Source organism: Ligilactobacillus sp. Marseille-Q7487 (genome assembly GCF_949152225.1).
In the GTDB taxonomy this organism is placed as follows: Bacteria; Bacillota; Bacilli; order Lactobacillales; family Lactobacillaceae; genus Ligilactobacillus.
On the sequence record NZ_CASCJC010000001.1, the window covers coordinates 432,501 to 547,843 of the forward strand.

104 protein-coding genes, 15 tRNA genes, 2 rRNA genes, 1 other RNA gene and 3 pseudogenes (2 of these 125 cut by a window edge) are annotated in these 115,343 nt (G+C 35.6%); 104 read left to right on the plus strand and 21 right to left on the minus strand.

From position 1 onward, the window contains the following. From QM017_RS02035 to feoB, 16 genes and pseudogenes are all read left to right on the plus strand, one after another. Positions 1–128, plus strand: a 23S ribosomal RNA gene (locus tag QM017_RS02035); it begins 2,788 nt to the left of the window's first position. Positions 129–202: 74 nt separating this feature from the next. Continuing rightward, a 5S ribosomal RNA gene (gene rrf / locus QM017_RS02040) occupies positions 203–319 on the plus strand. A 7-nt stretch (positions 320–326) separates the two neighbouring features. After that, a tRNA-Asn gene (locus QM017_RS02045) sits at positions 327–399 on the plus strand. Between the two features lie 7 nt (positions 400–406). Continuing rightward, a tRNA-Ser gene (locus tag QM017_RS02050) sits at positions 407–498 on the plus strand. Between the two features lie 12 nt (positions 499–510). Continuing rightward, a tRNA-Glu gene (locus tag QM017_RS02055) sits at positions 511–582 on the plus strand. A 10-nt stretch (positions 583–592) separates the two neighbouring features. Then, positions 593–665 (plus strand) — tRNA-Val (locus QM017_RS02060). A 3-nt stretch (positions 666–668) separates the two neighbouring features. Further along, positions 669–741 (plus strand) — tRNA-Asp (locus QM017_RS02065). Positions 742–781: 40 nt separating this feature from the next. Next, positions 782–857 (plus strand) — tRNA-Phe (locus tag QM017_RS02070). Between the two features lies 1 nt (position 858). Continuing rightward, positions 859–939, plus strand: a tRNA-Tyr gene (locus tag QM017_RS02075). Positions 940–945: 6 nt separating this feature from the next. Further along, positions 946–1,019, plus strand: a tRNA-Trp gene (locus QM017_RS02080). 10 nt (positions 1,020–1,029) lie between these two features. Further along, positions 1,030–1,102, plus strand: a tRNA-His gene (locus QM017_RS02085). A 7-nt stretch (positions 1,103–1,109) separates the two neighbouring features. Next, positions 1,110–1,181 (plus strand) — tRNA-Gln (locus QM017_RS02090). A gap of 22 nt (positions 1,182–1,203) precedes the next feature. Then, positions 1,204–1,274: transfer RNA gene (locus QM017_RS02095), tRNA-Cys, on the plus strand. A 46-nt stretch (positions 1,275–1,320) separates the two neighbouring features. Then, positions 1,321–1,404, plus strand: a tRNA-Leu gene (locus tag QM017_RS02100). A gap of 134 nt (positions 1,405–1,538) precedes the next feature. Continuing rightward, the gene (locus QM017_RS02105; RefSeq protein ID WP_282708708.1) at positions 1,539–2,012 is read left to right on the plus strand and encodes a FeoA family protein; all 474 of its coding nucleotides are present in this window, start codon (positions 1,539–1,541) and stop codon (positions 2,010–2,012) included. Then, positions 2,009–4,085 (plus strand): annotated as a pseudogene (gene feoB / locus QM017_RS02110) (ferrous iron transport protein B). Before QM017_RS02105 ends, feoB begins: the two are co-directional and overlap by 4 nt. A gap of 219 nt (positions 4,086–4,304) precedes the next feature. Here feoB and QM017_RS02115 read toward each other — a convergent pair. Continuing rightward, positions 4,305–5,180 carry a LysR family transcriptional regulator gene (locus tag QM017_RS02115; protein ID WP_282708709.1) on the minus strand — a complete coding sequence of 292 codons (876 nt, stop codon included), beginning with the start codon at positions 5,178–5,180 and terminating at the stop codon, positions 4,305–4,307. A gap of 106 nt (positions 5,181–5,286) precedes the next feature. On the opposite strand from QM017_RS02115, the gene QM017_RS02120 reads away from it, so the two are divergent. The 3 genes from QM017_RS02120 (at position 5,287) to QM017_RS02130 (ending at position 8,733) form a co-directional block, all read left to right on the plus strand. Then, on the plus strand, positions 5,287–6,306 hold the full coding sequence (locus QM017_RS02120) for a putative sulfate exporter family transporter (RefSeq protein WP_282708710.1): 1,020 nt from the start codon (positions 5,287–5,289) through the stop codon (positions 6,304–6,306). A 78-nt stretch (positions 6,307–6,384) separates the two neighbouring features. Beyond that, the gene (locus QM017_RS02125; protein ID WP_282708711.1) at positions 6,385–6,984 is read left to right on the plus strand and encodes a nitroreductase family protein; all 600 of its coding nucleotides are present in this window, start codon (positions 6,385–6,387) and stop codon (positions 6,982–6,984) included. A 105-nt stretch (positions 6,985–7,089) separates the two neighbouring features. Further along, the gene (locus QM017_RS02130; protein ID WP_282708712.1) at positions 7,090–8,733 is read left to right on the plus strand and encodes a phosphoenolpyruvate carboxykinase (ATP); all 1,644 of its coding nucleotides are present in this window, start codon (positions 7,090–7,092) and stop codon (positions 8,731–8,733) included. A 52-nt stretch (positions 8,734–8,785) separates the two neighbouring features. On the opposite strand, the gene QM017_RS02135 is transcribed toward QM017_RS02130, so the two are convergent. After that, positions 8,786–9,352 carry a TIGR01440 family protein gene (locus QM017_RS02135; RefSeq protein WP_282708713.1) on the minus strand — a complete coding sequence of 189 codons (567 nt, stop codon included), beginning with the start codon at positions 9,350–9,352 and terminating at the stop codon, positions 8,786–8,788. A gap of 281 nt (positions 9,353–9,633) precedes the next feature. On the opposite strand from QM017_RS02135, the gene nrdD reads away from it, so the two are divergent. The 4 genes from nrdD to QM017_RS02155 all read left to right on the plus strand — a co-directional run bounded on the left by nrdD (position 9,634) and on the right by QM017_RS02155 (position 14,320). Next, positions 9,634–11,781 carry an anaerobic ribonucleoside-triphosphate reductase gene (nrdD, locus tag QM017_RS02140; protein ID WP_282708714.1) on the plus strand — a complete coding sequence of 716 codons (2,148 nt, stop codon included), beginning with the start codon at positions 9,634–9,636 and terminating at the stop codon, positions 11,779–11,781. Positions 11,782–11,787: 6 nt separating this feature from the next. Then, the gene (nrdG, locus tag QM017_RS02145; RefSeq protein WP_178196162.1) at positions 11,788–12,363 is read left to right on the plus strand and encodes an anaerobic ribonucleoside-triphosphate reductase activating protein; all 576 of its coding nucleotides are present in this window, start codon (positions 11,788–11,790) and stop codon (positions 12,361–12,363) included. A 444-nt stretch (positions 12,364–12,807) separates the two neighbouring features. Continuing rightward, positions 12,808–13,206 carry a transcriptional regulator SpxA gene (gene spxA / locus QM017_RS02150; protein WP_282708715.1) on the plus strand — a complete coding sequence of 133 codons (399 nt, stop codon included), beginning with the start codon at positions 12,808–12,810 and terminating at the stop codon, positions 13,204–13,206. A gap of 343 nt (positions 13,207–13,549) precedes the next feature. Next, complete coding sequence (locus QM017_RS02155) at positions 13,550–14,320, plus strand: adaptor protein MecA (protein WP_282708716.1); 771 nt, start codon at positions 13,550–13,552, stop codon at positions 14,318–14,320. Between the two features lie 169 nt (positions 14,321–14,489). Here the strand turns inward: QM017_RS02155 and lnu(C) are convergent, their stop codons facing one another. Together lnu(C) and QM017_RS02165 are read right to left on the minus strand one after the other, a co-directional pair. Further along, on the minus strand, positions 14,490–14,984 hold the full coding sequence (gene lnu(C), locus QM017_RS02160; protein ID WP_002837187.1) for a lincosamide nucleotidyltransferase Lnu(C): 495 nt from the start codon (positions 14,982–14,984) through the stop codon (positions 14,490–14,492). A 23-nt stretch (positions 14,985–15,007) separates the two neighbouring features. Next, positions 15,008–16,044, minus strand: a pseudogene (locus QM017_RS02165) (IS1595-like element ISSag10 family transposase). Between the two features lie 154 nt (positions 16,045–16,198). On the opposite strand from QM017_RS02165, the gene QM017_RS02170 reads away from it, so the two are divergent. After that, positions 16,199–17,167: a competence protein CoiA family protein gene (locus QM017_RS02170; protein WP_282708717.1), complete on the plus strand. Its 969-nt coding sequence runs from the start codon at positions 16,199–16,201 to the stop codon at positions 17,165–17,167. 82 nt (positions 17,168–17,249) lie between these two features. Further along, positions 17,250–19,058 (plus strand): oligoendopeptidase F, encoded by a 1,809-nt coding sequence (pepF, locus tag QM017_RS02175; protein ID WP_178196154.1) that lies wholly within the window; start codon positions 17,250–17,252, stop codon positions 19,056–19,058. A gap of 99 nt (positions 19,059–19,157) precedes the next feature. On the opposite strand, the gene QM017_RS02180 is transcribed toward pepF, so the two are convergent. After that, the gene (locus QM017_RS02180) at positions 19,158–19,820 is read right to left on the minus strand and encodes a DsbA family protein (RefSeq protein ID WP_282709545.1); all 663 of its coding nucleotides are present in this window, start codon (positions 19,818–19,820) and stop codon (positions 19,158–19,160) included. 216 nt (positions 19,821–20,036) lie between these two features. Here QM017_RS02180 and QM017_RS02185 point away from each other — a divergent pair, with 216 nt between their 5' ends. Genes QM017_RS02185 through mgtE form a run of 4 tightly spaced genes read left to right on the plus strand, consistent with a single transcriptional unit; the run spans position 20,037 to position 23,812 of the window. Next, the gene (locus QM017_RS02185) at positions 20,037–20,693 is read left to right on the plus strand and encodes a GTP pyrophosphokinase family protein (RefSeq protein WP_178196150.1); all 657 of its coding nucleotides are present in this window, start codon (positions 20,037–20,039) and stop codon (positions 20,691–20,693) included. A gap of 22 nt (positions 20,694–20,715) precedes the next feature. Next, positions 20,716–21,519: an NAD kinase gene (locus QM017_RS02190; protein WP_178196148.1), complete on the plus strand. Its 804-nt coding sequence runs from the start codon at positions 20,716–20,718 to the stop codon at positions 21,517–21,519. Then, on the plus strand, positions 21,509–22,402 hold the full coding sequence (locus tag QM017_RS02195; protein WP_178196146.1) for an RluA family pseudouridine synthase: 894 nt from the start codon (positions 21,509–21,511) through the stop codon (positions 22,400–22,402). Before QM017_RS02190 ends, QM017_RS02195 begins: the two co-directional genes overlap by 11 nt. A 39-nt stretch (positions 22,403–22,441) precedes the next feature. Then, on the plus strand, positions 22,442–23,812 hold the full coding sequence (mgtE, locus tag QM017_RS02200) for a magnesium transporter (protein ID WP_282708719.1): 1,371 nt from the start codon (positions 22,442–22,444) through the stop codon (positions 23,810–23,812). A gap of 333 nt (positions 23,813–24,145) precedes the next feature. On the opposite strand, the gene QM017_RS02205 is transcribed toward mgtE, so the two are convergent. Further along, positions 24,146–25,144, minus strand: coding sequence for a LacI family DNA-binding transcriptional regulator (locus tag QM017_RS02205; protein WP_282708720.1), 999 nt, complete (start codon positions 25,142–25,144; stop codon positions 24,146–24,148). A 178-nt stretch (positions 25,145–25,322) separates the two neighbouring features. On the opposite strand from QM017_RS02205, the gene QM017_RS02210 reads away from it, so the two are divergent. Continuing rightward, positions 25,323–26,486, plus strand: coding sequence for a galactokinase (locus tag QM017_RS02210; RefSeq protein WP_282708721.1), 1,164 nt, complete (start codon positions 25,323–25,325; stop codon positions 26,484–26,486). A 29-nt stretch (positions 26,487–26,515) separates the two neighbouring features. Then, positions 26,516–28,000 (plus strand): UDP-glucose--hexose-1-phosphate uridylyltransferase, encoded by a 1,485-nt coding sequence (gene galT / locus QM017_RS02215; protein WP_282708722.1) that lies wholly within the window; start codon positions 26,516–26,518, stop codon positions 27,998–28,000. A 166-nt stretch (positions 28,001–28,166) separates the two neighbouring features. Here the strand turns inward: galT and QM017_RS02220 are convergent, their stop codons facing one another. Together QM017_RS02220 and QM017_RS02225 are read right to left on the minus strand one after the other, a co-directional pair. Beyond that, positions 28,167–28,799, minus strand: coding sequence for a copper homeostasis protein CutC (locus QM017_RS02220; protein ID WP_282708723.1), 633 nt, complete (start codon positions 28,797–28,799; stop codon positions 28,167–28,169). 18 nt (positions 28,800–28,817) lie between these two features. Next, on the minus strand, positions 28,818–29,846 hold the full coding sequence (locus QM017_RS02225) for a lactonase family protein (protein ID WP_282708724.1): 1,029 nt from the start codon (positions 29,844–29,846) through the stop codon (positions 28,818–28,820). Positions 29,847–29,993: 147 nt separating this feature from the next. Between QM017_RS02225 and QM017_RS02230 the strand changes: the two genes are divergently transcribed. From QM017_RS02230 to QM017_RS02250, 5 genes are all read left to right on the plus strand, one after another. Further along, a complete protein-coding gene (locus tag QM017_RS02230) occupies positions 29,994–30,353 on the plus strand; it encodes a PTS glucitol/sorbitol transporter subunit IIA (protein WP_178196132.1) in 360 nt (119 codons plus the stop codon). Positions 30,354–30,600: 247 nt separating this feature from the next. Continuing rightward, positions 30,601–30,813, plus strand: a complete 213-nt coding sequence (locus QM017_RS02235) for an ATP-binding cassette domain-containing protein (RefSeq protein ID WP_282708725.1) — start codon at positions 30,601–30,603, stop codon at positions 30,811–30,813. Beyond that, the gene (locus QM017_RS02240) at positions 30,810–31,400 is read left to right on the plus strand and encodes an ABC transporter ATP-binding protein (RefSeq protein ID WP_282708726.1); all 591 of its coding nucleotides are present in this window, start codon (positions 30,810–30,812) and stop codon (positions 31,398–31,400) included. The genes QM017_RS02235 and QM017_RS02240 overlap by 4 nt, the downstream gene beginning before the upstream one ends. Before the next feature lie 109 nt (positions 31,401–31,509). Beyond that, entirely contained in the window at positions 31,510–31,650 is a 141-nt protein-coding gene (locus QM017_RS02245) for a hypothetical protein (RefSeq protein WP_282708727.1), read from the plus strand. 265 nt (positions 31,651–31,915) lie between these two features. Next, the gene (locus QM017_RS02250; protein WP_282708728.1) at positions 31,916–32,170 is read left to right on the plus strand and encodes a hypothetical protein; all 255 of its coding nucleotides are present in this window, start codon (positions 31,916–31,918) and stop codon (positions 32,168–32,170) included. 100 nt (positions 32,171–32,270) lie between these two features. Here the strand turns inward: QM017_RS02250 and QM017_RS02255 are convergent, their stop codons facing one another. Next, positions 32,271–33,248: a GMP reductase gene (locus QM017_RS02255; RefSeq protein ID WP_178196121.1), complete on the minus strand. Its 978-nt coding sequence runs from the start codon at positions 33,246–33,248 to the stop codon at positions 32,271–32,273. Between the two features lie 213 nt (positions 33,249–33,461). Here QM017_RS02255 and QM017_RS02260 point away from each other — a divergent pair, with 213 nt between their 5' ends. From QM017_RS02260 to rny, 15 genes are all read left to right on the plus strand, one after another. Then, on the plus strand, positions 33,462–33,974 hold the full coding sequence (locus QM017_RS02260; protein WP_282708729.1) for an aminoacyl-tRNA deacylase: 513 nt from the start codon (positions 33,462–33,464) through the stop codon (positions 33,972–33,974). Between the two features lie 11 nt (positions 33,975–33,985). Beyond that, positions 33,986–34,831 (plus strand): methyltransferase domain-containing protein, encoded by an 846-nt coding sequence (locus tag QM017_RS02265; RefSeq protein ID WP_178196117.1) that lies wholly within the window; start codon positions 33,986–33,988, stop codon positions 34,829–34,831. 302 nt (positions 34,832–35,133) lie between these two features. Further along, a complete protein-coding gene (trmL, locus tag QM017_RS02270) occupies positions 35,134–35,646 on the plus strand; it encodes a tRNA (uridine(34)/cytosine(34)/5-carboxymethylaminomethyluridine(34)-2'-O)-methyltransferase TrmL (RefSeq protein WP_282708730.1) in 513 nt (170 codons plus the stop codon). Positions 35,647–35,747: 101 nt separating this feature from the next. Then, positions 35,748–35,885, plus strand: coding sequence for a hypothetical protein (locus QM017_RS02275; RefSeq protein WP_225355575.1), 138 nt, complete (start codon positions 35,748–35,750; stop codon positions 35,883–35,885). A gap of 65 nt (positions 35,886–35,950) precedes the next feature. Further along, positions 35,951–36,265, plus strand: a complete 315-nt coding sequence (locus QM017_RS02280; RefSeq protein WP_282709546.1) for a transposase — start codon at positions 35,951–35,953, stop codon at positions 36,263–36,265. Between the two features lie 2 nt (positions 36,266–36,267). Next, positions 36,268–37,158: an IS3 family transposase gene (locus QM017_RS02285; RefSeq protein ID WP_282708731.1), complete on the plus strand. Its 891-nt coding sequence runs from the start codon at positions 36,268–36,270 to the stop codon at positions 37,156–37,158. A gap of 347 nt (positions 37,159–37,505) precedes the next feature. Next, on the plus strand, positions 37,506–39,749 hold the full coding sequence (locus QM017_RS02290; RefSeq protein ID WP_282708732.1) for a DNA translocase FtsK: 2,244 nt from the start codon (positions 37,506–37,508) through the stop codon (positions 39,747–39,749). A 184-nt stretch (positions 39,750–39,933) separates the two neighbouring features. After that, positions 39,934–41,196, plus strand: a complete 1,263-nt coding sequence (locus tag QM017_RS02295; protein ID WP_282708733.1) for a pitrilysin family protein — start codon at positions 39,934–39,936, stop codon at positions 41,194–41,196. A 4-nt stretch (positions 41,197–41,200) separates the two neighbouring features. Next, a complete protein-coding gene (locus QM017_RS02300; RefSeq protein WP_282708734.1) occupies positions 41,201–42,514 on the plus strand; it encodes a pitrilysin family protein in 1,314 nt (437 codons plus the stop codon). Continuing rightward, positions 42,511–43,236 (plus strand): SDR family oxidoreductase, encoded by a 726-nt coding sequence (locus QM017_RS02305; protein WP_282708735.1) that lies wholly within the window; start codon positions 42,511–42,513, stop codon positions 43,234–43,236. The genes QM017_RS02300 and QM017_RS02305 overlap by 4 nt, the downstream gene beginning before the upstream one ends. A 105-nt stretch (positions 43,237–43,341) precedes the next feature. After that, positions 43,342–44,265 (plus strand): RodZ domain-containing protein, encoded by a 924-nt coding sequence (locus QM017_RS02310; RefSeq protein WP_282708736.1) that lies wholly within the window; start codon positions 43,342–43,344, stop codon positions 44,263–44,265. Between the two features lie 29 nt (positions 44,266–44,294). After that, positions 44,295–44,888, plus strand: a complete 594-nt coding sequence (gene pgsA, locus QM017_RS02315; protein ID WP_178197547.1) for a CDP-diacylglycerol--glycerol-3-phosphate 3-phosphatidyltransferase — start codon at positions 44,295–44,297, stop codon at positions 44,886–44,888. Between the two features lie 80 nt (positions 44,889–44,968). Then, positions 44,969–46,225 carry a competence/damage-inducible protein A gene (locus tag QM017_RS02320; RefSeq protein ID WP_178197549.1) on the plus strand — a complete coding sequence of 419 codons (1,257 nt, stop codon included), beginning with the start codon at positions 44,969–44,971 and terminating at the stop codon, positions 46,223–46,225. A gap of 76 nt (positions 46,226–46,301) precedes the next feature. Then, positions 46,302–47,354, plus strand: coding sequence for a recombinase RecA (gene recA, locus QM017_RS02325; RefSeq protein WP_178197551.1), 1,053 nt, complete (start codon positions 46,302–46,304; stop codon positions 47,352–47,354). A 226-nt stretch (positions 47,355–47,580) separates the two neighbouring features. After that, positions 47,581–49,149: a ribonuclease Y gene (rny, locus tag QM017_RS02330; protein WP_178197554.1), complete on the plus strand. Its 1,569-nt coding sequence runs from the start codon at positions 47,581–47,583 to the stop codon at positions 49,147–49,149. Positions 49,150–49,271: 122 nt separating this feature from the next. Here the strand turns inward: rny and QM017_RS02335 are convergent, their stop codons facing one another. Next, entirely contained in the window at positions 49,272–50,561 is a 1,290-nt protein-coding gene (locus QM017_RS02335) for an ISL3 family transposase (RefSeq protein ID WP_282708737.1), read from the minus strand. Between the two features lie 271 nt (positions 50,562–50,832). Between QM017_RS02335 and QM017_RS02340 the strand changes: the two are divergent. The 40 genes and pseudogenes from QM017_RS02340 to fba all read left to right on the plus strand — a co-directional run bounded on the left by QM017_RS02340 (position 50,833) and on the right by fba (position 89,879). Further along, positions 50,833–51,061 (plus strand): annotated as a pseudogene (locus tag QM017_RS02340) (hypothetical protein). A gap of 61 nt (positions 51,062–51,122) precedes the next feature. Continuing rightward, on the plus strand, positions 51,123–52,046 hold the full coding sequence (locus tag QM017_RS02345; RefSeq protein ID WP_282708738.1) for an aldo/keto reductase: 924 nt from the start codon (positions 51,123–51,125) through the stop codon (positions 52,044–52,046). Between the two features lie 113 nt (positions 52,047–52,159). Next, positions 52,160–54,733 carry a DNA mismatch repair protein MutS gene (mutS, locus tag QM017_RS02350; protein WP_282708739.1) on the plus strand — a complete coding sequence of 858 codons (2,574 nt, stop codon included), beginning with the start codon at positions 52,160–52,162 and terminating at the stop codon, positions 54,731–54,733. A gap of 104 nt (positions 54,734–54,837) precedes the next feature. Next, complete coding sequence (gene mutL, locus QM017_RS02355) at positions 54,838–56,772, plus strand: DNA mismatch repair endonuclease MutL (RefSeq protein ID WP_282708740.1); 1,935 nt, start codon at positions 54,838–54,840, stop codon at positions 56,770–56,772. A gap of 7 nt (positions 56,773–56,779) precedes the next feature. Further along, positions 56,780–57,391, plus strand: coding sequence for a Holliday junction branch migration protein RuvA (ruvA, locus tag QM017_RS02360; RefSeq protein ID WP_178197561.1), 612 nt, complete (start codon positions 56,780–56,782; stop codon positions 57,389–57,391). Between the two features lie 21 nt (positions 57,392–57,412). Further along, complete coding sequence (gene ruvB / locus QM017_RS02365; protein WP_178197563.1) at positions 57,413–58,414, plus strand: Holliday junction branch migration DNA helicase RuvB; 1,002 nt, start codon at positions 57,413–57,415, stop codon at positions 58,412–58,414. A 19-nt stretch (positions 58,415–58,433) separates the two neighbouring features. Then, entirely contained in the window at positions 58,434–59,477 is a 1,044-nt protein-coding gene (queA, locus tag QM017_RS02370; protein WP_282708741.1) for a tRNA preQ1(34) S-adenosylmethionine ribosyltransferase-isomerase QueA, read from the plus strand. A gap of 14 nt (positions 59,478–59,491) precedes the next feature. Next, the gene (gene tgt / locus QM017_RS02375; protein ID WP_282708742.1) at positions 59,492–60,637 is read left to right on the plus strand and encodes a tRNA guanosine(34) transglycosylase Tgt; all 1,146 of its coding nucleotides are present in this window, start codon (positions 59,492–59,494) and stop codon (positions 60,635–60,637) included. A 216-nt stretch (positions 60,638–60,853) separates the two neighbouring features. Then, positions 60,854–61,186, plus strand: coding sequence for a preprotein translocase subunit YajC (gene yajC / locus QM017_RS02380; protein WP_282708743.1), 333 nt, complete (start codon positions 60,854–60,856; stop codon positions 61,184–61,186). A 117-nt stretch (positions 61,187–61,303) separates the two neighbouring features. Further along, the gene (tpx, locus tag QM017_RS02385) at positions 61,304–61,792 is read left to right on the plus strand and encodes a thiol peroxidase (protein ID WP_282708744.1); all 489 of its coding nucleotides are present in this window, start codon (positions 61,304–61,306) and stop codon (positions 61,790–61,792) included. A 438-nt stretch (positions 61,793–62,230) separates the two neighbouring features. Beyond that, positions 62,231–62,677, plus strand: coding sequence for a 3-hydroxyacyl-ACP dehydratase FabZ (fabZ, locus tag QM017_RS02390; RefSeq protein WP_178197573.1), 447 nt, complete (start codon positions 62,231–62,233; stop codon positions 62,675–62,677). 74 nt (positions 62,678–62,751) lie between these two features. Beyond that, on the plus strand, positions 62,752–63,192 hold the full coding sequence (locus QM017_RS02395; protein WP_178197575.1) for a MarR family transcriptional regulator: 441 nt from the start codon (positions 62,752–62,754) through the stop codon (positions 63,190–63,192). A gap of 20 nt (positions 63,193–63,212) precedes the next feature. Further along, positions 63,213–64,190, plus strand: a complete 978-nt coding sequence (locus QM017_RS02400) for a beta-ketoacyl-ACP synthase III (RefSeq protein WP_282708745.1) — start codon at positions 63,213–63,215, stop codon at positions 64,188–64,190. Positions 64,191–64,227: 37 nt separating this feature from the next. Beyond that, entirely contained in the window at positions 64,228–64,464 is a 237-nt protein-coding gene (locus tag QM017_RS02405; RefSeq protein ID WP_178197579.1) for an acyl carrier protein, read from the plus strand. A gap of 18 nt (positions 64,465–64,482) precedes the next feature. Further along, complete coding sequence (locus tag QM017_RS02410; protein ID WP_282708746.1) at positions 64,483–65,430, plus strand: ACP S-malonyltransferase; 948 nt, start codon at positions 64,483–64,485, stop codon at positions 65,428–65,430. Then, positions 65,431–66,162 carry a 3-oxoacyl-[acyl-carrier-protein] reductase gene (fabG, locus tag QM017_RS02415; protein ID WP_178197583.1) on the plus strand — a complete coding sequence of 244 codons (732 nt, stop codon included), beginning with the start codon at positions 65,431–65,433 and terminating at the stop codon, positions 66,160–66,162. It begins immediately after the preceding gene. A gap of 18 nt (positions 66,163–66,180) precedes the next feature. Continuing rightward, positions 66,181–67,416, plus strand: coding sequence for a beta-ketoacyl-ACP synthase II (fabF, locus tag QM017_RS02420; RefSeq protein ID WP_282708747.1), 1,236 nt, complete (start codon positions 66,181–66,183; stop codon positions 67,414–67,416). A 5-nt stretch (positions 67,417–67,421) separates the two neighbouring features. Then, on the plus strand, positions 67,422–67,868 hold the full coding sequence (accB, locus tag QM017_RS02425; protein ID WP_282708749.1) for an acetyl-CoA carboxylase biotin carboxyl carrier protein: 447 nt from the start codon (positions 67,422–67,424) through the stop codon (positions 67,866–67,868). 2 nt (positions 67,869–67,870) lie between these two features. Then, positions 67,871–68,296 (plus strand): 3-hydroxyacyl-ACP dehydratase FabZ, encoded by a 426-nt coding sequence (gene fabZ / locus QM017_RS02430; protein WP_178197589.1) that lies wholly within the window; start codon positions 67,871–67,873, stop codon positions 68,294–68,296. Between the two features lie 9 nt (positions 68,297–68,305). Further along, a complete protein-coding gene (gene accC / locus QM017_RS02435; RefSeq protein ID WP_282708750.1) occupies positions 68,306–69,685 on the plus strand; it encodes an acetyl-CoA carboxylase biotin carboxylase subunit in 1,380 nt (459 codons plus the stop codon). Next, positions 69,672–70,526, plus strand: coding sequence for an acetyl-CoA carboxylase, carboxyltransferase subunit beta (gene accD / locus QM017_RS02440; protein ID WP_282708751.1), 855 nt, complete (start codon positions 69,672–69,674; stop codon positions 70,524–70,526). The genes accC and accD overlap by 14 nt, the downstream gene beginning before the upstream one ends. A 2-nt stretch (positions 70,527–70,528) precedes the next feature. Further along, positions 70,529–71,317: a carboxyltransferase subunit alpha gene (gene accA / locus QM017_RS02445; RefSeq protein WP_282708752.1), complete on the plus strand. Its 789-nt coding sequence runs from the start codon at positions 70,529–70,531 to the stop codon at positions 71,315–71,317. 17 nt (positions 71,318–71,334) lie between these two features. Continuing rightward, positions 71,335–72,093, plus strand: a complete 759-nt coding sequence (gene fabI, locus QM017_RS02450; protein ID WP_282708753.1) for an enoyl-ACP reductase FabI — start codon at positions 71,335–71,337, stop codon at positions 72,091–72,093. Positions 72,094–72,213: 120 nt separating this feature from the next. Then, positions 72,214–73,692: a glucose-6-phosphate dehydrogenase gene (gene zwf / locus QM017_RS02455; RefSeq protein ID WP_178197599.1), complete on the plus strand. Its 1,479-nt coding sequence runs from the start codon at positions 72,214–72,216 to the stop codon at positions 73,690–73,692. Between the two features lie 102 nt (positions 73,693–73,794). After that, positions 73,795–74,898 carry a DNA polymerase IV gene (gene dinB / locus QM017_RS02460; protein ID WP_282708754.1) on the plus strand — a complete coding sequence of 368 codons (1,104 nt, stop codon included), beginning with the start codon at positions 73,795–73,797 and terminating at the stop codon, positions 74,896–74,898. Between the two features lie 70 nt (positions 74,899–74,968). Next, positions 74,969–75,940, plus strand: coding sequence for a bifunctional oligoribonuclease/PAP phosphatase NrnA (locus tag QM017_RS02465; protein ID WP_282708755.1), 972 nt, complete (start codon positions 74,969–74,971; stop codon positions 75,938–75,940). Continuing rightward, on the plus strand, positions 75,924–77,273 hold the full coding sequence (locus tag QM017_RS02470) for a DEAD/DEAH box helicase (RefSeq protein ID WP_282708756.1): 1,350 nt from the start codon (positions 75,924–75,926) through the stop codon (positions 77,271–77,273). Before QM017_RS02465 ends, QM017_RS02470 begins: the two co-directional genes overlap by 17 nt. A gap of 259 nt (positions 77,274–77,532) precedes the next feature. Beyond that, positions 77,533–80,175, plus strand: coding sequence for an alanine--tRNA ligase (gene alaS, locus QM017_RS02475; protein ID WP_282708757.1), 2,643 nt, complete (start codon positions 77,533–77,535; stop codon positions 80,173–80,175). A 268-nt stretch (positions 80,176–80,443) separates the two neighbouring features. Beyond that, positions 80,444–82,258 (plus strand): glutamine--fructose-6-phosphate transaminase (isomerizing), encoded by a 1,815-nt coding sequence (gene glmS, locus QM017_RS02480; RefSeq protein ID WP_178197609.1) that lies wholly within the window; start codon positions 80,444–80,446, stop codon positions 82,256–82,258. Between the two features lie 575 nt (positions 82,259–82,833). Then, the gene (locus QM017_RS02485) at positions 82,834–83,142 is read left to right on the plus strand and encodes a hypothetical protein (protein ID WP_178197613.1); all 309 of its coding nucleotides are present in this window, start codon (positions 82,834–82,836) and stop codon (positions 83,140–83,142) included. A gap of 251 nt (positions 83,143–83,393) precedes the next feature. Continuing rightward, positions 83,394–83,465, plus strand: a tRNA-Asn gene (locus tag QM017_RS02490). A 37-nt stretch (positions 83,466–83,502) separates the two neighbouring features. Beyond that, positions 83,503–83,574: transfer RNA gene (locus tag QM017_RS02495), tRNA-Asn, on the plus strand. A gap of 33 nt (positions 83,575–83,607) precedes the next feature. Beyond that, positions 83,608–83,679 (plus strand) — tRNA-Asn (locus QM017_RS02500). Positions 83,680–83,912: 233 nt separating this feature from the next. Then, the gene (locus QM017_RS02505; RefSeq protein ID WP_282708758.1) at positions 83,913–84,785 is read left to right on the plus strand and encodes a phosphate ABC transporter substrate-binding protein PstS family protein; all 873 of its coding nucleotides are present in this window, start codon (positions 83,913–83,915) and stop codon (positions 84,783–84,785) included. A 20-nt stretch (positions 84,786–84,805) separates the two neighbouring features. Then, a complete protein-coding gene (pstC, locus tag QM017_RS02510) occupies positions 84,806–85,723 on the plus strand; it encodes a phosphate ABC transporter permease subunit PstC (protein ID WP_178197191.1) in 918 nt (305 codons plus the stop codon). 1 nt (position 85,724) lies between these two features. Then, positions 85,725–86,612: a phosphate ABC transporter permease PstA gene (gene pstA / locus QM017_RS02515; protein ID WP_178197182.1), complete on the plus strand. Its 888-nt coding sequence runs from the start codon at positions 85,725–85,727 to the stop codon at positions 86,610–86,612. Positions 86,613–86,625: 13 nt separating this feature from the next. Then, complete coding sequence (pstB, locus tag QM017_RS02520) at positions 86,626–87,435, plus strand: phosphate ABC transporter ATP-binding protein PstB (protein WP_282708759.1); 810 nt, start codon at positions 86,626–86,628, stop codon at positions 87,433–87,435. A 14-nt stretch (positions 87,436–87,449) separates the two neighbouring features. Then, positions 87,450–88,205, plus strand: a complete 756-nt coding sequence (gene pstB / locus QM017_RS02525; RefSeq protein WP_178197178.1) for a phosphate ABC transporter ATP-binding protein PstB — start codon at positions 87,450–87,452, stop codon at positions 88,203–88,205. Positions 88,206–88,226: 21 nt separating this feature from the next. Continuing rightward, entirely contained in the window at positions 88,227–88,892 is a 666-nt protein-coding gene (gene phoU / locus QM017_RS02530) for a phosphate signaling complex protein PhoU (protein WP_178197176.1), read from the plus strand. 123 nt (positions 88,893–89,015) lie between these two features. Continuing rightward, positions 89,016–89,879, plus strand: a complete 864-nt coding sequence (gene fba, locus QM017_RS02535) for a class II fructose-1,6-bisphosphate aldolase (RefSeq protein WP_178197174.1) — start codon at positions 89,016–89,018, stop codon at positions 89,877–89,879. A gap of 377 nt (positions 89,880–90,256) precedes the next feature. On the opposite strand, the gene QM017_RS02540 is transcribed toward fba, so the two are convergent. From QM017_RS02540 to QM017_RS02555, 4 genes are all read right to left on the minus strand, one after another. After that, positions 90,257–90,862, minus strand: a complete 606-nt coding sequence (locus tag QM017_RS02540) for an IS3 family transposase (RefSeq protein ID WP_282708760.1) — start codon at positions 90,860–90,862, stop codon at positions 90,257–90,259. Positions 90,863–90,872: 10 nt separating this feature from the next. Then, a complete protein-coding gene (locus tag QM017_RS02545) occupies positions 90,873–91,133 on the minus strand; it encodes a hypothetical protein (RefSeq protein ID WP_282708761.1) in 261 nt (86 codons plus the stop codon). An 8-nt stretch (positions 91,134–91,141) separates the two neighbouring features. Next, positions 91,142–91,345 (minus strand): hypothetical protein, encoded by a 204-nt coding sequence (locus tag QM017_RS02550; protein ID WP_282708762.1) that lies wholly within the window; start codon positions 91,343–91,345, stop codon positions 91,142–91,144. A gap of 62 nt (positions 91,346–91,407) precedes the next feature. Continuing rightward, positions 91,408–91,842, minus strand: coding sequence for a DUF1836 domain-containing protein (locus QM017_RS02555; protein ID WP_178195869.1), 435 nt, complete (start codon positions 91,840–91,842; stop codon positions 91,408–91,410). A 147-nt stretch (positions 91,843–91,989) separates the two neighbouring features. On the opposite strand from QM017_RS02555, the gene QM017_RS02560 reads away from it, so the two are divergent. The 3 genes from QM017_RS02560 (at position 91,990) to QM017_RS02570 (ending at position 93,894) form a co-directional block, all read left to right on the plus strand. Beyond that, positions 91,990–92,622: a hemolysin III family protein gene (locus QM017_RS02560; protein WP_282709547.1), complete on the plus strand. Its 633-nt coding sequence runs from the start codon at positions 91,990–91,992 to the stop codon at positions 92,620–92,622. A gap of 156 nt (positions 92,623–92,778) precedes the next feature. Continuing rightward, positions 92,779–93,114, plus strand: a complete 336-nt coding sequence (locus tag QM017_RS02565; RefSeq protein ID WP_178195867.1) for a metalloregulator ArsR/SmtB family transcription factor — start codon at positions 92,779–92,781, stop codon at positions 93,112–93,114. Positions 93,115–93,213: 99 nt separating this feature from the next. Further along, positions 93,214–93,894 carry a ribonuclease H family protein gene (locus QM017_RS02570; RefSeq protein ID WP_178195865.1) on the plus strand — a complete coding sequence of 227 codons (681 nt, stop codon included), beginning with the start codon at positions 93,214–93,216 and terminating at the stop codon, positions 93,892–93,894. A gap of 40 nt (positions 93,895–93,934) precedes the next feature. On the opposite strand, the gene QM017_RS02575 is transcribed toward QM017_RS02570, so the two are convergent. From QM017_RS02575 to trpX, 3 genes are read right to left on the minus strand one after another with little or no spacing between them, the layout of a single operon-like run. After that, a complete protein-coding gene (locus QM017_RS02575) occupies positions 93,935–94,702 on the minus strand; it encodes an ATP-binding cassette domain-containing protein (RefSeq protein ID WP_178195863.1) in 768 nt (255 codons plus the stop codon). After that, positions 94,699–95,589, minus strand: a complete 891-nt coding sequence (locus QM017_RS02580) for an ABC transporter permease (RefSeq protein WP_282708764.1) — start codon at positions 95,587–95,589, stop codon at positions 94,699–94,701. Before QM017_RS02580 ends, QM017_RS02575 begins: the two co-directional genes overlap by 4 nt. Beyond that, positions 95,586–96,572 carry a tryptophan ABC transporter substrate-binding protein gene (gene trpX, locus QM017_RS02585; protein ID WP_282708765.1) on the minus strand — a complete coding sequence of 329 codons (987 nt, stop codon included), beginning with the start codon at positions 96,570–96,572 and terminating at the stop codon, positions 95,586–95,588. Before trpX ends, QM017_RS02580 begins: the two co-directional genes overlap by 4 nt. A gap of 393 nt (positions 96,573–96,965) precedes the next feature. Between trpX and QM017_RS02590 the strand changes: the two genes are divergently transcribed. The 7 genes from QM017_RS02590 (at position 96,966) to QM017_RS02620 (ending at position 104,619) form a co-directional block, all read left to right on the plus strand. Continuing rightward, on the plus strand, positions 96,966–98,348 hold the full coding sequence (locus QM017_RS02590; RefSeq protein ID WP_282708766.1) for a L,D-transpeptidase family protein: 1,383 nt from the start codon (positions 96,966–96,968) through the stop codon (positions 98,346–98,348). A 78-nt stretch (positions 98,349–98,426) separates the two neighbouring features. After that, positions 98,427–98,794: a transfer-messenger RNA gene (ssrA, locus tag QM017_RS02595) on the plus strand. A 240-nt stretch (positions 98,795–99,034) separates the two neighbouring features. Then, positions 99,035–99,766, plus strand: a complete 732-nt coding sequence (locus QM017_RS02600) for a response regulator transcription factor (RefSeq protein WP_282708767.1) — start codon at positions 99,035–99,037, stop codon at positions 99,764–99,766. Beyond that, positions 99,763–101,256 (plus strand): HAMP domain-containing sensor histidine kinase, encoded by a 1,494-nt coding sequence (locus QM017_RS02605; protein ID WP_282708768.1) that lies wholly within the window; start codon positions 99,763–99,765, stop codon positions 101,254–101,256. Before QM017_RS02600 ends, QM017_RS02605 begins: the two co-directional genes overlap by 4 nt. A 418-nt stretch (positions 101,257–101,674) precedes the next feature. Beyond that, positions 101,675–102,430 (plus strand): (Fe-S)-binding protein, encoded by a 756-nt coding sequence (locus tag QM017_RS02610; protein WP_178195851.1) that lies wholly within the window; start codon positions 101,675–101,677, stop codon positions 102,428–102,430. An 11-nt stretch (positions 102,431–102,441) separates the two neighbouring features. After that, positions 102,442–103,908 carry a LutB/LldF family L-lactate oxidation iron-sulfur protein gene (locus QM017_RS02615; protein WP_282708771.1) on the plus strand — a complete coding sequence of 489 codons (1,467 nt, stop codon included), beginning with the start codon at positions 102,442–102,444 and terminating at the stop codon, positions 103,906–103,908. Beyond that, on the plus strand, positions 103,909–104,619 hold the full coding sequence (locus QM017_RS02620) for a lactate utilization protein C (RefSeq protein ID WP_282708773.1): 711 nt from the start codon (positions 103,909–103,911) through the stop codon (positions 104,617–104,619). Between the two features lie 65 nt (positions 104,620–104,684). Here the strand turns inward: QM017_RS02620 and QM017_RS02625 are convergent, their stop codons facing one another. Next, complete coding sequence (locus QM017_RS02625) at positions 104,685–105,035, minus strand: helix-turn-helix transcriptional regulator (RefSeq protein ID WP_282708774.1); 351 nt, start codon at positions 105,033–105,035, stop codon at positions 104,685–104,687. Between the two features lie 98 nt (positions 105,036–105,133). Continuing rightward, positions 105,134–107,260 carry an LTA synthase family protein gene (locus QM017_RS02630; protein ID WP_282708775.1) on the minus strand — a complete coding sequence of 709 codons (2,127 nt, stop codon included), beginning with the start codon at positions 107,258–107,260 and terminating at the stop codon, positions 105,134–105,136. Between the two features lie 227 nt (positions 107,261–107,487). Between QM017_RS02630 and QM017_RS02635 the strand changes: the two genes are divergently transcribed. Further along, positions 107,488–108,840, plus strand: a complete 1,353-nt coding sequence (locus QM017_RS02635) for a glucose-6-phosphate isomerase (RefSeq protein ID WP_282708777.1) — start codon at positions 107,488–107,490, stop codon at positions 108,838–108,840. Between the two features lie 352 nt (positions 108,841–109,192). On the opposite strand, the gene QM017_RS02640 is transcribed toward QM017_RS02635, so the two are convergent. Beyond that, positions 109,193–110,146, minus strand: a complete 954-nt coding sequence (locus tag QM017_RS02640; RefSeq protein WP_282708778.1) for a DNA/RNA non-specific endonuclease — start codon at positions 110,144–110,146, stop codon at positions 109,193–109,195. A gap of 12 nt (positions 110,147–110,158) precedes the next feature. Beyond that, entirely contained in the window at positions 110,159–110,788 is a 630-nt protein-coding gene (locus tag QM017_RS02645; protein ID WP_282708779.1) for a hypothetical protein, read from the minus strand. A 143-nt stretch (positions 110,789–110,931) separates the two neighbouring features. On the opposite strand from QM017_RS02645, the gene mprF reads away from it, so the two are divergent. Continuing rightward, positions 110,932–113,532 (plus strand): bifunctional lysylphosphatidylglycerol flippase/synthetase MprF, encoded by a 2,601-nt coding sequence (gene mprF, locus QM017_RS02650; RefSeq protein WP_282708780.1) that lies wholly within the window; start codon positions 110,932–110,934, stop codon positions 113,530–113,532. 193 nt (positions 113,533–113,725) lie between these two features. After that, positions 113,726–115,343: the 5' portion of a heavy metal translocating P-type ATPase gene (locus tag QM017_RS02655; protein WP_282708782.1), read on the plus strand. The gene runs 608 nt beyond the window's last position; only the first 1,618 of its 2,226 coding nucleotides appear in the window; its start codon is at positions 113,726–113,728; its stop codon lies beyond the right edge, outside the window.

Consider the following 115,343-nt stretch of genomic DNA (forward strand, 5'->3'; position numbering starts at 1 on the left):
CCTCGAGATTAGATTTCCCATTCCTTTGGAAGTAAGACCCCTGAGAGATGATCAGGTAGATAGGATGGAAGTGGAAGTGCCGTGAGGCATGGAGCGGACCATTACTAATCGGTCGAGGACTTAACCAAAGTCAAAACGCAGTTTTCTCTGAAGTGTTTGAATCTAGTTTTGAGAGAACAAATTTCTTTCAACATTTAAATAGTGCGGTGACGATGGCATGAAGGATACACCTGTTCCCATTCCGAACACAGAAGTTAAGCTTTGTTACGCCAAGAGTAGTTGGGGGATCGCCCCCTGCAAGGGTAGGAAGTTGCCGTGCTGATTATTCCGGCATAGCTCAGTCGGTAGAGCATCTGACTGTTAATCAGGGTGTCGGCGGTTCGAGTCCGTCTGCCGGAGTTATAATGGAGAGTTGTCCGAGTTGGCCGAAGGAGCATGATTGGAAATCATGTAAGGGGGTAATGACCTCCTTCAAGGGTTCGAATCCCTTACTCTCCGTTGCCAAAAAATGGCCCGTTGGTCAAGTGGTTAAGACACCGCCCTTTCACGGCGGTAACATGGGTTCAAATCCCGTACGGGTCATTATAATTTTGGAGGATTAGCTCAGTTGGGAGAGCGTCTGCCTTACAAGCAGAGGGTCACAGGTTCGAGCCCTGTATCCTCCATCTGGTCCTATGGTGTAGGGGTTATCACGCCTGCCTGTCACGCAGGAGATCACCGGTTCAAATCCGGTTAGGACCGTAGCACTGTTAAGTGTTAATCAAATCAAAACATAGATGATGGCTCGGTAGCTCAGTTGGTAGAGCAATGGATTGAAGCTCCATGTGTCGGCGGTTCGATTCCGTCCCGCGCCACCATGGAAGGGTAGCGAAGTGGCTAAACGCGGCGGACTGTAAATCCGCTCCTTCGGGTTCGGTGGTTCGAATCCACTCCCTTCCATTTTATAGGGATATAGTTTAAAGGTAGAACTACGGTCTCCAAAACCGTCAGTGTGGGTTCGATTCCTACTATCCCTGCCATGTTTTGATGGCGATAGTGGCGAAGTGGTTAACGCACCGGATTGTGGCTCCGGCACGCGTGGGTTCGATCCCCATCTATCGCCCTTTGATTGGGGTATAGCCAAGCGGTAAGGCAAGGGACTTTGACTCCCTCATGCGCTGGTTCGAATCCAGCTACCCCAGTAAGGATTTGTTCCTTTTTTATGGCGGTATAGCCAAGTGGTAAGGCAGAGGTCTGCAAAACCTTTATCACCGGTTCAAATCCGGTTACCGCCTTTAGAGTAGTTGCCTGAGGCGCTAACCTATAATATTAATATTTTATGCCGGTGTGGCGGAATTGGCAGACGCGCTGGACTCAAAATCCAGTGTCCCTTGGGACGTATCGGTTCGACCCCGATCACCGGTATTAATGATATATGTAGAAAAGACAAGGTTTAGTACCTTGTCTTTTTTTGTACATTCAAGCTAGAGAAATTTAAATTTTAAAATGGTCTATGTTATCTTACAACTAATTAAAAATGATTCCCAATTGATAAAGGATTGAATGTTAATGGAAAGTTTAGCTTATATTATGCAACCAGGAAAATTTTTGATAAGAAAAGTCGATGCAACACCGAATTTAAAAAAACGATTGTTGGAGTTAGGAAGGTTTTAATTGTAAAACCACTTGATGTAAATGATGCAGCTATTGTTTATCTTCAAGGACAACGATTAGCCTTAGATGAGCAATTGGCTAATCAAATTAAAGTGGTTGCATTTAATTTTAGTGAGGACAATTTAAAGCTAACTTTAGCAGATATTAAGCCTGAGCAAAGTTGTTTGTTGGTTAAAATTAATGGAACAAGTCAATTTAAACAGCATATTATGGAAATGGGTTTAACACGTGGTACTTTGCTTAAGGTTATTCGTTTAGCACCTTTGGGAGATCCAATTGAATTACGTGTGCGAGGATATAAATTAACCTTACGCAAACAAGATGCCAGCCAAATCTATGTACAGGAAATGAATTTATGAAAAAGACAGTTGCATTAGTAGAAAATCCAAATAGTGGAAAAACAACGTTGTTTAATGTTTTGACAGGTGCTAATCAAACGGTAGGAAATTGGCCAGGAGTGACTGTCGAACGTAAAGAAAGGAAAGTTAAAGTAGCTTTGGATATTACGCTTCAGGATTTACCAGGAGTATATTCACTGACACCATATACACCAGAAGAAATAGTTAGACGACAATATTTATTAGATGAGCATTCAGAAATGGTCTTGGACATATTAGATGCAACTAATTTAGAAAGAAATCTATATTTAAGTTTACAATTGTTAGAGCTTCAACAACCACTTGTGATAGCTTTAAATATGATGGATGCCTTGGGAAAACAGAAACGCACTATTAATTTAAAAAAGCTAGCTTATCTATTAGATGTTCCTGTGATAGGAATTAGTGCTTTAAAAAAGAGCAATTTAACTAAATTAATTACAGAATTAAAAAATACAGTACAGATACCGACTGTACCGATTTATGATGATCGCTTGGAAAATGCTTTGGCAATGATTGTTGAACAACTGCAAGACTCAAATTTCAAAAAGAATTTGCGGTGGTATGCTATTAAATTATTTGAAGGTGATCAAAAAATTTGGTAGGAATTAAATCTTGCTAAGCAACAAAAACAAGAAATTTACGATATTATCAAAACAGCAGAAGAACTCTTTGAAGATACTAGTGATAGTATCATAGTTAATGCATGATTTGATTATATAACACGTATCATAAATCAATGTGTGATTGATAAAAATGATTTTTAGTTGAGTTTAAGTGATAAAGTCGATGCATTATTAATTAATCGTTGGTTAGGTATACCATTTTTTGCTTTAATAATGTGGCTAGTTTACTTTGTATCAGTACAAATACTAGGTGCTATTGCTTCAGATTGGCTAAATGATGTGTTATTTGGCAAGATTTTACCACACCTAGTGACACAAATTTTGCTAACTTGGCAGGTTGCAGATTTTATGCAAAGTTTAATTGTTGATGGTATTTTAGCTGGAGTTGGTTCAGTATTAGGGTTTGTTTCACAAATAGCTTTACTTTTTTGTGTTTAAGCATATTAGAAGATTGTGGTTACATGACGCGTATTTCTTTTATCATGGATCGTATTTTTAAACGTTTTAATCTTTCAGGGAAATCATTTATTCCAATCTTGATTTCGACTGGTTGTGGTGTGCCTGGAATTATGGCGACACGTACTATCGAAACACCTAAGGATTGCAAGTTAACAATCATGTTGACCACTTTTATGCCTTGTTCAGCCAAATTAACAATTATTGCCTTGATAGCTGGGACCTTTTTTAATAATAGTGGCTTAATTACTGCTTCGGCTTATTTTTTAGGTATTTTAGCAGTTGGATTTTCGGATATTTTTTAAAGAAAACGCGTTTGTTTGCGGGAGAAACACAACCGTTTATTTTAGAATTACCAGCGTATCATTTATCTAAAATAGATAATGTTTTACGCAATGTTTATTATCGAACTAAAAGTTTTATAAGTAAGGCAAGAAGTGTTATCTTCACTTCATATGTTTTAATTTGAGTATTGTCTAATTTTAACTTTCAATTGCAAATGGTAGATCAAAATCATAGTATTCTAAGAACTTTAGGTGATTTTTTAGCACCAATCTTTAAACCTTTGGGCTTTGGTGATTGGCAAATGACAATTGCTTGTTTAATGGAATTGATAGCTAAAGAAAACTGTATTAGTTCGTTAAGTGTTGCATATGGTGGACTTAAAGGTGCTGCTTTCCATCATTTTTTAGCTTTAAACTACAGTGTCTTTGCGGGTTATGCCTTTTTAGTATTTAATCTTTTGTGTGCTCCTTGTTTTGCCGTGATTGGAGCAATGTATCGCGAATTTGGTAAATTCAAGTGGACAGTATTGTCTATAGCTTATCAAACACTTTTAGTTTATTGCGAAGCTTTGTTAATTTATCAAGGTTCATTGATAATAACCAATCAAGCTACATTAGTAACATATGCATTATGCCTAGGAGTTATAATCTTTTTAAGTTATGGTTTTTGCAAAAAGAGTAAGGAGTGATGATAAAAATGGCAACAATTATTTTGATGATAGTAATTTTGGTTTTACAGGCTATGTTATTTATCAAAAATTGGTCAAAAAACAAAGTTCGTGTAAGTCTTGTCATGATTCAGACTGTCCTTTAGTAAAAAAAGAAGATAAAGATAGATAAAATAAAAAGGCCTGAAACTAGCAAATTAGCTTATTTCAAGATCTTTTTATAATTTATCTGAATAAATTTTATAATGCAGAAGTAATAAGATTTAAATAATCTTGTTCGTAATAATTATTTTTGAGATAAACAAGATAGATTGGATGCTTAATATGCACATCGGTTAAATGAATCTCTATAAGCTCTTCACTTTGAAGCATTTTTTCGACAACTGAGCGATATAAAAAGCTAATTCCTAATCCATTTGAGAGTAATTTTTTAATTGTAGTAGGACTACCGATTTGATATTGGCTTTTAAAATCAGTAGCGGTAATATTTTGAGCGGAGATTAGATTATGAAAAATATCGTATGAACCAGAGCCATATTCGCGAAATATTACAGGATACTTAAGTAAATCTCTTAGTTGATATTTTACCGTAGCACTTAATCCTAATTTTTTTGATCCCACGGCAATAAAGTCGTCACTAAAAATTTCTTGACTACAAAATTCTTGTTTATCAAAATTGCCTTCAACTAATGCAAAATCTACTTTACCGTTACGTAACTCTGTCAAACACTGGGCAGTATTTAAGACATGACAGGTAATATTGATTTGAGGTTGTTGGCTGACGATTTTTGTAATAATTTTAGGCATCAATGAATCAGCAATGGATAAAGTTGATGCAAAGCTAAGTTGATTTTTTTCTGCAGGATTTGTTATTAAAGCATGGAATTTTTTACTTTGGGCCTGAATCGACTCAGCAAAACTTAGTAGCTTTTTGCCAGCCGGCGTCAGTTTAAGCGTCCTGTTTTGATAGATAAATAATTTGACTTCGAGTTCTTCTTCAAGTGCTTTGATTTGTTGCGAAACGGCAGGTTGACTAATATATAAACTATTAGCCGCTTTAGTATAAGAACCTAGTTGAGCAACAGTAACAAACGTAATAATTTTTGAATCAATCATTTTACACCCTTCTATAAATTTTGCTTATATTTATATTCTAAATGATTAGTTTAACTTATTAAAGACTTTTGGTAAGATATTATTGTCAAATAAAGGAGGAGAAACGATGTCAATATTTAAAAAACAGGCATTTTGGTTGGCAGCGGGCCTAACATTAATTTGTTCAATTTTAGGAACTTTGTTAGCTAAATTACCATATTTAAGTTTAATAGGAGCTTTGGTGTTATCATTACTTTTAGGGATGGCATGTCAATTTCAACCTAAAGCAATTCAATCTGCAAGTGCAGGTATCGGATTTATCTCGAATAAATTTTTGCGCCTAGGGATTATCTTGCTAGGTTTTAAGTTAAACCTTATTGATTTAGCACAAGCCGGGGTTAAGACGATTCTTTTAGCTTGTGTGATTGTGGCTTGTATGATTATAGTCACGTATTGGGTTTGCCGTAAATTTGGTGCAGAACCTGAATTAGCTATCTTAACTGCTAGCGGTTGTGGTATTTGTGGTGCTGCAGCTGTTATGGGAATTTCACCCCAAATTGATGCACAAGGTAGTGAAGAACGTAAACGCGAAAATGAAGTTTTAGCGGTTGCTGTTGTTTGTGTGATGGGGACAGTTTTTACTTTAGTTGATATCTTGTTAAAACCGATTTTACATCTTGATGCAAGTCAATTTGGTGTAGTAGCGGGTGGTTCACTACATGAAATTGCGCACGCCGTAGCAGCTGGTGGTGCAGGCGGTGCTGAAAGTTTGAAATGGGCTTTAATCATGAAGCTTTCACGTGTCTTATTGTTAGCACCGACAGCTTTGATTGTTGGAATTTGGTATCAAAAACATGTTGTTAAAAATGCTACCACAAGTGGCAAGAAAAAATTACCATTCCCTTGGTTTATGTTAGGATTCTTGTTGACTAGTGTGTTAGGGACTTTCTTACCATTCTTAAAAGAAGCTGTACCTACTTTAGTGCAAGTTGCTTATATTTTCTTAGGGATGGCAATGGCTGCTTTAGGAATGTCTGTAAACTTTAAAGTTATTGCGCAAAGAGGTAAAGGTGTCTTTACAGCTGCATTCATTACTTCTGTAGGATTATCAATCTTTACGATTATTGCAAGTAAACTATTCTTTTAAAAGCTAGGCATAAAACTTTACTTACAAAAAATAAGTTGTTATAATGATTCCATCTTAAGAAACAAGGAGCGAATCATTATGACAACTTTTTTTAATGAAGCATTGAAAAAGCGCCGTTCAATTTATTCATTAGGTAAGGATTTACCACAAAAAAATGCAGAAATTGTAGAAATTATTAAGGAAGCTATTAAGGAATCACCAAGTGCATTTAATTCACAAAGCGTAAAGGCTGTAATTACCTTTGGTGCTTCCTCAGATGCTATCTGGGATATAACAGCTGATATTTTAGAAACACAAGTTCCTAAAGAAGCATTTGCTAAAACAAAAGAAAAATTAGCAAGTTTTGCAGCTGGTCAAGGGACAATCTTGTTTTACACCGATACAGCGATTGTTAAAGGGCTACAAGATAAATTTCCATTGTATGCACAAAACTTCCCTATTTGGGCTGAACAAGCACTAGGAGGAGCGCAACAAGCTGTTTGGACTGCTTTAGCACAGGAAGGAATTGGAGCTTCATTGCAACACTATAATCCATTGATTGATGATGCATTAGCAGCTAAGTTTGATGTGCCTACAAGCTGGCAATTACGTGGCCAAATGCCATTTGGTTCAATAAAACAAGAAGCACAAGCTAAAGACTATTTAGCAGATGAAGAACGTTTCAAAATTTTTGAATAAAGGTTCCTTAAAGCCATGCATTTGCGCGATGCATGGCTTTTTAACAATAAAAGTGCTACAATTAAAATAAGCGCTTACATTTAAAGTGATAAGGAGGATGAAAAAATGAGTACGCAAGAACGGTTTACTTTAGATGAAATAACACAGAATAATCCGTTATTTTCACAGGCTAAAACAACAATAGAAACGGCATTTTATGCTAATAATATGCAGGAAGTTAGTGATGTTGCAACGGCATATCGTTTAGCAAAGGCTAATCCTAAGACAATTGTGACAGATTTAGCGATTCAACACGCCCAACAACTTGGCTTACCTAGCGATGCCAAGATGTTAGTAGATAATCATGGGGCAATTGTTGGACGTAGCGCTAATGCTAGACGTTTGCTTGGACAAGATGAAGAATCTGTTAAGCTACTAAAACTGTTGTGTGAAGCGATTTATCAAGCTAGCGATCGACCGTTTTATCGCACTCAAGTCGTAGTTGGCTTAGATGAAGATTTCATGGTCAAGGCTCATTTTGCAATTCCGCAAGGCTATGAGATGAATTTGTTATCATATTTACTTAATTTTCAAGCCTACGATACTACTTATCAACAACGATATCGAGCTTCTAAGGTTTATACTGAAAGTGATCTTTATATATATGCTAACCCGGATTGGAGTCATCCTGATTATCCAGAAGGCCTGGCATTATTTGATGTAAAACATAATGTAGCAGCTATTTTGGGCTTGCGTTATTTTGGTGAATTTAAGAAGGCAACGTTGACTTTGACGTGGGCTTTGGCGCATCGACACGGCTATATCGCCTGTCATGGAGGTGCTAAGACTTTTCATTTTGAAAATCAAGACGAGCAAGTTTTGGCTTTTTATGGATTGTCTGGTTCTGGTAAATCAACGCTTACGCATGCTAAACATTCCGATAAATTTGCGATTACAATCTTACATGATGATGCATTTGTTATCAAAAAAGCTGATGGATCTAGTGTGGCACTTGAACCGGCGTATTTTGATAAAACCAGTGATTATTTACCCAATAGCCCAGAAATTAAATATTTTACAACTTTGATGAATGTTGGTGTGACGCTAGATCAAGCTGGCAACAAGGTTTTGGTGACCGAAGATTTACGCAATGGTAATGGACGAACCATCAAATCACGCTACAGTTCGTCTAATCGAATCGACAAAGAAGCCGCACCGTTGACGGCGGTTTGTTGGATCATGAAAGACGATAGCTTACCACCAGTCGTTGCTTTGCGCGATCCGATCTTGGCTGCGACTTTTGGTGTGACGCTGGCTACTAAACGCTCAAATGCTGAAAATATTTCTTTAAAAAACAAGGATAATCTAGTAATTGAACCTTTTGCTAATCCGTTTCGAGCCTATCCATTGGTAGAAGATTATCTAGATTTTAAGGAATTATTCGCTAAAAATCAGGTCCAATGTTATATCGTTAATACGGATAGCTTTAATGGTTTAAAAATTCCTAAAGAAAAAACTCTAGCTTTACTTGAACAAATTGTCACTAAACAAGCACAATGGCAAGATTTTGGGGCATTACCGCAAATGCAGTATTTAAAGACGGATGATTATCAAGTTGATTGGGAGTCTAAAGTATATCGAAAAAAATTATTTAAACGTCTGCAAACACGTTTTGATTGGGTTCAACAATATAATCAACAACACCTTAATAATCCTTTGCCAAATGAGATCACGGCTAAATTAGCTTTATTGTTAGAAGCTTTACAGTAACTAAAAAAGCCGACGTTGCTGAAAAATAATTTCAGTAGCGTTGGCTTTTTGTTTATTGATAAGGATTCCAGCTATATTTGGCACGCGGTCCACCAATTAACTTAGGTCGTGAACCTAAAAAAGTAACATGAGCTTGCCCAATTTCTTTGATGCTAGTACGAATCGGAATTTGAACGAATTTGACATGCATGCCAATCGCAGTATCACCAATATCCATCCCGGCATGAGCTACAATATGTTCAACTTCAACGGGATCTTTAAATTGTTCAAAAGCTGCTACTTGAGCAGCACCACCAGCATGCAAACTAGGATAGACGCTGACGATTTCTAAATTATACTTACAAGCACAACTTCTTTCTACAACTAAAGCACGATTGAGATGTTCGCAGCCTTGAACTGCTAAAAAAATTCCTTTAGGTTGAAGGACATCTAGTAAGGAACGGATGATTGTTTGACCGATTTCAAGACTAGAGTGTTTTCCGATGTGTTGACCTAAAACTTCACTGCTACTACATCCTAAAACAACGATATCTCCAACTTTAAGTGAAGTTTGATCAAGTAATTCAAGGACTGCTTGTGTAACTTGTGTAGCAATTTTGGTTAAGTGATTGTTCTCCATAAGGCCCTCCTTGGTAAGTAAACGAGCAACATATTATTTATAGTATTATAACGCAAAAAATCTCTTTTTGTGGATAAATTTAGCAAATTTTATTTTAAGCTTAGTTTGATAAGCTTTCACTGTTCTTTCATATGACACAATATATTGTATTCGTTGATTTAACAACATTCTATATCTTGTGTTTAAAATTGACAAGAACACAAGATAAAGTATAAAATGTAATCTAGTAAATATAAAGAGAGCTTAATTTAAAGTCTTAATATGGAGAGGAAATGGATGCTATGATGGAGTTAAAAACAAAGCCAGAGGCAAAGAAAATTGGTTTTGTGATAAAAAAAGATGGATATCAGATGCCTTTTGCAGAATATAAGTTACGATACATATTAGAGCAAGTAGATTTACAAGCACAAAGTTCAGCCTTAATAACTTTACTTATTAGTCACTTGGCCTTAGTGCATCCAGTAACGACAGCTGCTATTTATCAAGAACTATTAAATGTGTTAATCCAAGAAGGATACGAAAAGCAAGCACAACAGATTCAACAAAAACATGAACAACAAGAAAAACAATGGCTAGAGCAAACTAATCCAGAAAAAAGATTGAGTCGTCTACAGTCTAAAGATCCAGCTTTAGTTCATGAAAATGCCAATAAAGATAGTAACGTTTTTAATACGCAACGTGATTTGACGGCCGGAACAGTGGGAAAGACATTAGGCTTAAAGATGATGCCTGAACATGTGGCTAAAGCCCATTTACGTGGTGATATTCATTATCATGATTTAGATTATACCCCTTGGAGTCCGATGACAAATTGTTGCTTAATTGATTTTAAAGAAATGTTGACTAAAGGATTTAAGATTGGCAATGCCGAAGTTGAAAGCCCACGGTCAATTCAAACAGCAACTGCGCAGATGGCACAAATCATTGCTAATGTTGCTTCAAGTCAATACGGTGGCTGTTCAGCTGATCGTATCGATGAGGTATTAGAGCCATTTGCCTTGCGTAATTACGAAAAGCACTTAGCAGAGTCAAAAGATTATATTGATGATCCAGTCCGCCAAAAAGAGTTTGCTAGAAAAAGAACTAAAAAAGATATCTATGATGCGATGCAAGGATTAGAGTATGAAATTAATACGTTGTTTTCTTCGCAAGGACAAACGCCTTTTACTACACTGGGCTTTGGTTTAGGTACATCTTGGGTTTCGCGTGAGATTCAAAAATCAATTTTAAAAATTCGAATCAAGGGACTGGGGAAAGAAAAACGTACGGCAATCTTTCCTAAGCTAGTTTTTACATTGAAAAAAGATTTAAATCTCAAGCCAGGTGATCCTAATTATGACATTAAGCAATTAGCAGTGGAATGTGCAACCAAACGGATGTATCCGGATGTGTTGATGTACGATAAGATTATCGAACTAACAGGGAGTTTCAAAGCGCCGATGGGATGTCGCTCGTTTTTACAAGGATGGCGTGATAAAGATGGCCAAGAAGTTAATTCCGGGCGAATGAATCTTGGAGTAGTAACAATTAATCTTCCACGAATAGCACTTGAATCTAAAGGTGATATTGCTTTATTTTGGGAAATTTTTGCAGAGAAGATGCAAATCGCTAAAACAGCACTTGATTTTAAGGTGAAACGTGTATTGGAGGCTATTCCTGAAAATGCTCCTATTTTGTATCAATTTGGCGCTTTTGGTAAAAGATTAAAACCAGGTCAAGCTGTAAATGAAGTCTTTAAAGACGAGCGCGCAACTGTGTCTTTGGGCTATATTGGACTATATGAAGTGGGTTGCATATTTTTTGGACCAGACTGGGAAGATGATAAACAAGCACATGATTTTACCCTAGAAATTGTCAAGAAGATGAAAGAAGCATGTGATTTATGGTCCAAACAAAGTGGCTATCATTTTAGTGTTTATTCAACTCCAAGCGAATCTTTGACTGATCGTTTTTGTCGTTTAGACGTTGCTAAATTTGGACGAGTTAAGGATGTTACAGATAAAGATTATTATACTAATAGTTTTCATTATGATGTACGCAAACATCCAACACCATTTGAAAAGTTATCCTTTGAAATGGATTATCCAAAATATGCTTCGGGTGGATTTATCCACTACTGTGAGTATCCTAATTTGCGTCAAAATCCTAAAGCACTTGAAGCTGTCTGGGATTGGGCATATGACAAAGTAGGGTATTTGGGAACAAACACTCCAATTGATCATTGCTATGAATGTGGTTTTGAAGGTGAATTTAAGCCGACAGAACGAGGATTTGAATGTCCCAAGTGTGGCAATCACGATCCTAAGACCTGCGATTGTGTAAAGCGTACTTGTGGTTATTTAGGCAATCCATTGCAAAGACCGATGGTGCATGGACGCCATGTTGAAATTGCTTCACGCGCTAAAAATTTGACGGATGAGATGAGATGAGATAAGATGAGTGAAAAAATGCCCAAAAATCCAAAGCCAAAAGAATGGTTAGCTAGTCAGTTAAGTGCAGGATATGTGGCTGATTATAAGCCGTTTAATTTTGTTGATGGTGAAGGTGTCCGGTGTAGTTTATACGTTAGTGGCTGTATGTTTGCTTGTCCTGGATGTTATAATAAAGTTGCTCAAAATTTTCACTATGGACAACCCTATAGTCAACAATTAGAAGATCAAATTATTGCAGATGTAAAAGCTGATTACTGTCAGGGCTTAACTTTGCTTGGGGGAGAACCTTTTTTAAATACGCAGGTGTGTTTGCGTTTAGCTAAACGGATGCGGGCTGAATTTGGACAAAGCAAAGATATTTGGGCTTGGAGCGGTTATACGTATGAAGAATTGCAACAAGATTCAGCAGATAAGCTAGAATTGTTGAGTTTGATTGATGTTTTAGTTGATGGACGCTTTATGTTAGCTAAAAAAGATTTAACTTTACAATTTAGGGGAAGTTCTAATCAGCGTATTATTGACGTAGCTAAATCATTACAAGCTAATCAAGTTGTTTTATGGGATAAATTACTAAAATAAAAGAGAAGACTTCAAGATTTTTTTGAAGTCTTTTTGTTTTTGCTAAATTAATGATAAGTGAAAGATAATTAATTTAGTTAATTTTCAAGATGATAACTAAATGGATAAAATTACCGTTAATAATGACAAAATGTTTGTTTAGATAGGTTATATGCATTTTTAACGCTATAATGAATAAAAATTATGTGAATTTTTATAACTTTACTATTATCAAATTATAATTAAGTAAATATTTACTTTAAGTAAGTTGTTTTTTTAGTATATTTTTATTGCTTAAAATAACAAAAAAGAAAAAAGTTGTTTATAAAGATTCTAAATTAAATAAAAAGAAGAAAAATGAATTTTTTAAGAAAAAGGTATTATTTTTTTAAAAAAAGGTGTATAATAGTATGCATAGAGAATATATATATTGTCAGGTATGTTTTAACTAAAGGAGCGATTTAAATGGTTACATTATATACGTCACCAAGCTGTACTTCGTGTCGCAAAGCTCGCGCGTGGTTAAAGGAACATAATATACCTTTTAGTGAACGCAATATTTTTTCAGAACCTTTGAACATTAATGAAATCAAGCAAATTTTACAAATGACTGAAGATGGAACAGAAGAAATTATTTCTAAAAGATCAAAAGTGTACCAAGACTTAAACGTAGACTTAGATGATTTGCCACTCAAAACTTTATTCGATTTGATTCAAAAAAATCCAGGCTTATTACGCCGTCCGATTATTATGGATGAAAAAAGATTACAAGTAGGTTATAACGATGATGAGATTCGTCGTTTCTTGCCTCGTGAGGTTCGAGTACTCGAATTACAACGTGCACAAGAATTAGCGGGATTTTAACTTGATTTGGATTAAAATTTAATAGGCTAGTTAACAAGGATTAATTTCTATTTTAAATAGGGATTAATCCTTTTAATATTGCTAGAATTGTTAAGGTAGAAAATTTAATTGGTTTACTGAATTTTTTATATTGTTGATAGGTCCTTTTAATTTTTAGATACATATTAAATCTAGCTAAACTAAAAGCTTAATGATAAATATTTAAACGGCTGATATCACATTTTAACGGATAGATAATTATCACTATATGGCTTTTTTGTAGTATGAAGTCTGTTTTTTTGCTAAAATAGTGTTAAAATGCAATATGAATAAATAATTCAAATGCAGAGAGGTGGATGGTTACATGAAAATGGAAAAAGTTAATGCTAACACGATTCGCGTGACTTTAGAAGAACAAGACTTAATTGAACGTGGGATGACCGTCCTAGATTTACTTGGAAATCAAAATGAAATTGAAAACTTTTTTTATAGTATTTTACAAGAAGTAGATGTTGAGCAAGAATTCAAAGAGTTAGATGCTGTAACTTTTCAAGTAATGCCTAAAAAAGACGGCCTAGAGATATTCATTACACGTGTGAATTTTGATCAGTTACCTCAAGATCTTGATTTTTCATTTCCTTATGTTGAAGATGATGATGAAAGTGAAGAAGAAATTTTGCAAGCATACATCGATCATAAAAAAGGTAAAGTAGGCGCAGAAATTAAACAAGAATATACTGATTATTACAGACGTTATGAAGATTTATTAGCAGAAGGTATAGAACTTGATGAATTAAAAAAGGTAGTTTTGCAAGGAAACAAAAACGAGTCTTTACAAAGAAACGTGCAACCGCAGATACAAGAATATATTTTTGAATTTAACGACTTCGAAGATTTTGCAACTTTAGCGCAAGAATTTAATCATGTTGTTGAAAACGGTTTATATAGTTATCAAGAAAAATATTATCTTGTTTTGGAATTTAAGTCAAAGGACTATACTCCTAAAGAAGTTAGTGATATAGCAGCGATTGCTTTTGAATATGGGGAAAAAGCCCAAGTAACATTAACAACTTTGCAAGAACATGGACGCCTTTTACACCAAAATGCTTTTGATTGGGTTAAAGAAATATTTTAAAAAGCTATGAAATAGCGATTTTCGCTATTTCATAGCTTTTTGTTATGTCAAATGAAGATAATTATGATAAAAACTTAATTTTATAAAAGGCTATGTCACAACAAACAGTTGATAAATAGCCATTTTTATAGGGGAGTATCAGAACTCCCCTACAAACTGTTATTTGCAGTTATCTATACTCATTTGGAATTTCGATATGAAATGTCTCACACAATAACTTCACATCATGTGCATCATTTTCATCAAACTCGTATCCCAGATGGAACATTACTTGACTATATGGTTCAATACAGGAAACCTCTATTTCCTCAATTCTTCCTTTACCCGAAAAAGTTTCTACCGGAAAACAATCCCCATCATAAAGAATTTCACCTTCGTCCGTATATTCAAAACAATGCAAATCAATAATTCTGTTTTTCAAATCTTCCCATACAGTATGGTTCAATGTTGTATATTCCATCTTAATCTCATAAAAGCCATTAGCTTTCATTATTTCTATAAAGTTCTGATAATCGTTCTTTTCTACAAAAATGTCAATATCATTATGGGCTCTTGACTGATATCCAAGAAGAGCATCTACACCCCAGCCACCATCAAGAAAGACTTTAATCTCCGCATCTATTGCAAATTGAAGAATCTGTTTTACATCTGTTATATTGACCATCTTATCATCTCCACAAATTCTAATTAGGCGACCAGAGGAACTGCTGGTCTGTTTGATAAATCTCTGCATTTAGCAGTTTTCAATGTTGCCAAAACAAAAGTTAAGAAGATGTTCCTTTTCTCCATGTCGCTTTCTTTGGCGTAATTTACAAGGTTATTCCACACAAGATAGTTGTTCAGATACTTGGTAGAAACACCGTTAAAGCCACGCATAAACCTCTTTAGCTGGCTATGGTAGCTATTGATATGTTGGATATTATAAATGCCTTTCTTGGCTTTGCCAGTCTTTAACTGCACAAGGTCAATACCATTGGCATTTGTAAATCTCACATAGGAGTTCATCTTGTCCGTAACAAGAGTGGAATTGGTCTTAATCCTACCATCATAAATATGATGTAAATCTCTTGTAGAAACTCTACCAGTATTCGTAATCTTGGAGATAGACAAGCCATTCCTATTAACCGCACAAGGAACACATACCTTTTCTTGGGACAAGCCTCTGATATGTGTAGAATGACCACGCTTATGAGCCTTGCGTGGCATAGCAAATGTCTTACTCTTGCTATGATTGCCCTTGTACGAGATGGCGAAAAAGTTTCGTCAGCCTCAATAATGCCGTCAAGGGTAACATCGTCTGCCATATTCTGAAGTGCATCCAAAATCTTGTGTCTCCAAAGGAATGCGGTGTTTCTGTGAATCCCACAAGCAACAGCAGTCTTACGAATGGATAAGCCATTCATCATACAATCAATGTACTGCTCCCACACGGACAAGTCTTTTCTTGTACCAGACACAATGGAGTTCGTAGCAATCACGAAGGACTTGCCACAATCCTTACATACATATCGCTGTGTGCCATCTTTACGATGACCATTGCGAACCACATGGATACAGCCACAAAGAGGGCATACACGACCATTTGCAAAGCGTTCCTTTGCTACGAAATCTTCAATATTCAAAGACTTTACAAAGGCAGGACTTAAAAGCATTGTTTTAAGGCTTTCCTGCTCTGCGACAGTCAACTTACCGATAATATCTAATGCGTCTTTGATAGTAGGCATATCCAATTACCTCCTTCGGTGGTACTGTTTCTTCTTATTATTATACGCTATTTCTCGTCAAAAATCAACCATTTGTTGTGACAGAGCCTTATAAAATAACATTGATGAAACTATTGCTAGGATAAATTGCGTATTTATTATTGAGGTGAACTTAATGTTATATGCAATGACAGAAAAGCAACAGTTAATTTTTGCAAAAGATGCACAAAAAAATCAGTGTTATTATTGTCCGGGATGTGGTAGACATGTGATTTTAAAACAAGGTGCGTTGAAGCTAGCACATTTTGCGCATCAAAAAGCAGCTTGTCAAATTTTTAGTGAAGGAGAAACTGATGAACATCTCAAAGGAAAACAATTACTAGCAAAATGGTTTAGACAGCAAGGCTGCCAAGTTTGGTTAGAAGCATATTTAAGTAAACTTCATCAAAGACCTGATTTGCTAATCAAAAAGCCAAATGGAATCTATCAAGCAATTGAATTTCAATGTGCACCATTGTCGCTTGCTAAGCTTAAGCAACGAACCTTAGGATATGCACGTTTAGGCTTGAGTTGTTGGTGGATTTTAGGGCACAGATATTATGTGAAAAATAAACTAACACAACAAAATGCACAATTTTTGAGGTTTCATCCTAATTTAGGCTACTATTTAACTTATATAACACAAGATAATGATCGCTTATTGCTTGTGTATGATTTACAGTGCGATGATTTTTTGCAATTGCAAAAACACTATTACTATGCCGAAAATATCAGACAACTCCAAGGCTTTTATCATAAAAAACATATCATAAAATATGGATTAATTTCTGCCAGTAAAAAAGCTAAACAAATCCAAAAATTGCAACGATTATGTTGGCAAGAGCAAGGAAAACTACATGATTTGCAAATCGCCTGTTATGAACAACGGATAAGACTACAAGATGTTTATCCTAAATTTGCAGCAACTACATATCAAGCTCCGTTATTTTGTCAATATCCGTTTAGTTGGAAAATTAAAGCTTTATTGCAAAAAGATAAATGTTGTTATGCTGACCTATTGACACAAAGTCTATTTGAAACACCATTATTAAAGACTGATTCTTGGCGCCAAAGACAAATTGAACAGTTTGTTTCTTTACTGTAACTTAATTTTTACTGAGGTTGCTTTTTTAAAGATAGATTAGTAAAATTAGAGTTAATTAAAATAAAATTAGGAGGACGCTTGGATGGCAGAAGTAAAAAAACTACCTAAGAGAAGTGAAGTCCCAGTAGAATTAACATGGGATTTGAGTTTAATTTTTAAAAATGATGAGGAATTTGAAGAAAGTTTTGCACAAATTGAACAACAAGCGCAAAATTTTGCCCAATTTCAAGGAACATTACAAAGTGGAGCAAAAAATTTATTGTTAGCGTTACAAGCTAAATTAGATTTAGAACGCCAACTTGAGACAGTTTATGTTTATACCAGCATGAAAAATGATCAAGATACAACAGAAGCAAAGTATCAAGGTATGAATGCTAGAGCACAAAAATTATTTGCACAAACTGCAGCATCTTTAGCATGGTTTGAACCCGAATTTTTGCAATTTAGTCAAGAAGAACTAACAGCTTATTATCAACAAGAACCTGAATTGTTGCAATATCGACATTTGTTAACTGCTTTATTGAAGAGTAAAGATCATGTATTAAGCGCAAAAGAAGAAGCGATTTTAGCAGGAGCTAGTGATATTTTTGACGCTTCACAAAATGTTTTTAGTGTTTTAAATAATGCAGATTTAAAGTTTCCGATTGTGCGTGATGGTCAAGGCGGGGAAGTCGAATTATCAAGTGGCGTCTATGGCAAATTATTAGAAGCAACCGACCGTAGTGTGCGTAAAGAAGCTTTCGAGCAATTATATAAAGTTTATGGACAATTTCAACATACGCTAGCAACAACACTAGCAACGCATGTCCGCAAACATAATTTTATTGCTCAAATTAGAAATTATCAAAGCGCGCAAGAAGCTTCATTGGCCCAAAACGATATTCCAGTTTCTGTTTATGAAACATTATTAAAACAAGTAAATGAAAACTTGCCATTATTACATCGATATGTAAGTTTACGCAAGCGTTTATTAGAGTTGGACAAAGTGCATATGTATGACTTATATACACCAATCACAGGTGAACCTAGTTTGACGTTTACGTATGAAAAAGCCAAAGAAATTACATTAAAGGCCTTAGCTGTTTTAGGTGATGATTATCTTAAACATGTTGAAGAAGCCTTTGATCAACGTTGGATTGACGTTTTAGAAAATCAAGGTAAACGAAGTGGGGCTTATTCTTCAGGCGTTTATGATACAGCACCTTATATCTTATTAAATTGGCAAGATAATCTAGATAACTTGTATACTTTAGTGCATGAATTAGGTCATAGCATGCATAGCTATTACACGAGACATTATCAACCATATCAATATGGAGATTATTCTATATTTGTGGCTGAAATTGCTTCAACAACAAATGAAAATTTATTGACACAATATTTACTCGAGCATGAAACAGATCCACGAATTCAAGCTTATATCATCAATCATTATTTGGATGGCTTTAAAGGAACTGTCTTTAGACAAACACAATTTGCTCAATTTGAAAAATGGTTACATGAACAAGATGCAAATGGCCAACCATTAACAGCTGAAGCGATTAGTAAATATTACGGTGATTTGAACAAAGAATATTATGGTCCAGCAATCGAACGTGATCCAGAAATTGCATTAGAATGGAGTAGAATTCCACATTTTTATTACAATTTCTATGTCTATCAATATGCAACAGGTTTTGCAGCAGCATCAACACTGGCACAAAATATTTTAGATGACGATCCAAATCATACTAAAGCTTATTTAGATTATCTTAAAGCTGGTAGCTCAGATTATCCAATTGCTGTTATGCAAAAGGCTGGTGTTGATATGACGCAAAGTCAATATTTAGAAAAAGCATTTAAGATTTTTGAACAACGTTTAAATCAATTGGAAGAATTATTGATTAAATAAAAAAATCCCTGCTAAGTCAGGGGGATATGTTTATATGAATTAAAATTATTATATTATGTAAAATAAACTTCTAGGCCCTTACCTGTTAACAGATAAGGGCTATTTATTAATTTTCATGAAGACTGGATATTTACAAAAAGATTGAGACATACTTGTTTGCCCGTTAATAAAAGGTGGATTTTTTTGATATTTGATAAAGTCTTTAGGGGGGATTTTTCCGCTTAAAATATCTTCTAAAAAGCTCAAAGATTCATAATCAGCTAGTGCAATTGCGTAATCGCATCCAGCCAGATTATATAATACTAGAGTTGGGTGAGTTGTTACGTTCATTTCTGCAGCCATTTCTTGATCTTGCTTAAAAGATTGGATGGTAAATTCAGAACAACGGTCTTGTTTAAACATTTCTAAATCAAGCTCGCATTCTTGGGCAATTTGATAGACAAGTTCATCACAATATGATTTGTTTTGCGTAAGAACTTGTTTTTGGACTGCTAATAAAAAATTACGCCCACGTTTTTTGCCTTGAAATAAAGCTGCCTTATAATCAAGTGCAAAACGATAAATTTTAGCCGCAACAAGATTACGTGTTTCAAGATCGTTAAGTGCGATCCCTTTACGTTGTATGATTAAAGAAATTGTATTTAAGCTTAGTAGTGGAATAAAACGAAAATTTATCTTGTCTTTAGATTGATTGACTAGTTTTAAAATGTGTTTTTCTGTTTCATAGCACGCACCACCAAGCGGGTTAATAAACAGATACATTTCTAACAATGCTCTTCCCTCCAAGATAATAGAACTCTGATATATCTTTTTATAATATATACTTTAGCAAAATTTGCTAAAGTTGCAATTAAAATGCTTATTATATTCAAAAAAATCATCTTTTTTCTGACAAATAGTCGGTAATTTTTAGACTTTAAGCACTCATAAAAAGCCAATATGTGTTAAACTGATAAGGTATGAAAGGTAGGAATTGCGATGATTGAAGATTGGGATATTTTTTTAGCACCGTATGCACAAGCTGTATCTGAGCTTAAACTTAAATTACGAACTTTAAGAGATCAATTGAGAACTGAAGATATGCATGGACCGATCGAATTTGTAACGGGGCGTGTGAAACCAATCGAAAGTATCAAAGAAAAAATGCTACGCCGGCAAATCAAAGAAGAGCGACTAGCCACTGATATGGAAGATATTGCAGCGGTTAGAATCATGTGTCAATTTGTGGAAGACATTTATGATGTAGTCGAAGTTTTACGACGGCGAACCGATATGAAGATTATCGAAGAACGGGATTATATCGCTAAAAAAAAGCCAAGTGGTTATCGTTCCTATCATATCGTGATTGAATATACCGTACAATTGCTTACGGGAGCTAAAGTGATTAAAGCAGAGATTCAGATTCGAACTTTAGCGATGAATTTTTGGGCAACTATTGAGCATTCATTAAACTATAAGTATCAAGGAGAGTTTCCAAAAGAATTAGCGGAAAGATTACGCATAACAGCAGAAGCAGCCTTTTTATTGGATAATGAAATGTCGGATATTCAAGAAGAAATTCGTGAAGCACAAGAAATCTTTGCACGTAAAAGTTTGCATGCATTGGATATAAAAGACCAGAAAACTGGCGAGTAAAAAATTACTAAAGAGGATAACTATGAAAATCGGGATTTTTGCAAATGATAATCGTAGATCGCAAGAAGTCAAGCGACAATTAGAAATAAAGTTTCATGAGCGCCATATCGTAATGGATAATCAAGATCCTGATATCGTGATTACCATTGGTGGTGACGGGACTTTGCTATCTGCATATCATCATTATATTGAAAATCTAGCTAAGATTCGCTTTGTTGGTGTGCATACGGGACACTTGGGTTTTTATACCGATTGGCGTGATGACGAAATTGATGATTTAGTTGTTAGTTTACAATCGGATAACGGTCAAGCAGTAAGTTATCCTTTATTGGATGTGACAGTACAGTATACAGATCATAAAATTGAGCATTATTTAGCCTTAAATGAAGCAACTTTACGGCGAATCGGTTCTACGATGGTGACAGATGTCTATATTGGAGGCGAATTGTTTGAACGCTTTAGGGGCGATGGATTATGTGTGTCAACGCCGACTGGTTCAACTGCGTATAACAAGTCATTGGGTGGAGCGATAATTCATCCGGATTTAGAAGCCTTACAATTAGCAGAGATCTGTTCGCTTAATAATCGTGTGTTTAGAACTTTGAGTTCGCCGATGATTATAGCGCCAAACGATTGGATTACGTTGGTTCCTGGGAAAGGAAGCGACTTTTTGTTGACGATAGATTCTGATAGTTATCATAACAAAAGTGTGGCACGCATTTTATTTAAGGTTTCTAAAAAGCGTATATATTTTGCTAAATATCGGCATAACGAATTTTGGCGGCGAGTGAAAGATGCCTTTATAGGAGACGATTATGGAGATTAAATTTATCAACCATACTCCATACAATTTAAAGCTCAAAACTTTTTTAGAGCAACAAGGGATTTCACGGCGTTTGTTAGCCAAAATAAAATATGATGGCGGAGATTTGTTGGTTAATGGTCAAAGCCAGACAGTGCGTGCAATTTTAAAGCAAAATGATGTAATTAAAATTGTGTTGCCACCAGAAAAAAATCGCAAACATCCAATGATCCCATCATATGTACCTTTAGACATCTTATATGAAGATCGAGATTTTTTAATCGTTAATAAACCAGCACGAGTGGCTTCGATTCCATCGTTACTTCATCCGAATGATTCGTTGATTAATCGAGTTTTTGGATATTATCAAATACGTGGTTACCAGGGGATTTTGCCACATATTGTAACGCGTTTGGATCGAGATACTTCAGGTATTGTATTATTTGCGAAGCATCGCTATGCGCATGCCTTGATGGATGCGCAGTTGCGAGAGCGGCGTGTACAAAAAGTATATTTAGCGATCCTAAGTGGTCAAGTTAATTTTGAAACAAAAGAGATTACAGCACCAATAGCACGGTGTAATGATAGTACAATGAAACGTGAAGTCAATGAAAATGGGCAATTTGCATGGACAACACTGACAGTTACGCAAAGATTACAAACAGCAACTTTATGTTCAATCAAGCTTCATACTGGTAGAACGCATCAAATTAGGGTACATTGTGCATACTTAGGTTATCCACTGATTGGTGATGGCTTGTATGGGGGCTTAGACAAAATGCCTTTGCAACGACAAGGTTTGCATTGTCATTCATTAACATTTTATCATCCCTTTCAAAAGCAATGGGTTAACTTCTTGAGCCCATTACCTGAGGATATGAATAATTTTTTACAACAAAACAATTAAAAAAGGAGGGCAAACCGCTACGCTTAGGCGGAAAGAGAAATGGTCGAAACAAAAATAACAACACATGATAAAGACGAAATTATTATTGAGCTACTCAATAAACAACAGGCTCGACCCTTTAGGGAGCAATATTTGGATCTACACGTTTACGAGCAAGCTCAAATATTTACTGATTTAAATGAACGCCAACGCGCACGTTTGTATCGCTATTTGACGGCTGAAGAAGTCGGTGCGATGTTTAATGCTATCGAAGACGAACCACAAGATGTAGTCAATTATTTTAAGGAAATGACACCTAAATATGCTGCAATGGTCATTAATGAGATGTATACCGATAATGCCGTTGATATTTTGGCATATGCTCAAAAAAAGGATTTGGCTAAGTATTTGGTCTTGTTGCCTTCAGAAACAGCTAAAGAAATCAAAGAAATGTTGCATTATGAAGATAAGACCGCCGGGGCAATCATGTCGACAGAATACGTAGAGATTGTTGGTAATCAAACGGTTAGATCAGCGATGCATGTCGTTAAAAACGAAGCCAAAGAAGCCGAAACAATCTATTATGTGTACGTAATCGGTGATGATAATAAGCTAGCCGGGGTCGTCACGTTGCGCGATTTGTTGACGAATGATGATGATGTGATGATTCAAGATATCATGAATACACCGGTAATGTCGGTACAAGTTGATGAAGATCAAGAAGAAGTTGCGCAAACAATCCGTGATTATAACTTCTTAGCGATTCCAGTTACCGATTATGATGGACGGTTAATCGGAATCATCAATGTCGATGATATCATCGACGTTATCGACGAAGAATCCGCGGAAGATTATTCGGGGTTAGCCGGGGTTAATACCGAAGAAACACCGAATAATCCGTTTAAGGCTTCCTTGAAACGCTTGCCGTGGTTGATTATTCTTTTGCTGATGGGAATGTCGACAACGACTTTAATTAACCGTTACGAAGGCTTGATCAGCCAAGCTAGCATCTTGGCGGTGTTTGTCTCCTTGATCACGGGGACGGCCGGAAATGCTGGGACACAAAGTTTGGCCGTGGCGATCAGACGCTTAGCTAACAAAGATGACGAAGAAAAGAGCGGCTTTGCCTTTATCTTGCGTGAACTGTTGACCGGTTTGTTTATTGGCTTGGTCACGGGCTTGACGATTTGTTTGATTGTTGGCTTGTGGAAACACAACTTAATCTTAGGCTTTGTGATTGGGATAGCGATGGCTTGTGCAATTACGGTTGCAACGTTGGCCGGTAGTATTATCCCGATGCTTATGAACAAAATAGGAGTTGATCCAGCCGTAGCTTCAGGTCCGTTTATTTCAACTTTAAGTGACTTGACTTCGGTTTTGATTTATTTCAATATTGCAAATCTCTTTTTGAGCTTCTTTATTGGAAAATAAGGATTGCTTGCTAGCGATTAAAATTAGTATGTCCTCTTGGCTAGAAATTTTGGCCAAGAGGGCTTTTTTGTGAAATTAAGTAAAAAAAGAAACATCTTATGATTTTGAACATTAAGTTTGTTGTGTGTATTTCAAAATTTCCAAGCCATTTATTTTTGCTTGTTGTATTTGGTTACTTTATTAAAAGAGATTGAGGAAGGTGTACTGTTTTTAAAAGCAAATACATCTGTCAATATTTTCACTTAGCAAAAAAAGCCAATCCTACAAACAGAGGGGTGGCTTTTTGATTAGGTTCGCTAGAAATACTAGCAGTCCTAAAAATTATGTGCTTGTTTAATTTAGACTGCTGTCGCGTAACATTAGCTTGGTTCCTAATGTAATCATTTTAGGAATGCTGATTTTATTTTCGATGGTTGCAAGTAATAAATCGACGGCTTCTTTGCCCATTTTTTCTGTGTAGACTTTGACGCTACTCAAAGAAGGATAAACGAATTTAGCGATAGAAGAGTCGTTAAAAGAAATGAGACTCACATCTTCAGGAACGCGAATATTTTTTTCTTGTAAAGCCTTAAGAGCGCCAATCGCAATCGCATCGTTTGCAACAAAAAAGGCCTGTGGAAAATCGTTAGCCAATTCGTTTAAGGCTTGACTCATCATTTGGTAACCAGAATCGGGTGAAAATTTACCGACATAAACATAACGTGCATTATATAAGCGACGTTCTTCCAAATATTGTTTAAAGATTTTAAAGCGTGAATCGATCAAGTTTTCGGAGTGGTCGGCGGTTTGTTCTTCGCCGGCGAGCATGCCGATTTTAGTTTGCTTTTGGCTCAAGAAATGTTCGATTGCTTGAGTGACTGAATTTTGGAAATCTGCTACAACACAGCTGTGTTGTTGAGCTAAGGTGTTACTGTCGGCAAATATTAAGTTGCTATTTAGTTTTTCGAGTTCTTTAATCTGAGCTGGACTATACTTACCTACTGCAATTACACCATCGGCATTTTGCGCTGTTTCAAGCGGATCGTTATGAAAGACACGGGAGACTTCATAACCGAGTTGTTGTGCTCTTTTTTCAATACCAAATCTTAAGGAGTAATAGTAAAGATCGTTTAATTCTTCTTTTTCTGTGTACCATTGAATAACCGCAATTTTATTTGAGGTTTCATTTTTGGGACGACGTTTAGTTTTTGTATAATTTAATTCCTCAGCAACCTTAAAGATTCGCGCTCTAGTTTCATCGCTAACCGACATGGTAGCATCATAGTTTAAAACACGTGATACGGTCGCGGCTGAGACTTGAGCTAATTGAGCGATATCTTTGATTGTAGCCATTATCTTCACCTCTTTCTAAGTTTTCGTAATAACTAAAATATATTGTAACATTTTTTAGGGTAGTAAATAAATGGTAAATAACAGATAAATCGTTGAAATATTTAGTAAAAAATAGTAAAATAATGTCAGATAAAACGTTTGCTAACGCAAAAATAAAATTAGGAGCGTGGATTTTACAATGGATAAAACAACTTTAGAACAAAAATTTACTGAAATTTTCGGAACAGCTGCGCAAGGAACTTTCTTTTCACCAGGTCGTATCAATTTAATCGGTGAACATACTGACTACAATGGTGGAAATGTGTTTCCATGTGCTATTTCTTTAGGAACATACGGTGCAGCAGCTAAGCGTTCAGATAGTAAATTACGCTTTTACTCGGCTAACTTTGCAGATCTTGGCATTTTAGAAGCTAATTTAAATGATCTTAAATATGTTAAAGAAGATAATTGGACCAATTATGCCAAAGGGATGATTCATTTTATCAAAGAAGCTGGCTATGACGTAAATTGCGGTTTAGATATTTATGTTGATGGAAACATTCCAAATGGCTCAGGGTTATCTTCTTCAGCTTCATTAGAACTTTTGATTGGGGTAATTGTTGAAAAATTATTCGCATTAGACATTGATCGTGTTGATTTAGTCAAAATCGGAATGAAGACTGAAAATGAATTTATCGGAGTTAACTCTGGTATCATGGATCAATTTGCTGTTGGTATGGGACAAGAAAATCGCGCTATTTTATTAGATACAAATACATTAAATTATGATTTGGTTCCATTGGATTTAAAAGACAATGTAATTGTTATTATGAATACCAACAAACGGCGTGAATTGGCTGATTCCAAATATAATGAACGTCGTAGCGAATGTGAAACTGCTTTAGCCGAATTACAAGCTAAATTAGATATCCAATCTTTAGGTCAATTAGATGCCGAAACATTTGATGAATACTGCTACTTGATTGCCGATGAAAATCGTTTGAAACGTGCACGTCATGCCGTTTTAGAAAATCAACGGACTTTACGAGCTCAAAAATTATTACAAGAAGGTAAACTTGAAGAATTTGGTCACTTAGTAAATGCATCGCATGTTTCTTTAGAACATGATTATGAAGTAACAGGAAAAGAGCTTGATACTTTAGCACATACTGCTTGGAAGCAACCAGGTGTATTAGGTGCTCGCATGACTGGTGCTGGATTTGGTGGTTGTGGAATTGCACTTGTTCAAAAAAATCAAGTTGAAGCATTTACACAAAACGTTGGTAAAGTTTATGAAGAAACAATTGGCTATGCTCCTTCATTTTACATTGCAGAAATCGCAGACGGAACTAAGATGCTCTAAAATTTTGAATTGATTAGCAGGTGAAAGATATGACTACTAAGACTTTACTGGAGAGCTTTGTTGATTTAATCATTGCTAAAAGTGATTATCAAGAGTTAGACCGAATTTATTTGAATAATCGAATCATGAATTTAGTAGGTGAATCGGTCAAAGACTTAACCACGGATAAAAGTGATTTATTGGATTTAAAAGATGAATTGCTAGCACAAGCGGTAAAAAATGAAAAAGTTGGCGCAACTTTTGAAGAACAAGATTGTTTAGGCGCAGAATTGATGAACTTTATTACACCTATTCCAAGTGTAGTAAATCAACGCTTCTGGCAAACACATCAAGCTGACCCTAAAAAAGCAATTGCAGATTTTTATGCATTAAGCAAAGAAAATGATTATATTAAGACAAAAGCGATCGCTAAAAATATTTATTTTAAGACCGAAACGCAATATGGTGATATTGAAATTACGATTAATCTTTCAAAACCTGAAAAAGATCCAAAACAAATTGCTTTAGCTAAAAAAATGAAGGCTAGTGGTTATCCAATGTGTCTTTTATGTTTAGAAAATGAAGGTTATCAAGGGCGCATTAATCATCCAGCGCGGGCTAATCATCGTGTAATTCGCTTTGATTTGTTAAATAAAACATGGGGTTTCCAATATTCACCTTATGCTTATTTTAATGAACATTGTATTTTCTTGAGTTCACAACATGAACCAATGAGTATATGCGATGAAACATTTGCACGTTTATTAAATATTATTGAAACTTTTCCAGGATACTTTGTGGGTAGTAATGCTGATTTACCAATCGTTGGTGGCTCAATTTTAACGCATGAACATTATCAAGGTGGGCGCCATGAATTTGCGATGCAAAAAGCACCAATCGAAAAGGCTTTTACGTTTACTGGGTTTGAAGATGTTAGTGCAGGTATTGTTAAATGGCCGATGTCTGTTTTGCGTTTACGTAGTGCTAATAAAGAAAGTTTGCTAGCTTTGGTAAGTAAGCTTTTAGCGGCTTGGCGGGCATATAGTGATGAAAGTGTCCAAGTGTTAGCTAATTCAAATGGTGAAGCACATCATACGATCACCCCAATTGCACGAATGCGCGATGGTCAATTCGAATTGGATTTAGTTTTGCGGGATAATCAAACTTCAGCCAAATTTCCAGATGGTATCTATCATCCACACCAAGATGTGCAACACATTAAAAAAGAAAATATCGGCTTAATCGAAGTAATGGGTTTAGCAATCTTGCCACCACGCTTGAAAGATGAAATGCAAGTTGTAGCAGATTATCTTTTAGGAAAAGTAGCTAGTGTTGCTCAATATCATCAAGTTTGGGCTGATCAAATTAAAGCTAGCCATCCAGAAGTAAATGATACAAACGTTGAAGAAATTGTACAGCAAGAAATTGGTAAAGTTTTTGCACGTGTCTTAGAAGATGCTGGTGTCTTTAAGCGTGATCAAAAAGGTCAAGAAGCCTTTATGCGTTTTGTAAAATCAGTTGGAATTAATGACTAAGTTAATAACAAATGTAATATTGGCTTAGGAGAGTTACTAATAAAAAAGACCTCTTTACTGGAGTTTTCCAAGTAAAGAGGTCTTTTGTTATGTCTTTAAATTTAGTTGAGACTATGCAGCGTGTAAATTAAAAACGTACCTTTCTAAATAAGATGCGTTTTTTAGATTAAACGATTTTTGAACCGTGTAATTGGTTAACTCCAAGTTCTTGGGCAATTTGTTCACAGTTTTGAACCGTAATCCCACCACCTGGTAGAATTGTGATACGCCCATCAGCATAGGCAATCAGTTCTTTGAGGTGAACTAAAGTATCTGTGATTGGCAAGCTAAGTGGTCCACCGTGAGTTAAAATGCGTTCAAAACCACGTTCAACGGCCCAATCAATTGCCTTTTTTTGTTCAGCAAAATCAAGTTCATCAAATGCCATGTGTAAAACTAGTTGCATGCCACCACTTGCAGCAATTAATTGATCTAAGACTTCAATATCAAGCTTGTTGTCTTTAGTTAAAGCCCCAATTGAGATTCCATCAACGCCTAAAGCTTGTGCTTCAAAAATATCGGCTTCCATGATTTTAACTTCGATATCATTATAAACATAGTCACCACCACGAGGTCGAATTAAGGCGATTACAGGGATGTCTTTAGCATGAGCGTATAAGCAAGTTTCAGCCAAAACACCTTTGCTGACGGTGGTTCCGCCAACACCTAGATTGTCGCATAATTCAAGACGTTTAGCCCCGTTAGTAATTACTTTAGCGACATTAGTAAAATTTTCTAAACAAGCTTCTTTTAATAACATTTAAAGTCTCCTTTTGAATTAAAGTTGATCAGTAAAGCAGACACATACGCCTTCAGGGACGACGATATCTTTTTGAAGGCAAGTTAATTTACCACTTTGCAAATCACGTGCAAATAAAGTTGCGTTATCAGTATTTTGGTTAGTTACAACAACAAATTTTTGACTTGGATCTAAATCAAAATCACGTGGGAAATCACCACAAACATCAGCATATTCAACGAATTCTACCAAATGATCTGCTTTAACAGCAAATACTGCTAGACTGTTGTGGCCACGGTTGGAAAGATATACGAATTTGCCATCGTTTGAGATGCGAATTGCAGCAGCTCCGTTATGTTGCGTCCAAGTTTCAGGAATAGTCTTGACGATCTGTAAAACTTCAAAGCTACCAGTTGCTTGATCGTATTTTAAGACCGCTAATTGGCTGCTTAATTCCCCAGCTAAGTAAGCGTATTGGCTATTAGGGGCAAAAACGATGTGGCGTGGCCCAAAACCAGCTTCCATTTTCAAAACGCTAACTTGACTTAATTTGCCTTGTGCGCTAACGTCATAAGTATAAACTTCATCACAGCCTAAATCAACAACTACCAAACGATTGTCAGGTGTCAAATCGGTGTAATGAACGTGTGCTGAGCCTTGTTCAGGGCGTGGACCGTTACCTTGGTGTGTGACTGTATCGGTTAAAGCTAAACTTTGATCAGGTTTAATTTGATAAACATCAACTTGACCTTTATGGTAATTAGCAGTGTAGACTAATTGACGCGCTTCATCGATACCAACATAGCAAGGGTTAGCCCCAGGTTGTAAAACACTGTTGATATGTTTAAATCCTTCATTAGTAACACTATAAGCAGCGACACCACCTAAGTCACTTTCTTTAGCAACCGTAATTAATTCATGATTGCTAAGTTTTAAGTAAGTTGGACTGTCAATTTCGATGACGTTTTTAGGGGTGCTGATAGTTTTTGTTTCAGTATCTAAAATAGCGTGATAGATACCTTGGCTAGTTTTTTTAGTATAAGTTCCAAATAAAATATCTTGTTGCATAAAGAAATCTCCTTTAATATTGAGTGTACAATCCAATTATAGCATGATAATTTCAAAGCGGTTTATTTTTTTAAAAAAGCTCGTTTGAAGTTTAGAATATGATAAAATAAAGATGATCAATTAGAAAAAATAATGAGGTTAACTACGATGATGAAAACAAAAGTTTTAAATATTGGTGCTAAAGCCTTGGATGAAAAAGATGGTTTAATCATTTTATTTGGTAAATCAGCTTCACCACGTTTGGCAGAAGTTTCGGTGATTCAAGAAGTTTTGGATGGTCAATTGCAAGCAGATAATTTGTCTGTCGGCAAAAAGATTTTAATTGATGAACAAAGCTATGAAATCAAATATGCTGGTGAGCTAGTCTTTTCTAATTTAGAAACGGTGGAACATACGGTCTTTGACTTTAATGAAGTACCAGAAAATCCAAGAAGTAATGCTATTTACCTAGCGCCAAATGTTATGCCACAAGTTAAGGAAGGCTCAACCATTACTTTTGGGGCATAAAAATTAGTGTTAATTTAAGTTTGATAATTATTCTTTATGAAGTGAACTCTTGTTGTTTGAATAACTAAACAGCAAGAGTTTATTTGATTTGAAGTGATTTTTTAGTATCACTGAATTTATCAGAACATTAAAAAAATTGGGTATTTTTACAGTAGAAATAATAATTAAGAAGTAGTAAAATCAGAAAAATTAGGTTTAACTTATTATTATTTATAGATTGCAATAGTATAAAAATGGGGGAGCACATATGACTAAAGTAATTGAAGTTAGTCAGCTCAAATTTAAATATAAAGATAGTCAAAGATTAATTTTAGATGATCTTAATTTGAGTGTCGCAGAAAATGAAATTTTAGGACTCGTCGGGCCAAACGGTGCGGGAAAATCAACATTTATCAGCATTTTAGAAGGTTTGCAGACCAATTATACAGGGCAAGGTTTTACTTTTTTGGGATTGATTTGAAAAAAGATGCTAAGTCAGCGCAAAAACAAATTGGGACCTTGTTTCAAGATAGCGGTTACTTTGACAATCTGACGGTTAAAGAAGCGCTTAGTATGTTTGCTCAAATGTACCAAAAGGCGCTCTCACCTAAAGAAGCCCTAGCATACATGGATGCAAGTGAACTATTAGATCAAAAAGTAAAAAACTTATCTGGTGGACAAAAGCAAAAATTTGGGATTGCACTTAGTTTGATTAATCAGCCTAAGTTATTATTCTTAAATGAACCAACGACAGGACTTGATCCAGATGCACGCTTGCAACTGTGGAAAACCATTAAAAAGTTGCAAGGAAAGACGACGATTGTGATTTGCTCACATTATTTAGATGAAGTTGTTTATTTATGTGATCGGGTGTGCTTTATTTATCAAGGAAATGTCTATGCAACCGATACGCCAGAAGGCTTAATTAAAAAGAGTCAAGCGCAAACGAAAATTGAATTTGAATGCTTAGATCCAGCTACGCTCATTGAAAAAAGTAATGGCTTGCTTAAAAAAGCTGACTTACAGCCAAATTCTACGGGAAGATATGTGCTTTTAACGAAATCTTAGCTCTCTTATATGAATTAAAAACAAGCGTGAGTGCGATTGATGTTAAACGCCCAACGCTTGATGATGCTTATTATAAAATCATAGGAAAAAGTATGGAGGGACTTAGATAATGAAAAAATATTTGACAGTTATTGGGTTATTATTGCGTAACGAAATTCGTAATCGTGAAGCGATGCTTTTTTCATTGTTATTACCAGTCATAATTTTAGTTTTGATTGGCCACAAGTTCAATATGTGTATGCCGGCGTAGTTTGTATCGCCTTTGGCTCGATTGCTTTGATTGGAGTAGCTTCATAAATAACTAATTTACGTAAAAACGGGATTTTAAAGCGGGTTAAGTTAACCGAATTTGCATTAAATAAATTTATTTTATTTTATATATTTATCTTGATCAAGTTATTTTTATGATAGGGCAGTTAGTCGTAATTACTTTGATTGCGAAGTTTTTATATAACCTTAAGTTTAAAATCGATCAATAATTTGTAGCCGGCTTAGCTTTACAAGTTTTCTTAGCGATGTTGGTATTTATTTCAATCGGTATTTTAATCGCTAATTTTGCCAAGAATACACGGGTGGTATCAACAATTGGTAATACCTTGTTTCCAGCTAATAGTTGGCCTAAAGAAGTTAAGCAAGTTGTTAAGTATTTCTCAATGAACAATCTTTGGGATGCATTGCGCCAAACGGTAATCTATAATACGCAAAATATGCATCATTGTATTTTTCAAACGACCTGTTTAGTTACCTGTTTGTTAGTCATTGAGGCTTAGGACAATATTTATTGAACAAAAAAGTTGTAACAAATTAAGCTGATAATAAAAAGGATGTCTCCTAGTTAGGAAACATCCTTTTTATTTTGAAAGTTAACTTTTAGTGAGCGTCACCGTTAAAAATTGAATTTTTAACAATTACATAATCGACTTTGCGTAAAGCTTCTAATTCACGTCCACCAGCATAAGAGATAGAGGATTGTAAATCTTCTTGCATTTCACGTAAAGTATCGGCAATGTGACCACGATAAGGAATTAAAAGTTTCTTACCTTCAACGTTTTTGTATTCACCTTTTTGATATTGAGAAGCTGAACCAAAATAGGTCTTATATTTTTTGCCATCTTCTTCGATAATTTCACCTGGCGTTTCATCATGACCAGCAAATAAAGAACCAATCATAACCATTGATGCACCGAAGCGGACAGATTTAGCGATGTCACCATTAAAGCGAATCCCTCCGTCAGCAACGATTGGTTTGCTTGCAGCTTTGGCACATAAACGTAAAGCGGCTAATTGCCAACCACCGGTTCCAAAACCAGTCTTTAACTTGGTGATGCAAGCCTTCCCTGGTCCGATACCAACCTTAGTTGCATCAGCACCGGCATTTTCTAATTCACGCACACCTTCAGGGGTACCAACATTACCAGCGATTACAAAGGCGCCAGGAAGATGTTTTTTAATGTATTGGATCATTTCAATTACAGTATTAGCATGGCCGTGAGCAATATCAATTGTGATATATTCAGGCACAAGATTTTCTTTGGCTAAATCATCAATCAATTGGAATTCTTCTTCTTTAACCCCAACAGAAATTGAAGCGAAAAGGCCCAAAGAATGCATCTTTTTGACAAATGGAATACGATCATCTTTATCAAAACGATGCATGATGTAAAAGTAGCCGTTTTGTGCTAACCAAATAGAAAGCTTTTCGTCAATAATTGTTTGCATATTTGCAGGAACGACAGGAATCTTGAATGTCATTGGACCAAATTGTACACGTGTGTCGACTTCGGAGCGACTCTTGACGATACATTTATTTGGAACGAGTTGGATGTCTTCATAATCAAAAACTGGCATATATAAATCCTCGCAATCTTTTTTTGAACGGATAGTTAAAAACGAACATTGTTTTTGTTTGAGAAAGATAAAATCACAAACACATATATAATACAGTTAAATTTCAAAAAGGTCAATCAAAAATCCGAAAAATAACACGAAAAAGGGATTTTTTTAAATACTTAGAAACTTTGGTGTATAATAGACAAGGATTTTGGTGATGGAGGAGTAATGATGGCTAAGAAAAAAGAAAAGCAAATCAAAAAAACGAATGATGAACGGATTTTAGACCAACATAATATTACTTATCAAGAAATGAGTTTTAATTGGTTAACACAAGGCAAAAATGCGTTAGCTGAAGCAAAAAGTTTAGGTGTGGAACCTAAAAGTATTTTAAAAACAATTGTTTTAAATGCTAATAATGATCCTAAAGACTATGTAGTAGTGTGTTTGCCATTAGAATATGAAATTGATTTGAAACTAGTTGCTAAAGAGTTAAATAAAAAACAGGTTCACTTAGCGGATAATAAAAATTTAATCAATATTACAGGCTATATTCATGGTGAAAATACTCCAATTGGTATCAACATTCGCAAGGGCTTTCCAATTTATTTTGATGAACGTATCAAAGAATTTGAACAAATCTCAGTCTCGGCTGGCAAAATTGGCCGTTCTGTACGTGTAAAACAAAGTGAATTAGTTAACCTTGTTAAAGGCAAATACATTAAGGTTCAAAAAAATGCCTAGGGGGATAAAAAATGAAGAAAAGTGAACGTGCCACCTTATTTTTAAGACAAAATCACGGCTTGTTGCGCTGTCCTGTTTGTCAAGAAGACTTAGCAATCACGGTAACTAACAGCGTCAAATGCTGCAATAATCATCATTTTGACCTCTCGAAAAAAGGGACATTGTATTTAGTATTACATGGAGTCAAGAGTGATTACGATGATTTGGCGTTATGGCAAGCTAGACGTGCGATGATGCAAGCCGGCTTGTTTGCACCAATCATAACTGAAATTAGCGCTCAGTTACCTAAAAAAGCGGCTAAAATCTTAGATATCGGTTGTGGTGAAGGTTATGCTTTGACAGCTTTAGAGCAACAACGCACGTATCAAGACGTACTAGTTGGCTTTGATCTTTCTAAAACGGCGATTAATCTGGCAACTCAACAAGCAACTAACGCCTTTTTTTGTAACGCAGATTTAGCAGCGTTACCGTTTCAAGATGCCAGTTTTGATTGCTTAATTGAACTTTTTTCGCCGTCTGCTTATCAGGAATTTAAACGAGTGTTAAAGCCACAAGGCCGCTTATTAAAAGTAGTCCCTAACGAAAATTATTTGTTAGAGTTACGCCAAGCCTTGTATTTTGGCGATGAACAAAAGCAAACATATAGTAATAAACGAGTAGTGGAATTGTTTTATAAGCACTATCCACATGCTAAATGCAAGCGGATCTGCTATCGGTTTGCTTTAACGCCAGATACGTTGGCCAATTTACTTAAGATGACGCCTTTGCAATGGGGCGCTAGCCAAGAAAATAAAATGCAGCTTTTAGAAAAGGGTTTAAAAGAAGTAACAGTCGATGTTAGTTTGTTGATTGGCTAAGTTTGTGAAAATCAGTAATAAAAGATATACATTTTTTTAAAAGGAAAATAGCGATACTATGGTCTTTAAAGAATTACTATAAATGCATAAAGACGATAAAAATGAATTTTTTGTGAAAAAAGCTTGATAATTTGGTGGGCAAGTGATAGTATAATCCATAAGAAATCGGTTGTTAGTAATTACCGTCAACGCGTTAGTTGCTAATGATTGTACTTCACTTAACGTAACTGTTCGCCGTGCCCACACCGAATGGTTACGCTTTTTTTATGCTTTAATAATTGCATGTCGAAAGGATGATTTTGGTGGCAAACCATATTGTTTTATTTGAACCATTAATGCCGGCTAATACCGGAAATATTGCTCGAACTTGTGCGGGAACCAATACACATTTGCATTTGATTGAACCTTTAGGCTTTTCAACTGATGACAAGTATTTAAAACGTGCTGGTTTAGATTATTGGGATAAAGTTGAAATCACGTATCATCCTAATTTACCAGCTTTCTTAGAAAGTATGCCAGCTCAGGCAAATTTATATATTGTTTCAAAATTTGCTCCACGTGCATATACTCAAGCCGATTATACGGATCAAACTAAAGAACACTATTTCTTGTTTGGTAAAGAGACCACGGGCTTACCAGAAAACTTCATGCGTCAATATAGTCAAGATTGTATTCGTATTCCCCAAAACGATGAGCATATTCGCTCGTTAAACCTATCGAATACGGCTGCCATTGTTATCTATGAGGCTTTAAGACAACAAGCCTTTAATGGCTTAGAACTGACGCATACCTACGAAAATGATAAATTGAAGTAAAAAAAGACTTTCTTTAGCGTTTGGTTAAAGAAAAATGTGGCACGATGAAGTGCCTTACAATTGTTAGACAAAGTCTAGCGATTGTGAGGTGCTTTTTTCGTATGACTAAATATACTCAAAAATTCAAATTAGATCTTATTCAAGAATACCTAGATACTGGCTGTTCACAACGATGTCTAGAAAATAAGTATTCTTTACCAAAGGATACCTTAAAAAATGGTGGACTGTATACAATTTAAAAGGACCCGAAGGGTTGAAATTACAACATTTCAAACGTAAATTTACTGTTGATTTTAAACTTCGTGTGATAAACTACTACCTAAATAATGATGTTTCAATGTCCAAAGTGGCGGCTTCCCATAATCTTTTGTGTTCACAGATATTTATCTGGTTGAAGTTGTTTATGGAAGGTGGATCTGAGACCTTGAAACCCAAGAAGAAAAGTAGGTCAAGTAAGATGTCAAAAATGACAAAGAAGGATGCACGTAAAATTTTAAAAAAGGAAAGTGATGAAATTGCGGCACTAAAGAGTGAATTACGTCAAGCCAAAATGGAGCGTGATATCTTAAAAAAATCGTTGCTCCTGTTCGGCCCCTCAAAGCTAAGGAGAAAACAATAATTGTGGATCAGATCAGGGTTGAACAACAAAACTTGCCAAAAAAGGAACGATATGGGATTGGTGAGCTTCTAAAAATGATTGACTTGAAGCGACCAACTTATTACGACGAACGCAAACGTATCATCAATAAAAATGATAAGTATGCTGATGTTAAGGTGGTAATCAAGGAAATAGCGGAAAAAGGTAAATGGAGAGATTCTTACACATACGGCTATCGCCGTATAATGCCACTTCTTGAGAAAGCTGGATATCACATGGCTGAAGCTACTTTACGTCGCTTAATGAATGAATTAGGTGTACAACCAGGTATGTATAATTGCCGTAAAAATAATCACTATTCTTCTTATAAAGGTACAGTTGGTAAGGATAACTTGTTAAACCAAACATTTGATGCTACATCCCCTTTTACTGTTCTTCATACGGATGTTTCACAAGTACGTTTGGGTGATTCGACCTGGGCTTACATGTCAGTCATTTTAGATCAAGCTACCAAAGAAGTTTTAGCCACTTCTGTTAGCCAAAGCTTAAATAAACTGTTGATTATGGATACATTAAGTCAGCTTGAGGATAACCGCCCCAATAACTTTAATCCAATTATCCATTCTGACCAAGGATGGCACTACCAATTAGACTATTATCGTGAAAAGATTGATTCATTAGGTTTAATTCAAAGTATGTCCCGCAAGGGAAACTGCCTAGATAACGCTCCAATGGAAAGTTTTTTCCATCTTTTTAAAGTTGAATCACAGCCTGAAATAAAGAAGTGTAAGAATATTTCTCAGTTCACACAGTTCTTTAACAAGTATGTCAATTGGTACAATAATGACCGAATTTCCAATAAAACAAAAAACATGAGTCCGGTTGATTACCGAACCCATGTCTTAGCCGCTTAAAAATATTTTATTTTTGTCTAACTTTTCTGTTGCACTTCATATACGATGATTTTATATATTTCATCTGTATACTTAGAAGGCATTATAGCCCTTAATATATGGTTGCGGATTTTTTGTTAGCGCTCTAATTATTTAAATGTTTTTTCGCAAAAAAGCCCTTATTAATGAAAAAACAGTAAAGAAAGCTCGGAAATAAAAATTAATAACTTTAATCTTTGGTGACTACTTGCTCAGTTTGCTTTGACAAAGATTCATTAAAGATAGTCTTTTTCCTTTAGCGTACGTATGTTCTAAAAGTGGGTATTTGTGTTATAATTAACGCATAAAAACAGCAAAGGAGCAGGTTTGTGGCACAACAAAGAAGAAAAAAGACCAAGAGACGTGGCACTAGTAGAAAAAACAATAATGAAATATCAGAACATGTGATTGGCGCACTTTTTATCGCCTTTAGCCTCTTAGGTGGCTTACACCTGGGGTATTTAGGGACGCTTTTTGCTAATGTCTTACGGATTTTTGTGGGAGATGCCTATCAAGTAGCGGCCGGATTATTAGCCTTATTAGGAAGCTATTTGTTGATCGTTGGCAAAGAACCACAAATCAAAGCGCAGTTGCTGTGGGGAGCCGGCGTATTTAGTAGCGGAGCTTTATTATTGATGCATGCTTTGTTTTTTGCGCGCTTAGATTTGCATGCTAAGTTTATCGATATCACCTGGCAATATTTATTTTTAGATATCGCCCATGCGACCGCGGCAACACCAGTAGGAGGCGGTTTACTTGGCGCTTGCCTTTATGCAATAGCCTACTTCTTATTGGCGCAGCTAGGAAGTTATTTGTTGAGTGGTTTTTTGATGCTTTTAGGGGTTTGTTTGCTTTGCAACGTATCGTTAGCCGAAGTCTTGAAAAAAGGCGGTCAAGGAATTTACCAGGGATTATTGTTGTTAAAACGGTTAGGATATAGCGTGGCTACCAAACGGCGTCAAAGAACTAAAAAAGTAGCTAAACCGCTTGAACAGCCGGCCAAAACGCCGCTTTCTTTAGAACCAGTGACCTCACCTAAGACCACGCAAGAAGTTTTAGAGCCTATTGAGATTCAAGAGTTCAACGAAAAAACGCTGGAAACAGCGCCTAAAAAACAAGCTGAGCCCGCCTTTACGCTGACACCAAGCGATCCTAATTATCAATTGCCTGGTTTAGAGCTTTTAGATGATGTCAAGGCAATCGACCAAAGCAAAGAAAAAAGCACAATCTTAAAAAATCAGGCCATCTTGCAAAAGACATTCAAGAGTTTTGGGGTTGATGTCGAGCTGAAAAATACGATATTAGGGCCAGCTGTCACCAAATATGAGTTGCATCCAGCCATTGGGGTCAAGGTTTCTAAGATCGTCAATTTAAGCGATGATTTGGCCTTGGCCTTGGCGGCTAAAGATATCCGCATCGAAGCACCAATCCCGGGGAAATCTTTGATTGGAATCGAGGTTCCTAACCAAGAAGTGGCGACGATTTCGTTTAAAGACGTGATTGCTGCTCAAAAGAAAAATCCCAACAAACCGTTAGAAGTACCGTTAGGCCGCGATATCTCTGGCAATTTAGTCGTGGCTGATTTGGCTAAGATGCCACATTTATTGATTGCTGGTTCAACTGGTAGCGGTAAATCTGTGGCTATCAACGGGATTATCACTAGTTTGTTGATGAATTGCCCACCAGATCGTGTTAAATTGATGTTAGTCGATCCTAAAAAAGTGGAATTAGGTGTGTATAACGATATTGCACATCTCTTGACGCCAGTTGTTACTGAGCCTAAAAAAGCGGCTAGGGCATTACACAAATTAGTAACTGAAATGGAACGGCGCTATGAATTGTTTGCTAATACTGGTCAAAGAAATATCGCGGGTTATAATCAAATGATTGAGCGTCAAAACCAAGAATTAAACACTAAAGAGCCGACCTTACCTTATATCGTGGCGGTCGTTGATGAATTGTCTGATTTAATGATGGTTGCCTCAAATGAAGTTGAAGATGCTATTATTCGTTTAGCTCAAATGGCGCGTGCTGCTGGAATTCATATGATTTTGGCTACACAACGGCCATCTGTTGATGTTATTACAGGATTAATTAAAGCAAACGTACCTTCACGCATGGCTTTTGCAGTCTCAAGTGGGACCGATTCGCGTACGATTATTGATCAATCAGGTGCCGAAAAACTCTTGGGACGAGGTGATATGTTGTTTTTACCGATGGGTACTAACAAGCCTTTACGTGTACAAGGGGCCTTTATTTCTGATGCGGACGTGCAACGCGTGGTAGATTTTGTTAAAAAACAACGGTTGGCCGTCTATGATGAAAAATTAACGGTAAGCGATGAAGAAGCACAACAAGATTTACAAGAAGATCAAGAAGATGAATTGTTTAGCCAAGCAGTTGAATTCATTAAAAGCGAACAAAAATGTAGTATTTCTTTGTTGCAGCGGCGCTTCAAGATTGGCTATAACCGCGCGGCACGGATTGTCGATGAATTGGATAAAAGAGGCATGATTGGCCCACAAGAAGGTAGTAAACCGCGTAAAGTGTATTTAAATAAAGAAGATAATTAAAAAAGATTCTCATTCTCGATTTTTAGAGGTGAGAATCTTTTTATTATCAAATAGGCAATTGAAGCGCTTTTTTATTGTCTGTAGTAATATTTATAGAGAGTAAAAGTTAATTTTAATTTGTTTTTCTAGCTAGTATCAATTATCATTAGATAATAAAACTTTTTTAACAAAGGGGGAACTGTGTGTGCGCGTAAATCTAACTTCAGGTGTTGACGCAACTTTAATTACAACACAACAGTTCAAAACAACACGAATAATAATTTCATTTTTGAAACAGATTGAATCGAAAAAAGAATTAGCTATGCGAACGCTATTGGCTAATATTTTAGAAACAAGTTCACAAAAATATCCAACGCAAAAACAAGTTGCACAAAAATTAGCGGCTCTTTATGGTGCTAGTTTTGGAACAACCAGTAATCGGCATGGAAATGTCCATGCTTTAAATATGATTTTAAATTGCGTTAATGATAAGTATCTACAAAAACCACAAGAAATATTAAAACAGGCATTAGAATTTTTAGAAGAAATGCTTTTTGCGCCATTGGTGGATGAAAATGGTTTTGATCAAAAAACTTTCATGCGTCAAAAGAGTAATTTAGAAGATTATCTAGCTTCTTTAGCGGATAATAAGCAAACTTTAGCAGCACTTAAGGTGCAAGAATTATATTTTACTAAATCTTGGCAACAGGTAGCCTCTTTTGGTTCACAAGCTGACTTAAAAAATATTACAGCACAAGAATTGTATGCTTATTATTTGCAATGTTTGACAAAAGATCAGGTGCAAATCGTGGTTTTAGGTGATTTGGTATCTGAAACAAAGATCCAAGAGCTCTTGCAAAACTTACCTTTTGTGGCACGTACACCACAAAATCTACAGCCATTTTACACACAAGAAGTAATACCAACAGTTAAAGAGACCTCAGATAGTGAAGAATTAAGCCAAAGTAAATTGGATTTAATGTTTAATTTGCCAGTAAAATACCATACTAAAGATCATTATGCTGCCTTGGTTTTAAATGGTTTATTTGGTGGTTATCCATTATCTAAGCTTTTTGTCAACATCAGAGAAAAAGAAAGTTTAGCGTATTATGCAAGTAGTAGTCTAGATATTTTACGCCAAACAATTTTGGTTCAAACCGGTATTCAAGCGGAAAATAAAAAACATGTGGTAGAGTTAATCATACAACAGCTTCAAGCGATTGCTAAACAAGATTTTAGCTTAGAAGTTTTTGAAAATGTCAAAGCAAGCTTGGTTAATTCATATTTAAGTCGCTTGGATAGTCAAATGAATCTAGTAAATCGCGTAATCAGTGATTATTTGACAAATACGGTAAGTGATGAAGCAAAATGGGTAGCTAATATTAAAGAGGTTACACCACAAGAAGTGGCTAATTTAGCTACTAAAATTAAACTACAAGCAGTTTATTTCTTGGAAGGAAGGGGTTAAGGAAATGGAAATCTTAGAATATCCACAATTTGCAGAGAAAATTTATACCTTGACGCTTTCTAATGGATTAAAGATTAATTTATTACCTCGAAGTGGTTTTCACAAAACTTACGGAATCTTGACGACAGATTATGGTTCAATCGATAATGTTTTTGTACCAAGAGGGCAAGAAGAGATGCTAAAAGTTCCAGATGGTATTGCACATTTTTTAGAACATAAGATGTTTGAAAAAGAAGATCATGATGCTTTTGAACTTTTTGGACGTTACGGGGCTGAAGCTAATGCTTTTACGAGCTTCACACAAACAAGCTATATATTTTCAACGGTTCAAAATGTCGATAAATGTGTGGAAACTTTGCTAGATTTTGTGCAAACACCATATTTTTCTGAACAAACTGTGGAAAAAGAAAAAGGTATCATTGGACAAGAAATTAAGATGTATGATGATGATCCAGGCTGGCAACTTTATTTTGGAACTATTGAAAACTTATATCCAAAGGAACCTTTGAGCATCGATATTAGCGGAACGATCGATTCGATTGCAAAGATTACAGCCAAAGATTTATACACATGTTATGAAACCTTTTATCATCCAAGTAATATGAATCTTTTTTTAGTAGGTGGCTTTGATGTTAATCAGATTTTAAATGTGATTGAAACAAATCAAGCTGGCAAAGATTTTACGCCACCAAGTGAGATTAAAAGACGTGCTATTGGAAGCAATCAAGAAGAAGTAGATAATCAAGTGATTCCATATCGTATGAAAGAACTAAGTGTTCAACGACCAAAAACAGCGGTTGGGATCAAAGGAATGGATGAAGTTCCAAGCGGACGTGCTGGTTTGACGTATAAACTTAAGTTAGATTTAGCGTTGTATCTGCTTTATAGCGAGACTTCTGATTGTTATCAAGAACTTTACGATCAAGGAATATTGGATGATAGTTTTGGTTATGAATTCCAATTGGATCGCGGTTTTCATTTTGCTATTATTAGTGGTGATACCGAGCATCCACAAGATTTATCTAAGGCAATTGTTGATATTGCTGAACATGCTGCTGAAACATTGCGCCAAAAACAAGTGGAATTTGAATTGGCTAAAAAAGAAATGCTGGGGCGCTACATTCAATCGTTAAATTCGCTTGAAAGTATTGCTAATCGTTATGAAGGTAACTTGTTTGATAGTGCAACCGTATTTGATGCGGTCGCTTTATTAGAAGAAATCACGTTGAATGATGTTGTACAAGTTGCGGATGCATTTTTTAATTTGGATGCAATTAGCGTTTATCAAATCTTATCGAAAGAAGATGACGCAAAATGAAATGGGCTTTAATTTTAGGTGCATCTGGTGATATTGGAAGTCAAATTGCAAAAGACTTAGCCGCACAGGGCTGGTCATTATACTTGCATTATCATTGTAATAAAACTAAAATGTTAGAGATTTGTTCACAGTTGCAAAAACAATACCCTAAGCAAGATTTCTTATTGCTTTCAGCTGATATGACACAAGCAGATAGTGCACCAAAGATTGCTAAACAACTTTTTGGCTTAGATGCACTTATCTTTGCGCAAGGAACTACTAAGTATGGTTTGTTGCGCGATTTGACGCGAAAAGATTTAGAAGAATTGACGCAAATGCATTTAACGTGTCCTTTAGAGCTAATTGGTTTGTTAGAAGAAAAATTAGCTTCAAGTCAAGCTGGACGAATAGTCTTTATTGGTTCGGTCTATGGAGCAGCAGGTAGTGCTTTAGAAGTAGGATATAGCACGCTAAAAGGTGCCTTAAGTGCATTTGTTAAAGCATATAGCCAAGAAGTTGCATCGCTAGCAATTACGGTCAATGTAGTAGCACCAGGAGCGGTTGATACCCAGATGAATCAGACTTTTTCTAAGCAAGAACGACAAGAAATCAGTGAGCAAATACCACTAGGGAGATTTGCGACTCCAACAGAGATTAGTTATTGGGTGTGCTCTTTATTGCCTAAACAAGCGGCTTATATGACAGGTCAAACACTATATGTTAGTGGTGGGTGGCTAAACTAAAGTAATTCTTAATGAAAACCGCTGTAAAGTTATGCTATACTTAAACAGAAGCTATTAAAGTGGTTAATTTAAATACAAAATTAGAAAGACATGGTGTGAGAAACGATGAGTGACGTTGGAAAAATATTGAAAGATGCTCGTGTAGATAAGGGCTTAACTTTGGATGATTTACAACAAATAACTAAGATCCAAAAACGCTATTTGATTGCGATTGAAGATGAAAACTTTGACGCTTTACCGGGTACTTTTTATGTTAAAGCGTTTATTCGTCAATATGCTGAAACAGTTGGGCTTGATCCTGATATTGTATTGGAGGATTTGGCTGAGAAACTTGGAGAAAATAATCAAGTACAAGAACCAAAGCAACCAACTAGTCGTGCACAATTGCGTGAAAAGAGAACAGATGATGTAGAAAGTTCGTTAAATAAACTTGTAAAGTATTTACCGACTGCGATTGTAGTTGTAATTGTTATAGCTATTGTCGGTACGATTTATTTTGTGACTTATGGGAATAACAAGAAAAATAGTCAAGATCAAATCGATACTTCACAAAAAGTTTCAGTTTCTTCTGAGGTAACTAAAAAGAAAAAAGATACAACTAAGACAAAAGAAAGCAATAAGCAAAGTTCTACTAAAAAAGAAACTAAGACTAAAAAAGATAAGACTACAGAAAAACAAACTATTACAAGTACAGCAACTAGTGGTACGACGTTTACGTATAGTTTGAAATCTTCAGCAAAACAAAATAAGATATCTTTTGCTGATAGTGGATCAGCTGCTTGGAGTGCGATTTATGCTGATGGTGTACAACAATGGCAAGGAACACTAAACGATGGTCAAGTTCAAGATGTAACCTTACCTGAAAATGTACAGACTATTAAAATCAGTTTAGGAAATTCTAAAGCAACGACCATCAAGATCAACGGAAAAGACTTTAATTTTATGAATGAAAATGCCGATTTAACGGTACGTCAAATCGTGATTAATGTCGAAAATTCAAATCAAAGTCAAGATGCGACACAAGAATAAAAACAGGAATAAGAAAGGAAAAAAGTTAGATGAATTTACCAAATAAATTAACAATTATTCGAATCTTTTTGATTCCAATTTTTATGCTAGTGTTGTTGTTGCCGTTAGATTGGGGAAACGTTGTTTTAGCAACAACGAGTATCCCACTTACCCAGTTATTAGGGGCAATTATTTTTGCGCTTGCTTCAATCACAGATTTTGCTGATGGTCAAATTGCACGCAAACATCATTTAGTGACTAATTTTGGAAAGTTTGCTGATCCGTTGGCCGATAAAATGTTGGTGATGACGGCTTTTATTATCTTAGTACAAATGGGGAAAGTGCCTGCTTGGGTAGCGGCTATTATCGTTTGCCGTGAATTAGCAGTAACGGGTTTACGCTTAATCATTGTTGAAAATGATGGTAAGGTTATGGCTGCTGCAATGCCAGGAAAAATTAAAACAACCACGCAAATGTTTGCGATTATCTTTTTGTTTTTAAATAATGTCTTTTTTGCAGCAATCAATATTCCAATCGGTGAAATTTTACTTTATATTTGTTTGTTCTTCACAGTTTATTCTGGTGTAGATTACTTTTATAATGCACGATTTATTTTTGCTGATTCTTTTGGAAAAGATGAATAATAAACAAAACACCGTTGATTTTGGAAAAACCAAAATTAAATGGTGTTTTTGCGTATTTAAAGATAGTGAGGCGATTGAAAATGCATGCAGAAATAATTGCAGTAGGAACAGAAATATTATTAGGACAAATTGTTAATACTAACGCAACTTTTTTAAGTGAACAACTAGCACAATTAGGAATTGACGTTTATTATCAAAGTGTAGTAGGAGATAATGCTAAGCGTTTAGCTCAGGCTATCAAAATAGCGGCTAAGCGCAATGATTTAGTTATTTTAACAGGTGGTTTAGGCCCAACACCAGATGATTTGACCAAACAAACAGTTGCAGCCTTTTTAGGAAAAAAATTATGCCAAGATGATGTAGCACAAGCTAAAATGTATGATTTTTTTGCTAAAAGTAAGCAAGAAATGGCACCTAATAATTTATTACAAACGATGTATTTTGAGGATGCTCAACCATTGGCCAATGAAACTGGCTTAGCCGTGGGAATTTATTATCAAGCTATGACAGGGGCTGATTTCTTGTTATTGCCTGGACCACCAAATGAGTTAAAACCAATGTTTTTGCATCAAGCAAAGCCATTATTACAAAAAAATTATTGCTCAGGTCAACAATTGTATTCACGTGTTTTACGCTTTTTTGGCATTGGAGAGTCGATATTAGTTACTAAGTTAGCCGATTTGATTGATAAGCAAACCAATCCGACCATTGCCCCATATGCCAAAACTAATGAAGTCACCTTGCGATTGACTGCTAGTGCAGATAATCAAGAAAATGCTAAACGATTATTAGATGAGATAGAAGAAAAGATAAAACAGCGAGTTGGTAAATACTTATATGGGTATGGCGATGAAAATAGTTTACCATTAGTTGTGGTTAATAAATTAAAGCAAGCTAAATTAACAATTAGTGCCTCAGAAAGTTTAACTGGTGGACTTTTTCAAAAAATGGTGACAGATGTTGCTGGTGCATCAGAAATCTTTGCCGGTGGTTTTGTGACGTATGCTAAAGAAGCTAAGGCTAATTTGTTAGACATTGACATTGCTACTTTAGATAAAAACGGAGTAGTCAGTTTTGAAACTGCTTGTTTGATGGCTAAACATACTCAAGAAAAATTAGCGTGTGATATTGCAGTGTCGTTTACTGGTGTTGCAGGGCCAGCAACGCTTGAAAATCAGCCAGCAGGAACTGTGTGGATTGGCTTAGCCCAAAAAGACGGATCTGTGACTGCACGTAAATTTATCTTTCCTAAACAGCGCGAGTTAGTACGTGAAAAAGCTGCATTGAGTGCATTTGCATGGATAAATGAGATTTTAGAGCAAAAATACAAACATTAGTTCGATATTTCTTGCCTTTTTGTGTAAAAATCAGTATTATTAAAGATGACAGATAAATTAGAAAGGATGTATCTAATTGGCAGACGAAAGACAAGCCGCTTTAGAGCAGGCACTTAAAAAAATTGAAAAAAACTTCGGTAAAGGTTCCATCATGCGAATGGGTGAAAAAGCCGATACTCAAATTTCCACCGTACCTAGTGGTTCATTGGCATTAGATGAAGCATTAGGAGTTGGCGGTTATCCACGTGGAAGAATTGTGGAAATTTATGGACCAGAAAGTTCTGGTAAGACAACTGTTGCCTTACATGCAGTGGCAGAAGTTCAACGTAATGGAGGTACTGCAGCTTATATCGATGCGGAAAATGCTTTAGATCCAGCTTATGCAACGGCATTAGGGGTTAACATTGATGAATTGCTTTTATCCCAACCAGATACAGGGGAACAAGGATTAGAAATTGCTGACGCCTTGGTGTCTTCTGGTGCAATTGATATTGTGGTTGTCGATTCAGTTGCAGCCTTGGTTCCACGCGCCGAAATCGAAGGTGAAATGGGTGATACGCACGTTGGTTTGCAAGCACGTTTGATGTCACAAGCATTACGTAAACTTTCTGGGACGATTAATAAGACCAAGACAATTGCGATTTTTATCAATCAAATTCGTGAAAAAGTTGGTGTGATGTTTGGAAATCCAGAAACAACACCTGGTGGTCGTGCTTTGAAGTTTTATTCAACGATTAGAATGGAAGTACGACGAGCAGAACAAATCAAGGATGGTTCTGACGTAATTGGTAATCATGTTCGTATTAAAGTTGTAAAAAACAAGGTTGCTCCTCCATTTAGACAAGCAGAAGTTGATATCATGTATGGTGAGGGTATTTCTAAGACTGGTGAATTAATCGACATGGCGGTCGAAAAAGATATTGTCAATAAGAGTGGCTCTTGGTATTCGTATGGCGAAGAGCGCATCGGTCAAGGTCGAGAAAATGCTAAGAAGTACTTAGTAGATAATCCTGAAGTTATGCAAGAAATAATGCTTAAGGTTCGTAAAGCATATGGAATTGCTGATGCTAAAGATGAAGAACAACTTAATTTAACGCTTGGATTAGATGAACAAGCACAAACAGAATAACTAAGAAAACATCGAGCTTATTGTCTCGATGTTTTTTAGCAAAAAAACGAGAATTTGGGGAAGAATATTTGCAAAATATTCAATAAATTAAAGATGCTTTTTCCTTATTCCTTAGTTGACATTGAGTGCTAAAAAACATTAAAATATTAATGTGTATATAATCAAATAATGAACATCTAAAAGATGGTTATTAAAAAAATCATTAGACGATGTGGAGGTGCAAAAAATGGACACAATTACTATCCTCGTCGTCGCCATTGTTATTTTGGCTTTAGTAGTTGGTTTTGCTTTAGGGGTTTTTTACCGCAAGAATGGTCATGAAAAAGAACTTGATGTAGCTACGCAAACGGCACAAGGAATCATTGCGCAAGCTAAAAAAGAAGCTGAAGCACAAAAGAAAGAGGCAATCTTAGAAGCTAAAGAAGAAAGTCACCATTATCGAAGCGAAATTGAAAGTGAGTTAAAAGATAGACGCTTAGAGGTTCAAAAACAAGAAAATCGTTTGATGCAACGCGAAGAAAATCTTGACCGCAAAGATAGCGCGCTTGAAAAAAGAGAACGATTATTAGATAAAAAAGAAGCTCAGATGCAAGCAGATCAAACAGAACTCGACAATAAACGCACTGAAGTTACTACACTTGTTCAGCAACAACAAGAGAAATTAGAAGAAATAGCAGCTTTAACGAGTGAACAAGCACGCGAGTTAATATTAAAAGAAACTAAAGAACAGCTCAATCATGAAATGGCTGTGATGATTAAAGAAAGCGAAGAAGATATCAAGGCAAACGTTGAAAGAACCGCTAAAAGTTTAGTGGCTCAAGCAATTCAGCGCAGTGCTGCTGATATGGTGTCAGAAACAACTGTTTCCGTTGTTAACTTACCTAACGATGAAATGAAGGGACGAATTATTGGGCGTGAAGGCCGAAATATTCGCACTTTAGAAACATTGACAGGAATTGACTTAATTATTGACGATACACCAGAAGCCGTCGTTTTGAGTGGCTTTGATCCGGTGCGTCGTGAAATTGCTAAGTCAGCCTTAGAAAAATTGATCCAAGATGGTCGTATTCATCCGGCTCGTATCGAAGAAATGGTTGAAAAAGCAACTAAAGAAATCGATGCGAAGATTCGCGAAACCGGGGAAGAGGCGATCTTTGAATTGGGCTTGCATACGATGCATCCAGATTTAATTAAGACAGTTGGACGCTTGAAGTATCGCTCAAGTTATGGTCAAAACATACTTGATCATTCGCTAGAAGTTGCTAAGTTAGCTGGTGTTTTAGCTGCTGAATTAGGTGAAGATGTCACAATGGCGAAACGTGCGGGATTATTACACGATATTGGTAAAGCGGTGGATCATGAAGTTGATGGTTCACACGTTGAGATTGGCGTTGAGCTTGCTCAAAAATATAACGAACCAGAAATTGTTGTTAATACGATTGCCTCACATCACGGCGATGTGGAAGCTAAATCGATTATTGCAATTTTGGTGGCTGCAGCTGATGCGGTATCAGCTGCACGACCTGGGGCTCGAAGCGAATCGTTGGAAAATTATATTCATCGCTTAGAGAAACTAGAAAATATCTCCAATGAGTTTGAAGGTGTCAATAAGAGTTTTGCAATTCAAGCTGGACGTGAAGTTCGGGTAATTGTAGAACCAAATGAGGTCGATGATTTACAAGCAACGGTTTTAGCGCGTGATATTCGCAATAAAATTGAAACTGAGCTTGAATATCCAGGACATATTAAGGTTACTGTTATTCGCGAAACGCGAGCAATCGAATATGCTAAATAACAAAAGAAAGTCTAATTGCTATGCAGTTAGGCTTTTTTAGGTTCTTTGTCAAAAAGGACTGATGCCAAAATTTTAATTATTATTTTTAAACTATTAGATGGAAGTCTAATAGTTTTTTTGTTTTAGGTGGAGAAGAAAATTACATTATTTTTTAGCGAAAGCAGAATCCTGAGTCTAAAATGCTTAAAATTATTATAGCCATAGGCTATACGCTTAATTACTTTAATGTGATTATTGACGCCTTCAATAGGACCATTGGTAAGTCTAGGTAAAACAAAACTATTTTCTATTTCTGCCTTATGCTTCTTGATAGTTTTTAAAGCTTGTCTCATTTCTGGTGGAGGATTCCAAGAAACTGTATCAGTTAATAAATTTAGTAATTGACAACTGTTTTTACGGTACATTTGTAGAAGTAACTGATAATATTCATAGGCTGTTTTCAATTCAGAAGACATATCAAATAAACGATCTAAAACTTCAGAATCGCTTAATTCAGCGTATTTAAAATTTATCCTTGGATAATATCGATGATAATCAACATCATCTTGATTTTTTAGAAGTAGTTTCCAAAAACGTTTCAAAGCTCGATACTCATGGGTTCCAGCTCCATATTCTTTCATAACCCTAATTCTAATTTTATTCATAGCTGTATATGCCTGTGTAACCACATGAAATTTATCTGCAATAATAAATGCATTAGGGAATAGCTCCTTAATCAAACTGCGGTAAGGTGCATATAAGTCAACAGTTATAGTCATTACTGATAATCTAGCTTTGTAACTATATTGAATGAAATAATTCCTAAGGAATTTATTATTTCTTTCAGGAATTATATCTATAATCCGATGATTGACTGCGTTGATTAAACACATACTCATACCACTAGATGAAAATCTTTTACCAGATTTGAAGTCATCTAAGGATAAGTGACTAGGAAGCCAGTTACAATTGACTTTAAAATTATTTTCTACATTCTCTAAAGATCTAATAATTGTGTTTGAAGATGTAAAAGAGTCCGCAGCAATTTCACACATAGGTCTGGATAGACTTAAATCACGTACAAGTTTGGCTTTAACAGCATTAGAAAAATGATCATGATAGTTAGTATCTTTAAATTTAGCTGTCGCAGTCTTTTTGCACTCAGGACACAGATACTTCTGTTTTCTTATAGAAAGCACAAGCTTTTTACCAGCAGAAGAAAGATGAATATTATTAACTACTTTAGTGCCGTTATGTAACATCAATGCTTTACAATTAGGGCAATACATAGGGTAAGACAAATATAGATGACAGAGCAAAGCCTTACTATTTTTAATAATTTTTTCTTCAATATACGAAGTATATTGATATTTAGGGTCAATAGTTAAATTAGGGTCTGTAATTCCAAGTAAAAGTTTGATATTATTATCCATAGAGATGGTGTCCTTTCTTTAATTAGATTGGCGTTGTGGGCCATCTCTTTTATTTTGCCGTAAAAATGGAGAAAATAAAAGAAGGACCGTAATGCAAAAAAATTTTACATTATCAGTCCTAAATATTATACAACCCTTTTTTATGATTTAAGCAAACAATAAGTTTAGGATAATTTGAAATTGTGCATGTGAAATATTAATCTTATATTAATTAAAAAAAGAGGTATACGAGACAGCAAAAAATTCAAATGAAGTCTTAGCAGCTAAAAGAATAAGATTAGTTAATATTTTGAGACGATATGGCACAGTTATTTGTGTTTCTTATATTCCCCAAATTATTCAAAATCTAAATGGACAACCAGTTTTAGTAGCAATGATTAACGCTTGTTTTTGGGTAGGATATGGATGGTTAAAGCAAAAAAGATGGGCCTGGAATTATTTCAAATATCCCTGAGTTAATTTTTGGTTTAATTACATTTGTTAGGGTATATATTCATTAAACTACTAACATCAAAGTATGTTAAAATATATGTGTAATCGAATTCACGAGGTGATTTAGAGATGAAGCAAATTAAATTAGGTTCAACTAATGTATTAGTTCCAGAAATTATTGTTGGTTGTATGCGCCATAATACGTTAACACCAAAAGAAATGAATCATTATATTCATACTGCATTAGAAAATGGCATAAATTTTTTTGACCATGCTGATATTTATGGACAAGGACAAAGTGAAGAAGTTTTTGGGCAAGCATTAAAAAATGATCCTGGTATCAAACGTAGTGAGTTATTCATTCAAACTAAATGTGGTATTAAGCCAGGGCAAATGTATGATTTATCTAAAAAACATATTATAAAATCAGTTGAAGAAAGTCTTAAACGCTTGCAAACAGATTACTTAGATGCCTTGTTACTACACAGACCGGATGCTTTAGTCGATCCAAGTGAGGTTGCAGAAGCATTTGATGAGTTACATGCAAGCGGTAAAGTCAAATTCTTTGGAGTATCGAATCATAAACCGATGCAAATTGAATTATTGCAAGCTCATTTAAGTGATAAGTTATTGATTAACCAGTTACAATTTAGTTTACCTGTATCCAATATGGTTGCTAATGGTATGGAAGTTAATATGACAGGTGAGTGTGCAATCGATTATGATGGTAGTGTCTTGGATTACAGTCGTTTAAAACAAATGACGATTCAAGCTTGGTCGCCATTTCAAATGCCTGATTGGCAAGGTGTATTTATTGATGCACCTCAGTATCCTGAGTTAAACAACGTTTTAGCTAAGATTGCTACTAAATACCAAGTATCTAAAACAACCATCGCAACGGCATGGATTTTAAGACATCCAGCTAAGATGCAAGTGATTGCTGGAACGACTAAAGAAACGCGCTTAAAAGAAATCTGTGCAGCTAGTGATATTATGTTGACTAAAGAAGAATGGTATGAATTGTATTTGGCTGCTGGCCATCGTTTACCATAAAAAGAGGACTCCTAGTTACTAGGAGTTTTTTGTTGTGACTGACTGTGCGCAAGTCAACAAAAAATGGTAAAATCAAATTTGGATAATCAAAACTGTGATGAAAGGAAAAAAATATGCCTCAAAAAACGAAAAATACTCCGATGATGGAACAGTATTTAGCTGTTAAAGCGCAATATCCAGATGCTTTTTTGTTTTATCGTCTAGGAGATTTTTATGAAATGTTTTATGAAGATGCAATCAAAGGAGCGCAAATTTTAGAATTAACGCTGACTACGCGTAATAAAAATGCACTTGATCCTATTCCGATGTGTGGCGTTCCACATCATGCAGCACAAAATTATATCGATATTTTGGTAGACCAAGGATACAAGGTTGCTATTTGTGAACAAGTTGAAGATCCTAAACAAGCAAAAGGAATGGTTAAACGTGAAGTTGTCCAGTTAGTAACACCAGGAACTATTATGGACGCTAAAGGCAAAGATGCTAGTGATAATAACTATTTAACGGCATTGCATCAAAATCAAAATGGTTATGGCTTGGCTTATGTTGATTTAGCAACGGGTGAATTGAAAGCCACTTTTTTAACCAAGGTGGATACGTTACTAAATGAACTTTTAAGTTTAGCGACTAAAGAAGTCGTTGTTGATGACAGCTTAGATGAGCCAACAAAAGAGTTATTAGCTAAATTAAAGATTTTACAATCTAAGCAATTAGAAGTGACTAAGACGTCTCAAAGTTCTTTTGTGACTCAAAAACTAATGGTGGATGGCGAAGTTTATGCCACACAACTACTATTGACTTACTTGTGGCATACACAAAAAAGAAATTTAGCCCATCTGCAGCAAGCCGTTCATTATGAACCAGCGCAGTATTTGAAATTAGATCATTATACTAAGCGCAATCTAGAATTATTAAAAAATACGCGTACAAATAAGAAGGCCGGAACCCTAGTGTGGTTACTTGATAAAACAAAAACCGCGATGGGAGGGCGTTTGTTAAAGCAATGGATTGAACGACCGCTGATTGACAGACAAGAAATTCAACAACGTCAACAAATTGTCAAAGACTTGTTGGAGCATTTTTTTGAAAGAAGTGGTCTGCAAGAAGAATTAACACAAGTTTACGATTTAGAACGGTTAGCTGGGCGAGTAGCATTTGGTAGTGTCAATGGTCGTGACTTAATTCAACTTAAGTTATCTTTGAGTCATATACCACAGATCCGTTATTTGTTAGAGCAAATCGCGACACCTTCTTTAAGTGAGTTTTTAAAGCAGCTTGATCCATTAGAAGAATTAGTTGATTTAATTGAACAAGCTATTGTCGATGAACCGCCATTGTCTGTGACAGAAGGAAATCTGATTCGTCCTGGATATTGTCAAGAACTTGATGAATATTTAGATGCGATGAAAAATGGTAAATCATGGTTGGCACAACTCGAAGCTAACGAACGTGAAGCTACCGGTATCCATAATCTAAAGATTGGCTTTAATCGAGTTTTTGGTTATTATATCGAAGTTTCTAAAGGAAATGTTAGCAAATTAGATGAAAATCGTTATCAAAGAAAACAAACTTTAACTAACGCGGAACGTTTTATTACCCCAGAGTTAAAGGAAAAAGAAAGTTTAATCTTAGGAGCAGAAACTAAAGCCCAAGAATTAGAATACGAATTATTTACGCAAGTTCGTGAACAAGTTAAAGATCAAATTGGACGAATTCAAACACTTGCTAAGGCATTAGCCAAGCTTGATGTATTGCAAAGTTTTGCAACAATTAGTGAACAAGATCAATATGTTTTGCCAACATTTAGCGAAATTAAGCAACATGATTTAGAAGTTATTGATGGTTGGCACCCAGTAGTGGAAAAAGTTTTAGGTAAGCAAAGCTATGTTCCAAACAGCATCATGATGCCTAAAGATTGTGAGTTGTTATTGATTACTGGTCCAAACATGTCAGGGAAAAGTACGTATATGCGGCAATTGGCTTTGACGGTTATTATGGCTCAAATTGGTTGTTTTGTGCCAGCTAAAAGTGCCAAGCTACCATTGTTTGATCGGATCTTTACACGAATTGGTGCAGCTGATGATTTGATTTCAGGTGAGTCAACGTTTATGGTAGAGATGAAAGAAGCTAATGAAGCTTTACAAAATGCCACACAAAACAGTTTGATTTTATTTGACGAGATTGGTCGTGGAACCGCTACTTATGATGGGATGGCATTAGCTCAAGCAATTATCGAATATATTCATGATAAGGTACATGCTAAAACCTTATTTTCAACGCATTATCATGAATTAACGATTTTAGAACAACAATTGACTAAATTGCGCAATGTTCATGTTGGTGCGATTGAAAAAGCTGGTGAATTAGTCTTTTTACACAAGATTCAAAAAGGACCTGCCGATCGTTCGTATGGTTTACATGTAGCTAAGTTGGCTGGAATGCCTCAAGACATGTTAACGCGCGCTAAGGTTATCTTAGAGCAACTAGAGGCAACGCCAGAAACTAAAAAAGTTGATGAAATCAAACAAGACGAACAGTTAGTTTTATTTGAACCTGAAAAACTTGTCGATTTGACGCAAAATGAAGAGCAGATTTTAAAAGAAATCAAGGAACTAAACTTGATGGGCAAAACGCCATTAGAAATAATGAACACCGTGTATCAATGGCAAGCTAAACTAAATAAATAGGTAAATCAGGTGGGATTCCATCTGATTTTTTGTGTGTTAATGAAATAATGTCTTAAAGATGTTATACTAAAAAAGACAGACATTGAGCGGAAAGGATGGACGAGATGGCGCAAATTCATGAGTTAACCGAGATTTTAGCTGACCAAATCGCAGCAGGTGAAGTGATTGAAAGACCAGCTTCGGTAGTCAAAGAATTGGTTGAAAACGCGATTGATGCTAAGAGTACACGCATTGATATTTTGTTGAGTGAAGCAGGCTTAAAAGAAATTCAAGTCATCGACAACGGCCAAGGAATAGCGCAAGCTGAAGTAACGTTAGCTTTCAAGCGACATGCAACTAGTAAAATTTATAGTCGTCAGGATTTGTTTCGTGTGCAAACGCTTGGATTTCGGGGAGAAGCTTTGCCAAGTATAGCATCTGTAGCGGATGTAACCATGCAAACAGCTCAAAAAGATCAGCCCGGTGTTTTACTACATATTAAGGGTGGAAAAATTTTAGAACAAAAACCAGCTCAAAGTAGAACGGGAACAACGATTAGTGTAGCAGATTTATTTTATAATACTCCAGCGCGTCTAAAATATTTAGGCTCTTTACAAACCGAATTAGCTGCAATTAGTGATATCGTTAATCGCTTAGCCTTGAGTCATCCTAAGATTGCTTTTAGTTTAAGTAATAATGGTCGGCAATTACTGCAAACGGTTGGTAATGGGCAGCTTTTACAAAATTTTAGTGCGATTTATGGAATGAGTAATGCTAAGCAAATGGTGCAGTTTAATGGGCAAGATAATGATTTTAAACTTGACGGTTATGTTTCATTGCCTAAATTAACGCGAGCTTCACGTAACTATATTACTTTGTTATTAAATGGCCGTTATATTAAAAATTATCGTTTAACTAAAGCTATTTTAAATGGTTATGGTTCTAAATTAATGGTAGGACGTTATCCGTTAGCTGTGGTTAATATTGAACTTGATCCTTTGCTAGTTGATGTTAATGTTCATCCGACTAAACAAGAGGTGCGTATCAGCAAAGAACAAGAGTTATGTGAACTTTTAACAACAAGTATCGCTTCACGCTTAGCAAAAGAAAGTTTGATTCCTAATGGATTAAATAATCTACAAAAAAAAGCAATCAAAACAACAGGACAACAAACTAAGTTAGCGTTAGACGAAAATTTGGCTAGTTATCCCGCTAAAGAAAATGTTGCTTTTAAAACGACTAATGAACAAGTGACAGCCGCCTTGATGGGAGCAAGTCTTAATGGTATAAAACCTAAAGAAACACCTAAACAAAGTATTATTATTGAGGATAAAAAACAATTATTTTCAAAACAAATGCAAGCATGGGATGCAAAATATGTAAAAACAAAAGCAATTCAAGCTGAGGCATCACAAGTAAAAACAACATCTGATATGAGTGCTAAACGTTTTCCAACTTTAGATTACATTGGACAGTTGCATGCGACGTATTTGCTAGCACAAGGTGAAGATGGCTTGTATTTAATCGATCAGCACGCGGCACAAGAACGGATAAAATTCGAAGAGTATCGAGAAAAAATTGGTAAGATGGGTGTAGCTAAACAAAAGCTATTGTTGCCAATTGTTTTATCTTATCCGACTAGCGAAGCTTTAAAAGTAGCACAAAATAAAGAAAAGCTAGCACAATTAGGTGTTAATTTAGAAGATTTTGGTCAAAATACTTTTATCATACGTGAACATCCACAGTGGTTTAAAAAAGGTCAAGAAGAAGCGATAATCAATGAATTAATTGATTATTGTCTACAAGATCCACAGTTAACTGTTGAAAAGTTTCGACAAAAGACAGCTATTATGATGAGCTGTAAACGTTCGATTAAAGCTAATCATCATCTAGATGAACTACAAGCCAAATCTTTGTTAAAGCAATTAGCACAATGTCAAAATCCCTTTAATTGTCCGCATGGGCGGCCCGTGGTGGTGCAGTTATCAAACAAGGATCTAGAGCATATGTTTAAACGAATTCAAGATTCACATCGTAGTTTTGATTCGTTAGAAGAGTGAGGTTAAGATGTACGAATATTTCATCGGTAAGATTACCAGTGTAACACCACATTATGTTGTATTAGAAGTTGGAGGGATCGGGTATCAAATTTATGTAGCTAATCCCTTTAGATATCAAGTTGATTTACAAATAGAACAAAAACTTTATATTTATCAAAATGTCAAAGAAAATGAAATTACGTTATATGGTTTTTTTGACTTGAGTGAAAAGCAAATTTTCTTAAAACTTTTGAGTGTTTCAGGGATTGGTCCAAAGAGCGCGCTAGCAATTTTGGCGACACAAGATTTAAGTGGTTTAGTTGGAGCGATTGATAACAACGATGAAGCTTATTTGACGAAGTTTCCAAGCATTGGTAAGAAAACAGCTAAACAAATTATTTTAGACTTGAAAGGCAAGATGGACGATATCCAAACTCCAACACCAATGTTTGATCAAATTGGTTTAGAATTAGAGTTTAATACTGAACAACAATATTTAAAAGAAAGCTTAGAAGCCTTGTTGGCCTTAGGTTACACTAAAAATGAAGTCAAGCGTATCAGTAAGAAGTTAGAAAAATTCGATGCAAGTTCCACGGATGAATACTTGCGTTATGGTTTAAAATTATTGATGAACAAATAATTAAGGAAAGGAGGTAAATAAATGGAAAAAAGACTCGTTTCAGGAGAAGAATGGCAAAGTGAAGACGAAAGTGAACTTAGCTTACGCCCTAAAACATTAAGTCAATATATTGGACAGGCTAAAATTAAACAAGAAATTAGTGTTTATATTCAAGCTGCCAAGCAACGCCAAGAAGCACTTGATCATGTCTTGTTGTATGGCCCTCCCGGATTAGGAAAGACAACATTAGCTGCTGTAATAGCTAATGAGATGCAAGTTAATTTTAAAGCAACTAGTGGCCCTGCAATCGAACGGCCAGGAGATTTAGTCGCCTTGTTAAATGATCTAGAGCCAGGAGATATTTTATTTATTGATGAAATTCATCGTTTACCAAAAAATATTGAAGAAATTCTTTATTCAGCAATGGAAGACTTTTGTATCGATATTATCGTTGGACAAGATTCCACGGCTCATCCTGTACATTTTCCATTACCGCCGTTCACATTGATTGGAGCAACAACTAGAGCAGGGATGTTATCGGCACCTTTGCGTGATCGTTTTGGTATTTTAGGTCATATGAACTACTACACGCAAGATGAATTGATTCAAATCGTTAAACGCTCTGCTAACGTCTTAGGTACACTGATCAAAGATGAAGGTGCCTTAGAAGTGGCACGGCGTTCACGAGGGACGCCACGCGTTGCGAATCGCTTGTTAAAACGAGTGCGCGATTTTGCACAGGTTGCGCAAAAAGAAGAGATTGATCAAAAAATTGTTGCCTATGCGTTAGAGTTACTGCGTATCGATCAAGAGGGCTTAGACGATACTGACCGTAAATTGTTACAAACAATGATTATGTTGTATAATGGAGGACCTGTTGGTTTGACAACCTTAGCAGCTAATATCGGTGAAGAAAATGACACAATTGCAGATATGATTGAACCATATTTGATGCAAATAGGCTTGATAAAGAGAACGGCACGCGGTAGAATGGCGACTAAAAAGGCATATGAACATTTGGGATTGCCCTATAAAAACAATTAATTAAAAGAAGGTATTTATTTTGACTAATAAAGTTTTAAACACAGAAGATTTTGATTATTATTTACCAGAAGAGTTGATTGCACAAACACCTTTACAAGAACGCGATCAGTCACGTCTTTTGTTATTAGATCATCAAAGTGGTCAATATCAAGATGATTATTTTTATAATATTATCGATCGTTTAAATCCGGGTGATGCTTTGGTGATGAATGATTCGCGTGTTTTACCGGCTCGTATCTATGGAATAAAACCAGAAACTGGTGGACATCTAGAAGTTTTGTTGTTAAACAATACTAAAGGTGATGAATGGGAAACTTTGGTAAGACCGGCTAAAAGAGCTAAAGTAGGTACTCAAATCGTGTTTGGTGATGGAAAGCTTAAAGCAACTGTAACCAAAGAACTAGAACACGGTGGGCGAATGATTGAATTTTCTTATGATGGTATCTTTTTAGAGATTTTAGAACAATTAGGCGAAATGCCTCTACCACCATATATTAAAGAAAAGCTTGATGATCCTGAAATGTATCAAACAGTTTATTCCAAAGAAGTTGGTTCGGCTGCTGCTCCAACAGCTGGGTTGCATTTCACCAAGGAGTTACTTGCTAAGATTGAAGCTAAAGGAGTTAAGTTAGTTTATTTGACTTTACATGTTGGGTTAGGTACTTTTAGACCGGTAAGTGAAAAAAATATCGAAGATCATAAGATGCACAGCGAATTTTATCGTTTAACACCACAGGCAGCTCAGATATTAAATGAAGTTAAACAAAATGGTGGACGAATTGTTGCAACAGGAACAACATCAATTCGTACGTTAGAAACCATTGGTACTAAGTTTAACGGTGAAATTAAAGCCAATAGTGGCTGGACGGATATTTTCATCAAGCCAGGATATAAGTGGCAAGTTGTAGATGCGTTTATCACAAACTTCCATTTGCCAAAATCAACATTGGTAATGTTAGTAGCTTCCTTTACTGGGCGCGAAAATATTTTAAATGCATATAAACACGCCGTTGATGATAAGTACCGCTTCTTTAGCTTTGGCGATGCGATGTTTATTTACTAGGATGGAGGAATAAAATGACTGAACCAGCAATTAAATACCGTTTAATCAAAAAAGAAAAGCATACCGGTGCGCGTTTAGGTGAGATTATCACACCGCATGGTACTTTTCCAACACCGATGTTTATGCCGGTTGGGACACAAGCAACAGTTAAATCGATGGCACCAGAAGAATTAGATGAGATGGGTGCTAACATAATCTTGTCAAATACCTATCATTTATGGTTACGCCCCGGCGAAGATTTAGTCAAACAAGCTGGTGGCTTGCATAAATTTATGAATTGGAATAAGGGTATCTTAACTGATTCGGGTGGTTTTCAAGTCTTTTCATTAGCGCAAATGCGTGATATTACAGAAGAAGGGGTTCATTTTAAGAGTCATCTTGATGGGAAAAAATTATTCTTGTCGCCTGAAAAAGCAATTCAAATTGAAAATGCATTGGGTTCTGATATCATGATGAGTTTTGATGAGTGTCCACCGTTTTTTGAAACATATGATTACATTAAAAAATCAGTTGCGCGGACTAGTCGTTGGGCAGAAAGAGGCTTGAAAGCTCATCAAAATCCGGCTACACAAGGTCTATTTGGGATTGTCCAAGGTGGCGGACATAAAGATTTACGGACGCAAAGTGCTCGTGACTTGGTTTCGCTTGATTTTCCAGGTTATTCGATTGGCGGTTTATCTGTTGGTGAATCAAAAGAAGAAATGAATCGCGTCTTAGATTTTACGACACCATTGTTACCAGAAAACAAACCACGTTACTTAATGGGTGTTGGCTCACCAGATGCTTTAATCGATGGAGTGATTCGCGGCGTCGATATGTTTGATTGCGTCTTACCAACACGTATTGCTAGAAATGGAACATGTATGACTTCTCATGGACGTTTAGTTGTTAAAAATGCAAAATACGCGCGTGATTTTAGTCCAATCGATGATAATTGCAACTGTTATACTTGTCGTAATTATACCCGTGCTTATGTTCGGCATTTGTTTAAAGCAGATGAAACGTTTGGCTTACGTTTGACGAGTTACCATAACTTATATTTCTTGTTGAATTTGATGCGCCAAGTTCGTCAAGCAATTTTGGATGATAATTTGTTAGAATTTAAAGAACATTTCTTTGAACAATATGGCTTTAATGCAAAAGAGCGTAAAAATTTCTAAATTAAAGATAATTTAAGGTGAATCTTCTTTGATTGAAAATCTCAATAAAGGAGATTCACTTTCTTTTATTATAAAGAATAAATTTTTGTGAAAAATTTCTCTTAAATCGATTACAAATAAAGAATGAAATGATTATTTTTTGTTCTAGCTACTAGCAAAATTTGGATTTTTTTGTTACAGTATTACTTGTATCAAATATTTTAAGGAGCGAAAAAAATGGTATCTACAATTATTATGCTTATTGCCTTTATGGTTTTAATGTACTTTATGATGATTAAACCACAAAAGAAACAACAAGAAAAACGTCAAGAAATGATGAGTAGTCTACAAAAAGGCGATAAAATCGTAACGATTGGCGGCTTACATGGTGTAGTTGATAGTGTTGATTCTGCTGAAAAGACTGTTACACTTGATTGTGATGGTGTATACTTAGTCTTTAGTTTGAGTGCTGTTGGTCGTGTTTTAGAAAAAGCTACAGCACAAGTTCAAGAAGCTACAAAGCAACCAGAAGAACAACCAGAAGAACAAGAAGCTGCTAAAGAAGAATAATTTTTAGACCTAGCCTAGGCTAGGTTTTTTTATAAAAAAAGTAAGTTTAAGCAGAAAAGTTGCATTTTTAACTCACTTTGTTAAAATAAGGGTACTCTAGTAGAAAAGAGGGATAATATGGAAATTTCTATGAAAGGAACGGCTCTTCAAACAATGGGTAAAGTTCCAAAGGTGGGGGAAAAAATCACTGACTTTAAGCTTTATGACAAAAATGGTCAAGTGGTTTGTGCACATGATTTGTTTGATAAATTGACATTAATTAGCGTTGTACCAGATATTAATACGCGTGTTTGCAGCATTTCAACTAAGCGTTTTAATGAAGAAGTTGATGCATTTAAAGGAATTAACTTTTATACAGTATCGACTAACCAACCAGCAGATCAACAAAATTGGTGTGCGGCAGAAGGTGTTAGTCAAATGCAATTGTTATCTGATAAAGAAGCAAGTTTTGGAAAAGCTTTTGGTTTGTATGAACCAACTAAAAATATCGATTCACGTAGCGTGTGGATTATTAATGATAAGCAAGAAGTTGTTTATCAAGAAGTAATCATTGAACAAGTTAATGAACCTAACTATCAAGCAGCATTAGATTTTTTAAAAAATTAATAAGATAAAGATGGATATTTTCTTGGAAGTTCAAGAAAAATATCCATTTTTTTATGTCAAGAATGGATGATTAAGGTGCAAATGACACAAAAAATCCAAGAAATAATAATTAAAATTTAATTAGAATTTTGATATTCAAAATATTTTCGAAAGACATTTTTTGTCGATAATAATCTAATAGTTATTTTACTATTAATTATAGTCGGATTAGTTTTTGGTATTGAAGATGGTTTATTATTTGAAATAACAAGTTTAATTTAGATAGTTTGAAGTATCAAATTAAATTTTGAGGTGTTCAAAATAAAGTTTATTTTTCGAACTATTTTTTTGCTAAAAAAAAGCTAAGAGAAAAATTTGACAGCTTAGCGTTAATGTAATATGATTTGAACATCGAATATTTTGATATTCGAAATAATTTTGAAAAAGCGAGGTGCAGGTGTGAAAATCATGGATGCACAAGAGATTATGGATTTAATCCCTAATCGTTATCCAATATGTTATATCGATTATGTCGATGAACTTATTGCTGGCCAAAAGATTGTGGCTACTAAAAATGTAACAATTAATGAAGATTTTTTTAGAGGTCATTTTCCTGGAAATCCAGTAATGCCAGGTGTTTTAATAATTGAAACTCTAGCACAAGCAGCATCGATTCTAATCTTGAAATCAGAAGAGTTTCTTGGCAAGACGGCTTATCTAGGAGCAATTCATAAAGCAAAGTTTCGTAAAGTAGTTCGTCCTGGCGATGTGTTAAAGCTTGAAATCACGATGGTCAAGAAAAAAGAAAATATTGGTATTGTCCAGACTCAGGCACTTGTTGATGGTCAAAAGGCATGCACGGCAGAACTAATGTTTGTTGTAGCAGAGCGTGACGAAAAGATCTAGACAGCGGCTTAATTTTTTTGCTATTATTTTGATAACCAAAATATTTGAGTACCAAAAGATAGGCGGTAAGAAAGATGAATGATAATGCTCAATGGATTAATGATGCACTAGTTAATATCTATAATGATATTTTGTGGATCGAAGAAAATGAGTTGCGAAAAAGCCGTTTTAGTGATTTGACTATCAAAGAGATGCATGCAATCAATGCGATTACGATGTATGAACAAAAAACAGCGTCGCAGGTTGCAAAAGAACTCCATTTGACGCCGGGAACATTGACTGCAACTATTGACCGCTTGGTTAAAAAAGGCTATGTAGAACGAATCAGAAGTTCGGCTGATCGCAGGGTCATTCGTTTAGGGTTAACTAAAAAAGGACGCCTTGAGTATCGCGCGCACGATGCCTTTCACCGCATGATGGTCAGAGAATTTTTAAAAGGTTTTGGTGATAAAGAAGTTAAGGTCATTGAAAAAGCATTACTAAACCTAGAAGAATTCTTAAAAGAACGTTCCTAATTAAGCGAGGAGAAGCGAAGTTGGCAAACGTTAAAATTATACAAACAGCAAGTTTTGTACCCCAAAAAGTTGTCACTAATGATGAGCTTAGTAAAATCATGGATACTTCAGATGAATGGATTTCAACACGTACAGGGATAAAGCAACGCCACATTAGTTTAGATGAAAATACTTCAGTGCTGTGTACGAGAGTAGCTAAACAATTGTTGACTCAAAGTGGCTGGAGTGCTGAGAGTTTAGACTTGATAATTGTTGCAACAATGTCCCCTGATTCTTATACACCAGCGACTGCAGCTCTTGTTCAAGGTAATATTCAAGCACAAAATGCTGTTGCTTTTGATATTTCGGCTGCATGTTCAGGATTTATCTATGCATTAGAAGTAGCTAAACGCTTTTTAAGTTCTCCAGATATCAAACGTGTGATGGTAATTGGCGGCGAGGTTTTGTCAAAAGTTTTAGACTGGCAAGATCGCACTACAGCTGTTTTGTTTGGAGATGGAGCTGCCGGAGTTTTATTAGCCAAAGATGAGACTAAACAAAGTCAAATTTTAGCAGCTGATTTAAAAACTTTTGGAGACCAAGGAAAAAACTTAATTGCTGGAACAACGCAGGCAATTTGTCAATTTCCAAATACACGAGATGAAAAGTTAGAAGCTTTCCAGATGGATGGTAGAGAGGTTTACAAATTTGCAACTCATGAGGTACCGGCATCTATTGAACGGGCTTGTCAAAAAGCTGATATTTCATTAGATGAGGTTACCCATTTTATCTTGCATCAGGCAAATGCAAGGATTATTCAGTCAATCGCCAAACGTTTAAAACAACCACTTGATAAGTTTGACTTAAATATTGCCGATTATGGTAATACATCAGCTGCTAGTGTACCGTTATTGCTAGATGAGTTGAATAAAAAAGGTCAATTAAAGCGAGGACAAATCATTGTTTTGAGTGGCTTTGGTGGCGGTTTGACGGTGGGAACACATGTTATTAAATTTTAATAAAAATATTTTTGAATTTTAAAGGAGATTTTTAATCATGACAGAAGAACAAATTTTTGAAAAAGTAAAAGAAATCGTAGTAGAACAATTAGATACAGAAGAAGAAATCACAATGGCTTCCGATATCAAGGAAGACTTAGATGCAGATAGCTTAGACGTGTTTGAAATCATGAACGAACTTGAAGATGAATTAGACGTTAAGTTAGAAGCAAACGAAAACGTTAAGACAATTGGTGACGTTGTTAGCTATGTTAAGGCTGAATTAGACAAATAATTAAGAGGTGTGCAGGCCATGGAAAAGTTTGGACTTTTATTTAGTGGTCAAGGTGCGCAATATCCTCAAATGGGAATGGATCTTTATAATAAAGATCCATTATTTAAAGAGATAATCGATCGTGCAAATGCAGTTTTAACCAATATGGATTTGGTAGCAGTTTTAAATAACGAAGATGATGCTTTAAGTCAAACCAAATACGTGCAACCAGCAATCGTTGCGGTTAGTTTAGGTTTGTTTACAATGCTTAAGCGAGATATACCCGAATTACCTATTCAAGCAATGCTAGGCTTGTCATTAGGTGAGTATGCAGCATTGATTGCCAGTGGTGTATTAGAGTTTGAAGAAGGCATGCAAATTTTGCAAGATAGAGCAAGTTATATGCAAGCAGATGCGCAAGCTAAAGCAAGTAAGATGGCGGCTTTATTACAGCCAGATATTGATTTGGTTAAACAGATTTGCCAAGATTGTACTACAAATGAAGAAACAGTCAGCATCGCAAATTACAATTCACCTAAGCAAGTGGTGATTGGCGGCAGTGTTGGTGCCGTACAAAAAGCGATGACTGAATTAGCCGAAAAAGGCGGGGCCAAGAAAGTCGTTGAACTAAAAGTTAGTGGCGCGTTTCATACCCCGCTTTTTGTAAATGCTAGTCAAAAAATGGCAAAGCGCTTAAGTAAAGTTACATTTGCCAAGTCAAATGTGCCAGTAATTAGTAACACAACTTGTCAGCCATTTGATGATAAAGTTGCAGATACTTTGGTTAAGCAATTAATTAGTCCAACACATTTTGCTAGTTGTAGTGCATATATGTTTGACAAACTAGGAGTCAATGCGGTCTTAGAATTAGGCCCTGGCGACACTTTATGTAAATTTGTTAAGCAAGTCGATCGAAAAGTTGCGCGTTACCATATAGAAAATTATGAAGGATATCAAGCATTCTTAGATGCTATTAGAGGTAATTAAATGGATTTAAAAGATAAAGTCGTTTTTGTTACAGGTTCTTCACGCGGAATTGGTGCAGCAATTGCTAAACAGTTCGCTAAAGAAAAATGCAATGTGATTTTGAATGCCAGAAAAGAAGTTCCTAGCCAGTTAGTTGAAGAAATTACTTCGTATGGGGTTACTTGTGAAGTCGTTTTAGGTGATATTTCAAAAGCTGACGATTGCAAGCGAATGGTCAAAGAAATCTATGTGAAATTTGAGCAACTCGATGTTTTAGTCAATAATGCAGGCATTACCGATGACAAATTAATGATTGCAATGAAAGAAGAAGACTTTAGAGGCGTTATCGATGTTAACTTAGTAGGGACTTTCCAGATGACACAACCTATTTTAAAGAAGATGTTTAAGAAAAAAAGTGGTGTGATCATTAATTTGGCTAGTGTTGTTGGATTACACGGAAACATTGGTCAAGCAAACTATGCTGCAAGTAAAGCAGGGGTAATTGGTTTTACTAAGAGTGTAGCTAAAGAAGGTGCCTTACGAAATGTGCGTTGTAATGCGATTGCACCAGGAATGATCGTAAGTGACATGACTGATAAATTAAGTGATAAGGTAAAAGCTGAAATCTTGACACAAATCCCATTGCAGCGTTTTGGTAACACGACTGAAGTAGCACAAGCAGCGGTCTTTTTAGCACAAAATGACTATATGACCGGCCAAGTGCTTTCAGTTGATGGTGGTATGGGAATCTAACTAAAGGAGTTCGATTTAATGAATAGAGTAGTGATAACCGGGATTGGCGTTGTCAGTCCATTAGGAAATGATACAAAAACATTTGTCGAAAATATTTTTGCTGGCAAATTAGGTATTGGTCCGATAACTAAGTTTGATGCTAGTCAAACAGGTATCAGTGTAGCTGGCGAAGTTAAAAATTTTGATCCAACCCAACGTATCGGAAAAAAAGCTGCTCGGCGGATGGATTTGTTTTCACAATACGCTTTGCATAGTACTTTAGAAGCGATGGAACAAGCGCAGATTACACCAGAAAATACCGATCCATATGAATTTGGTGTGATTTATGGTTCAGGTATTGGGGGCTTAACTACAATTCAAGAACAAGTTATCAAGATGCATGACAACAGTCCACGCCGTGTATCACCAATGTTTGTTCCAACCTCGATTATCAATATGGCTGCTGGTAATATTGCTTTACACGTAGGTGCTAAAAACATCTGTACTGCTGTTGTAACAGCTTGCGCTTCAGCAACTAATGCAATTGGCGAAGCCTACCGTCAAATCAAGGATGGTCGTGCACAAGTTATGATTACAGGTGGTTCTGAGGCTTCTGTAAATGAAATCGGAATTGCTGGATTTGCAGCTTTAACGGCTTTGTCTAGTCAAGAAGATCCAACCAAAGCGTCTCTTCCTTTCGATGAGAATCGTTCAGGTTTTGTCATGGGTGAAGGTGCAGCAACTTTAATTTTAGAAAACTATGAACATGCACTTAAACGCGGGGCTAAAATCTTAGGTGAAATTGTTGGTTATGGTGCAACTTGTGATGCTTATCATATGACTTCACCAGATCCTAGTGGTCAAGGAGCAGCAAGAGCGATGCAACAAGCCATTGACGAAGCTCAAATTACACCACAACAAGTGGGATATATTAATGCACATGGGACAGCAACTAAAGCCAACGACTCAGGTGAAGCTAAGTCAATTAATTTGGTATTTGGTCAGGATAGTGATGTATGGGTAAGTAGTACTAAATCGATGACAGGTCATCTATTAGGAGCTGCTGGTGCAATTGAAGCTGTAGCAACGATTGCAGCCTTACAAACGGGTCAACTTCCACCAAACATTGGCTTGAGTAAACAAGATCCTGAATGCGCAGTTAATGTGGTCGCTAAGGTGGGACAAAGTGTAGCAGATCTAAAATATGCATTAAGTAATTCACTAGGTTTTGGCGGTCATAATGCTGTTTTAGCCTTTAAAAAATGGGAGGACTAAGAAACGTGGATTTTAATGAAATCAAAAAATTAATGGACGAATTTAACGATTCACCAACCCGTGAATTAGAGATTACAACGGGAGATTTTCATATTCATTTGAGCAAAAATGAAACCTTATTTCAACCACAACCGGTAGCTCCTAGTGTTGAAGCATCTGCTACACAAGTAGCCACAGCACCGCTTCCTGAAGATAGCGAAGAAAAAATGACAGGTCAAATCATCAAAGCACCGATGGTTGGAAGTATTTATTTACAATCACAACCTGATAAACCAGCTTATGTTAGCGTTGGTAGCAAAGTAAAAAAAGGTGATATTGTCTGCATCATTGAAGCAATGAAAATGATGACAGAAATTAAGAGTGAATTTGATGGAACGATTAGTGAAATCTTAGTTGACAATGAAGAATTGGTTGAATTTGACCAACCATTGTTTTGTGTTGTGGAGGGATAAGCATGTTAGATGTTACAGAGATTCAAAAAATTATTCCACATCGTTATCCGATGTTATTGATTGATCGAGTTGAAGAACTTCAACCAGGTCAAAAAGCTGTTGCGATTCGTAACGTGACGGCACATGAAGAAGTTTTTAACGGCCATTTTCCTAATAATCCAGTTTTGCCAGGCGTTTTGATTGTTGAAGCTTTAGCGCAAACGGGTGCGGTAGCTTTATTGTCGTTAGACGAATTTAAAGGCAAAACAGCATATTTTGGCGGTATTAAGTCTGCTAAATTTAGAAAAGTTGTCCGTCCAGGCGATACTTTGCGTCTAGAAGTGCAACTAGATAAGATTAAAAATAATATTGGCCTAGGCAAGGGTGTTGCTACAATTGATGGCAAAAAAGCTTGCACGGCTGAATTAACTTTTATGATAGGAGATTAACGAAACGCGATGTTTTCAAAAGTATTAGTTGCTAATCGTGGGGAAATCGCGGTCCGCATCATTCGTTCGCTAAAAGAACTAGGAATCAAGTCGGTGGCAATCTATTCAACTGCCGATCGTGAAAGTTTACATGTTCAACTAGCCGATGAGGCGGTCTGTGTCGGAACCGCGCGGCCACAAGATTCATATTTAAATATGCAAAACATTTTAGCCGCAGCTGTCGGAACGGGTGCACAAGCTATTCATCCAGGGTTTGGCTTCTTATCTGAAAACAGCCGTTTTGTTGAAATGTGTGAAGCTTGTGGTTTAACATTTATTGGGCCACGTTCTGAAACGATTGATTTAATGGGAAATAAAGCTAACGCTCGAATTCAGATGCAAAAAAGTGGGGTACCAGTTATTCCTGGAAGCGAAGGATTTATTGCTGATGCTAACGAAGCGAGTGAAATTGCCCAAAGAGTTGGCTATCCCATCTTATTAAAAGCCGCTGCTGGTGGTGGTGGCAAAGGTATTCGTAAAGTTAACAATCCAGAAGAATTGACTAACGCCTTTGAAGAAGCAAGACGTGAAGCGCAAAGTGCCTTTGGTGATAATCGGATGTATCTTGAAAAAATCATGGAAAATGTTAAACATATTGAAGTTCAAGTTTTTCGTGATCAAGCAGGGCATGTCGTTTATTTTCCAGAGCGCGATTGTTCACTTCAACGCAGTAAACAAAAGGTGATTGAAGAAAGTCCCTGTCAGTTAATCACAGCGGCTCAACGGCAAAAATTAGGTGAAATTTCGGTGCGTGCAGCCAATGCAATTGACTATTTAAACACCGGAACAATCGAATTTTTAATGGATCAAGATCATAATTTCTATTTTATGGAAATGAATACTAGAATCCAAGTTGAACATACGGTAACTGAGATGGTGACTGGTGTTGATTTGGTTAAAGCACAAGTTAAAGTCGCTTATGGTGAAGATTTGCCGTTTACACAAGATGACATTAAGTTGTTAGGCTCTTCAATTGAATGCCGTATTAATGCCGAAGATCCGGCTAATAATTTTGCACCATCGGTTGGAAAAGTTGATTATTTGTACACTCCAGTAGGAAACCTAGGGATGCGAATCGATACTGATTTGTATGCTGGCGTAAAAATTTCGCCGTTTTATGATTCGATGATTGCCAAGGTAATTGCTTTAGGCGAAGATCGTCACGAAGCTATTGAAAAGGTTAAACGGTTATTAAATGAAATGGTGATTTTAGGTATTAAGACTAATCAAGAATTTCATTTGGGTCTGCTAGAAGATCCAGCCTTTTTGGAAAGTACCGTGACAACTGATTATCTAGAAAAAACATTTTTACCAAGTTGGAGAAGAAGGGAAAAAGATGCAACTATTTAATGAGTTAAAAACGCTCGGACACAAGCATATTAAAGCAAATAAAAAAGCTCAAGAGCGCGTACCCTCAGGATTATGGTTGGCTTGCCCTAAGTGTCGCCAAGCTGTTTACCATAAAGACTTAGGGATATATCAAGCATGTCCACATTGTCAATATGGTTTTAGAATTGGTGCAAGACAACGTTTGCAATGGTTGGTTGATGATTTTAAAGAATTCGACAGTGATTTGATGACTGCAGATCCGTTAAATTTTCCTGGTTATCAGGATAAATTAGCTAAAGCACGTAAACAAACAAATTTAAATGATTCGGTTTTAACTGGTTTGGCAACAATTTCTAACCAAAGATGTGCTTTAGCAATTATGGATCCAAACTTTGTGATGGGTTCAATGGGAACAATCACTGGTGAAAAGATTACGCGCTTATTTGAGTTTGCTTTAAAAGAAAGATTACCAGTTGTGATTTTTACGGCTTCTGGTGGAGCTAGAATGCAAGAAGGGATTTTTTCTTTGATGCAAATGGCTAAGATTTCACAAGCAGTTAAGCGTCACAAACAAGCCGGTTTGTTTTATTTAACAGTGTTAACAGATCCAACAACTGGTGGGGTGACAGCAAGTTTTGCAATGCAAGGCGATGTTATTTTATCTGAACCAAGAGCGTTAGTGGGATTTGCGGGCAAACGTGTGATTGAACAAACAATGCATCAAAAAGTTCCAGAAGATTTGCAAGATGCAGAAACTGTTTTACAAAATGGTTTTATTGATGCAATCGTTGCACGACCTGAATTAAAAAATAGGATTGCTTGGCTTTTGAGCATGCATAATACGGAAAGTGAGGTGCGCTAATCATGGTGGGATTATTAAAAAAGAAGCGTGTGGCAGCTGACATTGTTGCTGAAGCGCGGAGTCCTAAAAAAATCACCGCAACTGAAATTATTAATAATTTATTTCCTGATTTTTTTGAATTACATGGTGATCGTTTAGGAGAAGATGATCCGGCAATCATTGGTGGCCTAGCGTATTTCAATGGACAAGCAGTAACGGTAATTGCGATTGATAAAGGAACTAGTCCAGAAGAGCGGATTGCTAAGCATTTTGGAAGCCCAACACCAGGTGGTTATCGCAAAACATTACGCTTAATAAAGCAAGCAGAAAAGTTTAATCGTCCAATTTTAGCATTTATTAATACTGCTGGAGCTTATCCAGGGCGTAGTGCAGAAGAGGGCGGACAAGGCGAAGCGATTGCTAAAAATCTATTGGAGATCAGTGCAATTAAAGTACCGCTGATTAGCGTAATTTTTGGTGAAGGTGGTAGTGGTGGTGCTTTAGCACTAGCTTGTGGCGATCAAGTCTGGATGTTTGAAAACAGCATGTATTCTGTTTTATCTCCAGAAGGATTTGCATCTATTTTATGGAAAGATAGTCAAAAAGCAGGCGAGGCAGCAGAGATTATGCAATTAACTCCAGAAGCCTTGTTAAAGCAAGGAATAATCGAAGGTATTATTGCTGAAGGTGGTTCACAACGGCGTATCTGTAAGAATTTGAGTCAAATGTTAAACGAACAATTGCCTAATTTGATGGAACTATCAACCGAAGAATTACTGGCTAAACGCTATGCTCGTTTCCGGAAATTTTAAGCAAGGAGTGAAAAAACGTGGGAAACTTATTAGAAGGTAAAAAGATTCTTGTTATGGGTGTTGCCAATAAGCGTTCAATCGCATGGGGCTGTGCTCAAGTAATGTTAGAACAAGGAGCACAACTCATTTTTACGTATCAAAATGATCGTTTAAAGAAGAGTTTGCTTAAATTGATTGATAATGAAGATTTGTTAATTGAATGTGATGTAGCTAGTGATGAAAGTATCGCTACAGCTTTTAAACAAATCAAACAACGTTTTGGTAAAGTTGATGGTATCTTACATGCTATCGCTTATGCCAACAAAGAAGAACTAGGTGGCGAAATCATGAATGCAAGTCGTCAAGGTTATGCTTTGGCACAAGATATCTCTGCTTATTCTTTGATTGCTGTTTCTAAATATGGTCAAGCTATCTTAAATAATCCAGCAAGTATTGTAACTTTATCTTACTTTGGCTCAGAACGTGCAATTCCTAATTATAACATTATGGGTGTTGCCAAAGCCTCACTTGAAGCTAGCGTGCGCTATTTAGCACGTGACTTAGGCAAATATGGTGTTCGTGTTAATGCAATTTCAGCTGGAGCAATCAAGACTTTAGCAGTTACAGGTGTTCAAGGACATGCCGATTTATTGAAAGTATCACAAGAACGTACAGTTGATGGACAATCCGTAACAACTACTGAAGTCGGTGGCACTTGTGCATTTTTAATGAGTGATTTAGCGACAGGTGTTGTTGGTGACGTGATTTATGTTGATAAAGGCGTACACTTAATTTAAACTTCAAGGCGGTGTCTTAAAGACATCGCTTTTTTAATCGACGCTAATTGCTTACTTGTTTAATGAAGCTTTTGTTAGTAAAATAATAGTAGTGTACAAAAATGAAAGTGGTGCTAAAAAATGACAACCAAACAAAAAGCGCTATTTATAATCTTTGGCGGAACAGGGGATTTAGCGCAAAGAAAACTGTATCCGTCATTATTTAACCTTTATAAAAAAGGATTTTTAAACGAAAACTTTGCGGTGATTGGGACTGCAAGACGGCCTTGGAGCAATGATCATTATCAAGATGTTGTGCGTAATTCAATTTCTGGTATGGAAGATACGGCACAACAAGCTAATGAATTTGCTAGCCACTTTTATTATCAATCCCATAATGTAACTGACACGAATCATTATGTCACTTTGTTTGAATTAGCTCAAAAACTTGATGAGAAATATCAAATTGGAGGTAATCGCTTATTTTATTTAGCGATGTCACCGCATTTCTTTGGAACAATTTGTGAGCATTTACGTTCACAAAATATTGTAACTGCTAATGGATATAATCGTGTAATTGTAGAAAAGCCATTTGGACATGATTTAGCGAGCGCAATTCAATTAAATGACGATATTTGCAAATTTTTCCCTGAAGAAGATGTTTTTCGCATCGATCATTATTTAGGTAAAGAGATGATTCAAAATATTGCAGCTGTACGTTTTGGCAATAATTTGTTTAAAGCGTTATGGAATAATCGTTATATTGATAACATTCAAATTACCTTAAGTGAAGCTTTGGGAGTCGAAGAGCGTGCCGGCTATTATGAGACTTCTGGTTGCTTGCGTGATATGGTCCAAAATCATATCTTGCAAATTGTTGCTTTGTTGACGATGAATGCACCAGTTACTTTTAGTGATGTAGATATTCGCCAAGAAAAAATCAGTGCGCTAAAGGCTTTGCAAGTCTACACACCTCAAGAGGTTAAGGAAAATTTTGTGCGTGGTCAATATACGCAAGGAAATGGACAAGTTGGTTATCGTCAGGAAAATCAAGTTGCTAAAGATTCTGTAACCGAAACATTTGTAGCTGGTAAGTTACACGTCAATAGCATGAGCTTTGCAGGTGTTCCTATTTATGTGCGGAGTGGAAAACGCTTGGCGACTAAAGGAACTAGAATCGATGTAGTATTTAAGAATATGCCTAATAATATTTTTGATTGTGGGCAAATCTTGCCAAATGTGTTAACGTTTAATGTTGATCCGATTCCTGCGATGAGTTTAAGGCTTAATTCAAAAGCTGTTAGTCAGGAAGGATATGGCATTGAAGATAATACTTTGACATATACACACGATAACGCCTTACGTGCACAAACACCGGAAGCATATGAAAAACTATTGTTGGATGCTTTAAAAGGTGATGCTACTAACTTTACTCATTGGCAAGAAGTTTATTATTCATGGCGTTTTGTCGATGCTATTCGTCAAGCGTGGGACCAAGAAAAAATAGATGTAGAAACTTTTCCTAATTATGAATGTGGCTCGATGGGACCAAAGGCAGCATTTGATTTGTTAGCTAAAGATGGCAATCATTGGGAATTTGATCCATGTCATGAAGGATAATTTAAAAAGTTGCTTTCAAACGAAGGCAACTTTTTATTTAATTTGAAAACAAACGTGTGTTTGGTGTAGAATTAAATAAAATATGCTAGAAAGGAAAAAACGATGCACCAAGAGCGAAAGATTATTCATGTTGATATGGATTCTTTTTATGCTTCAATAGAAATGCGTGATCATCCAGCTTATCGCCAGGTACCATTAGTAATTGCGAGAGATCCTAGGCATGCAAACGGCAAGGGAGTGGTGGCAACAGCCAATTACATTGCCCGTCAATACGGGGTTCATTCAGCCATGAGTTGTGCCCAAGCGCTTAAACTTTGTCCGCAAGCAGTCTTTAAGCGACCTGATTTTGATAAATACCGGCAAGTATCAGAACAGATTCACGCAATTTTTAGGCAGTATACGGATATTATCGAACCAATTGCTTTAGATGAGGCTTATTTAGATGTGACGGAAAATAAATTAAATGAATGCTCGGCAATCAAGCTTGCACATGATTTGCAACAAAAAATTTATGCTAAAACACAGTTGACGTGTTCGGTAGGTATTTCTTATAACAAATTTTTAGCCAAGTTATCTTCGGAGTATCGTAAACCAATGGGCTTGACGGTAGTTAGAAAAGAGGAGGCCCAAGCCTTTTTATTGGCTTTGCCCATCCAAGATTTTCGTGGTGTTGGTAAAAAAACTTTACCAAGAATGCATGAATTAGGAATTTTTAGTGGACAAGATTTATATAACTGTTCTTTAAAGAAATTACAGCAACACTTTGGTAAAATGGGGTTTATTTTATATCAACGTGTTCGCGGCGAAGATAACCGCGTAGTTCAAGCGACTAGAAAGCGCAAATCTTTAGGCAAGGAGCGCACTTTTGATACGCCATTGTGTAGCCAAGAAGAAGTAGAAGAACAATTAAAACGTTTGGCTCAAAAAGTAACTACTCAAATGCAAAAAAAGCAAAAGCAAGGTCAAACATTGGTTTTAAAGGTGCGAAATAGTCGTTATCAAACAATGACTAAACGTTTAACCCAACGAGATTTCTTTACAAATGATGTGGCAACGTTAGTGTTTTATAGTTTGCAACTTTTTGAACAGATTCAGCCAGAAAACATAGATGTACGCTTGTTAGGCTTAACATTAACAGGATTAGATGATGCTAGTTATCAAAATATTGTTTTACCGCTATGGCAAAACGAAAATGAAATGAAGTGATTGTCTAGTTGGCAAAAAATCGGTATACTAAAGTGTTAAGTAAGTTGCATTAAGAAAACGAGGAAACAACATGACAATAGAAGAACAAATTTTACAACAAATTGAAAAATATCAAAAAATCATCATTCACCGTCATCAACGTCCAGATCCAGATGCATTTGGTTCGCAATATGGGTTAGCTTTAGTACTTAAGGAAGCTTATCCGACCAAAGAAATTTATCAAGTCGGCAAAGACGTAACTGCTTTGAGTTGGATGGGGACAGAAGATCAAATTGAAGATGATGTATATCAAGGTGCGTTAGTAATTGTGACGGATACGGCTAATAGCCCACGTGTTGATGATCAACGCTATAATCAAGGTGATTATTTGATAAAAATCGATCATCACCCTAATGATGATCCTTATGGTGATATTTGTTGGGTTAAAGATCAAGCTTCGAGTTGTTCAGAAATTATTTATGATTTTATTCAAGTAACAAATGGCAAGTTGAAATTGACAGCTAAAGCAGCTGAAGTTTTATATGCAGGGATAATCGGGGATACTGGCCGCTTTTTATATGATTGTACTAGTGCGCATACATTAAATGTAGCTGCTGATTTGCGCCAGTATGATTTTGATGCGGTACGTGTTTGTCGTAGACTAGATGAAATTTCAGAACAAATAGCCCGCTTATCGGCCTATGTTTGGCAAAATATGACGGTTACTCCAAATAATGCAGCTTATGTTGTTTTAACCAATGAGTTATTGGAAAAATTTGCATTACAAGATGCATGCACAAGTGATGTTGTGCCTTTATTAGGTAAGATTGAGACAATCATTTGTTGGACTGTTTTAGTCGAACAAAAAGATGGTTCATATCGTTTACGTATTCGTTCTAAAGGACCGATTATTAATGAGCTAGCCAAGAAATATGACGGTGGAGGCCATCCATTAGCTAGTGGAGCTAAACTAGCAAGTAAAGAGCAAATTGCTGAGTATGTTGAGCAATTAGATAAAATTGCGGCTACTTATCAAGGAGGAAAAGATGACAGTAAAATTTAAAGATTTAGGCTTAGCACCTTATGTGTTAGAGGCCTTAGAAGAAATCAGCTTTATAACACCAACACCGGTGCAAGAACGCTTGATTCCTTTAATTATGAAAAATAAAAGTGTGGTTGGACAATCGCAAACGGGTAGTGGAAAGACCCATACTTTTTTGTTGCCGATTTTTTCAAAGATTATTGCAAATAAAAAAGAGGTACAAGCGGTAATTACTACACCTAGTCGTGAATTAGCTTATCAAATTTATGGAGCAGCTAAGCAGTTAGCTAAGCATAGCAATGAAGAAATTTTGGTGCAAAATTTTGTAGGCGGAACTGATAAACAACGCCAAATTGAAAAACTAGCTAATCGCCAACCACAAATTGTGATCGGAACGCCAGGACGTATTTTAGATTTGGTAAAAAGTAATGCTTTAGATATTCATAATGCGACTTATTTGGTAGTTGACGAAGCCGACATGACACTTGATTTGGGCTTTTTAAATGAAACAGATGCGATTGCTTCAAGTATGCCTAAAGATTTACAAATGTTAGTCTTTTCGGCGACAATTCCGCCTAAATTACAACCATTTTTGCGCAAATATATGAGCTCACCAATTATTGAAGTAGTCGAAAATAAAACGATTATCAGTCCAACAATTGATAATTGGTTACTTTCAACTAAAGGGCGCGATCGCAATCAATTAATTTATCAACTTTTGACGTTAGGTAAACCTTATTTAGCGTTGGTATTTGCTAATACTAAAGAAAGAGCCGACGAGTTGACGAATTATTTGCGTGCAAATGGGCTTAAAGTTGCTAAAATTCATGGCGGAATTCAACCACGAGAACGTAAACGAGTGATGAAAGCTGTCCAAAATTTAGAATATCAATATGTGGTTGCAACTGATTTAGCTGCACGTGGAATTGATATTGAAGGCGTTTCGCATGTTATTAATGATGATTTGCCCGAAGATTTAGAATTTTTCGTTCATCGTGTCGGACGAACCGGACGAAATAACATGCACGGAATTGCAATCACATTGTATGCGCCAAATGATGAACGCCGAATTGAAGGACTAGAAGAATTAGGAATTAATTTTGTTCCTAAAGCTTTAAAAAATGGCGAATTGGTTGATTCTTATGATCGTAAGCGCCGTGAAAAAAGACGTGTGCGCCAAGACAAGATGGATCCTAAATTGCAAGGAATGGTTAATAAAGCTAAAAAGAAAAGAAAACCAGGCTATAAGAAAAAAATCAAGCAAGCTATCAAAAAAGATGAGCAGCAAAAACGTCGGATTGCACGGCGTCAAGAGATGCGTGCCCAACGTAAAGCTAATAAAACCAAGGCTTAAGCTAGAGTTGACAACTCTTTTAAATTTGCATATACTTTGAGTATACTTTTAGGACATGCTGATTAAATTAAATCATTTAGAGAGAATCTGGTTGGTGTAAAGATTTTGATTTATTGATGAGTGCTCCCTAAAAATGACAATTGAATGAATTTAGATTTTAAAGAGGCTAACGATCAGCATCGTTGCAAGTAAGGTGGTACCGCGCGCAAGCGTCCTTACTAGCAACGGTGCTTTTTTAGTCAAGGAAAGGAATTTTTAGATGAAAGAATTATCAAGTGCTCAAATTCGGCAAATGTATCTTGATTTTTTCAAGACTAAAGGTCACGATATTATGAAGAGTGCACCATTAGTGCCAATTGATGATCCAACTTTGTTATGGATTAACTCAGGGGTAGCAACCATGAAAAAATATTTTGATGGTTCGGTTGTCCCTAAGAACCATCGCATGACAAGTTCACAAAAATCAATTCGAACCAATGATATTGAAAATGTGGGACGGACAGCACGTCACCATACATTATTTGAAATGTTAGGTAACTTTTCTATCGGCGATTACTTCAAAAAAGAAGCAATTGCTTGGGCGTGGGAATTATTAACTAGTCCTGAATGGTTTGCAATGGAAAAAGAAAAACTTTACGTGACTGTTTATCCAAAAGATACAGATGCAAAGAAATATTGGCAAGAAATCGGGATGCCAACTGATCATATTTATGAAGTTGAAGATAATTTCTGGGATATTGGCGAAGGTCCATCTGGTCCGGATACCGAAATTTTTTATGATCGTGGTCAAGAAATGAATAACTTGCCAGAAGATCATCCTGAAAATTATCCTGGTGGCGAAAACGAACGTTATTTAGAAATTTGGAATATCGTCTTTTCTGAATTCAATCATAAGCCTGATGGAACTTATGAACCACTTCCACATAAAAACATCGATACGGGGATGGGATTAGAACGAGTTGTTTCAGTTTTCCAACATGCTAAAACCAACTTTGAAACCGACTTGTTTATGCCAATCATCGATGAGACAGCTACTATGGCTAAAGGTTATCATTATGGTGATAATGTTGAAAAAGATGTTTCCTTTAAAGTGATTGCTGATCATGCACGTGCCGTGACTTTTGCGATTGGTGATGGTGCGTTACCTTCAAATGAAGGTCGTGGCTATGTAATTCGTCGTTTAATTCGGCGAGCTGTTATGCATGGACAAAAGTTAGGTATCGATCAAGCCTTCTTATACAAATTAGTGCCAGTCGTAGGCAAGATTATGGAATCTGCTTATCCAGAAGTCTTGCAACAAGCAGATTATATTGCCAAAGTTATTCGAATGGAAGAAGATCGCTTTAACGACACCTTAAAAGATGGGATGCAATTATTAGATGATTTGATTAGTGAAACTAAGGCTGCTAATAAAGATATCTTGCCAGGAGCACCGGTCTTTAAACTTTATGATACCTATGGCTTCCCAATGGAATTGACGAAAGAATATGCGCAAGAACAAGGCTTAAGTGTTGATGAAGCTGGTTTTGATGAACAGATGCAACAACAAAAGCAACGCGCACGTGCAGCTAGAAGTGATGCTAAATCAATGGGTGTTCAAAGTGCCTTATTAACTGATATTAAGACAGAAAGTCAATATGTTGGTTATGATGTTTTGAGTTGTGAAGCAACTTTGGCAGATATTATTGTTGATGAAGCTTTAGTAGATGAAATTACAACTGGTAAAGCACGCTTAATCTTTTCTAAGACACCATTTTATGCAGAAATGGGTGGCCAAGTTGCTGATAAAGGTGTGATTAAAGACCAAAATGGGCAAGTAGTTGCACAAGTGATTGATGTGCAACATGCTCCAAATGGTCAAAACATGCATTTAGTTGAAGTTGAAGGCTGCTTGCAAGTTAATGGTCAATATCTATTAGAAGTTGATGAAACATTCCACAATAAAGTTAAGAAAAACCATACAGCAACACATTTGTTAGATCAAGCTTTACGTGATGTCTTAGGTAATCATACACATCAAGCCGGTTCATTGGTAGAACCAACTTATTTACGTTTTGACTTTACAAATCTTGGTGCGGTAACTAAAGAACAATTAGCACAAGTTGAAGCAATTGTTAATGAAAAAATTTGGGAAAGTTTATCAGTTGAAACTATCGAAACTGATTTAGAATCAGCTAAGAAGATGGGAGCAATTGCTTTATTTGCCGATAAATATGGTGATTTAGTGCGGGTTGTTAAAGTTGGTGATTACTCAATGGAATTTTGTGGCGGCAATCACGTGGCTAACACCAGTGAATTAGGTTTGTTTAAGATTGTGTCTGAATCAGGTGTTGGGGCTGGCGTACGTCGGATTGAAGCTGTAACTTCAAAAGAAGCGTATGAATTCTTAGAACAACGTAATCATCTGTTAAATGCAACAGCTACTGCGATGAAAGTCGTACAATTAAAAGAAGTTCCACGTAAAGTTGAACAATTACAACAACAAATCAAAGAATTAGAACAACAAAAACAAGCATTGGAAGATAAATTTGCGAGCCAACAAGCAGCAGATGTCTTCAAAAATGTCGAAACAATTAATGGTAAGACGTTGATTGCTAAAGAAGTTAAAGTTTCAGGTATGAGCCAATTACGCCAATTAGCTGATCAATGGAAGACTAATGAATATTCTGATGTTTTAGTGTTGGCAACTTCAACTGAAGATGGCAAGGTTAACTTGATTACAGCGATGAGTGGTACAGCTATTCAAGCTGGGCTTAAAGCTGGAGATTTGATTAAAGCTATTGCACCTGCTGTTGGTGGTGGCGGCGGTGGCCGTCCTGATATGGCTCAAGCTGGTGGAAAGAATCCATCTGGTATCAAGGATGCTTTGCAACAGGCTGGTCAATGGTTGGCTGAAAAATAATAAATATTTTTATCAAATTTTATTGATAAAAATGTAACAAAGTTTGTCCTCTTTTCTGGATGATTCCAGAGAAGAGGACTTTTTGTTTATGGTTTAAGGCTTATAAATTAGTCTTACCCTAAAATGGTATATACATATACCATTTTAGGGTAAATGTGTTGACTATCTTTATATATGGTTGTATAGTTTATTTTGTTGAGATGTTATCTAAATAATTTATCTATACCAATTTTAAAAAGTTAAAAAGATATACAAAGGAAGAGTTAATATGTGTGGGATTGTTGGAATTGTTGGACATGATCAAGCAACTGAAATTTTACTACAAGGATTAGAAAAATTAGAATATCGTGGTTATGATTCGGCCGGAATTTATGTGTTAAAACAAGCTAATCAAGGTTTTTTACGAAAAGCTAGTGGTCGTATTAGTAATTTACGTCAAGAAATTGATGCTAAGGTTAGTGGTAATACTGGGATTGGGCATACTCGTTGGGCAACTCATGGTCAACCAAGTCAAACTAACGCTCATCCGCATTCTTCAGCAGATGGTCGATTTTATTTGGTTCACAATGGTGTAGTTGGTAATTTTAAGGAATTAAAAGAAACTTACTTAAAAGATGTTACTTTGGTTAGTCAGACGGATACTGAAGTAATTGTCCAGTTAATCGGTTATTTTGCAGCTAAAGAAAACTTAGATGCATTTGAAGCTTTAAGAAAAGTAGTCGGTTTATTAGATGAATCCTCATCATATGCCTTGGCTTTGATTGATCAAACTCAACCAGAAAAAATATGGATTGCTAAAAATAAGAGTCCATTATTGCTTGGACTAGGAACCGACTTTAACTGTATTTGTAGTGATGCAATGGCAATGCTTAAATTGACCAATCGTTTTGTAGAGTTGGCTGATGGCGATGTTGCACAACTTAGTCCAAAGCAAACAGTAATTGAAGATGTAAAAGGAAATGTGGTTAAGCGTAAAGAATTTACGGTAGATCAAGATGCGAGTGCTTCTGAAAAAGGAGCTTATGAACATTATATGTTAAAAGAAATCGATGAACAGCCGGCAGTTATGCGGACGTTAGTACAAAAATATTTGCAAACGCCAAATGCAATCGATGAAAAATTATTAGCTGCGATGAAACAAGCACAACGAATTTATATTGTAGCTGCAGGTACGAGCTATCATGCAGGTTTAGTTGGTAAAGAACTATTTGAAAAGTTAGCACAAATTCCAGTAGAAGTACATGTTGCTTCAGAATTTGCCTATAATCCACCATTGCTTGCGCAAAAACCATTCTTTATTTTCTTGTCGCAAAGTGGTGAAACTGCTGATAGTCGCTCGGTTTTGGTACAAATTAAAGAACAAAACTATCCAGCATTGACCTTGACAAATGTAGCTAATTCAACTTTATCTCGCGAAGCAGATTACACTTTGTTATTACATGCAGGTCCAGAAATTGCAGTTGCTTCAACTAAAGCATATACAGCACAAATTGCAGTCGAAGCAATTTTGGCGCAGGCTTTAGGTAAGGCTAAGGACTTGCAAAGAGCTAATGAATTAGATTTAGCACAAGAATTAGGTAAGGTTGCTAATGCAATGCAAACTTTAGTTGATGAAAAGTATAAAATTGAACAACTAGCTAAACAAGACTTGTTAACAACCAGAAATGCATTTTATATTGGACGTGCGATTGATTATGCAACTGCAATTGAAGCAGCCTTAAAGTTAAAGGAAGTTTCATATATTCAAACGGAAGGCTTTGCGGCTGGTGAATTAAAGCACGGCACAATTGCTTTGATTGAAGAACAAACCCCAGTTATTGCTTTGATAACTTCAGCAAAAACAGCAGCGCATACACGTAGCAACGTGCAAGAAGTTAAAGCCCGCGGAGCACAGGTGATAACGATAGTGAAACAAGCACTAGCGACTAAGCAAGATCAAATTATCTTGCCAGATGTAGCAGAACTCTTAAGTCCATTGGTGGCAATTGTACCATGTCAATTATTAGCATATTATGCAAGTAAGCAACGAGGATATGACGTAGATAAGCCACGTAATTTAGCTAAGAGTGTAACAGTCGAATAGTTATAAAAAAGACATGGAATAGCGTTTTTGCTACTCTATGTCTTTTTTTGATTATAGACTTCTTTATTAATTTTTAGTTACTTTGTTGATGATGAATGAAAAAACTCTAAAAATTAGATAAAAGCAACTACTACTAAGAAAGAAATAAACTATTGCTAAAATAAACGGTAGATACCATAGACCATCTTGGAAAAACATGAGGTAGATGTCATTTTTATGTCCCAGTAAAATCAAGATGATTTTAAAAAAATAATAGCCAACAGTATAGATGATACCTAAGATAACGCTAACTTTAAATTGTTTTAGATTTATCATTTGTCCCTCTCTGACTACTCTTAGTAAATTGGTGATATTCATCATTATAGCGTAAAATAAAATTTTCTTGAATAGTTAGAAATATATTTTTATAAAAGAGTGTTGACACCGCTTTCAACTAGAGTTAGAATAATATTCGTAAGGTATTAGTAATTTACCTTCTAATCAATTCTCTTTCTCTCTTATGCCAACCACTGCAAGTTTTGCAGTGGTTTTTTTGGTATACTAGAGATAATAGATTTAATGAGGAGTTTATTTTGATGAAAAGCAACGAAACCTTAACTTTAATAGAAGAAATTACACGCAATGATGGGAGCCGTTATTTTGAAATCTCTAATATGGTTCAAAATGGACGAGCCGAATTAGCTGCAATTCGTGGATTTATCAAAGAAGTACGGATTATCCAGATTAATATTCCACGCTCAAGTAGTGTAATTAAATATGAGCAATATATTAATGAAAACTTCGAGATGCCTAAAGAAGATTTTGATCATTTTGAAGAATGGACAAAAACACCAGAGATGCAAGAAGTAGTGGCTAACATTTTACGTGATAATCACATTGCTTAATTTTGACTAGAGCGACTTTTACTTGAGTCGTTCTATTTTTTTGTTGAGCTTTAATTATTAAATACAAAAAGTGTGTAAATGAGAAAAAAAGCGATGATAAATTAAGTACCAAAAAACGGTATCAATCTTTTAGTTTTGGGGGGTTAGCATATATCTTTGGAAGAAAAATGTAATTTTTCTAAGAAAAAAATTAAAAAGTGTTGCACAATTTTTAAGAATATGATATAAGTATATATGTTACTTATAACGATTGCTCAGTAGTTCAGCGGTAGAATAATTGACTGTTAATCAAGAGGTCGCTGGTTCGATCCCAGCCTGAGCAGTCGCTTGATTGTTAAAATAATAATAATTAAAAAACATTGCTCAGTAGTTCAGCGGTAGAATAATTGACTGTTAATCAAGAGGTCGCTGGTTCGATCCCAGCCTGAGCAGTCACTTTGTTTTAACAATCAAGCTTTTAATTTTTGCTCAGTAGTTCAGCGGTAGAATAATTGACTGTTAATCAAGAGGTCGCTGGTTCGATCCCAGCCTGAGCAGTGAATAAATTGTTGTGCTCTCTTTGCTAGATATGCTCTAGTAAGGAGAGCATTTTTATTTAGATTTATAATATCTTGTTACAAGCACAATTGAACGCTTTTTACAAAATAACTGATAAAATAATATTAAAATAATGCTGTTTTAAAATCTTTACACAATCTTTACAAAACAACCCAAGGCTCTTTACAAACGCACTGTAACATTTACATTGTAGAGGAAAGGAAGAAGTGAAAATGAAAAAAATTTTGAAAGCGTCCATGCTGATGCTTGTTTTAGGAGGAATCCTGACAGGTTGTGGCAAGACTGATAAACAAAATAATGTAGAAACCGTAGCGATTGTTGGTTCGACTGCGATGCAACCTATGGTAGAAATGGGAGCTGAACAGTATCAACGCAGTCATTTTGACGTGCGGATTACAGTGCAAGGCGGAGGCTCAGGGACTGGTTTGAGTCAAGTGCAATCTGGAGCTGTAACTATTGGAAATTCAGATATTTTTGCACAACAACAAGCAGGAATTGATGCTTCTAAATTAGTCGACCATAAATTAGCCGTAGTCGGGATGGCACCGGTTATTAATAAAAAAGCTGGCGTCACAAACCTGACGATGGAACAACTACGGGGTATTTTTGCGGGCAAATATACTAACTGGAAACAAGTTGGTGGCAAAAATCTAGAAATTGTGTTGATTAATCGTGCTCAAGGTAGTGGGACGCGAGCTTCGTTTGAACAAAGTGTAATGGCAGGGCAAAAGGCAGCTAAGTCACAAGAACAAGATTCAAACGGAACGGTTCAAAAAATGGTGGCTTCAACGCCAGGTGCTATTAGTTATCTTTCATTTTCTTATTTAAATGATACCTTAGTCGCACCAAAGATTGATGGAGTTAAACCAACTGAAAAAAATGTGACAACTAATAAATGGAAAATTTGGTCTTATGAACACATGTATACTAAAGGTCATCCATCTAAGAAGGTACAAGCATTTATTGATTACATGAAAACATCTAAAAAGATTCAACAAAAATTAGTTAAAGCATTAGGTTACATTCCGGTGCAAGATATGCAAGTTGAAAAGGATGCTCATGGTAATGTGACTCCAGTAAAATAATTTATTAAGAAGGTGTAGTTATGGATCCAATCCGTGAAAAGATTCAAAGTAAGTCACGTGAAACAAGACAAGAATTAACAGGAAAAATTTTAACTTATACGTGTATTGGTATTATTGTAGCTGTGGTATTATCCATTTTTGCCTTTGTGGCTTCTAAAGGGATTGCGACTTTTACTGAAAATAATGCAAGTTTGAAACAATTTTTAACCGGAACAGACTGGATGCCTACTTCAAATGGTAAAGATGGTCGTCCATTGGTAGGCGCTTTGCCAATGATTGTAGGTTCTTTTGGGGTAACAATTTTAGCTGCTTTGATTGCAACGCCGTTTGCTATTGGAACTGCTTTATATATGACTGAAATTGCGACAAAGAAAGGTCGTAATGTTTTACAAATCGTTATCGAATTATTGGTGGGGATTCCATCTGTTGTTTACGGTTTTATTGGCTTAAACGTTGTTGTACCATTTGTAAGAAATCATTTTGGTGGTTCTGGATATGGTATTTTATCTGGGGCATTTGTATTATTTGTTATGGTTTTACCGACAGTTACTTCATTGACTGTTGATAGTTTACGTGCCGTTCCAAAGCATTACAAAGCAGCATCTTTGGCTTTAGGTGCAACCGAATGGCAGACAATTTACAAAGTTATTTTGCGTTCGGCTTTACCAGGAATTTTAACTGCCGTAATTTTTGGGATGGCACGTGCTTTTGGTGAAGCTTTAGCTGTACAGATGGTTATTGGTAATGCAAGTTTGATGCCAACAAGTTTATTATCACCAGCATCTACCTTGACAAGTGTCTTGACGATGGGAATTGGTAATACAGTTATGGGAACTGTTGGTAATAATGCATTATGGTCATTGGCTTTAGTCTTATTGTTAATGTCATTAGTATTTAATATTTTAGTAAAATGGATTGGTAAGAGAGGAAAGATGTAAGATGAACACCAAATTTCAAAATAAAATTGCCATCACGATCATTCGCGTTATTGCAGCGCTAGTTGTTTTGATTTTGGCGTTTTTGATCGGACGAATCTTATTACAAGGTCTACCACATGTTTCGTGGCATTTCTTGACGGCTCCTTCCGAGTCATTTGTTGCTGGTGGTGGAATTGGTTATCAATTGTTTAACTCATTTTACCTATTGCTTTTAACATTGATTATTTCTTTTCCAATTTCTTTAGGTGCTGGTTTATTTTTATCTGAATACGCACCTAAAAATTGGGTAACTGAAGTTGTACGGATGTCGATTGAAATTTTAAGTTCTTTACCATCCGTGGTTGTTGGGTTGTTTGGTTTCTTATTATTTGTAGTTCAATTTAAAATGGGCTTTTCTATTTTAGCTGGTGCGATTGCATTGACATTCTTTAATTTGCCATTATTAACAAGAAATATTGAAGAAGCGATGCGAGCAGTACCTAACTTGCAACGTGAAGCTGGTTTAGCTTTAGGGTTATCAAAATGGCGGACGATTACAAAGATTATTTTGCCAGAAGCATTGCCTGGAATCGTGACAGGGATTGTTTTAGGCGCTGGACGTGTCTTTGGTGAAGCGGCTGCTTTGATTTATACAGCTGGACAAAGTGCGACAAGCATGAATTTCTCTGATTGGAATCCATTTAGCCCTGCTAGTCCCTTAAATTTGATGCGTCCGGCAGAAACATTAGCCGTACACATTTGGAAAATTAATTCAGAAGGAATTATGCCTGATGCTGATGCTGTTTCAGCTGGTTCATCTGCCGTGTTAATCATTGCTGTTTTGATTTTTAACGTGTTAGCACGCTACATCGGAAACAAATTGTATCGCAAGTTAACAGCAAGTAAGTAGAGGAGTAGTTTAAATGAATGTTGGACAATATGATTTAAATGATAATTGGATTTTAAAATTTGATCCTAAAGAACATGAAATTGCCTTGAGTACGGAAGATTTACAAGTTTTTTATGGAGATAATCATGCCTTTCATGATGGTAATTTGCAATTTGAGCGTTATAAGATAACTTCATTGATTGGTGCTTCAGGTTCTGGTAAATCGACTTATTTACGTTCCTTAAACCGAATGAATGATGGGATTGCACGTGTTGAGGGCAAAATTATGTATCGTGGTTTGGATGTTAATTCTAAAGATATCAATGTTTACGAGATGCGTAAACATATCGGAATGGTTTTTCAAAGACCAAACCCATTTTCAAAATCAATTCGCAACAATATTACCTTTGCACTAAAGGAACGTGGATTAAAAGATAAACAAAAACTTGAAGAAATCGTAGAAACCAGTCTAAAAGGGGCTGCGTTATGGGATGAAGTTAAAGATGATTTAGATAAAAGTGCGCTCGCATTGTCTGGTGGACAACAACAACGTCTTTGCATTGCACGTGCTATTGCAATGGAACCAGACATTTTATTGATGGACGAACCAGCTAGTGCGCTTGATCCAATCTCAACTTTAAAAGTTGAAGAAACAATGATTGAACTTAAGAAAAAATATACAATTGTCATTGTTACACATAATATGCAACAAGCCTCACGTGTGAGTGATTATACCGCTTTCTTTCATTTAGGACACGTGATAGAATATGATAAGACTAAAAACATTTTTACTAACCCTAAAATTCGGGCGACCGATGATTATGTTTCAGGTAACTTTGGCTAGGAGGAAGACTGCAAATGAGTGATTTTATTTCGACACGCGACTTACATCTTTATTATGGTGAAAAAGAAGCATTAAATGGAATTACGCTAGGTTTTCCATCTAAAGGAATTCATGCGTTAATCGGACCATCTGGTTGTGGTAAATCCACATATTTGCGTTGTTTGAATCGAATGAATGATTTGATTGAAACGGTTAAGATTACGGGAACAATTGAGATTGATGGTAAAGATATCTACAGTCCGCAAACCGATACGGTTGAATTGCGTAAACAAGTTGGAATGGTTTTTCAACAACCAAATCCATTTCCATTTTCTATCTATGACAATGTAACTTATGGTTTACGTTTGGGCGGGATAAAAGATAAACAAATCTTAGATGAACGTGTAGAAACTAGTTTAAAGCAAGCGGCTATTTGGGATGAAGTTAAAGACAATCTTAATAAGAGTGCTTTATCTTTATCAGGTGGACAACAACAACGGATTTGTATTGCACGTGTGTTAGCTGTACAACCATCCGTGATTTTGTTAGATGAGCCAACAAGTGCCTTAGATCCTGTTTCAAGTAACTTAATTGAAGAGATGTTATTGACATTGCGAGAAGATTATACATGTATCATTGTGACACATAATATGCAACAAGCTTCGCGAATTTCCGATACTACATCATTTTTCTTGAATGGTGACTTGATTGAAACTGGAGCTACAAAGAAGATCTTTGTAAATCCTACTAAGCAAGAAACTGATGATTATTTAAGCGGTCGTTTTGGTTAATAAGCAAGGAGGAAGTTTACAGTGAGTAAAGTTTTAGAACAACAAATTAAAGATTTGAAGCAAGATTTTGCTACTATGGGTTTTGGTGTAGCAGAAGCCATTAAATGTGCGATTGATTCGATTAAAGAACACGATTTGAAATTGGCACAAAAAGTAATTGCCGATGATGAAGTAATTAATGAACAAGAAACAAGGCTTGAAAAAAAATCTGCTCAAATTATTGCCTTGCAACAACCTGTTGCTGGTGATTTACGTGAAATTGTAGCTATCTTAAAGGCAAGTTCTGATTTAGAACGTTTAGCCGATCATGCAATCAGTATTGCACGAATTACTGAAAAATTAAATACAAGCGACCGTGATTTTGAAATTGAAGATTTATTATTCGAAATGGCGGCTAATATTCAACAAATGTTAGCAGATATTTTGAAGGCTTATACTGAAATGGATGATAAGTTTGCTGTTGAAGTTGCTGCACGTGATTCTAAAAATGATGAATATTTCCGTAAAGTTAGCAAAGTAGCCGTTAAAAAGATTCAAAATACACCAGAATTTGCTTTAGAAGGTATCGATTATTTGAACATGGCAAACCATTTGGAAAGAATGGGTGATTATATCACAAATGTTGCTGAGTGGATTGTTTATACCAATATTGGTAAAATCACAGAATTAGGGCGTAACGACTATTAATTGTGTGAAAATTAACATGAAAATTATATTTTTGTGCACGCTATTTGCAAAAATGTGGTAGAATATAGGTGTACTCAATTTTAAGAGTAATTTTAGATGTTAACTTATTTAGGAGGCTGTTTTATGTCACTCGTAAACGGTAACGAAATCTTTGCTGCAGCTCGTAAAGGTCATTATGCAGTAGGTGCTTTTAACACAAATAACTTGGAATGGACTCGTGCTATTCTTAAGGGTGCTCAAGAAATGAACACTCCTGTTTTAATCCAATGCTCAATGGGTGCTGCTAAGTACATGGGTGGCTACAAAGTTGTTAAGACTCTTGTAGAATCCGAAATCGAAGCAATGAACATCACTGTTCCTGTTGTTTTACACTTAGACCACGGTACTTATGAAGCAGCTAAGGAATGTATCGAAGTTGGTTTTACTTCAGTTATGTTTGATGGTTCTGATTTACCATTTGATGAAAACTTGAAGAAGACTAAAGAAATCGTAGAATTAGCTCATTCTAAAGGTGTTTCTGTTGAAGCTGAAGTTGGTTCTATCGGTGGTGAAGAAGACGGCGTTATTGGTGCCGGTGAATTAGCTGATGTTGCTCAAGCTAAAGCAATCGCTGATTTAGGTGTTGACTACTTAGCATGTGGTATCGGTAACATCCACGGCGTTTACCCAGAAAACTGGAAAGGTTTAAGCTTTGAACGCTTACAAGAACTTGCAGAAGTTATCGACACACCACTTGTTTTACATGGTGGTTCCGGTATTCCTCAAGAACAAATCGAAAAAGCAATCAGCATGGGTGTTTCTAAACTTAACATCAACACTGAATGCCAAATCGCATTTGCTAAAGCAACTCGCGAATATATCGAAGCTGGTAAAGATATCGAAGGTAAAGGTTACGATCCTCGTAAATTACTTGCACCTGGTACACAAGCTATTACTGATACAGTTAAAGAAGTTATCGGCTGGATCGGTACACCAGCAATCGACTAAGATTAGGTTGATTATTAAGACTATCCTAGATTCTAGGATAGTTTTTTGTTATTGAGTAAATTAAAAACAGTCAGCTTTTTTGATGTGTACCCAGTTTTCTGGACACGTTAAAATTTAATAAATTATCCTAGGGATGCTTCCTTGTATTTTACAGGAGGCATCCATTTTGTTTTGGCTTTAATCCTTTGATTGTTATAGTAATCGATATATTTACTAATAATTAAATGAGCTGTGATCTTTTTCATATCCATAAAAGACCTCATTTTTAAGTCTTTCAAAGAAAGTCTCCATGACACAATTATCATAACAGTTGCCTTTCCGTGACATCGATTGAATAATCCTTTTAAGGTATTTCTGAAATACACGTGCTGATACTGCTATCCTTGATTAGAATGCAATATTAGTCCTTCTACAGATGAGAATTTTTTAAAGGCCATATCAAGCATTTGTTTAATTTGTTCTAAGTTTGGATTTAACGACAAATCATAGGAAATAATCTCATTTGTATTCATATCTAGAATTGGAGAAATATAACACTTTCCCCATGAAAAACTAAACTGCGATACATCTGTAGCCCATTTTTGTAATGGTGCAGTTGTGCTGAAATCTCTATCTATGGTATTATCTGTGCTTTTTCCGACTTTACCTTTATAAGAATGATAACTACGTTTTGGTGTTTTTCCTAACAAGTTCATATTATGCATAAGACGTTGAACTCGTTTATGATTTACATTATATCCACAATTCACTAGTTCTTTGTGAACTCTACGCACGCCATATCTACTTTTGTTGCGTTCAAATATTTCTTGAATCTTAGCCATCAATCCCTTGTTTCTAACTTTTACAACATCAACTTTATTTATCTCAAAATAATAGGTAGATCTAGCCATTCGCATGGCTTTTAAAAGATACTTTAATTGATATCCTTTTTTTCGGAGTTCTTTGATGAGCGCTGCTTTTTGGCCTTGAGTTGCGCAGCCCACTTTTCGTGCCTCAAGGCGATCCTTTTTTTATCACTGCAATTTTGGTCTTAATATATTCATTTTCGGCTCTTAACCGAATGAGCTCTTCATATTCGCTTTTTTCAAGTTTTCTTGGTTTTTGCATATCTCTTTTTTTCATAGTTAGGCTCCTGAATTTTCGACCTTTCTTTTTATTTCCAAGACCATTATAATCATAAATCTTATATTTTCGAACCCATTGATACAATAAACCACCATTAATACTTGCTTGAATAGCCTTTTCAGCAATCATTTGAGAAACTAATTCGAATTTTTTTCAGGAGTCCAATTTTTATTGAAATTCTTGTGTTTTAAGATATCAAAATCATGTGCTTTTTGCATTCGAGCCCATTTTCTCATCATGTTTTTAAAATTGCATGTTTTAATTCCGTCTGGTGTTTCAGGCCATTTACCTTCTCGGTATAATTCGATACATTTTATTTTATATTCTTGCGAGTAGCACATAAAAATAACCCTCCTTACTGGATGTCCAGTAAAGAGGGTATATATCAAAGTTGACTGTTTTTTTAGTCGTTACATAATTCTAGAGTCAAACATTTAAAAATAACTGTTTGTAAGGCAAGTGTAGTTAAATCACTATTTAAAGGTGTTACTTGTTGACAAGTTAAAATTGTGTTGAACTTGGTGGCAATTTCATCATAAGTAATTTGATCTAAAACTGGTGGTAATAGTTTTTCAACAATATCTAACGAATAAACACTTTTAAAAAGACTAACTAACAATAGTTGCCCCAGTTGGACGCAAGTATAACGTTTTTTGATAGGTCGGCTAATAAGTCCTTTTTTAACGTAACTGTTAACCATAGCAGGTGTTATGGTAGTTTGGGTTAAGCCGCTTAAATAGCGATTACCTAAGCTTACAATTTGATCCATGTAAAGCTCAAGTTCGGGAAACTCTTGCCATAAAGGTAAACTAGGTAATGAAATTGTTGATTGAGACATTAAAAAAAAGCTCCTTTTAAAATAAAGAAATTTACTTAATTTTAGTATAACACATTTTCTTTATTTCTTTATCTAGATTATAAATCTAGTTGATGTTGATATTGAATATATTTGGTGTTATACTTAATACTAAGAGGTGGTTTGATGATTAACCAAAAGACACGAATTTTAAATGAAGTATGGAGTGCAATAACACATGGAATTGGAGTGTTTTTAAGCATTGCAGCACTGGTTTTGCTGATTTTAAAGGCAATAGGGCAAGCTAATATGCTTGCCTTAGGCGCGTATTTAGTCTATGGAATTACGTTAATTTTGCTTTATTTATGTTCAACCTTATTTCACTCACTTTATTTTACAAGGGCACAACGAATTTTTCAGATTTTTGATCATTGTAGTATTAATTTTTTAATTGCTGGAACATATACGCCATATTGTTTGTTAACAATCAAAGGCTCAATGGGAGTAATGTTGTTAGTTAGTGTATGGGGATTGGCATGTTTTGGCATGTTATATCATATTTTAGCTAAAAAGCGTCGCCAATGGATTGAGACAAGTCTTTATATTGTAATGGGATGGCTATGCTTGCTAGGGATTAAGAGCTTGGAAGCTAATTTAGGAGTTGATGGAGTACTATTATTGTTTTTAGGTGGGGTTTCTTTTACCATCGGTGCGCTAATTTATAGTATTCATGGTGTTAAGTATCTTCATGTTATTTGGCATTTATTTGTATTATTAGGTACGATTTTGATGTATTTTTCAATTTATTTTTATATTGATTAAAAAGTAAATATACATTAAATTGAGTCGCGATTATCATTTTTTTATATAAAAAAGCTAAAAATAGTTAAAAAAATTATTGCAAACGCTTGCCTGACTTCATCATTAATGTTATTCTATACTCAGAAGTAGAGTAACCTTGAAAGGAGGGTGACGAAAATGACTACTGTTCAGTTAAATTCTAAGCAGATTTCTGCTATTAATAACTTCATGGGGGATTTCGAAGTTGTTAATGCGTTGGCTGATAGAAACCGTCAAAAAATCATTTATTTATTGTGTAGCTGTGCAGATGAAGGTATGACTGTAACTGATATTACAAATGAAATGTCAATTACTCAACCGGCTGTCTCACATCATTTAAAGATTTTGCGTGAAGCAGGTTTAGTATCATTTAGAAAAAATGGACTCCAAAGCTTATATTACCTAACATTGAACGACCCGTTAACTCATCTTGAAAAGGTAATCCATGATTTGAGAATGGAGATAGAGGAGTAATTTTGGGGATTAATAAGGCGATGGTTTTTAATCATCGCTTTTTTTATGTTTGCTGTTTGACTTTGACAATGGTATGCTAAAAATATTAGCAACTAAGGAGTGGAAAAAATTAAAACACAAAAATATTATGCGGTTGCGCAAGGAAAAAAAACGGGAATATATTTAACATGGGCTGAATGTGAAGCACATGTTAAAGGTTTTAAAGGCGCTAGATATAAAAGTTTTAAAACCAAAAAAGAAGCACAAGACTGGTTGAAAGGTTCTGTGAAAAAGGAAAGTACACAGGATAATTCTATTCAATTAGCACAAATTTATTTATATAGTGACGGTGGCTCACGCAATCATGGAAATAAAAAAGGCCAACACGTACAAGCAACAGATAAGGCCGCTTGGGCGTATTTAATCCAAAGAGCCGGACAAAATTACACGGGTGTAGATGGTGAATATGGTAGTACTAATAATCGCATGGAGTTATTAGGTTTATTAAATGGATTGCAGTTTATTTTGAAAAATGGTTGGCAAAATGAAAAAATTTATGCAATTTTAGATTCAAAATATATTTTGGATGCTTTAGGAAAAGGTTGGTTGCGTGGTTGGCAGGTTAATGGTTGGAAAAAAGCAAATGGTCAACCGGTAGCTAATAAGGAATTATGGCAACAACTCATTGAGGTTTTAATTTTGTTTCCTAATTTGAATTTTAGTTGGACTAAAGGTCATGCTAATAACAAGGGAAATAATTATGTAGATAAATTGTTAAATCAAAAGATGGATCAAATGTAAAAAGGAGTCAAATCGTTATTTGGGTTTGACTCCTTTTAGCTTAATCTGCAAAATATTGTAAAATTTCAGGGATTGTTAAGGCTTCTTTTTGTTTACCGCAGACATCCAAGACGATTTTGCCATCTTTTAAAATAATTGTACGGTTACCATATTTTAAAGCATCACTCAATTGATGAGTAATCATTAAACAGGTTAAGTTTTGGTTAGTAATTGTCTGATTAGTTAACTGCATTAGTTGAGCACTTGTTTTAGGATCAAGTGCGGCCGTGTGCTCATCTAATAATAGTAGTGCAGGCTTTTTTACTGTGGCCATCAAAAAACTTAAAGTTTGGCGCTGACCTCCGGAAAGGTTAGCAACAAAATTGTCAATATTATCAGCTAATTTGTTAGGAAGCTGGGCACATAAACTTGTTAGATATTCTTTTTTTGCTGTTAATTTGCGTAGGCGCAAAGTCCGACTTTGACCACGTTTTAGCGCTAATAAAAGATTTTCAGCCACTGTCATTCGTGGAGCAGTTCCAGCTTTAGGATCTTGAAAAACTTGTGCAATTAAGCCCATCTTTTTTTTAGTAGAAATTTTTTTAAAGGGCTGATTAGCCAAAAAAATTTCGCCTTGCGTAGGTTGTAATGTTCCATTAATAAGGTTTAGTAAGGTTGATTTACCAGCACCATTAGTTCCTAATAGAGTGATAAAGTCGCCTTGCTTGATGGTTAGGTTTAATTTATCGATAAGCTTTTTTTCTTCATTTGGGCCACTTTTTAGGGTAAGAGTGACATCTTTAAATTCTAAGAGTGTTTTTTTGGTCATTGTTTCGAGCTTCCTTTACTAAAAGTCTGACGAATTTTAAATTTTTGTTCTAAGGTTGGTAAACTTAAACAAAGGGTTAATATAATTGTTGAAATTAACTTAAAATCATTGGTATTAAATCCTAGTTGTAAAACGGCTAATAATACTAAACGATATAAAATACTGCCACACACTACGGCGACTAAACGTGCACTTAAGCTAAGTGGTCCATAAAGTACTTCACCGATAATAATAGCTGCTAAACCAATAACGATCGTTCCAATTCCCATACTAACATCAGCATAGCCATTGTTTTGTGCAAGCAAGCCACCAGACAAACCAACGAGTCCGTTGCCTAGCATCAAGCCTAAAATTTTCATTGCATCAGTGTTAATGCCTAAAGAATGAGCCATTTTTTGATTGTCACCTGTTGCAATGAAAGCTTGGCCAAGCTCGGTATTTAAAAAGAGTACGATTGCAAAGACTACAAGGGTAGTAATGGCTATTCCCAAAAAGACTAACTGAAAATTAGGAGTGAGATAATCAAAATATGAAAAAATGGTTGAAATATCCAACAATCCCACGGTAGCTTTGCCTAAAATTCGCAAATTGATAGAGTATAAAGCTGTCATGGTTAAAATTCCAGCTAGGAGAATGGGAATTTTTAGTTTGGTATATAAAACACCTGTAACTAAACCACTCAAACAACCGGCAAATAAGGCAAACAAGGTGGCAAATAAAGGACTGACACCATGAGTTAAGGCGCTGACGGTGACAACTGCACCTAAAGGAAAGGTTCCTTCAACAGTCATATCTGGGAAATTTAAGATTCTAAAGGTTAAAAAGACGCCTAGAGCTAGAATTGACCATAAAAGACCTTGGCCAATAGAAGAAGTAATTAGACTCATGAGATTATTTCTCCTTTCTGTTGTGCATGAGTGAGTAGTTCATTTGGAATTTGAATGTTAAGTTTTTGTGCTTGTTTAAGATTTAGGCTTAAATAAGTTTTTTTGACATGTCTAATTGCCATATTTGCTGGTTTTTTGCCTTTTAAAATTTCAGCAGCCATTTGACCTGTGAGTTTACCCAAATCAAATTGACTAACGCTAACAGTAGCTAAAGCTCCATCTTTTAATAAAGAAGAGGACGCTGAAAAAACGGGAACTTGATATTGAGTTGCTGTGTTGATAATGGTTGGAGCTGCTGAAGCAACATTGTTATCTGTAGGAAGATACAATGCTTGTACTTTTTGAGCAAGTACACTAGCAACTTGAGCAGCATCATTTGTCGAGCTTATGGTATATGGTTTGACGATTAAGCCTTGCTTTTTGGCTTGCCGAGCAAATTCTTGATAAGATGCGGTTGCTGAATCATCACTTGCCGTATATAAGACACCAATGGTTTTTAAATTAGGCAAGATTTTTTTAATCAAGGTAACTTGTTGTAAAACAGGCTCAACGTGCATAACACCAGTCACGTTTTGACCAGGATGTTTGAGATTGTTTACAAGTTTAGCACCAATAGGATCACTGATCGCCCCCATTACAACAGGAGTCGTTTTGGTAGTATTCGCTAAAGCTTGTGCCGCTGGCGTGGCAATACCAATCGTGACAGCACTGTTTTCATTAATAAAACGTTCACTCATGGTTTTTAATGAACTTTGATCATTTTGGGCATTTTGAAAGTCAATTTCGATATTTTTGTGATTGACAAAACCTTGTTGTTTTAAGCCAGCAATGATTCCTTGATGGATTTCATCCAAAGCAGGATGTGATGTTAATTGCAAGATTCCAACAATAGGTTTAGTATTATTATTATTTTTTTGTGGGCTAAAAAAGTTCCAAGTTAGAAAAATCCCTAAAATAACTAATGTAGTTAATAAGCGTTTCATATAATAATCCTCCTTTTATAATCCCTAACAGTTGTGTTGTAAAGAAAAAAGCCTTTTCTCGTCTTTACGGGAAAAGGCTTTTTAGCATTACCCGCACAATTTGCTGTGCGAGTCCATTAAAAAGTTGACCGGCACAGATACAACTGTCAAGGATTGTATCTGTCCTAAGCAAAAACAATCCTCATTACCGGTTTTGCCAACAAATGTTGCGGTTTAGAAATGTTAAGTATTGCATGTCAACTCTTCCTTTCGAATTTATTTTAAATAATTATAATCTTTTAAGTTTTTTAAGTCAAGTTTAAAAAGTTGTGTTAGATAAGTTTAAGATGTAGTATAATGTGTCCAAAAGGAAAACAATGTTTATCTTTCACGATTGGAGTGTTTACCATAAATATGAAACATAAATTAAGTATTGGGATTAGTACTGTTATAGTCGTAATTGGTGTAGCTTTGGGAGGCTTAGCATGGCATCAAGCTAAGCATTTCAATGCCAACGTAACTATTAATGGCGTTAAAGTCGGTGGTTTAGATGCTAAAGAAGCATTAGCTAAGTTAAAGACCATAACAATCGATAACGATGTCTATGTAGGGGAAAATTTAATCTATCGCGGTCAAACAACCAAAGCAGGCTTTACAACAAAAGATTTAGCTAAGGTTCAAACTGCTTTAAAGAAGCAATTTTCATTTTTCCCTAATAAAGCTAAGAAAAATTTGACAGTGGTACCGACTAAGGCAAGTAATTATCGGCAAACTACTTTGAAACAAGGAGTTCAAGTGGCGCTTGAAAAGGCTAATCAAACTAGACAAAAAGCAGTTGATGCTTATGCTTGGATTCAAGATGGGAAAGTACAAGTTGTTGATGCCAAAAAAGGTAATCAATATGATGTAGCAAAAATCTTACAACAGTATTCAAAGGTTTCAAGCACTAAAAGTTTACGTTTAAAGGAAGTCTTTTTACAACCAATAGGTGCTAAAGATGAAAGTATCAGTGAACAAAAAGAAGCGTTAGAAAAATTGTTACAGCGTCAAGTAACTTATGAGGTGCAAACAACGCCTTATGTATTTAAAGCAGAAGAATTATTAAATGGTACTAAATATCAAGATGGTAAATATCAGATTCAAACAAATGGAATTGAAGATAAAATTGCACAGATTAATGCAAGCCAAGCAACGTTAGGAAAGTCTTTTGCCTTTAAAACAACCGATGGAAATGTAATTAATGTTCAAGGTGAGACGTATGGTTGGGCAATCGATAAACAAGCAGCCACCCAAAGTATTGTTAAAGCTTTAGAAAATGATGTAAGTCAAATCAATGCTAAAGAAAATATTTATGGAAAAGGGTATTTGACTTATGGAACTGGATATGATGCATTAAGCAATGACGGTATCGGCGATACTTATGTGGAAGTTTCGTTAGCCCAACAACGCCTATGGATTTATAAAAATGGGCAACAAATACTAACTTGTACAGGTGTTACTGGGAATGTAGCAACAAACGAAAAAACACCAACCGGAGTGTATTACATTATGTATAAGCAATCGCCTTCTGTTTTGAAAGGTGTTCACTCTGATGGTGAGCACTATGAAATCGAAGTTAAGTACTGGGCACAATTTACTAATTCGGGTTGTGGTTTCCATGATGCTACATGGCGTACAAACTGGGATAAAGATGCTTACTTAACTGATGGATCTGGTGGATGCTTTAACTTGAGTCTTGAAGATGCACAAAAAGTTTATGATGCTGTTTTCCAAAAAGAACCAGTTATTGTTTATTAAAAAATTAACCGATTGTTAGTAGCAATCGGTTTTTTTGTGGCGTTAAGCTGGCAAATATGCTATAATTTGCTAAGTAATGGGGATGTTTTGGATTCGACAGGTATAGGTCGAGCCTAGATTGCGTTTGGTAGGTTGCGTCTACCATAAAACGCTCAGTTAAATATAACTGCAAAAAATAACAATAACTCTTACGCTTTAGCTGCCTAATCGGCCTAGCGTAGATCTGGCTTAGCATCGTCCATGTGCTAAACCCAGGTCCTATAATTAAGTGGACTACGCTTTAGACTTTCACCTAGAGTTTAAAGAAGAGTAACTTAGGTTAGCCGTTAATATTAGCCCTGTCATATGGCGCAGTTGGCGGTGAAATTTAAATAATATGACTATGAACGTAGATATTTAGGTGGCGATATGCTTGGACGCGGGTTCGATCCCCGCCATCTCCATCTAAAAACGCTCGCTAACTATAAAGTTGGCGGGCGTTTTTAATTTGTAATTAATTTAGAAAAGTTATACTAGCAAAAGCAGTGAGGAGATAAGAATTGAACAATAGGGAAATGCTTTGCTATAATGAAGATTAAAAAAGATAATGATTGGTGTACTTTTTATTCAAAGAAAAATCAAATTTGTTTGGTAAGCTAATCTTAGTAAAAACTGTGTAAGGATAGAAAAGAAAGGATTGTAAAGTTATGAAACTTTTGATGGTTGAAGATAATAAATCTGTTTCAGAAATGATGTCAATGTTTTTTGAAAAAGAAAAATGGGAAGTAGAATATGCCTATGATGGGCAACAAGCTGTCGAAATGTTTAGCCAAGATCCTGACAGTTGGGATATGATTACATTAGATTTAAACTTGCCTAAGATGGATGGGATGCAAGTTAATGCAGCAATCCGTAAAATATCAAAAACTGTTCCAATCATTATTTTAACGGCTAGAGATTCTGAAAGTGATCAAGTATTAGGATTAGAAATGGGAGCTGATGATTATGTGGTTAAACCATTTTCACCTATTACTTTGATTGCGCGCATTAAAGCTTTGCATAGACGAGCTGAACTTAATTTAAGTGATAAGAATTTAGAAACAAAAGCTGATACAAACCAAGCTTTTGATGTTAAAACGGATCATTTTAGTTTGAATACTAAAACTAGAGAGGCTTTCTTGTGCGGAAAGATGATTGAAGATTTAACCCCTAAAGAATTTGAATTATTAAAGACATTAGCTCAAAAACCACGACAAGTCTTTTCGCGCGATCAATTGTTACAACTAGTATGGGATTATGAATATTATGGAGATGAACGGACTGTTGATGCTCATATTAAAAAGATTAGACAAAAGATTGAAAAAGTTGGGCCACAAGTCATTCAAACTGTCTGGGGAGTAGGCTATAAGTTTGATGATTCTGAGGTAGAAAAACGATGAAATTTAAATTAATATATCAACAGATGTTAGGTTTTTTTACTGTTATTATTCTTTTGTTGATATGTTTAGCTTTTTCATTGTTTCATTTAACCAAACAAATGGTTTATCAAGATACCTGGGATCGTTTGGAAGGCTATGCTTACAGCTTGAAATCTGAAGCAATGACACTTCAAGTTACCGATAGTGGTTCAGAGTTTGTTTTAGATGTGACTAAGTTGCGTAATAGTGAAGTTATTTTACAAAATCAAAATGTACATTTCACAATTTACACAGCACCAGATAAAATTTTGTATCCAAGTTATGGCTTTAAATCGGTTATTTCTAATAGCGATTGGAAAAAACTCAAACAAGGACAAATTCTTAAACGTAAAAGTGATTTAGGCGGTCGTAAAAAGTTACTTGCTAAAGATCAAGGTAATCAAAATGACATGATACCAGATACAGTGACTAAACAACGTATGACCGATATCTTTGCGCCTTGTTTTGATCCCAATGGTAAATTAATTGCAGTCATATCGGTTGGTGCGACTGTTTCAAGTTTAGAAGAAAGTTTTCAAACTATTCGGCGCAATTTAGTATATACGCTAGTAGTTTCAGCCATTTTAGGGATTATCGGCAGTTATGTTTTAGCGCATTATACAGCTAAAAGAATTGCTGTATTGCGTAATGCAACTAAGCAAGTCGCTGAGGGTAACTTTGATGTTATTTTAAAAAATGGTCAGCGTGATGAAATTGATGATTTAGCTGCATCTTTCAATAAGATGACAACTTCGTTAAAAGAATCAAATGAAGAAATTAAGTGGCAAGAAGAACGGCGTCGCCAATTTATGGCGGATGCAGCTCATGAAATGCGCACACCATTGACAACGATTAATGGGTTGTTAGAAGGATTAGCCTATGATGCAATTCCTGAAGAGCGCAAAGGGCAATGTATTGAGTTGATGCAAAATGAAACTAAGCGTTTAATTCGCTTGGTAAACGAAAACCTTGATTATGAAAAGATTCGTTCTGGTCAGATTGCTTTATCTAAGACAACCTTTAATGCAGTTGATGCGATAAAAAATGTGGTTGCTCAATTAGACAAAAAAGCTCAAACGGCTAATGATACTTTTGAATTGGATATTCCAGCAGAAATTTCTGTTTATGCTGATTACGATCGGTTTGTGCAGATTTTATTGAACATTACTAAAAATGCAATTCAGTTTACAAACGATGGTGTGATTAAGATTACGGCTAAGCGACAAGGTGATGCAACAAAAATTCAAATCTCAGATACTGGTATTGGAATGACGGAAGAACAGATTAAAAATATTTGGGAAAGATATTATAAAGCCGATATTTCGCGTAAAAATACTAAGTATGGCGAATCAGGGCTTGGTTTAGCGATTGTGCATCAATTAATGCAACTTCATCAAGGAAAGATTGAAGTGACGAGTCAATTAGATCAAGGTTCAACTTTTACCTTGACTTTTCCTGATGAAAAAATCTAAAAAAACATCAAAGTAAGGATTACTTGCTTTGATGTTTTTTTATTTGAGTTTAAAAGATATATTGTAGTAAAAATGAACAAAGTGGGCCTATTTTTTAAAGCTATTTTTGCTTGTTTGAGAATGATTCGCAATTAGACGTAATAATAATAAATATAATTGAAAAATAAGATAGTTCTAGTTTTTTTATAAACATATTTTTATATTTTGTTTCTAATATTAAAAAAAGTTATCAAAATAGAATATAAAAAGATTAGTTTCCTTTTGTATGATTAATATATTTTTGTTGTTATAATTTTTTTGTTATATTTTTCGGTAAATATTTTTAAAGACCGATATAGGGGAGGAATATTTTGTACAACTTTAAATAACAAGCGTACAATGAGACTAGTTTTTAATAAATATAAATGAGGGTGAGAGTATGAAAGCTAGTTTATTTACTAGTTGTGTGGTCGATGCACTTTTTCCAAATGTTCCAATTGCAATGACTGAAGTCTTAGAACGTTTTGGAGTAGAAGTGTTATTACCAGATAAACAAGTTTGTTGTGGTCAACCGACATTAAATAGTGGGTATCGTAAAGCTTCTAGAAAAGTTTTGATTAACCAAATGGAAGCATTTAAGGATGCTGATTATATTGTAGGTGCAGCAGGAAGTTGTACAGCTACATTTAAAGAATATGCAGAATTTTTTAAAGATGATCCTGAATATGGACCATTAGCACGTTCTTTGAGCGAACGGACCTATGAGTTTACCCAATTTTTACATTATGTTTTAGGCTTGACTGATGTTGGTGCCACGTTAAATGCTAAGGTAACTTATCATCGTTCATGTCATATGACGCGAATTTTAAAAGAAAAGCAAACACCTTTTATTATGATGAATTATGTTAAAGGTTTGGAATATGTAGAATTGCCACATATTGAAAATTGCTGTGGCTTTGGGGGAACATTTTCTGTTAAAGAACCATTGATTTCAAATGCGATGGTAACAGAAAAAATGAACGATATTTTATCAACTAATGCCGAAGTTTTAGTGAGTGCAGATATGGCTTGCTTGATGAATATTGGTGGTAAATTAAACCGTGAAGGCAAGAAAATCAAGATTATGCATATCGCTGAAGTTTTAAATCATGATGTTGATGAAAGTCGGATTGCCTCATTGATTAAAAGAAGATAGGAGGCAAAATCATGGGATTAAAGACTAGTACATTAAGTTTTGAAGAACGTTGTGCAAAAAATATTAATGATCAACAAATGCAAGCGGCCATTAAAAAAGCTCAAGATAGTCAATGGATTAAGCGTGAAGGTGCACGTGCTGAGATTGGTGATTGGGAAAAATGGCGTGAGCTTGGCCAAGAAATTCGTCAACATACTTTAAATCATTTGCCAGATTACTTAGAGATGTTTGCACAAAATGTTGAAAAAAATGGCGGTAAGGTATTATTTGCTCAAACTGAAGAAGAAGCACGCGCTTATGTTAAAGAAATTACATTGGCTAAGAATGCTAAAAAAATTGTAAAAGCTAAGTCAATGGTAACAACTGAAGTAGGCTTAGATCCAATGTTTCTAGATATGGGATTAGAAGTTATTGAATCTGATTTAGCTGAATTTATCTTACAAATGGATAATTGGGACGAACCTTCCCATATTGTTTTTCCAAATATTCATAAAGATCGTAACCAAATTCAAAGAATCTTTAATAAATTAGGATATGAAGGTTCAAATGAACCAGAAGAAATGGCTAAGTTTGCGCGTAAAGTTTTACGTGAACATTTCTTGACCGCTGATATTGGCATTACTGGTTGTAATTTTGCGATTGCTAATAACGGGATGATTAACTTGGTTACAAATGAAGGAAATGCCGATTTAGTAATTGCTATTCCTAAGACACAAATTGTGTTGATGGGAATGGAACGTATCGTACCAAGTATGCAAGAAGCAGAAGTATTAGATACATTATTATGTCGAAGTGCGGTTGGACAAAAATTAACGAGTTATGTAACATTTACAGGAAGAAAAGCAAAAGATGAAGCAGATGGTCCAGAAGATTTTTATGTAATTGTAGTCGATAATGGACGTTCGAATGCTTTAGGGACAAAATTCCAAGAAATGTTACAATGCATTCGTTGTGGTGCATGTTTAAATGTTTGTCCTGTTTATCGTCACATCGGTGGACATGGTTATGGTTCGATTTATCCAGGACCAATGGGTGCAGTGTTATCACCAATTTTGGGAGGATATGAAGAATTTGGTGAATTGCCATATGCTTCCAGTCTTTGTGGAGCATGTAGTGAAACTTGTCCAGTCAAAATTCCATTGCACAAATTATTAATCGAACATCGTACTGTGATGGCGGATGAATTGAAGAGAACTAGCAAATTAGAAAAATTAGGAATGGAAGTAACAGCGGCTGTTACAGGCTCGGCTCCTGTCTTTAAATTTGTTGAACATGTTGATCATCTTGGTTCAGCGATTGTAACTAAGAAAGGTGAAACTTCCGTAGAAAATCTCTATAATCATGATGGCTACATTAATAAAGCTCCGGCAATTGCTAAAAATTGGACGGATTATCGTGATTTGCCACGACCACCTAAAGAAAAAGATACTTTCCGTGAGTGGTTTAAGTATCACCAAGCACAAAAGGAGGGCAAGTAGATGTTTGCTAATGCTGATGAAAAACAAACGGCTTTTTTGGATAATTTAGCAACAAAACTTAATTATCAACGACATTCTCTTGCAAAAGAACCGTTTATTCCTCAAAACAAAGTTAATAAAGAACATATGCAAGGCTTGAGTCAAGATGAGCTATGTCAAATTGCCCAAAAACAATCTGCCGATATTTATACCGATTTTAAGTTGGTAACAAAAGATAACTTGGCTAAGGTTTTAGAAGAAGTGATTACGGCGAAAGGATCTGGCAAGGTGATTGTGCCAAATGATCGACGCTTTGCTCAATATGACCTAACAAAGGTTTGCCAAGCACATGATACCTATGTTTGGCAAGCTGGTGAAGATAAGCGGACGGACAATATCCAAGCTGCTAATCAAGCAAATGTGGGAATTGCTTTTGGTGAATATTTATTGGCAGAATCGGCAACAATGGTCTTAGAGACTAATCCAGGTCATGGACGGTCATTACATTTCTTGCCACAACATTTCATCGCAATTGTTCCTAAAAGTCAGATAGTTCCACGAATTACGCAAGCAACCCAAGCTTATAACCAAAAAGTTTTGCAAGGTGAAAAAATTGGAACTAACTTGAGTTTTATTTCTGGTCCATCTAACTCTGGTGATATTGAAATGATTTTAGTTGTTGGGGTTCATGGCCCATTATCAATGACGTATTTAGTGATTGAAGACGCATAATGATTTGAAAATAAAGGCTAATATGAAAGCTCTTTGTGAAGAGAAGTTCATATTAGCCTTTTTTATTAAAAATTTTTGATTTCTTTGATTAGGCACAATAAATATTTGCAAATTTTTTCTGCGGAGTCTGTAGTTTGGTCTGTTAGGAAATTGGCTAGTTGTTTTTGATAGGGGCCAACAGGATTGGGAATAGTCGGAATTTCTTGATTTTGTTGAATTAGATAATCTGTAGAAACATTAAGCGCTTTAGCTATTTTGTAAAGACTTTCTACATTGATTTTTCTAGCCAAACCACGTTCAATCTTAGAAAGATAGTTGACGGTTAGATCGCTAAATTCAGCTAATTGTTCTTGAGTCATTTTTTGTTTACAGCGTTCGTTAGCGATATTTTTTCCTAGATTGCTGATTTCACGCATTTTTAACATCTCCTTTAAGTTGATTATAGTCGTGTGCGCGTGAAAAAAGCCCCCAGTTTTGGGAATTAAAAAAGAGCCGTCATTTTACGGCTCTTTTGTTAATCTTGTTTATTGCTATCTTCTGGTAATTGTGTCTGTTTGTCGCTACCGTTTGTTAATTCGGGAGCGTCGGTGACATAAAGATTAGTCGTCGTTTGGTCATTATTTTTAGACCAAAGACTAGTTGATTTGTCACCGAGTTGTTGTTCGATGGTTGTCATTTTTTGGACGGCATCCTTATAGGTGTATTTTTTAGGATCAACCGGAACAAAACCTTGCGGAACATAGAAACGCAAGAGATTCTTGTTGTTTAAGGAATCTGATAAGGCTAGTTCTGTGCTAACTTTTTGGCGATCAGCTTCAAGTTGTTCTTGCACCTTTTTTGAAGGATGTGTAACAACATTTCCGGTTCCATTTTCATAAATTGTACTACCAATTACCGTATATTTTGGAGTAATGAAGTTTTCGTTTCTAAAGGCGACGACTTGATCGTGATCTTTAGAGAAAAGATCGGTACCAAACTGCAAGTAATTGCGTGAATCGATCCCTACCAAATGAAGGAGGGTTGGTAAAACATCGATTTCACCACCATATTGTTCTTGAATCCCACCATTGGTTTGCCCTGGAATGTGAATCATAAACGGCACGCGTTGGAGTTGTGCGTTGTCATAATCACTCCAAGTCGAAGATGATTTCCCTAATAAGGGAGCCAACTTGAGATTGCGCGTATTTGAAATGCCGTAATGATCGCCGTATAAGACGATTACGGAATTATCATACAATCCAGATTTTTTTAAGTAATCGAAGAATTGTTGAATTGCTTGATCGAGATAATGAGCGGTCACAAAATAATTATTGATCGAGTTATCATCGGTATTAGCTGCTTTAAAGGTTGTATTTTGCTCATCTAAAACGTATGGGAAGTGATTGGTTACCGTAATGAACTTAGCGTAAAACGGTTGTTGTAAATGCTCAAGGTATTTAATTGAATCATGGAATAACAATTTATCTTTGATTCCGTATTCAGTCGAGTTATTAGCATTTGAATCGAAATAACTAGAGTCAAAGAAATATTGATAGCCTAAGTTTTTATAGACATTATCGCGATTCCAAAATGAGCCGTTATTACCATGAAAGACCGCACTGGTGTAACCAAGATTTTGATTCAAAATGGCAGGAGCACCTTCAAAAGTATTATCGGTTCCTAATGCAGAAAAAAGTGAACCTTGTGGTAAACCATAAGTACTTGTTTCAAGCATGTTTTCAGCATCAGAGGTTTTACCTTGTCCGACTTGATTAAAGAAGTTTGCAAAACTAAAAGTTTGATTACTATTATATAAACTATTTAAAAATGGTGTAACTTCTTTACCATCTAATTTATAGTTGATTAAAAATTGTTGGAAACTTTCCAAATGAATGATGATGATATTTTTATTTTTAGCAATACCAAACATCTTATCATCAGGCTGAGCATAGTGTTGCTTAGTAAAGTCAATGATTTTATTTAGATCAGAGCTTTCTGCTCGATTTCGAGCCTGATTATTTTTGGCAGTTTTTAGACCATCATAAATCGTAAAAGTATCAATACCTAAATATTTAACTAGATAATTGCGATCAAATGTTCTAGTCAATAATTGTGGCCGATCTATTTCACCTAATGTAATATTTAGCATCAAGAAAAACAGTGCAAAACTGGTTAAAGCCACTGCTTGTCTACGGACAATGGGACGTTTATCAAGTTTGATTTTTTTAGTGAATAATAATCCTAATACAATTACGATATCAATAACTTGAAGGATATCTTGGGGTTTAAGTAATGCAAAAGAACTACCACTTAAGCCAGTTGAAACACTAGAATAACCGAAGATGACGTTGATGGTCATAAAATCGGTAAATTCCCGATAATAGATGATACTAAATAATAAAAGCGCACTGTTGGCAATATATAACAAAAGCATACAGATATAAGCGGGTAAGGTTTTGCGAATATATTGCGCGATCCCAAAGAAGAGTAAGGTTGTGGCGATAGGATTAAGTAGTAAGATGAAGTATTGATAAATACCACTGACACCTAAATGAAAATCAATCAAATAAGCAAGAATTGTTTTTAACCAAAATAAAAAGGTTAGTAACGTCAAAAACCCCCACCGAGTGTTGACAAAGGCTTTTAGTTTTTTTAACTGCACAATACTGACGTCCTTTCAAAAAAATTTGGAAGCTTAATTCATTTTAAACCAAGCTTGAAATTTAAGTCAATTTAGTGGAGACGATATTAGGAAAGTTTTTAGGTTTTAACCAAATTTAAGTAATTTTAAGTAGAAATCATAATTTATCGTCAAATTTATTCCGCAAAGGCCTCCAAATGTAGTATAATAAAACACGTAGAGAAAAACATTTTAGAGGAGAGAAGAACATGGCTCATATTTCTTTTGATAGTTCTAATTTGACTAAATTCGTTCATGATAACGAATTAGCTGAAATGCAAGCAATGGTAAATGCTGCAGATACCCAATTACGCGAAGGAACAGGTGCTGGTAATGATTTTCGCGGATTCTTAAACTTACCAGTAGATTACGACAAGGCTGAATTTGAAAGAATCAAAGCAGCAGCTAAAAAGATTCAAGCAGAATCAGAAGTCTTAGTTGTGATCGGAATCGGTGGTTCTTATTTAGGTGCCCGTGCAGCCATCGAATTTATGCATCATTCATTTTATAACTTATTACCAGCAGATAAGCGTAACAATGCACCACAAATTTTCTTTGCTGGTAACTCTATTTCATCATCATACGTTTATGACTTATTAGATTTAATTGGTGATCGTGATTTTTCTGTGAATGTAATTTCTAAATCTGGTACAACAACAGAACCATCAATCGCATTCCGTGTCTTCAAAGAAAAATTGATTGAAAAATACGGTGTTGAAGGTGCTAAATCACGTATTTACGCAACAACTGACCGTGCTCGTGGTGCACTTAAGACAGAAGCAGATGCTCAAGGTTATGAAACATTTGTAATTCCTGATGATGTTGGTGGACGCTTCTCAGTTTTAACACCAGTTGGTTTATTACCAATCGCTGCTTCTGGCGCAGACATCGATGCTTTGATGCAAGGTGCTGCTGATGCACGTGCAGAATATAAGGATGCAGATTTAGCTAAAAACGAAGCTTATCAATATGCTGCTTTACGTAACATCTTATATCGTAAAGGCTATACAACTGAAATTCTTGAAAACTATGAACCATCATTACAATACTTCTCTGAATGGTGGAAACAATTGATGGGTGAATCAGAAGGTAAAGATCAAAAAGGTATCTATCCATCTTCTGCAAACTTCTCAACTGATTTGCATTCTTTGGGTCAATATATCCAAGAAGGTCGTCGCAACTTGATGGAAACTGTTATCAAGGTTAATAAACCAAACCATGATGTAGCTATTCCACAAGATGAAGAAAACTTAGATGGTTTAGGCTATCTTGAAGGTAAGACAATGGACTTTGTAAATACCAAAGCTTTCCAAGGTGTTGTTTTAGCTCATACAGACGGTGATGTGCCTAACATGATCGTTAATATTCCAGATCAAAGTGCCTATACTTTAGGTTACTTGATTTACTTCTTTGAAATTGCGGTTTCTATTTCTGGCTACTTGAATGGTATCAATCCATTTAATCAACCAGGTGTTGAAGCATACAAGAACAACATGTTTGCTTTATTAGGTCGTCCTGGTTATGAAGAATTAGGCGAACAATTAGCGCAACGTTTGAAGTAAAATAAGAAATAACGGCTCTTTGAATGGAGTCATTGCTAAAGATTAAAGTTATAAATTTTAATTTTTAAGCTCTCTTTACTGTTTTTTCCAGTGAGGAGGGCTTTTTTATATGTGTTACAATTCAAAAAACATTGGAATTTTTTGATAACCTTTAAAGCAAAGAACTTACAAAACGGATTGAGGTAGCAAAGCCTGATGTCTTTTATTTTGGTAGACATCTTTCTTAAAAGAGCTGATTTCAATATTTTTATATGTTTGTTTTGCTTTTTTACAAAAAAATTAGGACTGATTGGAATTTTGTCAGTCCTAAAAATTATAGAGCCTTTGTTAACTAGTTAAGTTATAGCAACTTTTAACCAACTTGACTGGTACCATCGTTATAATTTAAGGTTACACCGGGCTGAACGTTAAAGATATAAACATTAAATTCAACAGCGGAACTGTTGACCGATTGTGCCCTTAATTGCACGCCACGTGCTAAAAGTTCGCTACCTGCAAATATTGGACGCACACTATAGCGTACATAGTTGTTAGGGTTTTGCTTGAGGTATTGGGCGATGTGATTTTCATAATCAACCATCCCAGGATCGTTTAATTGCCGAGTTCCTGTCATTAAATTTTTGATGTTATTATTTTGTCCAGTCAACTGAAAACCAATTAAGTGACTACGGTTATATAACCAGCCAGAAGAAATTTTTTTATTATGCCAGCCCGTCGGATTGATATATAAACGTTCGCGCGGTTGTGTAGGCATAAGATTTTTGTTTAATAATGCATCAGCAGTAGTTACGCGGTTAAGTGTATCTAAATCACCATAGTGTTGCCAAGCTCCTTTAGAAGTATCTAAATCAGCAGCACTAAAACCTGGTTCATTGTTGTTGATAGCGATTACTTCTTGTCCACTATAAGCAAGTGTGCTTAAATCAGGTGTCGGATTGTTAAGCGTAGTCAAGCTGGTAGATGCGTTTGCTTGGTTGGTTTGTGTATTAGTTAAGCTTTCTAAGGTGGCTTGATTAGTTGCGAGCTCATGTTGTTCTTGCTTTATTTCTTCTTCAAGTTGCTCGTTTTTATCCTCTAGTCGTTGTGCTTGCTTTTTAGGCTGATCGTTGACGATTGTTTTGACGACTTCTTTAGGCTGAGGCGAAGGCGGTAGAGGATCGCTAGAAATTCCTAAGCCATAGCCACTAGTCAATAAAGCAACGACTAAGAAAAATTTTAGAGAGCGTTTATTTTTTTTAGGCTTTTGGTAAAAATAAGCGGCACTACCAATGCCACATAAAACTAAGAGGGTTGCTAATGTTGTCATCTGTTTTCTCCTTTAACGTTTTGCTTTGCGATAACCAGCGGCTTGAGCTTCTTGCTCAGTATTAAAATAAACGGCATTAGCAGCATTCATCTTATAGCCGGCTTGGTCGGGGGTATGATAAATCTTGGAATTGATGTTACCAACGATTTTAGGTTGTTGATCTGTTTGAATTTCTGCAGTATTTTGAGCCTGCGAACTGCTTGTTTGCGTTTGTTGTTCTTGCTTTTTAGCTTGAGCTACTTGATTTTGCATGCTAGCTGCTAGTGAAGCAGCAAGACTGCTACTTTGTGCTAGTGAACTTTCCTTAGCTTTTAGCTCATCTATTTGTTGATTGATTTGCTTGTTTTGTTTTTCAAGGTCATCTTGTTGCTGACTTAATAGCTCATATTTGTCTTTGGCTTGAGCGAGTTGCTTTTGTCCAACTGTTTTTTTGATGATTTTGACTGTAGTTTTAGGTTGAGGTGCCGGCCAAGCATTAGGATAAATAAGCATCAATCCTAAAATTCCTAAAAATAAAAAGAAGTTGTATTTTTGCCAACGCTTTTTTTGTAAGAAATCTTTGCGTTTGATAAACCAATTAATTAATGCACCAATTTGAAAAAATAATAAGATCAGGATTAAGCCTATTCGAATATCATTCATAAAAAAACTCCTTAGATATTTATAACTTAATTTTAACAGAAATTCCTTTATTTTTTTAGAAGGATACTTCATAATCGTTGCATTTTTTTAAAATCTTAGAGATAATTAAAGTGAGAAAAATTTTTTCTAGGGGGGGAATTCACATGCATGGTCTGTTACACGGCATAAAAAAATTCATCAAGCAAAAAGCAACTATCCTAAAATTGTTATTCGTTTTTTCAGTGATGATTTTTGTAATTTATGAAGTGGGCCGTATTTTTAAGCAAGTCGATTGGCAAATTGTTGAGGATAATCTGAGTGAACAATCGTTTGGCGTTATCTTTTTATTATTAGTACTAGGAATGTTAGCGGTCTGTCCAATGTTACTTTACGATTTTGTAATTGTTAAATTTTTACCGGGAAAATATTCGCTAGGTTATATTTTGCACAGTGGTTGGATTGTTAATACTTTTACTAATTTAGCCGGATTTGGCGGTATTTTAGGAGCGACTTTGCGAGCAAATTTCTATAATAAAGATGCTAGCAAAAAACAAGTATTGTATGCTTTATCAAAGATTGCGTTATTTTTATTGTCGGGTCTGTCATTATTTTGTTGGCTGTGTTTAGCTTTAATGCTAACAACCAATATAGATACAACATACCAAAATTATTATATTTGGCTTTTAGGTGGAGGAATATATTTTCCTATTTTATTTTTAGTAACTAAGTTTAAAGGTAATGAATTTTTCAAAGATTTAACGATTAAACGTGAATTGACGTTAATTTTAGCATCCGTGTTGGAGTGGGGATTTGCCGGCGGTTTTTTCCTATTAATAGGAGCTTTTTTAGGTTTTAAGATTAACTTGTTAGCGGTCTTTCCGTTATATATAATTGCTTCAGTTTTAGGAATTATTTCGATGGTTCCTGGTGGCTTAGGTTCGTTTGATGTTTTAATGTTACTAGAGTTGACAAGTCTAGGTGTTTCAAATGAACAAGCTGTTGTTTGGCTATTATTTTTCCGGTTGTTTTATTATATTGTACCATTTGTTATTGGTGGAATCTTTTTTGTACATTCTGCAGGACATGGGATTAATCAGAAGTTTGATGGAATTCCTAAATCTATCTTGCAAAAATGCTCGCATATTTTAGTGACGGCTTTTATGTATTTTTCAGGGATCTTTATGTTGCTTGAAGCGGCGGTTCCTAATTTTACCTATAATAACCAGATTTTGTTGAAGATAATGCCATATACTTTCTTTTTCTTAGATCACATTACTACAATTATCTTTGCCTTTTTATTGATTGGGATGGCTCGTGGAATTGAATCAAAATTAAAGAAAGCATATATTCCAACGCTTGTGGTTTTGGCAATTGGAATTATTAATACGCTATGGAAGGCATATACATTGAGCTTGGCGGTCTTTTTAGCGCTTGTTATGTTAATGGTGTATTTTTCACGCCATGAAATGTATCGCCAAAGATTACAGTATTCATTTGGTAAATTGGTTGTCGATGCGGCAATTTTTGTTGGAACTTTCGTTTTATATGCGATAGTTGGAATTATTAACTTTCCTGTCAAACATATTCCAAATCATTTTAAAAAGATTCCGAATTTTTTACTTTTTCCTGGACAAAAATTATGGTTTTATGGGTTATTAGGGCTTTTATTAGCTGCCGTAATTTTATTGCTGGTCTTGAAATACTTTACGCAAGGGGTTGATCCGTTCAAACGACAAACTTTTGATGCTAAAAGAATCAAGGCGGTTATTGAACAATATGGCGGTAGTGAAGTCAGTCATTTAGCGTTTTTGCGAGATAAGAATACTTATTTTTATCGTGTTGATGAAGAAGATAAACTCTTTTTCATGTATAAAAAGATGGCAGATAAATTAATCATCATGGGTGGTCCAATTGGCGATCAACAATATTTAAGACCCGCTTTGGAGCAATTTATGCAAGAAGCCGATGTTTATGGTTATCGCCTAGTCTTTTATGAAATCTCTGGGCCATTGACGATGTTATTGCATGAATATGGGTTTGATTTCATAAAAACAGGTGAAGAAGGCTATTTAACTTTAGCTGATTTTACTTTGACTGGTAAAAAACGCAGAGCGCAGCGTGCTTTAATGAATAAGTTTGAACGTGAAGGTTATGTTTTTAGTATAGAAAATCCACCATTTAGTTCTGAATTTATGGAACAATTACGTGAAGTTTCTGACAGTTGGTTGAATGGACAAGTTGAAAAAGGTTTTTCATTAGGCTTTTTTGATGAGTTTTACCTTAATCAAGCACCAATTGCAATCATTAAAGATGAGCAAGAAAAAATCGTGGCTTTTGCATCGTTAATGCCAATGAAAGATAATATTTTATCAATTGACTTGATGCGTGAAAGCAAGGATGCACCGTCTGGAATAATGGATAAAATTTTCATTAGTTTGTTTGAATACGGACGTGAGCAAGGTTATGAGTATTTTGATATGGGCATGGCGCCTTTAGCTAATGTTGGTGATTCAGAATTTAGTTTTATCGAAGAAAGAATGGCTCATTTTATTTACGAATATGGCTATAATTTGTATGGTTTCCAAGGGCTAAAAGCTTATAAAAACAAATACGTAACTGAGTGGCAACCACGTTATACGGCTTATCGTAAGCCAAGTTCTGTAGCAATTACAATGTTACAATTAGTGATTGTTGTCAATCAAAAACGCCATGACCATAATCGTTATGATCCTAACTTGTTGGTTCCGAATTTCTTACAAAAATAAAGTTTACAAAGTGTAAAAATATTTTAATACTATGTATAGTCGTTCAGAAATGGACGACTATTTTATTGCAGTACTAAATTTAGTAAAGAAAATATCTTTTGTATCTAGCTGTTGTACTTTTTTAATTGACAAAGTTCAATGATTGCAGTAATGTTAGTATATAGTTTACAATCGTAAACGAAAGGAGATAGACATGCAGACAGATATCTTTTTAATCTCAGGGATGGTTTGTGCAGCCTGTGGACAAACAGTTGAAAAGGCTGTTCAAAAATTAATTGGAGTACAAAAAGCACAAGTAAACTTAGCGAATAATCAATTATTAGTTGTGTATGATACAGATAAGTTGACGACTGAGGCTATTATTTTGGCAGTTGTTCAAAGTGGCTATCAAGCAAAACTTTTAAATGAAGAAGATGATAATCATCAATTACAGCAAAAACAACAAGAAGAATTATTAAAAAATTATCAACAACACTTTATAATTAGTGCATTGTTGAGTATACCGGTAGTTTATTTGGCAATGGCAGAAATGTTTGCTTGGCCGCTTCCTTTATGGGTTACTGCTAGTTACAGTCCATTGATCTATACAAGTGTACAATTTGTTTTAAGTACACTTGTTTTAATCAGTAATCATGCTTTTTACACGGCAGGGCTAAAAGCCTTGATAAAAAGGCATCCTAATATGGATTCATTGATTGCACTGGGAACTGGTGGAGCTTATTTGAGTAGTATTTGGACAACAATTTTAATTTTTAAAGGGCAACATCATTTAACGATGAGCCTGTATTATGAAGCTACAGTAGTTGTATTGAGTCTAGTTTTATTGGGACGTTTCTTAGAACAAAAAGCAAAGGGAAAAACATCGCAAGCAGTCATGCAATTACTGGATTTAGCACCTAAAAAAGCGCGCTTAGTGACGGATGAAGCGGAAGTTTTGGTAGACGTGGCTACTCTTAAAGTCGGAGATATTATTAGGGTTTTACCAGGCGAAAAAATTCCGGTTGATGGAATAGTGATTTGTGGTCAAAGTCAAGTTGATGAAGCAATGCTAACCGGTGAAAGTCAACCAGTGCTAAAACAAGCTCAAAGCAAAGTTTATGCCGCAACACTTAATCAAACTGGGAGTTTTGAATTTAAAGCGACTAAAGTTGGTCAACAAACATTATTAGCAGAGCTGGTTAGATTAGTTGAACAAGCACAATCAACCAAGGCACCGTTGGCTCGTTTAGCGGATAAAATTGCTTATTTTTTTGTACCAGGTATTATTTTATTGGCATTTTTAACTGGTTTGGCGTGGTTGGTTATTGGACATCAAAGTTTGACTTTTTGTTTGAAAATAATGCTTGGAATATTGGTGATTGCGTGTCCGTGTGCTTTAGGCTTGGCAACACCAACAGCAATTATGGTTGGAATTGGACAAGGAGCTAAAAAGGCGATTTTGTTTAAAAACGGTGAAGCTTTAGAAAAGTTATGTCATGTGCAAAAAGTCTGCTTAGACAAAACAGGTACGATTACACAAGGTAATTTTAAAGTGGTAGCTAATAAAACTTTAGGTGGTTTTTCTAAAAAACTAGCCTTACAACTGGCTGCAAGTGCTGAACAAAATTCAGAACACCCAATTGCACAAGCTTTGATTAAAGAAGCTAAAAAACAATCCTTGCCTTTATTAGCAAGTGATAACTTTGAAGCTTTAGTTGGTAAGGGGATTTCTTGTCAAATTGAGCAAAAAGAAGTTTTAATCGGTAATCAACGTTTATTGGAAGAATTTTTTGTTGATGTAAGTGATGCCAAAGAGCTAACAAGCCAAATGC

Bases quoted from the DNA above. Each gene is read 5' to 3' on its own strand.
- QM017_RS02115 (WP_282708709.1), bottom strand. From the start codon at position 5,180: ATGATTGATTCAAAAATTATTACGTTTGTTACTGTTGCTCAACTAGGT.
- QM017_RS02120 (WP_282708710.1), top strand. From the start codon at position 5,287: ATGTCAATATTTAAAAAACAGGCATTTTGGTTGGCAGCGGGCCTAACA.
- QM017_RS02125 (WP_282708711.1), top strand. From the start codon at position 6,385: ATGACAACTTTTTTTAATGAAGCATTGAAAAAGCGCCGTTCAATTTAT.
- QM017_RS02130 (WP_282708712.1), top strand. From the start codon at position 7,090: ATGAGTACGCAAGAACGGTTTACTTTAGATGAAATAACACAGAATAAT.
- QM017_RS02135 (WP_282708713.1), bottom strand. From the start codon at position 9,352: ATGGAGAACAATCACTTAACCAAAATTGCTACACAAGTTACACAAGCA.
- nrdD (WP_282708714.1), top strand. From the start codon at position 9,634: ATGATGGAGTTAAAAACAAAGCCAGAGGCAAAGAAAATTGGTTTTGTG.
- nrdG (WP_178196162.1), top strand. From the start codon at position 11,788: ATGAGTGAAAAAATGCCCAAAAATCCAAAGCCAAAAGAATGGTTAGCT.
- spxA (WP_282708715.1), top strand. From the start codon at position 12,808: ATGGTTACATTATATACGTCACCAAGCTGTACTTCGTGTCGCAAAGCT.
- QM017_RS02155 (WP_282708716.1), top strand. From the start codon at position 13,550: ATGAAAATGGAAAAAGTTAATGCTAACACGATTCGCGTGACTTTAGAA.
- QM017_RS02170 (WP_282708717.1), top strand. From the start codon at position 16,199: ATGTTATATGCAATGACAGAAAAGCAACAGTTAATTTTTGCAAAAGAT.
- pepF (WP_178196154.1), top strand. From the start codon at position 17,250: ATGGCAGAAGTAAAAAAACTACCTAAGAGAAGTGAAGTCCCAGTAGAA.
- QM017_RS02180 (WP_282709545.1), bottom strand. From the start codon at position 19,820: ATGTATCTGTTTATTAACCCGCTTGGTGGTGCGTGCTATGAAACAGAA.
- QM017_RS02185 (WP_178196150.1), top strand. From the start codon at position 20,037: ATGATTGAAGATTGGGATATTTTTTTAGCACCGTATGCACAAGCTGTA.
- QM017_RS02190 (WP_178196148.1), top strand. From the start codon at position 20,716: ATGAAAATCGGGATTTTTGCAAATGATAATCGTAGATCGCAAGAAGTC.
- QM017_RS02195 (WP_178196146.1), top strand. From the start codon at position 21,509: ATGGAGATTAAATTTATCAACCATACTCCATACAATTTAAAGCTCAAA.
- mgtE (WP_282708719.1), top strand. From the start codon at position 22,442: ATGGTCGAAACAAAAATAACAACACATGATAAAGACGAAATTATTATT.
- QM017_RS02205 (WP_282708720.1), bottom strand. From the start codon at position 25,144: ATGGCTACAATCAAAGATATCGCTCAATTAGCTCAAGTCTCAGCCGCG.
- QM017_RS02210 (WP_282708721.1), top strand. From the start codon at position 25,323: ATGGATAAAACAACTTTAGAACAAAAATTTACTGAAATTTTCGGAACA.
- galT (WP_282708722.1), top strand. From the start codon at position 26,516: ATGACTACTAAGACTTTACTGGAGAGCTTTGTTGATTTAATCATTGCT.
- QM017_RS02220 (WP_282708723.1), bottom strand. From the start codon at position 28,799: ATGTTATTAAAAGAAGCTTGTTTAGAAAATTTTACTAATGTCGCTAAA.
- QM017_RS02225 (WP_282708724.1), bottom strand. From the start codon at position 29,846: ATGCAACAAGATATTTTATTTGGAACTTATACTAAAAAAACTAGCCAA.
- QM017_RS02230 (WP_178196132.1), top strand. From the start codon at position 29,994: ATGATGAAAACAAAAGTTTTAAATATTGGTGCTAAAGCCTTGGATGAA.
- QM017_RS02235 (WP_282708725.1), top strand. From the start codon at position 30,601: ATGACTAAAGTAATTGAAGTTAGTCAGCTCAAATTTAAATATAAAGAT.
- QM017_RS02245 (WP_282708727.1), top strand. From the start codon at position 31,510: ATGAAAAAATATTTGACAGTTATTGGGTTATTATTGCGTAACGAAATT.
- QM017_RS02250 (WP_282708728.1), top strand. From the start codon at position 31,916: ATGTTGGTATTTATTTCAATCGGTATTTTAATCGCTAATTTTGCCAAG.
- QM017_RS02255 (WP_178196121.1), bottom strand. From the start codon at position 33,248: ATGCCAGTTTTTGATTATGAAGACATCCAACTCGTTCCAAATAAATGT.
- QM017_RS02260 (WP_282708729.1), top strand. From the start codon at position 33,462: ATGGCTAAGAAAAAAGAAAAGCAAATCAAAAAAACGAATGATGAACGG.
- QM017_RS02265 (WP_178196117.1), top strand. From the start codon at position 33,986: ATGAAGAAAAGTGAACGTGCCACCTTATTTTTAAGACAAAATCACGGC.
- QM017_RS02275 (WP_225355575.1), top strand. From the start codon at position 35,748: ATGACTAAATATACTCAAAAATTCAAATTAGATCTTATTCAAGAATAC.
- QM017_RS02300 (WP_282708734.1), top strand. From the start codon at position 41,201: ATGGAAATCTTAGAATATCCACAATTTGCAGAGAAAATTTATACCTTG.
- QM017_RS02305 (WP_282708735.1), top strand. From the start codon at position 42,511: ATGAAATGGGCTTTAATTTTAGGTGCATCTGGTGATATTGGAAGTCAA.
- QM017_RS02310 (WP_282708736.1), top strand. From the start codon at position 43,342: ATGAGTGACGTTGGAAAAATATTGAAAGATGCTCGTGTAGATAAGGGC.
- pgsA (WP_178197547.1), top strand. From the start codon at position 44,295: ATGAATTTACCAAATAAATTAACAATTATTCGAATCTTTTTGATTCCA.
- QM017_RS02320 (WP_178197549.1), top strand. From the start codon at position 44,969: ATGCATGCAGAAATAATTGCAGTAGGAACAGAAATATTATTAGGACAA.
- rny (WP_178197554.1), top strand. From the start codon at position 47,581: ATGGACACAATTACTATCCTCGTCGTCGCCATTGTTATTTTGGCTTTA.
- QM017_RS02335 (WP_282708737.1), bottom strand. From the start codon at position 50,561: ATGGATAATAATATCAAACTTTTACTTGGAATTACAGACCCTAATTTA.
- QM017_RS02345 (WP_282708738.1), top strand. From the start codon at position 51,123: ATGAAGCAAATTAAATTAGGTTCAACTAATGTATTAGTTCCAGAAATT.
- mutS (WP_282708739.1), top strand. From the start codon at position 52,160: ATGCCTCAAAAAACGAAAAATACTCCGATGATGGAACAGTATTTAGCT.
- mutL (WP_282708740.1), top strand. From the start codon at position 54,838: ATGGCGCAAATTCATGAGTTAACCGAGATTTTAGCTGACCAAATCGCA.
- ruvA (WP_178197561.1), top strand. From the start codon at position 56,780: ATGTACGAATATTTCATCGGTAAGATTACCAGTGTAACACCACATTAT.
- ruvB (WP_178197563.1), top strand. From the start codon at position 57,413: ATGGAAAAAAGACTCGTTTCAGGAGAAGAATGGCAAAGTGAAGACGAA.
- tgt (WP_282708742.1), top strand. From the start codon at position 59,492: ATGACTGAACCAGCAATTAAATACCGTTTAATCAAAAAAGAAAAGCAT.
- yajC (WP_282708743.1), top strand. From the start codon at position 60,854: ATGGTATCTACAATTATTATGCTTATTGCCTTTATGGTTTTAATGTAC.
- tpx (WP_282708744.1), top strand. From the start codon at position 61,304: ATGGAAATTTCTATGAAAGGAACGGCTCTTCAAACAATGGGTAAAGTT.
- QM017_RS02395 (WP_178197575.1), top strand. From the start codon at position 62,752: ATGAATGATAATGCTCAATGGATTAATGATGCACTAGTTAATATCTAT.
- QM017_RS02405 (WP_178197579.1), top strand. From the start codon at position 64,228: ATGACAGAAGAACAAATTTTTGAAAAAGTAAAAGAAATCGTAGTAGAA.
- QM017_RS02410 (WP_282708746.1), top strand. From the start codon at position 64,483: ATGGAAAAGTTTGGACTTTTATTTAGTGGTCAAGGTGCGCAATATCCT.
- fabG (WP_178197583.1), top strand. From the start codon at position 65,431: ATGGATTTAAAAGATAAAGTCGTTTTTGTTACAGGTTCTTCACGCGGA.
- fabF (WP_282708747.1), top strand. From the start codon at position 66,181: ATGAATAGAGTAGTGATAACCGGGATTGGCGTTGTCAGTCCATTAGGA.
- fabZ (WP_178197589.1), top strand. From the start codon at position 67,871: ATGTTAGATGTTACAGAGATTCAAAAAATTATTCCACATCGTTATCCG.
- accC (WP_282708750.1), top strand. From the start codon at position 68,306: ATGTTTTCAAAAGTATTAGTTGCTAATCGTGGGGAAATCGCGGTCCGC.
- accD (WP_282708751.1), top strand. From the start codon at position 69,672: ATGCAACTATTTAATGAGTTAAAAACGCTCGGACACAAGCATATTAAA.
- accA (WP_282708752.1), top strand. From the start codon at position 70,529: ATGGTGGGATTATTAAAAAAGAAGCGTGTGGCAGCTGACATTGTTGCT.
- zwf (WP_178197599.1), top strand. From the start codon at position 72,214: ATGACAACCAAACAAAAAGCGCTATTTATAATCTTTGGCGGAACAGGG.
- dinB (WP_282708754.1), top strand. From the start codon at position 73,795: ATGCACCAAGAGCGAAAGATTATTCATGTTGATATGGATTCTTTTTAT.
- QM017_RS02465 (WP_282708755.1), top strand. From the start codon at position 74,969: ATGACAATAGAAGAACAAATTTTACAACAAATTGAAAAATATCAAAAA.
- QM017_RS02470 (WP_282708756.1), top strand. From the start codon at position 75,924: ATGACAGTAAAATTTAAAGATTTAGGCTTAGCACCTTATGTGTTAGAG.
- alaS (WP_282708757.1), top strand. From the start codon at position 77,533: ATGAAAGAATTATCAAGTGCTCAAATTCGGCAAATGTATCTTGATTTT.
- glmS (WP_178197609.1), top strand. From the start codon at position 80,444: ATGTGTGGGATTGTTGGAATTGTTGGACATGATCAAGCAACTGAAATT.
- QM017_RS02485 (WP_178197613.1), top strand. From the start codon at position 82,834: ATGAAAAGCAACGAAACCTTAACTTTAATAGAAGAAATTACACGCAAT.
- QM017_RS02505 (WP_282708758.1), top strand. From the start codon at position 83,913: ATGAAAAAAATTTTGAAAGCGTCCATGCTGATGCTTGTTTTAGGAGGA.
- pstC (WP_178197191.1), top strand. From the start codon at position 84,806: ATGGATCCAATCCGTGAAAAGATTCAAAGTAAGTCACGTGAAACAAGA.
- pstA (WP_178197182.1), top strand. From the start codon at position 85,725: ATGAACACCAAATTTCAAAATAAAATTGCCATCACGATCATTCGCGTT.
- pstB (WP_282708759.1), top strand. From the start codon at position 86,626: ATGAATGTTGGACAATATGATTTAAATGATAATTGGATTTTAAAATTT.
- pstB (WP_178197178.1), top strand. From the start codon at position 87,450: ATGAGTGATTTTATTTCGACACGCGACTTACATCTTTATTATGGTGAA.
- fba (WP_178197174.1), top strand. From the start codon at position 89,016: ATGTCACTCGTAAACGGTAACGAAATCTTTGCTGCAGCTCGTAAAGGT.
- QM017_RS02545 (WP_282708761.1), bottom strand. From the start codon at position 91,133: ATGATTGCTGAAAAGGCTATTCAAGCAAGTATTAATGGTGGTTTATTG.
- QM017_RS02550 (WP_282708762.1), bottom strand. From the start codon at position 91,345: ATGTGCTACTCGCAAGAATATAAAATAAAATGTATCGAATTATACCGA.
- QM017_RS02555 (WP_178195869.1), bottom strand. From the start codon at position 91,842: ATGTCTCAATCAACAATTTCATTACCTAGTTTACCTTTATGGCAAGAG.
- QM017_RS02565 (WP_178195867.1), top strand. From the start codon at position 92,779: ATGACTACTGTTCAGTTAAATTCTAAGCAGATTTCTGCTATTAATAAC.
- QM017_RS02575 (WP_178195863.1), bottom strand. From the start codon at position 94,702: ATGACCAAAAAAACACTCTTAGAATTTAAAGATGTCACTCTTACCCTA.
- QM017_RS02580 (WP_282708764.1), bottom strand. From the start codon at position 95,589: ATGAGTCTAATTACTTCTTCTATTGGCCAAGGTCTTTTATGGTCAATT.
- trpX (WP_282708765.1), bottom strand. From the start codon at position 96,572: ATGAAACGCTTATTAACTACATTAGTTATTTTAGGGATTTTTCTAACT.
- QM017_RS02590 (WP_282708766.1), top strand. From the start codon at position 96,966: ATGAAACATAAATTAAGTATTGGGATTAGTACTGTTATAGTCGTAATT.
- QM017_RS02600 (WP_282708767.1), top strand. From the start codon at position 99,035: ATGAAACTTTTGATGGTTGAAGATAATAAATCTGTTTCAGAAATGATG.
- QM017_RS02605 (WP_282708768.1), top strand. From the start codon at position 99,763: ATGAAATTTAAATTAATATATCAACAGATGTTAGGTTTTTTTACTGTT.
- QM017_RS02610 (WP_178195851.1), top strand. From the start codon at position 101,675: ATGAAAGCTAGTTTATTTACTAGTTGTGTGGTCGATGCACTTTTTCCA.
- QM017_RS02615 (WP_282708771.1), top strand. From the start codon at position 102,442: ATGGGATTAAAGACTAGTACATTAAGTTTTGAAGAACGTTGTGCAAAA.
- QM017_RS02620 (WP_282708773.1), top strand. From the start codon at position 103,909: ATGTTTGCTAATGCTGATGAAAAACAAACGGCTTTTTTGGATAATTTA.
- QM017_RS02625 (WP_282708774.1), bottom strand. From the start codon at position 105,035: ATGCGTGAAATCAGCAATCTAGGAAAAAATATCGCTAACGAACGCTGT.
- QM017_RS02635 (WP_282708777.1), top strand. From the start codon at position 107,488: ATGGCTCATATTTCTTTTGATAGTTCTAATTTGACTAAATTCGTTCAT.
- QM017_RS02640 (WP_282708778.1), bottom strand. From the start codon at position 110,146: ATGACAACATTAGCAACCCTCTTAGTTTTATGTGGCATTGGTAGTGCC.
- QM017_RS02645 (WP_282708779.1), bottom strand. From the start codon at position 110,788: ATGAATGATATTCGAATAGGCTTAATCCTGATCTTATTATTTTTTCAA.
- mprF (WP_282708780.1), top strand. From the start codon at position 110,932: ATGCATGGTCTGTTACACGGCATAAAAAAATTCATCAAGCAAAAAGCA.